Source organism: Brevundimonas sp. NPDC055812 (assembly GCF_053616535.1).
Genome location: NZ_JBSHDX010000001.1, coordinates 163,268 through 273,474 on the forward strand (window position 1 = coordinate 163,268; position 110,207 = coordinate 273,474).

Genomic DNA, 110,207 nt, shown 5'->3' on the forward strand with positions numbered 1-110,207 from the left:
CTATCTGAAGGACAAGGAAGGCAAGCCGCTCGCGGCCATGGTCTCCTACAGCTACATCAAGGAAGGCCCGACGGACCCCAACCGTCCCGTCACCTTCCTGTGGAACGGCGGCCCCGGCTCGGGCTCCCTGTGGCTGCACATGGGCGCCTTCGGGCCCAAGCGCGTGGTCGTGCCCTCGGACGCCAAGGACGACGGCGCCGCCCCCTATCCGATCATCGACAACGTCGACTCCCTGCTGGACGTCACCGACATCGTCTTTATCGACCCGATCGGCACCGGCTTCAGCCGCGCCCTGGGCGACAAGGACCCGGCCGACTACTGGGGCGTGACCAAGGACGCCAAGTCCATGGCCGAGTTCATCCGCCTGTGGCTCAACGAGCACGGCCGCTGGAACGCGCCGAAATTCATCGGCGGCGAAAGCTACGGCACCACCCGCTCGGCCGCCGTCATCAACGAGCTGGAAGGCACATACACAGACGTCGCCATCAACGGCATCCTGCTGATCTCGTCGATCCTCGACTTCAGCCTGGCCGCCGACTCCCAGGGCAATGAGCTGGGCTACGTCACCAACCTGCCGTCGATGGCCGCCACGGCCTGGTATCACGACAAGGTCCCCAACAAGCCCGCCACGGTCGAGGAGTTCGTCGCCGAGGCCCGCGCCTGGGCCATCGGCCCCTACGCCACGGCTCTGTTGAAGGGCAACGACCTGACGGCCGACGAGCGGGCGACCATCCTGCAGCAGCTGTCGCGCTACACCGGCGTGTCGCAGACCTATCTGAGCAACGCCAACCTGCGCCTGTCGCCCAGCCGCTTCTACAAGGAGCTGCTGCGGGATCGCGGCCTGACCATCGGCCGCCTGGACACCCGCTACACCGGCGTCGATTACGACAACGCCGGCGACCGCCCGGACAACGACCCCAGCTTCTACGGCATCGACGGCGCCTATACCGCCGCCATGAACGCCTGGTCGCGCGAGGGCCTGAAGTATTCGCCCGACGTGGTCTATTCCTCGATCGGCGGCACCCGGAACTGGGACTGGAACCTTCCGTCCGCCGGGCGCGGCGGCGCAGAGTATCTGAACGTGGCCCCCTATATCGGCCGCGCCCTGCGTGAGAACAGCGGCCTGCGCGTCTGGGTGGGTCAGGGCTACTACGACTTCGCCACGCCCTTCTTCGGCGCCGAATACTCGCTGAACCGTCCGGGCTTCCCGACCGACGGCCGCATCGAGTGGCACTACTACCACGCCGGCCACATGATGTACGTCCGCGACGACGACCTGAAGAAGCTGTCGAACGACATCCGCACCTTCATCCGCAATCGCTGATGATCCGCCGCCATCCGCTCCTGCGAGCGGGTGGCGGTCGCCTATCCAGGGGCTGCCTCACGGCGGCCCCTTTTTGCTGTGGACAACACAAGGCGCTGATCCGCCTTCGCGAATTTCATCCGCCCACAGATATCCACAGACTTGCCCACCGGGTCCGGGAGAATTCCGCACAGACGCTCTGATTTGGGCGCTTGCCCAATAACGGATTTCGCGGGAACGTCAACAGGCCGAGGGACACGGCGGCGCGGAAATCCGGGGAGACCCGGAGATCAAGCGGACCGGTCCGGCTCTCTGACCCAGGGTTCCAAGCCTCTTCGGAGGACGCGGAAACACCGACGCAGGGCCAAGGCTCCCGATCCTCTAGCGCTTCGGCGCAGGGATCACGGAGAACCAGGCCGGGATTGACGGACGGCGCGAGGTTCGCCTTGCGGAACGCCGAAGACCAGGAGCCGACGGAAGGGTTGCCGAACGACGCCGGGTTCGCCCGTCGACGCTGAGGCCGAGTTCCGACCCGATAGCGGCCAAGTCCAACCCGGACTTGGCGAGGGGACGCGATCCGCGATCCGACCGGCGACGGTCTGGTTCAAGGGTTACGTCCCCTCGCTCAATTCCGGCGCCGGCCTTGCGGGGTCAGGCGCTCGATTTCCGGGCCGGAATCGGTGCCGGCGACGCCCGCCGCCTTTCCAAGCGCGGCCCGCCCCCCTACACCCTAGACGTGATGACTCGCCCCTGCCTGCACCGACGCGGCCTGATGGCCGGCGCCCTCGGCCTGACCGCCCTGGGCGTCCTGACCGCGTGCGGCCGCACTCCGGCTCAGACAGACGAGGCCGGGCGGGTGCGGCTGCGGGTGGCCGCGGGCGGTCCGGCGGGCGCCCTGCACGGCGGCTTCTATCAGGCCGTCGCGACCGGGGCCTATGAACGGCGCGGCCTCAACGTCGAGATCCTGAGCGGGCCGTCGGGCGCCGACATCCCCGCCCTTCTGGCCGCCAGCGCGGTCGAACTGGCTGTCGGACGCGACAGCTTCCTGCCCCTGCGGCTGGTCGCCGAGCGGGCGCCGGTCAAGGCCGTGGCCGCCTTCCTGCAGAAAGATCCCGTCGTCCTGCTGGCCCATCCGGACCAGGAGCTGGAGGATCTGACCGTCCTGCGTGGTCGCCGCATCCTGATGGAGCCCGGCGACCAGGACAGTTTCTGGCTATGGCTGCGCGCCCGCTTCGACCTGGCGTCCGACCAGGCCCGCGCCGGCGCGGCCGAGGACAATCTGAAGGCCTTCCGCGAGGATCGCGAGAGCGTCCTGATCGCGCGGCTGACCGACGGCGCGCCCGAGGCGATCGCGCGCGAGGTCGGCTTCCAGCCCCTGGTCCTGATCCCGGCCGAGGACGGCTACCCCTCCTACTCCGGCCTGGTGCTGGCGCCCAACGCCTTCGCCCGCGACAACGGCCAGGCCCTGCGCGACTTCATCGCCGCCTCGGTCGAGGGCTGGCGCGAATACGTTCACGGCGACGGGGCCAGGGGCGACGCCCTGATCCGCCGCGCCAATCCCGACCTGCCCCAGCGCGTGCTGGACGCCGCGCGTACGGCCCTGCGCGCCCAGGCCATGGTCGACGGCGGCGATGCGGCGCTCTACGGCCTGGGGGCCATGACGCCCGAACGCTGGCAAGCCTTCGCCGAACAGACCCAGAGCGCCTATTCGTCCGTCCCGGACTGGCGCGAGGCCTTCACCAGCCAGTACCTGCCCTCGCGCGGCTAGGCCTTCGCCCGAAACCATTATCCCGGTTCATGCGCGATCGCCTGTGAACCGATTTCACCCTAAGACCGCCCGGCGTTAGGCGAGGATTAAGCCGCGCCGTCTAGGCTGATCGGCTGACCCTCTTCACCTTTCACGAGGCGCCGGTGCCCCGCCCCCTGACCATAGCCGCCCTTCTGCCCGCGCTCGGCGCGGCCACGGCCGCCTGGGCGCAGGGCGTCCCGCAAGACGCCTCCCAGACCGTCCAATCGCCCTATCCGTCGGCCGCCTATGGACGCCCCCTGTCATGGCCTGGCCGCGCCCAGAACCACCCGTCCGTCCAGTCCGTCCCCGCCTATCCGACCGCCGCCGCCGACAGCTTCGCCCCGCCGCCGGAGGCGGCCTATGCGGCTGCGCCCGTCGTCCGCCCTTACGCCCCGTCATCGGTCGCGCGCCCGCCTGTCATCCCGCATGGCGGCTATCCCTGGCGCGCCGGAGCGCCCGGCTACAGCCGCCAGCTGACGCCCGCCCAGACCTGGGGCGCGCCGCCGCCGATCCCGGCCCCGCCGCCCTCGGCCAACGCCCTGACGCCTGCGCCGGACTTCCGCCCGGTGACCAGCCATCCCGATGCGACCTGGGGCCCCTATGTCGCGCCCCCGTCCGAGCCCCCCGCGCCAGCCTACACGCCCCCGGCGCCGTATCAGCCGACCTATCAACCCGCGCCCTGGGCGCGTCAGCCCCTCTCGACTCAACCGCAACCCGTCGCGCCGCCGCCGACGGACTACGCCCCTGCGCCCCACATGCCCGAGGCCCAGCCTCAGCCTCAGCCGATGGAGCGCGCCCCGGCGCCCAGCCACGTCCCCTGGACGCGCCCGCAATCCCAGCCGGAGCCGCAACCCGCGCCGCCGGTCCAGCGCACGCCCGCGCCTGAGCCGACGCCCGCGCCGATGCCCGAACCCGTGCGACCGATGCCGACGCCGCCCGCGCCGGTCCAGCCTGCCCCGCGCGCTGTCGCGCCTGCGCCTGCGCCTGCGCCCCAGCCGGTCCCCCAACCCGCGCCCGCGCAGATTCTCGAACCTGCGCCGCCCGTTCAACCTCCGGTTCAACCGCCCGTTCAGCCGGCGCCGCAACCCATGCCGGCGCCTGTCCCGGCTGACTCGGCCTTCGATCCGATGGCCCCTCGACGCGACGCGCCGATCTTCCAGTTGCAGCGGAACACGCCCCAACCGGCCGCCCCGACGCCTGCTCCCGCTCCTGCGCCTCCCGCTCCGAACACGGCGCCTGCGGCGCAACCCGCGCCCCAACCTGCGCCTCAGCCCGTGTCGGATGACGCCCCGGCCCAAGGCGGCGCCCGCTACTATTCGGTCCACCGCCAGGCGGGCCGTCAGCCGGACGCCACGCCCCTGCCCGCGCCCAACTACCTGGACGCTCTGCCGGTCGAACTGGATCAACCGATCGCCTCGGACGACCTCGCTCAGCCGCCCGAAGCGCCCGCCGTCATGCGCGACGCCCAGGGCCGCCTGCGCGCGGCCCCCATGGCCGACGATCCCGTGACCGACGGGCCGATGCTGCCATGAGCGACGGCGCCGCCTCCTCTCCCGTCGCCGCCGCCCCGGCCGAGACCGGCTCGCGCCTGCCCGACCTGATCGCCCTGGCGCAGGAAGCGTCCAGCCCCAAGCGCCGCGCCCTGTTGCGCGAGCTGACCGACTGCTTCTTCGGCGCCGCCGAGCGCACGGAGTCCGAGACCGCCCTCTACGGCGCCGTCCTGTCCGACCTGACCGACGCCATGGAGACGGCCGTGCGCGCCGAGCTGGCCGAGCGGTTCGCCGAGGCGCCGGACGCCCCGCATCAGCTGATCCGCCGCCTGGCCAATGATGAGGCCGAGACCGTCGCCGCCCCTGTCCTCGCCGCCTCGCCGGTGCTGACCGAGGCCGATCTGATCGGCGTGGTGCGCTCGCGCGGCCAGGGCCATATGCGCGCCGTCAGCCGCCGCGCCGCGGTGTCCGAGGCCGTGTCCGACGCCATCGTCGAACGCGGCGACGACGAGACCCTGGGCGTCCTGCTCGGCAACGAAGGCGCCAGCCTGTCGCGCGCCGCCTCCGAGACCGCCGTCGAGCGCGCCCGCGCCAACCCGGCTCTGCACGCCGTCACGGTCGAGCGCGCCAGCCTGCCGCCCGATCTGCTGAACGACCTCTATTTCGACGTCGAGGCCCGGCTGCGTCAGCGCATCCTGGAGCAGAACGCCCGCCTGGACCCGGCCCTGCTGGAAAGCGCCCTCGCCGCCGGCCGCACCCGCGTCGCCGCCGAAGACGGCGCCCTGCCCGCCGACTACGCCGAGAGCCTGGCCTATGTCGAGGAACTGCGCGCCGCCGGTCAGCTGACGCCCCAGGTGCTGGCCCGCTTCCTGCGCTCGGGCGGCCAGACCGCCTTCCTGATCGCCCTGTCGCAACTGGCCGACGTCGACTTCCACACCGCCCGCCAGATCATCGAGCGGCGAGAGCTGGACGCCCTGGCCGTCATCTGCAAGGCGGCGGACCTGGATCGCGCCCTGTTCCTGACCTACGCCGTGGTGCTGCTGAACACCGACGACAACGCCATGGGCAAGGCCCGGGCCTACGCCGGGATGTACAACGAACTGACGCGCGAGGCGGCCCTGCGCACCCTGCGCTTCTGGCGCGCCCGCAAGGCGATGCAGGCGGCCTGATCTACTCGTCGTAGCCGGTGGGGCGCGGCGCCGGACGGCGGCGCTCGCGGTCGAAATCCATCCGGTCGCGCGGCAGGGCCTCGGGGCATTCGTCCCGCATGAAGGCCAGCATCTTCTCGCGCACCTCGGCCCTCAGGTCGAAGGCGACCGAGGCGTTGCGCGCGCTGGTCAAGCAGCGCACCTGGGCCGTCCGCTCGGTCACGTCCGTGACCTGCAAAGCCACGACGTCGCCGTCCCAGTGCGGCGAGGCGTGGGCGATCTGCTCCAGCTTGATCCGCAGCCGGTCTATGGGCGCCTCGTAATCCACATAGAGGAAGGACACGCCGATCAGGCGCGAATCCTCGCGGGTCCAGTTCTGGAACGGCTTCTGGATGAAGTAGGTCAGCGGCAGGACCATGCGCCGCCAGTCCCACAGCTTGACCACCACATAGGTCGAGGTGATCTCCTCGACCCGGCCCCATTCGCCCTCGACGATGACGGCGTCGTCCAGGCGGATCGGCTGGGAAGTGGCGATCTGGATGCCCGCGATCAGATTGGTCAGGAAGGGCTGCAGCGCCAGGCCGGCGACGATGCCGACCACCCCCGCCGAGGCCAGCAGCGACAGGCCCCACTGCTTGACGCCGGGAATGGTCAGCAGCGCCAGCCCCAGGGTGATCAGGCCGATCAGGATGGCGGCCACCCGCTGCAGGATGCGCGTCTGGGTGACGTGCTTGCGGGCGTAGAGGTTGTCCTCCGCCTCCATGTTGAACTTCTTGAGGTGAACCACCGCCCCCGCGTCCACCGCTCCCGCCAGCATCCAGCCGCACACCAGGATGAAGCCGAACAGCAGGGTGCGCCGGATGAACAGCGACGGCTCCGGGTCCAGCGGCGACACGGTCACGGCCAGGGCCAGGGCGATGATCATCACCGCGATCCGCACCTTTAGCCGGGCGCGCTTCAGCATCCCCTTCCAGAATTCGTCGCGGTTGCGCACCGCCAGTTTCAGCAAGGCGAACACCACCTGATTGGCCGCCCACCCGATGAAGACGAAGACCACGGTGATGATCGACACCACGGCCCATTCCGGTAGCCAGTGGAACTGGCGCCAGAGCGCGAAGACGGTGTTGGTCAGATCGACGACGAACTGGGGCATGGGCGGACCATAGCCCTTCTCCCCGCCGGGGGAGAAGGTGGCTCGCGCAGCGAGACGGATGAGGGGGACGCCAAATGACGCACACCCGCATCAACCCGTCTGGATGACGGAAGCGTCCCCCTCATCCGAGCGGCTTCGCCGCCCACCTTCTCCCCCGGCGGGGAGAAGGGTCTTATCGGACCGCCGCCTCCACCAGATCGGCCAGCCTTTGCGCCGCATCCGGGATCGCCACCGAGCGCGCCGCCGCCGACATGGCCGCCAGCCCCGACGGATCGGACAGCATCTCCTCCAGGGCCGCCGTCAGGCTCTGGACGGTCAGATCGTCCTCGGCGATCATCTTCGCCGCGCCCGCCTCGGACAGGGCCCGTGCGTTCAAGGTCTGGTGGTCGTCCATGGCGATCTTCAGCGGGATCAGCACCGACGGCAGGGCCGCCACGGCCAGCTCCGAACAGGTCGAGGCCCCCGCCCGCCCGATCACCAGATGCGCCTTCGACAGCCGGTCGGCCATATCGCGGAAGAAGGGCGCGACCTCGGCCTCGATCCCGGCGTCCAGATAGATCTGGCGCGCGGCCTCCAGCGTCTCCGGCCGCGACTGCTGCTGCACCTTCAGCCGGTTGCGGATGGCCTCGGGCAGGGCCGCCAGGGCGCGCGGGGCGGTCTCGGACAGGATGCGCGCGCCCTGACTGCCGCCCGTCACCAGCACATGGATCGGCCCATCCTCGACCGGCGCGACATAGGCCCGGTCGAACAGGGCGCGGATGTCCGGCCGCACCGGATTGCCCACGAGACGCGCGCGGGCGCCGACCCTGGCCGGCGCCCGCCACAGCGTTGGAAAGGCCGCCGCCACCGTGCCGACGGTCGAGGCCAGCATCCGATTGGTGCGGCCCAGGACGGCGTTCTGCTCATGGATCACCGTCGGCCGCCGCGTCGCCACCGCCGCGACCAGGGCGGGCGCCGACGGATAGCCGCCGAACCCGACCACCACGTCCGCCCCCAGCCTGTCGAAGGCGGCCTTGGCCTGCCCCACGCCTTTCAGGATGGCGACGCCCGCCTTCAGCAGGCCGATCGGACCGCGCCCGGTCGCCGCATCCAGCGCCAGACGCTCCTCGGCGGGGAAGGCGTGGGCGTACTGCTCGCCGCGTTTGTCGGTCGCCAGCACCACGCGCCAGCCGCGCGCCGCCATCTCGCGGGCCAGGGCCTCTGCGGGGAACATATGGCCGCCGGTGCCCCCGGCGGCGACGACGCAGACCTTGGTCATGGATGATGCTCTCTTACGGCAGCAGGCGGCGACGCGGGGCGACGTTCGACCCCAGTTCATAGGCGCCCGGACGACGCCGGGTCAGGGCCAGGGCGAACCCCATCGTCAGCCCCATGGCCATCATGGACGACCCGCCGTAGCTGATGAAGGGCAGGGTCATCCCCTTGGTCGGGATCAGGTTCAGGTTCACCGCGATGTTGATGCAGGCCTGCAGCCCGATCAGCATGAACAGGCCCGCCGCCGCCGTCTGTTCGAAGGAGTCGTTCAGCTTCATCGCCCGCCGCATCCCGCGAATGACGATGAAGGCGTAAAGCCCGATCATGATCAGCGACAGCACCAGGCCGAACTCCTCGGCCCCGACGGAATAGATGAAGTCGGTGTGCAGGTCGGGGACGTGGCGCTTCATCACCCCCTCGCCGATGCCGCGCCCGACCAGCCCCCCGGCGCGGATCGCCTCGGACGCGCGGTCGATCTGGTGGGTGTCGGTCGTCTCGGGCGACAGGAAGCGGCTCAGGCGGTCGCGCATGTGGCTGAACATGAAATACAGCGACACCACCCCGCCCGCGCCGACCGCCGCCAGCGCCGCCACCCATTTCAGCGGCACTCCCGCCATGAAGAAGACGGCCATGAAGGTGGTGGTGATCAACAGGGTCTGGCCGATGTCCGGCTGGATCAGAAGCAGGCCCACCGTCAGCGCCCACAAGCCGAAGGCGATGCTGACGCCGGGCACGCCCTCGCCTTTCTGGGCCTCGGCGAACATCCAGGCGGCGAAGACGATCAGGCCGGGCTTGGCGAACTCGGACGGCTGCAGGCTGAACGGCCCCAGATTGATCCAGCGCGCCGCTCCTTTCACCGTGTCGCCGATGAACGGCAGGGCCGCCATGACCACGATGGCGCACAGCAAGGCCAGCACCGCGATCCGCCTGACCCCCCGCGGCGACAGCAGCGAGGCGCTCAGCATGACGAACAGCCCCATGGTCGAGAAGACCATCATCCGCCACGAATAGTGGAACGGATCGGTGATGGATTCGTCCGCCGCGATCGCCGCCGGGCTGGAGGCGAAGCTCAGCGCCACGCCCAGCGCCACCAGCGTCAGCGCCGCGCCCAGCAGGCCGCGATCCACCGTCCAGAACCAGCGCGCGATCAGGCTCTGGTCATTGCGCGAAAAGGGATGGCTGTAGCTGTTGTGGGTCATGCGGCGGGCTCCGGCCGTGCGCCCAGGCTCAGGACGGCGGCGCGGAACGCCTCGCCCCGGACCTCGAAATCGGGGAACTGATCAAAGCTGGCGCAGGCGGGCGACAGCAGGACCACCTGCTCGCCTCCGGCCGCGGCCGCGTCGGCGGCGGCCAGTTCGACGGCGCGCTCCATGGTACGCGCCACGACGTGCGGCGTATCGCCCAGCGTCCCGGCGAAAGCGTCCGCCGCCTCTCCAATCAGATAGGCCCTGGTCACGCGCGGGAAGAGGTCGCTCAAGCTGTCGATGCCGCCGTCCTTGGCCTTGCCTCCCGCGATCCAGAAGACGGAGGGGTAGGAGGCCAGCGCCTGTCGCGCCGCATCGGCGTTGGTGGCCTTGGAGTCGTTGATGAAGCGCACGGCGCCGAGACGGCCCACGGCCTCCATCCGGTGCGACAAGCCAGGGAAGCTCAGCAGGCCCTCGACCGCCGCCTCATGCGACACGCCCAGGGCCCGCGCGGTCGCATAGGCGAAGGCTGCGTTCTGTGCGTTGTGACGGCCGGGCAAGGACCGCGCGGCGGTCAAATCGGCCAGCACGGCGTCCTCAACGATCAAGGCGCCGGGCTCAGCCCCTATCCCGCTCATCCCCGCGGAGGCGGGGACCCAGTTCTTTGGCTGCAGCCCCCCGGTCGGCGTCGTGGAGGCGGCTCTTTCTGGGTCCACGCCTCCGCGGGGATGAGCGGATGTAGAGACGGTGCAAACCCGCCGTCCCTGCGCCCGCAGGTCCGCCGCGGCCTTCCGCCCCCATTCCTCGTCCACGCCGACCAGCGCCAGCGCGCCATCGCCCTGCGCCTGAAAAATCCGGAGCTTGGCGGCGACGTAGCCCTCCAGCCCGCCGTGGCGGTCCAGATGGTCCGGCGACACATTGGTCAGGATCGCCACGTCCGGCGCGAAACTCGTCGTCAGGTCCAACTGATAGGACGACACCTCGATCACATAGACCGCATCCGCCGTCGGCTCCGGCAGGGCCAGCACGCCGATGCCGATATTGCCGCCGATGTGGACGCGGAGGCCCCCCTGTTTCAGCACCCAGCCGATCAGAGCCGTGGTCGTCGACTTGCCGTTGGTGCCGGTGATGGCGACCACGCGCGGCCGTTCCCCTTGCGGCAGGGCGGCCAGCGCCCGCGCGAACAGCTCCACGTCGCCGATGACCGGCACGCCCGCCTCGTGGGCGCGCTCCACGCTCCAGTGCGGCTTGGGATGGGTCAGCGGTGCGCCCGGCGACAGCACAAGCGCGGCGAACCCGGACCAGTCAGCGCGGGTCAGATCCTCGACGACAAAGCCTTCAGCCTCAGCCTGCATCCGGCCCGAGACGCCGTCGTCCCACAGCACAGGGACGGCCCCGCCCGCTTGAAGCGCGCGCGCCGCCGTGATCCCCGACCGTCCCAGGCCGAAGACCGCGACACGACGCCCCTCGAAGCCGGGAACGGGGATCATCGGATCAACGCAGCTTCAGCGTGGCCAGGCCGGCCAGGGCCAGCATGGCGGCGACGATCCAGAAGCGGATCACCACGGTCGATTCCGGCCAGCCCATCTTCTCGAAATGGTGGTGGATGGGGGCCATCAGGAAGATGCGCTTGCCCGTCAGCTTGAAGTAGCCGACCTGGATCATGACCGAGGCCGCCTCGACCACGAACAGGCCGCCGACGATGCCCAGCACCAGCTCGTGCTTGGTCGCCACGGCCATCGAGCCGAGGGCGCCGCCCAGAGCCAGCGAGCCGGTGTCGCCCATGAAGATCTTGGCCGGCGGCGCGTTGTACCAGAGGAAGCCCATGCCCCCGCCGATGATGGCGGCGCAGAAGATGGCCAGTTCGCCCGCGCCGGGCACATGGTGGACCTGCAGATAGTCCGCGAACAGGAAGTTGCCGACCAGATAGCTGATGATGCCGAAGGCGCCCGCCGCCATCATCACCGGCACGATGGCCAGCCCGTCCAGCCCGTCCGTCAGGTTCACCGCGTTGGAGAAGCCGATGATGGTGAAGGCCGCAAAGGCCACATAGAACCAGCCGATGTTCAGCAGCACCGCCTTCAGGAAGGGGAAGGCGATCGAGGTCTCAAGCCCCGGCGAGGTCGGCGACTGGGTCATCCACAGCACGGTCAGTACGCCGGCGATCACAGCCACGACCGTCTGGGCCAGCAGCTTCTGCTTGGACGTCAGCCCGGCCGAGGTCTGCTTCGTCACCTTGGCGTAATCGTCGATGAAGCCCAGCACCCCGAAGGCCGCCGTCACGCCCGAAACGATCCAGATATAGGGGTTGGTCAGGTCGCCCCACAGCAGCACGGCCACGCCGATGCCCGCCAGGATCATCAGCCCGCCCATGGTCGGGGTGCCGACCTTGGACAGGTGCGAGACCGGGCCGTCGTCGCGGATCGGCTGGCCCCGGCCCTGCTTGGCGCGAATCCAGTTGATGAAGCGGCTGCCCATGGCGACCGCCACGATCATGGCCGTGGCCATGGCCAGGGCCACGCGCACCGTCTGATACTGGATCAGGTGCAGCAGCGGATATTCCTGAGCGATGTCCGCGTAATAGAGATAGAGCAGGTAGAACATCAGGCAGGCTTCCCTTGGGCCTCGGCGGCGACGCGCGCCTCTTGTTCGGCCACGCCGAGATTTGCAAGCGCGGCCGCAACGAGCGACGCCTTCGATCCGTTCGAGCCCTTGACCATGACCACATCGCCCGGCTGGATCAGGGTCACGGCCTCAGCGGCCAGTTCGGCGGCGGTCTCGCGCCATTCTCCGCGCAGCGCAGGCGGCAGGGCCTCATGCAGCAGGCGCATCTGCGGCCCGGCCGTATGCACCAGGTCCAGCCCAGCGCCGACGATGGCCGGGGCCAGCCCCTCGTGCAGGGCGCGGCTGTGCTCGCCCAGCTCCAGCATGTCGGTCAGGACGACGACGCGGCGGCCGCCCTGCCCCACCGGCTTGGCGCCCAGACTGACGAAGCCCGCCTTCATCGACAGCGGATTGGCGTTGTAGCTCTCGTCGATCAGGGTGAAGGCGCCGCCGGGAACGAGGACCGTTCTCACCTGCCCGCGCCCGGCCAGCGGCTGGAACCCCGCCAAGGCCTGCAGCGCCGTGTCCAGCGACACGTCCAGCGCCTGCAGCATCAGGATGACGCACAGGCTGTTCAGCCCCCAGTGCACGCCCGATTGAGCGAGGCGATATTCGATGCGACGTCCGTCCAGCTCGGCCGTGGCGGTCGCGCCCTCGCTATCGGCGACGAAGTCCAGCAGTCGCGCGTCACAACCCGCTTCATTGCCGAAGGTCCGCACCACGGCCCCGGCCTTCTCGGCCCCCTGACGCACGATGTCTGCATGGGCGTCCGCGGCGTTGACCACGGCGATCCCGCCCGGCGTCAGACCCTCGAAGATGGCGGCCTTCTCGCGCGCCACGCCCGCCTCGCCATCGGCGAAGGCTTCGATATGCACCGGTCCGACCGTAGTGACGCAGGCGGCGTGCGGACGCACGAACTGCGACAGCGGCCCGATCTCGCCCGGATGGTTCATGCCGATCTCGAACACGGCGCGGTCCGTGCCCTGCGGCATCCGCGCCAGCGTCAGCGGCACGCCGATATGGTTGTTGTAGCTCTTGATCGAGGCGTGGCTCGATCCCGCCAGATCAAGGCCCGCCTTGATGGCCTGGGTCACGCTGGTCTTGCCGACGCTGCCGGTGACGGCGCCGCGCAGGCGAGCGCGGTCGCGCGCGGCGACGCCCAGCGCCTCCAAGCCCTTCAGGGTGTCGGGAACCAGCACATAAGACCCGCCCTCGACCGGCCGGTCGACCAGGGCGACCGTCGCGCCCGCCGCGAAGGCGGCCTCGGCGAACTCATGCCCGTCGCGTGCGCCGTGCAGGGCCAGGAACAGGTCGCCCGGCTGGATCTCGCGGCTGTTGTAGGTCAGGCCCGAGACTTCAGCGTCGGGTCCATGAAGCCGTCCTCCGGTCGCCGAGGCGATGGCTTCGGCGGTCCAGAGCGGCGTGTGTGCGTCAGGCATGGTCTTTCAGGGCTTCGGTCGCTTCGGCGGCGTCGTCGAAGGGATGCACGACCCCGCCGACGATCTGACCCTGTTCATGCCCTTTTCCGGCGATCACGACCACATCTCCTTCGCGCATCAGGGAGACGGCGTGGCGGATGGCCTCGCGGCGGTCGCCGATCTCCAGCGCATCGGGGCAGCCTGCGCGGACCTGAGCGCGGATGGCGGCGGGGTCTTCGGAACGCGGATTGTCGTCGGTGACGATGGCCGTATCGGCCAGACGCCCGGCGATCTCGCCCATCAGCGGCCGCTTGGCGCGGTCGCGGTCGCCGCCCGCGCCGAAGACGACGATCAGCTTGCCCGTCGCGTGCGGACGCAGCGCGTTCAGCACCGTCTCCAGCCCGTCGGGGGTGTGGGCGTAATCGACATAGACCTCGCCGCCGCACGCGCCGCCGGGGATACGTTGCAGGCGGCCCTGCGCGCCCTGGATCAGCTCCAGCGCCGGGATCACGCGGTCGGGGTCTTCGCCGCCCGCGATACACAGGCCCGCTGCGACCAAGGCGTTCGACGCCTGGAACGCCCCCGCCAGCGGCAGCAGAATGTCATGCACCCGGCCGCGCGCGTCGAGGGTCAGGCGCTGGCCTTCCGGCGTCGCCCGACGCGCCAGCAGGGTCAGGTCGCGGCCGCGCTCGCCCACGCCCATCACGCCCAGCCCCGCCATGATCGAGGCCGAGGCGAAGGCCGAATAGGCGTCGGAATCCGCGTTCAGAACCGCCGTGCGCCCGCGCGGCAGCAGGGCCTCGAACAGGCGCATCTTGGCGGCGCGGTACTCGTCCATCGTGCCGTGATAGTCGAGGTGGTCCTGCGTCAGATTGGTGAAGCCCGCCGCCTTGATCGCCACCCCGTCCAGACGCCGCTGATCGATGCCGTGGGACGAGGCCTCCAGCGCCAGGTGCGTGACCTCCTTGCGGGCCAGTTCGGCCAGCAGGCGCGCGGCCTCGGCTGCGTCGGGGCTGGTCAGGCCGGGGCCGGTCAGGGCGTAGGTCCTGTCGCCCTTCTGGCCGACGACGCCCAGGGTGCCCATGCTGGCCGACTTCAGGCCCATGCCGGCCCAGATCTGGCGGCAGAAGTTGGCGACCGAGGTCTTGCCGTTGGTGCCGGTCACGGCGACGCAGGTGCGCGGCTGGGCGCCGTAGAAGGCGCGCGCGGCGATGGCGTAGGCCCGATGCACGTCGCCCGATCCGACCAGGACCGGTGCCGCGCCTTCAGGCGTATCCGACGGCGCCAGCACGGCCGCCGCGCCCTTCGCCAGGGCCTGCGGTATGAAGGCGCGGCCGTCGGCCTGCGTCCCCGGTAGGGCGACGAACAGGGCGCCGGGCACGACCTGACGGCTGTCGGCGGTGACGGCGGTGATCTCAGGGTCCGAGGCCACGTCCCGGCGCAGCAGTTCGGAGAGGCGCAGCTGGCTCATCGGCCGTCGCCCTCCACGTCCTGGAACTCGGGGATCTTTTCGCCGAGCGCGGTGGACCAGCGGTCGGCCTTGCGCTCGACGCCCAGGAAGCCGGCGATGCGGTTCGCGATGCGGCCCACGGCGGGCGCGGCGACATAGCCGCCGGTGCGCGGATAGACGCCCGGCTCGTCCATCAGGACGAAGACGGTGTAGCGCTTGGCGTCCACCGGCCCGTCGGCTGGGAAGACCCCGGCGAAGGAGCCGACGGCCACCGCCGGATTATAGCGGCCGTTGACCAGCTTGTTGGCCGAACCCGTCTTGCCGCCCATGCGCAAGCCCGGCGCATCGGCGAACCGGCCCGAGCCGCGCGTGACGTTGCGGCGCATCAGGTCCAGCATGGTCGCCGACGTCTCGGCCGAGACGACCTGATGCGTCTGGGCGTTCGGACGGCCGCCCTTGCGCAGGGTCGGCGCCACATAACGTCCGCCGTTGCTCAGCGCCCCATAGGCCGCCACATACTGGATCGGCGTGACCATGATGCCGTAGCCGAAGGACAGCGACGCCAGGGTGCTGTCGTCCCACTTCCTGACCTTGGGCGGAGCGGCCGATTCCTTCAGCTCGATCGGCGCGGCGTCCAGCAGGCCCAGGCGGCGGAAATAGTCGCGCATCACATCGCCGCCCATCTCGACCGCCAGTCGCGAGGTGCCGATGTTGGACGAATGCAGATAGACCTCCTCCAGCGTCAGCACCTTGTTGGTGGCGTGGAAGTCGGTGATGCGGCGCTTGCCGATCTGCAGGGCCTGAGAGGCGTCGAACAGGGTGTTCATGTCGGCCCGGCCGGTGTCGATCCCGGCGGCGACGGTGAAGCTCTTGAACACCGAGCCCATCTCATAGTGGGCCGAGGTGACGCGGTTCAGCGTCGCCTCTTCCGGCGCGGCGTTGCGACGGTTGGCGTCATAGGTCGGCCACGAGGCCATGGCCAGGATCTCGCCCGTCTGCACGTCTGCGACCACGGCGACGGCGCCCTTGGCCTTGTGCTCCTCGGCGGCGATGGCCAGCTCGTTCTCGACCACGCCCTGGATGCGCAGGTCGATCGACAGGGGGAAGTCCTCGCCCGCGACGCCCGCCGCGCGGATTTCCTGGTTGAAGGCCAGCTCGGCGCCCGCCACGCCTTCACCGCCCGTATCCGAACGGCCGATCAGATGCACGGCCGAGGTCCCCAGCGGATAGACGCGGCGGTCCTCCGGCTCGAACGTCACCCCGCCCAGCGCCAGTGCATGAACCGCCCGGCGCTCCGACGGCGTCAGACCCGTCAGCGCGATCAGGCGGCGCTCGCCGCTCATCACCCGGTCCAGACGCGCGGCGGAAATGCGCGGCAGGGCGCGGCGCAACTGCGCCTTGGCGGCCGGAATGTCCCAGACCTCGCGCGGGTCGATATAGAGGCCGTAGTGGGTGATGTTGGTCGCCAGCAGCCGGCCGTTGCGGTCCACCAGGTCGGCGCGCGTCAGGGCGCCGGGGTGGAAGCCCGCCCCCGCCCCGCCGCGCGGCGTCAGCAGCGCCGCGTGCGCCGCGCCCAGCGCCAGGCAGGCGAAGACGGCGCAGAAGGCCGCCATGATCAGGAAGATGCGGACGCGGGTGTCTTCTTCCGGCCGCGCATCGGCGCGGGCGCGCTCGAACGAGTGCTCCAGGTTCCACACCAGGGAGGCGACCCACCGCCCCCAGGCCGAGACGGCGCCGCCGAAGGTCGCCTGCGGGCGGCCGCGATAGCCCATGCCGTGGTGGTCATGCACGCTCATTGCACGGCCTCCGCCGCGGCGGCGGGCGGCGCAGCAGGGGCCTTTTCAACCGGCTTCTCGACCGGCGGCGGGGCGATCTCGGTCAAGGCCGCCTCGCCCGCCTGCTTCTTCACATCGACCGGACCCAGGCCGATCTCGCGCGACAGGGCCTCCAGCCGCGCGGGCTGCTCCAGCCGCGTGACCTCGGCGCGCAGCAGGCGGACCCGCTCGCGGTTTTCACGGATATCGCGCTCGATGCGGCTGATCTCGGCGCTTTCGCGGGCGGCGGCCGCCTTGGCGATGTAGACCGAGAAGACCAGCGCCAGCACGCAGGCCACGCCGATGATCTCGACGCAGCGCACGCCGCGCACCTTCCAATCGAACAGACGCTTGATGGGGGCGGGCATGGCGATCATGCGGCCCTCCCCTTCACCGCGCCCCAGGCCGGGGCGTCGGTGCGAACACCTGCGCGCAGCTTGGCCGAGCGGGCGCGGGGGTTGGCGGCCAGTTCGGCCTCGTCCGCCTCGCGCGCGCCCTTGAACAGAAGGTCGAAGCTGGGCTTGCGCGTCTCGACCGCGACCGGCGCATGACGCGACCCGCCCGGCGCATTGCCGGTGCGCTCGGTCAGGAAAGCCTTGACCATCCGGTCTTCCAGCGAATGGAAGGTGACGACGACCAGCCGTCCGCCGGGCGCCAGCGTCGCCTCGGCCGCCTCCAGCCCGCGCTCCAGCTCGCCCAGCTCGTCGTTGACGGCGATGCGCAGGGCCTGAAACACCCGCGTGGCCGGATGAATGGCGGCGCCGCGACGCCCGCCCAGAGCCTTCTCCACCACCTCGGCCAGATCCAGGGTGCGGGTGAAGGGCTGCTCAACCCGGCGACGCAGGATGGCCGTGGCGACCCGGCCCGACTGGCGCTCGTCGCCATACAGCTTGAAGATATGGGCCAGCGGCCCGTGGTCCCAGGTGTTGACGATGTCGGCGGCGGTTTCGCCCTCATCCGACATCCGCATGTCCAGCGGCCCGTCGCGCATGAAGGAGAAGCCGCGCTCGGCCTGATCCAGTTGCATGGACGAGACGCCGATGTCGAAGACGGCGCCGTCCAGCTTCGCCTTGCCGCTTTCCTTGAACGCCTCGGCCAGACCGGAAAACGGCGTGCGGATCAGCTGGAAGCGATCGGGAAAGTCGCGCGCCACGGCGTCCGCGAACGGCTGCACCGTCGGGTCGCGATCGAGCGCCACCACATCCGCGCCGCGTTCCAGAATGGCGCGCGTATACCCGCCTGCGCCGAAGGTGGCGTCGATGACGACATCGCCCGCCTTGGGCGCCAGCGCCTCGATCACCTCGGCCAGCAGAACGGGCGCGTGCGGAGAGGTCATGCCGCCCCTCCGTTCTTGGCGGCCATCGCCTGGCGACGCATCTCGCCGAACTGCTTCAGGCCCTCGCGCGCCATGCGGCGCTGCTCGGCGCGGTGCGCGGCCCACTTGTCCTTGTTCCAGATCTGGAAGCGCTCGCCGACGCCGTAGATGACGACCGTATCGGACAGGTCAACCTCGGCGCACAGATGCTCCGGCAGGGTGATGCGCCCGCCCGAGTCATAGGCCAACGGCTTCTGCTCGCCGAAGATCGAGGCCTCCAGCGCCGAACGATAGGGATCGCCGAACGGCAGGCTTTCGATCACCGCGCGATATTCGGCGAACAGCTTGTCGCCGCCCGCTTCCAGACAGTCCGCTTCGATGGAGGGGAAACAGAAGACGCCATGTTCGGCGCCGTTCTCGGCCGTGCGGAATTCCTGAGGGATCAGGAGACGGCGCTTGCCGTCCAGCTGCTTCTCGTAGGTCGAGAGAAACACGCCCTGCCCTATCGAACCCTGCGGCCCGTCCCTGAAATCCGATGAAAAAGCCCACGCGTCGGGCCTTGGCCCTCACTCATGAGCCACTGGGATAGCATGGGACAGAATGGGTCTCAATGGGATTAGTTGACGCTCTTTAACCTAATTTGCGGTTCCGATGACGTCGTCACGACTGTAAAATCGGAACATACACAGAACAAAATGAGTATTCACAGCCTGTGGACGGGTTCTAAGGCCTTGATTTAAACGGAATGGTTAATGAGCATCCCTCTCCCGATGGGAGAGGGCTTGAGCCTCCAAGAGCGAAGCGATTGGCTCAGGCGAAAGGGTGAGGGTTCGCGGGTGAAGTCGGCCGTAGGCCGTGTCTGACCGATGGCTCTACGGCTTACGCCGACTGATAGGACAAGCCCCTCACCCTTTCGCGCCAGAACGATCGCTGACGCTCTCGTGCACTCAAGCCCTCTCCCGCCGGGAGAGGGTCAGTTGTCCCTGAAATAAACACCAGACGGCCTGTAAGCCGGGTTCTGTTCCGCCCGAAAGCGGCGACGATCATTCCTCTGGGCCGCCCATTGCTGGACGGCTCTCGCGACCTACCCGGACATCTGGGGCGGTGAACCCTGCGGGGCGAGCCCCGCGCGATGTCCCTATTTGGTCTTGCTCCAGGCGGGGCTTGCCATGCCGTCGACGTTGCCGCCGACGCGGTGGGCTCTTACCCCACCCTTTCACCCTTGCCCCGGCGGACCGGGGCGGTTTGCTTTCTGTGGCGCTGTCCCTCGGGTCGCCCCGGGCGGGCGTTACCCGCCGCCTTTTCACCGTGGAGCCCGGACTTTCCTCGACGGGAGCAAGCCCCCGCCGCGACCGCCCGGCCGTCTGGCGAGCGCTAGATGCGCGCGATAGGGCGCCGCGTCAATCCAGAACGCCCGTGACGCTCTCGACCGAAGCCAGTTGGAGCAGGCCGACCAGACGCGCCCGCGTCTCGCCGTCGGCCACGCCGTCGACCCGATCCGGCCGCCAGTGGCGCTGGAAGGCCTCGACCGTCAGGCGGGTCTCCTCGTCATAGGCGCCGCCCGGCTGCAGCCCATAGCCCAGCCGGTGCAGACCCGAGCGCAGGACAATGACGCCCAGTCCCTCGTCGCCCGGCGACAGAGGCGCGCCCAGGGCGCCGACGCGCTCCGGCGCCGGTTCGAACCACAGGCCGTGCCCGGCCTCGGCCAGCCGCTTCCACGGGAAGAGTTCGCCAGGATCCTGCTTGCGCTCGGGCGCCAGGTCGGAATGGGCGATGATGCGGGCGTCGGGAATGGACCAGCGGGTGCGGATGTCCGCCGCCAGGGCGATCACCGCCCGGACCTGGGCCTCGGGAAAGGGGCGGTAGCCGAACTCATGGCCCGGATTGACGATCTCGATGCCGATGGAGGCGGCGTTGACGTCGGTCTCGCCCTGCCAGGCGCCGCGCCCGGCGTGCCAGGCCCGGCGCTCTTCGGCCACCAGGCGCAGGATGGCGCCGTCCTCGTCGACGACATAGTGGGCCGAAACCTTGGCTTCCGGATCCCGCAGGCGCTCGATCGCCGCCTCGGCGGTCTCCATGCCGGTGTAGTGCAGCACCAGAATGTCCGGCGGGCCGCGCCGGGCGTCGAAATTCGGGGACGGCGCGTCGGTGAAGGCGATCATGAGGGCCCTGTCAGCGCCCTTCCTTTTCCCAGCCGTAGGCCACCCAGGTATCGCCGACCTTCCTGGCGTCGATGACCCCGTCGTCGCGACGGCGGCGCGCGGTCATGGCGCGGCGGGCGCGCAGGGCGAAACCGGCGAAGAAGACCAGCACGCCGCCGACCACGGCGATCATGGCTACGGCGGCGGCGGTGAAGACGGCCAGCAAGGCGCCGACCGTCACAGCCAGGGCGGTGGCGATCAGACCGGCGACCCAGACGAAGGGCGCCAGCAGGCCGGAACCGGGCCGACGGCGCGCATTGAAACCCAGCTGGCCCATCGGGTCGGAGTTGATCATGAACTCAAAGCCTCTCTCAGCGTCCTGATGAACGCCTGAGGCGTAATGTCGGTCCATCGACCTGAACGGTCAATGTACTGCGACATCACGCACCAGTCACTTTACTGATCGGGCGCGCCTCAGAAGGCAGGCTGATCGGCCAGAACCACCGCCCCGCTGCTGCGCATCCGGTCCGTCTCGACCCGGTTCAGCATGGCCTGAGCGGCGGGGTCGCCCATGACCTGACCGACCTTGACCATCGCCTCAGCGGCCTGGCCCGAAGCGCCGAAGGCTGTCGCCAGCGCTTCCCACGGCGTCTGCGGCTGCGGGAATCGCTTGAAGCGGACCACGTCCGACGACGGGATCTTGGCCAGCTGGCGCGCCTTGGCCACGGCCTCTTCCAGACCGCCCAGTTGATCGACCAGACCCAGACCCTGCGCCTGGGCGCCGGTCCAGACGCGACCCTTGGCGATCTCACGCACGCGCTCGACCGGCAGCTTGCGGCCCTTGGCCACGCGGGCGACGAACTCTTCGTAGATGCGGTCCATCGAGGCGGCGAAGGCGGCGCGCTGGCCCTGATCGAAGCCCTGCACCGGCGAGAAGGCGTCGGCGTAGTCGCCGCCGACCGACAGGCCGCGCATGTCGACGCCGAAACGGCCCAGCGCATCGGCCAGCACGAACTTGCCGCCGAACACGCCGATGGAGCCGGTCAGGGTCGAGGGCTGGGCCACGATCCAGTCGGCCTCGGAGCTGATCCAGTAACCGCCCGACGCCGCATAGGCGCCCATGGACACCACCACCGGCTTGCCCGCCGCCTTGGCCGCGCGCACGGCGGCCAGAACCTGTTCCGACGCTTCCGGCGAGCCGCCCGGCGAGGAGACGCGGAAGACGATGGCCTTCACGTCCTTGTCCTCGATGGCCTGATAGATGGCCTTGGCCGTATCGTCCGACCGGATGTTGGAGCCGCCGCCGAAGGGCGAGTCGTTGGAGCCGCGGCCGGTCATGATCGCGCCTTCGCCGCCGACGATGGCGATCGCCGACTTGGCCGAGCCCGCGCCCGAGGTCGTGCGCGTCCCCTTCAGCGAGGCGTAGTCGCCGAACTTGACGATCTTGGCGTTCTTGCCCGCCTTTTCCTTGGCGGCGGCCTCGGCTTCCTCGACCTGGCCGATCTTGTCGACCAGCTTCAGCGACAGGGCCTGATCGGCTGAATAGGGGCCGGCCTCGATGACGGCCTTCAGGGCCTCGGGCGTGGTCTTGCGGTCGCGGGCGATGTTGGCGACGGCGCTATCGTAGATGGAGCCCATCCAGGCCAGCATGGCTTCACGGTGCGGGGCGGTGAAATCGCTCTGCGTATATTCGTTGACGGCGTTCTTGTATTCGTAGCGCTGTTCGAAGTCGGCCTTGACGCCGTACTTCTGGAAGGCGCGGCCCAGGAAGACGCTGTCCGCCGACAGGCCCACGGCCTGGAAGTTCGCCGTGTTCTGCAGCCACAGCTGATCGGCGCTGGAGGCGACCATATAGCTGGACATCACCGCGCCCACGGGCATGAAGCCCTGGCTGTGGGCGATGACCGTCTTGCCCGAGGCGCGGAAGCGGGCGATCGCCTGACGCACCTCGTCGGCCGAGGCGGGCGTCATGCCGGCTTCGGGCGCGCGCAGCAGCAGCACCTTGACGTTGTCGTCGGCCGCGGCCTGAGCCAGCACGTCCACGACCTGAACCACCGACAGGCTGGGGCCGCTGAACGCCGCGAAGGGATTGACCGGCGTCTGATCCGTCAGGCCGCTGCGCAGGTCCAGCTCCAGCACCGTATGGGCGGGCGTGGTCGGCTTGGAGGCCCCGGCCGCCATGGCGAAGAAGATCAGCGCCACCACGGGCAGGACGACGAAGAAGGCCACAAGCCCGGCGAAGACGCCCAGCATGGTGAGGAAGAACTGCTTCATAGGAAGGCGGGCGTCCAGGATCGCGGCCAGAGGCGGCCAAGCGTGAGGATAGAGGCCGCGCCCCGCGCGTCAAATGAACGGACGGTAATAAACTCACGAAAAAGGACCCGCCGTTTCCGGCGGGCCCTTCTCGTTTCATCGCCGGATCGCGATCAGCGGCCGATGTCGTAGGTTCCGCTGATATCGATGCGGACCGTCAGCTCGCCGGCCGAGACCGGGGTCGAGGCGCCGCCCGCATCCATGGCGGCGCGAGCGTACATGGCCTGCGGCCGCACCTCAGGCGCATAACCGCCGCCCTCGGTCAGCGAACGCACCGGCCCCAGGTCGACGCCCAGGGCCTGGGCGTACAGACGCGCCTTGTCCTGCAGGGCGCGCACGGCCAGCACGCGGGCCTGGTCCTCGGCCGCCTTCGGGTCCTTCAAGCCAAAGGCGATGCCGTCGATCTGATTGACGCCAGCCGTGACCACGGCGTCGGCGGTCGTTCCGACCTTGCTCAGATCCTGGATCGTCACCGTAACCCGGTTCGAGGCCTGATAGCCGCGCAGCTTGGGCGGCTCGTTCTGCTGATAGTCGTACTGGGCCGACAGGTTCAGACCCGAGGTCTGGATGTCGCGCTCGGCGATCCCGGCGCGACGCAGGGCGGCGACGACGCGGGTCATCTGCTGGGCGTTCTGGGCCATGGCTTCCTGGGCCGTCGGGGCCTCGGTCACCACGCCGAAGTTGATCGTGGCCTGATCCGGCGCGACCTTGACCTCGCCATAGGCCGACAGGTTCAGGGCGGGTTGTTGGGCCATGGCGTGCACCTGCATCGGGGAAGAGCCGCCGGGCTGGGATTGAGCGCCAGAAGCGGCGGACGCGACGGCCGGCGCCGCCAAGGTCATCAGGGCCGTGCCCAGCATCAGGGCGCGTGCGGTGCGGGTCATTACGAGGTCTCCGTCGAATTCATTCGGGCGGACGTGTTCGCCAGCCACGGCCTAACTTGACCGTTTCAAGCTGAACGAACGCAAAAGACCCCTGTGCAGGTTCCGTTCATCGGCGTGAAAAGCGCGACAGGCCCAAGGCGGCTTTGCAGCCGCCGCGCCGCCTGCTAGGCACGCCTTCGTGTGCTTCGGGGGCCCGTAGCTCAATGGTTAGAGCCGACCGCTCATAACGGTCTGGTTGGGGGTTCGAGTCCCTCCGGGCCTACCACATCCGAACGCCTCGCAGTCGTTCAGGAACGCCTTCATGACCGCCCTTCTGCTCACCGCCCTTCTGGCTTCCGTCCTTTCGCCCGATTTCGAGACGCTGGAGCCCGTCCCGGCGGCGGCTCAGGGCGAGGCCATCCCCGCCTGCACCGCCGATCGCCGCTGGTGCGCCCTGATCGAGACGGACGAGACGGACGAACAGCTGGTGCTGCGCCTGTATGACGGAACGCCGGACGGCCGTGCGCCCGCGGCCTCCCACCTCATCGAAAGCGAGGCCTCCGAAGGCTTCTGGAAGCCCGGCGTCATTCTGCGTCGCGCCGGAAGCGACGACGTCATCCTCGGCGCCGACATGGAACTGCAGGCCATGTATTCGGGCGGGGGCGGGATGTCCTCCTACCAGACCCTGGTGCGCTTCACGCCCGGCGAGACGCCGCAGGAAATCCTGACCGTCCCGATGTCCGGCTCGCTGATGATCCGCGCCTGCTTCGGCGAAGAGGACATGAAACAGCGCGCCGGCGCCTGCCACGACGAATACGAGTTCGCCGCCGAGTTGAAGGCCGAGGGCGACGCCTTCCCGCCGCGCCTGACCTACGCCTCGACCGCCGCCACCTTCCCCGGCCGGGTGTCGCGAGACGAGGACTCCCTGGCCAAGCCGCCGCTGAAGCCCGAGGACCTGGTCAAGGCCGTAGACGCCGAATGCACGGTGCATCGCGTCTTCACTTTCGATCGGGCCGCAAAGGCCTATGTTGCAGACGCGCCCCTGCCCGATTGCAGCGCCTACACCGTTCCCTAGTTTCTCCGAGCACGCCCGATGTCCTATGTCGCCCGTGACGACCGCCCCGCCGACAAGGCCGAACGCTACGCCGAGGTCGAGGCCGAAATCCTGGCCGTGCTGGACGGCGAGCCGAACCTGACGGCGCGCATGGCGACCGTCGCCTCCATACTGGCCGACGCCTTTCCCGCCTTCTTCTGGACCGGCTTCTACGTCGTGGACGCGGCCAAGGGCGATGAACTGGTGGTCGGCCCCTATCAGGGCACGCTGGGTTGCCTGCGCATCCCGTTCGGGCGCGGCGTCTGCGGCGCGGCGGCGAAAACGCGCCAGACCCAGGTGGTCGAAGACGTCGACGCCTTCCCCGGCCACATCGCCTGCGACAGCCGCTCGGCCAGCGAGATCGTGGTTCCCGTGCTGGACGCCTCGGGCGCCCTGATCGCCGTGCTGGATGTGGACGCAACCGAAAAGGCCGCCTTCGACGCCGTGGACGCCGAGGCGCTGGAACGGCTGATGCGCAAGGTGTTCGCCGCGGGGTGAAGCGCGCCTCGTTCACCTCCACTACTCCGCCCTCCGTCCCCTGCCGTCATCCTCGGGCTTGACCCGAGGATCCAGCCGTCCGCGCCCTGAACCTCGCCCGTGCGAGGCGCGACGGCGGCGCATCATCCTCAACCGGCCGTCCGCACCACGCTGGATCCTCGGGTCAAGCCCGAGGATGACGGCGGAGGGGTCAGGAGCGGGTTCCCCCCACGACGCCTGCCCCCGCCCGTGCTACCTCCCAACCATGCGGATCGGAATCGACTTCGGCGGCACCAAGATCGAGGCGGCGGCGCTGGACGCGGCGGGCGCCTTCGCGGCTCGAATCCGCGAGCCGAACCCCGGAAGCTATGACGCCGCCATCCGCCTGGTCGCCGATCTGGTCGCGCGGGTCGAGGCCGAGGTCGGCCCCGCGCAATCGGTCGGCCTGGCCATTCCCGGCTCGCCCTCGCCGCGCACCCGCCTGATCCGCAACGCCAACTCCACCTATCTGAACGACCGCCCTCTCGCCGAGGATCTGCAGGCCGCGCTGGGCCGTCCGGTTCGGCTGGCCAACGACGCCAACTGCCTGGCCCTGTCCGAGGCCGCCGACGGCGTAGGCGCGGGCGCGGCCAGCCTGTTCGGCGTCATCCTGGGCACCGGCTGCGGCGGCGGCCTGGTCATCGACGGTCGGCTGATCGAGGGCGCGCACGCCGTCGCCGCCGAGATCGGCCACATCTCCCTGCCCTGGCCCTCGGCCGAAGAGGCGCCCGGCCCCGCCTGCTGGTGCGGCCTGCACGGCTGTCTGGAGACATGGGTCGCCGGCACGGGCTTCCAGCGCGATCATGAAGCCGCGACTGGGCGGGCGTGGAAAGCGCAGGCCATCATCGACGCCGCTCGCGCGAGCGATGCACAGGCCGCCGCCGCGCTGGACCGCTACATCGACCGGCTGGGGCGCGCGCTGGCCATGGTCGTCAATCTGGCCGACTCGGAGGTCTTCGTTCTGGGCGGCGGCATGTCGAACGTGAGCGAGCTTTACGACCGCCTGCCCGCCGTCGTGGCGCGGCATGTCTTTTCTGATCACTGGGAGGGGCGGATCGTCCCGGCGAAGTGGGGCGATTCCTCGGGCGTGCGCGGCGCCGCGCGTCTGTGGGACGCCTGATCGTCGATTGATCACGCCGCGCACCCCGCTATGGTCCGCGCCGAACCGACAAGAGCAGGAAGCATGAGCCAGAGAGTCGTCGCGATCACCGGCGGATACGGCGCCCTTGGCCGGGCGGTCGTCGAGGCGGCGCAGGCGCGCGGCCTGTCGGTCGCCGTCATCGGCCGCACCCCGCCGCGCCAGCCGAATCCCGACGTGTTCGAGATCAACGGCGTCGATCTGACCGACCCCGCGCAGGCGAAAACCGCAATCGAGGCCGTCGTCGCCCATTACGGCCGTCTAGACGCCCTGCTGAACATCGCCGGCGGCTTCGTCTGGAGCCCGGTCGAGGGCGATGGCGATGGCGATGAATTCGACAGGATGCACGCCCTCAACGTCAAGACGACGCTGAACGCCAGCCGCACCGCCCTGCCCCATCTGAAAGCCTCGCCTGAGGGCCGTATCGTCAACATCGGCGCCAATGGCGCGATCAAGGCCGGGCACGGCATGGGCGCCTACGCCGCCTCCAAGGCCGGGGTCCACCGCCTGACCGAGGCTCTGGCCGAAGAGCTGAAGTCGACCCCGGTGACGGTCAACGCCGTCCTGCCCTCCATCATCGACACGGCGGCCAACCGCGCCGACATGCCCGACGCCGATCCGTCGAAGTGGGTCGCGCCCGCCGACCTGGCCGCCGTCATCCTGTTCCTGGCCTCGCCCGAGGCGCGGGCGGTCACGGGCGCCCTGATCCCCGTCACGGGCAAGGTCTGATGCGCGCGCGCAGCGTCCTCTACCTGCCCGCCTCGACCGCCCGGGCGGTCGAGAAGGCCCGCACTCTGCCCTGCGACGTGGCGGTGCTGGACCTGGAGGACGCCGTCGCGCCTGAAATGAAGGCGCAGGCCCGCGCGGCCGCCGTCGCGGCGGCGCACGAGGGCGGCTTCGGCCCGCGCCTCGGCGTGCGGATCAACGGGCTGGACACGCCGTGGGGCGCCGACGACCTGAAGGCCCTGCGTGACGCCCCCGTCGACCTGATCGTCGCGCCCAAGGTCGAGAGCGCGGCCATGGTTCACGCCCTGTCGGCGGCGCTGCGCCCCGGCGTCGATCTGTGGGCCATGATCGAGACGCCGCGCGCCCTGGTGGAGTTGCGCGACATCGCCGAAGCGGACGGAGGCTTGAGCGGCCTGATGCTGGGCGTCAACGATCTGGCCAAGGACCTGAAGACCGGCCCCTCGCCCGATCGGGAGCCGCTGAAGCCGTGGCTGGCGGCGGTCGTGGCCCATGGGCGCGCCAACGGCCTGAGCGTCATCGACGGCGTATTCAACCGCATCAAGGACGAGGCCGGGTTCGCCGCAGAATGCGCGCAGGGGCGGCTGTATGGCTTCGACGGCAAGAGCCTGATCCACCCCTCGCAGATCGAGGGCGCGAATGCGGCGTTCGGTCCGTCGCCCGATGAGATCGATTGGGCGCGCAAGGTCGTCGCCGCCTTCGCTGCGCCCGAAACCGCCGGACTGGGGGTCATCCGCGTCGAGGGTGAGATGGTGGAGCGGCTGCATCTGGCGCAGGCGCAGGATCTGCTGGCGACCGTCTAAACCCTTCTCCCCTTGCGGGAGAAGGTGGCCGAGCAGAGCGAGGTCGGCTGAGGGGTCTCTCGACCGTTGCAAAACCCCTCATCCGAACGCCTTCGGCGTCCACCTTCTCCCGCAAGGGGAGAAGGAAGAGCGGGGTGGCGCCTTCTGACGGCAGACCGTAGACACGACCCCATGACCGCACCGCTTCCGCCCCCGTCGAAAACCCGCGCCTGGGTCTGTGCGCCGGGGGTGCTGAAGGTCCCGTTCCTGTCCGCATTCTTGCCCGACTACACGCTGTCGGCCCTGCCCGGATCGTCGATCGAGGTCGTCCTCGGCTGGGGCATGAAGCCGACGGCGGAAGCGGGCCGACGCTGGGCGGCGAAGCACGGCAAACCCTATGTCGCGCTGGAAGACGGCTTCCTGCGCTCGGTCGGGATCGGCGAGAGCGGGGCGACCAGCCTCAGTCTCATCGTCGATGATCTGGGCGTCTATTACGACGCGACCCGGCCCAGTCGGCTGGAGCATCTGATCCAGACCGCGCCCGACTGGTGCGACGATGCGATGCGCGGTCGGTCGCGCGCGTTGATCAACCGCATCGTCGCCTCGGGCGTGTCCAAGACCAATATGGGCGGGCCGCTGGACGCAAGCCTGCTCAAGCCCGGCCGCCGGGTGCTGATCGTGGACCAGACCTTCGGCGACGCCTCCATCGGCTATGGACTGGCCAGCGAGCAGAGCTTCTCCGACATGCTGGCGACCGCCCGGCGCGACGAACCGGACGCCCAACTGATCGTCAAACGCCACCCCGCCGTGGCCGCAGGGCGCAAGCAGGGCTGCATCCCGGCGGACCAGCTGCAGGGCGTCACCCTGATCGACACCGACGTGCGACCCGCCGACCTGCTGGCGGCGGTGGATGCGGTCTACGTCGTGACCTCGGCGCTGGGGTTCGAGGCGCTGTTGAGGGGCCTGCCAGTGCGCTGCTTCGGCGCGCCCTTCTATTCCGGATGGGGGCTGACGACGGACGCCGTGCAGACTGGACGGCGCGGCGCCCCGCGCGATCTGGAACAGATCGCGGCGGCGGCCCTGATCGCCTACACCCGCTATATCGATCCCGTCACCGGCCAACGGTGCGAGGCCGAACAGGCGCTGGAGCGGCTGATCGCCCTGCGCGACCGGGCCGATCGGCTGGCGGGCGACTGGGCCGCCGTCGGCTTCGCCCCGGCCAAGCGGCCGCCGGTGCGCCGCCTGCTGAACTCGCCCAAGGGCCGCGTCCGTTACTTCTGGCGCTCATCCGCCGCCGTCGCCCATGCGCGAGCCACGGGCGGAAAGCTGATCTGGTGGGCCGGCAAGGAGACGCCGCAGATCCGCGCCGCCGCCGACGCTTTCGAGGGGCCGATCGTGCGGATGGAGGACGGCTTCATCCGCTCGCGCGGGCTGGGGTCCGACTTCTTCGGCGCCCTGTCGGTCGCGCTGGACGATCAGGGCGTCTATTACGACCCGACCCGACCCAGCCGTCTGGAGAGCCTGATCGAGGCGGGCGAACCCTCGCCGGATCAGGCCGCGCGCGCCGAGGCGCTTCGTGTTCGGGTGGTCGAGGCGGGCCTGTCGAAATACAATCTGAAGGGGGCGGGCGTCCCGGCGCACTGGCCCAAGGACAGGCCGATCCTGCTGGTCGTCGGTCAGGTCGAGAACGACCGTTCGATTCTGATGGGCTGCGGGCCGGACCTGCGCACCAACTCCGGCCTGGTGAAGGCGGCGCGGGCGGATCATCCCGACGCCTTCCTGATCTATCGCAACCACCCGGACGTGACGGCGGGCAACCGCCCCGGCCTGCTGGACCATGCGGCGATGGAGGAGGTCGACGCCTCGGCCGACGATCTGGACATCGTGGACTGCCTGAACGCCTGCGACCGGTTGGCGACGCTGACCTCACTGACGGGGTTCGAGGCCCTGATGCGGGGCAAGCCGGTCAGCGTCTACGGCCGCCCCTTCTATGCCGGGTGGGGCCTGACCGACGACCGCCTGACGTTCGAGCGCCGCACCCGTCATACCAGTCTGCAGAGCGTCATCCACGCCGCCCTGATCGGCTATCCGGTCTATGTCACGCCGGACGGCTGGCCGTGCGAGGCCGAGGATCTGGTCGAGGCCCTGATCGCCGCGCGCGACCATCCCCTACCCGCCCCGCCGCGCGGCCGCATCAATCGCTGGTGGCGCGGCATAAAGGCCAGTCTCGACCGCAGCCTTCCCCCGGCCTATTGAGGAGGTTCGTCATCGCAACGGACTGAGTCCGGCCCGCGAGGCGCCCGAACTTCGCCGCGAGGCGCCGACATAAGGCTTGTCGAGCGCCGGGGACTCCATGTTCCCTCATGCAGCGAGGCGCCGCGCGCCGAGCGTCAGGGAACCATACAGTGAAAAAAGCCGTCATCTCCGCAACCGGCCTGTTCACCCCGGAACAGTCGATCTCTAACGAGGAGCTGGTCGGCGCCTACAACGCTTGGGCCGAAGGCTGGAACGCCGCCAACGCCGAAGCCATCGCCGCCGGAGAGCTGGAGGCCAAGACGCCCTCGTCGGAGGCCTTCATTGAAAAGGCCTCGGGCATCAAGGCGCGCTACGTCATGGACAAGGCGGGGATCATCGACCCCGAGCGGATGTTGCCGCACCTGCCCGCGCGCGGCGACGACGAGCTGTCGATCCTGGCTGAGATGGCGGTCAAGGCCGCTGAGGACGCCATCCGGGCCTGGGGCAAGCCGGTCAGCGAGATCGGCGCCGTCATCTGCGCCGCGTCGAACATGCAGCGCCCCTACCCCGCCATGGCCATCGAGGTGCAGGAGGCGCTGGGCATCGAGGGCTTCGCCTTCGACATGAACGTGGCCTGTTCGTCGGCGACCTTCGGCATCAAGACGGCGGCGGACTTCGTGGCCTCGGGCTCGGTCAAGGCTGTGCTGATGGTGAACCCGGAAATCTGCTCGGCGCACCTGAACTTCAAGGATCGCGACAGCCACTTCATCTTCGGCGACGTCGCCACCGCCGTCATCATCGAGGCCGAGGATCAGGCCGGGCCGGGCGGCTGGGACATTCTGGGCACGAAGCTTCAGACCAGCTTCTCGAACAACATCCGCAACAACTTCGGCTTCCTGAACCGCGCCGCCCTGCCGACCGGCGCCAACGAGCCGGTGTCTTCGGACGGCCTGACCGACAAGATGTTCGTCCAGCAGGGCCGGAAGGTGTTCAAGGAGGTGGTGCCGATGGTCTCGACCATGATCCTGGACCACGCCGCCGAGCTGAAGCTGGACACGCACGGGCTGAAGCGCCTGTGGCTGCACCAGGCCAACATCAACATGAACACCCTGATCGGCAAGAAGGTGCTGGGCCGCGACCCCGAGCCGAGCGAGAACGTCATCATCCTGGACGACTACGCCAACACCTCCTCGGCCGGATCGATCATCGCCTTCCACCTGCACCACGACGGCTTCGCGCCGGGCGATACGGGTCTGATCTGCAGCTTCGGCGCAGGTTATTCGGCGGGCACGGTTTTTGTGCAAAAGCGCCCCTGATCGCCCCGAATAGGAATCAATATTTCCGGCGGCGCTTGCACTGTTCGGAAAATTTTGCAAACCGTTACGCGTCGAGAAACAGGGGGGACGACGCCCGAATGACTCAGACAGCTTTGCCTTGGGCTGAAAAACTCAGTGATCCGCTGGCGCACGACGTGGCGACGGTGCTGCAGCGCATGGGCGGTTCGGCCCATCAGGATATGGTGATCAACTGCGTCGCGGCGCTGAAACGCCAACGCGGCGAGTCGGTGACTCAAGACCTCAAGATGAAGATCATCGAGGTGTTCGAACGCTATCGCGACTTCTTCATCCGCCCCTTCGGCGAGGGCTCCTTGCGCTGGGCCCTGGCGCCGGGCGTCGCCTGACCGCCTCAAAAATCGACCAACGAAAAAGGCCCGCTCCGACTGGAGCGGGCCTTCGTCATTTCAGACCATCCGCGCTTAGAAGCGGCGGATGTAGCTGACCGAATAGGCGTCAGCCTCGCCGCGATCGTCGCGGAAGTCACGACGGGTCCAGTCGGCGCGGACGCCGTTGACGCCGTCCAGGTAGTAGTTGGCGCCGACGCCGTAGTTCCAGCTGTCGCCGCCGACCTTGCTCTCAGAGCCGGCCAGTTCCTGCTTCAGCTCGGTGTGGCCGTAGCCGCCGCGGGCGAACAGCTCCAGCTTGTCGCCGACGGGATACTTGCCGACGACATAGCCGGCGGCGTCCCACTCGTGCTTGATCTGGCCGTCGACGCCGGCGACGGTGATGTCCTTGTCCTTGACCCCCACGCCGACCTCGGTCTCCACGGCCAGGTAGCGATTCAGGTTGACGCCCAGGCGGCCGGACACGGCGCCGGTCTGGGCCGCATCGCCTTCCATGTGCGTGTAACCCAGCGAACCATAACCGCGCGGCTCGGGATTCGATTGAGCAAACGCCGGAGCGGCGAGAACAGACATAGCGGCGGCGGCGAGAAGAACGTTACGCATTATTTCATAGTCCTTAGATGATGTGACTTCTTTGATCACATGCCCCATCCAACGAAGCTTAAATGGTTGCGCCTGCATCCCCGTTCCATAGGCGCATCAACCACGAACGACGAAAGTTACGCGAAAGACACATACGTCGTTACCTAAATGGCGCAAAAAGAAAGGGCGCGCCCCGCCGGGGAGCGCGCCCAACCGATCCGCCGGGAATCGGATCAGAAACGACGGACGTAGTTGACCGAGTAGACGTCCACTTCGCCGCCGTCGTCGGTGAAGTCGCGACGGGTCCAGTCGCCGCGCAGGCCGTTCTGGCCGTCGAAGTAGTAGTTGGCGCCGACGCCGTAGTTCCAGCTTTCGCCGTCGGCCTTGCGCTCGACCCCGGCCAGCTCGGCCTTCATCTGGGTGGTGCCGTAGCCGCCGCGCGCGAACAGTTCAAAATTGGGCGTGACCGGAAACGTGCCGACCGCATAGGCGGCCAAGTCATAGTCGTGCTCGATCTTGCCCTGGGCCCCGGCGATGGTGAAGTCGTCGTCCTTCACCCCGATCGAGCCTTCGCCCTCGACGCCGAAATAGGGGTTGAACTTGGCCCCCAGGCGGCCGGTGACGGCGCCCAGGTTTCCATCCGAATGGTCTAGCTGCGAATAACCGAGCGTGCCGTAGTAGGTGGGACCGCCCGGCTGCACGACCTGGGCCGCAGCGGGAAGGGCGAATACAGAAAGGGCGGCGGCGGCGAGAATAACGTTACGCATGAGCTTCAATCACTCCTTATTGCGATGAGCAGGACCGGCCTGACCACCTTGCGGAGAAACAAATCTCAAGCGCCCATAGCCGTTCCCTGTGCTTGAACGAGGGAGCGAGAACTGTGCGAGAGAAGGCACACACCGCGTTCCGTCAAGGGCGACTATTTCAGGGCATGAAAAAGGCGACCCTTTCGGGTCGCCCTTCTCTTGTCGACGATTGAAGGGGCCTCAGCGGTCCTTTTCACGCTCCTCGCCCGAGCGCGCGCTCAGGGCGGCCTGGGCCGCCGCCAGACGAGCGATCGGCACGCGGTAGGGCGAGCAGGAGACGTAGTCGAGGCCGACCGTCTCGCAGAAGGCGATGGAGGCGGGATCGCCGCCATGTTCGCCGCAGATGCCCATCTTCATGCCCGGCTTGACCGCACGGCCGCGCTCCTCGGCGATGCGGATCAGGTCGCCCACGCCGCTCTGGTCCAGACGGACGAAGGGGTCGTTCTCGAAGATGCCCTTGTCCAGATAGGCCTGCAGGAAGTGGCCGGAATCGTCGCGGCTGATGCCGAAGGTCGTCTGCGTCAGGTCGTTGGTGCCGAAGCTGAAGAACTCGGCGTGTTCGGCCAGATCGGCGGCGCGCAGGGCGGCGCGGGGCAGTTCGACCATGGTGCCGACCAGGTAGTCCACACTGTCGCCGGCGTCCGCGAAGACGGCCTTGGCCGTGCGGTCGGTCAGTTCGCGCAGATACTTCATCTCCAGACCCAGGGCGACCAGCGGGTGCATGATCTCCGGGATCGGGGCGACGCCCGACGACGCCTTCACCTGCAGCGCCGCCTCGAGGATGGCGCGGACCTGCATCTCGTAGATTTCCGGATAGGCCACGCCCAGGCGGCAGCCGCGGTGGCCCAGCATGGGGTTGGTCTCATGCAGTTCGCGGGCGCGGCGCTTCAGCTTGGCCGCGTCCAGGCCTTGCGTCGCCGCCAGGGCGTCGATGTCGGCGTCGGTGTGCGGAATGAACTCGTGCAGCGGCGGGTCCAGCAGGCGCACCGTCACCGGCAGGCCGCTCATGATGGTGAACAGCTCGACGAAGTCGGCCTTCTGGAACGGGGCGATCTTGGCCAGAGCCACGCGGCGGCCCGCCTCGTCGTCGGCCAGGATCATCTCGCGCACGGCGGCGATGCGGGCCTCGTCGAAGAACATGTGCTCGGTACGCGACAGGCCGATGCCCTCGGCGCCGAAGCCGCGCGCGGTCTTGGCGTCCAGCGGAGTCTCGGCGTTGGCGCGGACCTTCAGGCGGCGGATGCCGTCAGCCCAGCCCATCAGGGTCTGGAAGTCGCCCGTCAGTTCCGGCTCGATCATGGCCACGGCGCCGTCCAGCACCTCGCCCTTGCCGCCGTCGATGGTGATGACCTCGCCCGCCTTGAAGGTGCGGCCGCGCGCGGTGAAGGTTCCGGCCTTCTCATTGATAGCGATCTCGCCCGCGCCCGAGACGCAGGGGCGCCCCATGCCGCGCGCCACCACCGCCGCGTGGCTGGTCATGCCGCCGCGCGCCGTGACGATGCCGCGCGCCGCGTGCATGCCGTGGATGTCTTCGGGGCTGGTCTCGTCGCGGACCAGGATGACGGCGTCGCCCTGCTGGCCCAGACGTTCGGCCTCATCGGCGTCGAAGACGATCTTGCCGGTCGCCGCGCCCGGCGAGGCGGGCAGGCCCGCCGCAACCACGGTGCGCGCCGCCTTGGGGTCCAGCGTCGGGTGCAGCAACTGGTCCAGCGCGGCCGGTTCGACGCGGCTGACCGCCTCGTCCTGAGAGATGACGCCTTCGGAAGCCAGATCCACGGCGATCTTCAGCGCCGACTTGGCCGTGCGCTTGCCGTTGCGGGTCTGCAGCATCCACAGACGGCCCTGCTCGACCGTGAACTCGATGTCCTGCATGTCGCGGTAGTGGCTTTCCAGCCGACCCACCACGTCGACGAACTGGGCGAAGACCTCAGGCATGGCCTCTTCCATCGAGGGAGCCGTTTCGCCCATCTCCTCGCGGCCCGCCTTGGTCAGGGACTGCGGCGTGCGGATGCCCGCCACCACGTCCTCGCCCTGGGCGTTGATCAGGAACTCGCCGTACAGCTTGTTCTCGCCGGTCGAGGGGTTGCGGGTGAAGGCGACGCCGGTGGCCGAGGTCTCGCCCATGTTGCCGAACACCATCGACTGAACGTTGACGGCCGTGCCCCAGCTTTCGGGGATGTCGTGCATGCGGCGATAGAATTTCGCCCGGTCGTTCATCCAGCTTTCGAACACGGCGCCGACGGCGCCCCACAACTGGGCCTGCGGTTCCTGCGGGAAGGGCTTGCCTAGCTCACGCTCGACCAGGGCCTTGTAGTCCGCGACCACCTTCTCCCAGTTCTCGGCGGTCAGTTCGGTGTCGACCGAGACGCCCAGACGGTCCTTGTGATCGTCCAGCACCTCTTCGAAATAGTCGTGGCCCAGACCCAGAACCACGTTGGAATACATGGTGATGAAGCGGCGGTAGGAATCGAAGGCGAAGCGGCGGTCGCCCGACAGCTTGGCCAGACCCTCCACCGTCTCGTCGTTCAGGCCCAGGTTCAGCACAGTGTCCATCATGCCCGGCATGGAGGCGCGGGCGCCCGAACGCACCGACACCAGCAGGGGGTTGGCGGCGTCGCCGAAGGTCTTGCCCACCACGCCCTCGACGTGGGCCAGGGCCGCCTTGACCTGATCGGTCAGGTCGGAAGGATAGGTTTCCTGGTTGGCGTAATACCAGGTGCAGACCTCAGTGGTGATGGTGAAGCCGGGCGGCACCGGCAGGCCGAGGGACGACATCTCGGCCAGGTTCGCCCCCTTGCCGCCCAGAAGGTTCTTCATCGACGCGTCGCCATCGGCGGATCCGCCGCCGAAGCCGTACACCCACTTGGTCATTTCGTAGTTCCTGAACCGTGGTTTTGCGAGGTTGAGTCCCGCCTTATGCGGGGTTTCACTAGCGCGCTGCACCTGCGAAGGCGAGGCCGAAGGCGTAACAATCCGTGAGGGGATGTATCGTTTGGCGCCCCTGCCCTGCCCTAACCTCGTCCAAGCCCCGGAGCGGCCAAAGAAAAATGCCGGCTCGATATCAGATGCGGGTCTTGCCCTTTTCATCCCCGCTCATCCCGGCGGACGCCGAGACCCAGTGAGTAAGCCAAACTGAGGCCTGACTGTGGAGCCCGGAGCCTGAAGCCAAAGCACTGGATCCCGGCGTCCGCCGGGATGAGCGGAAATCAGGCATCTGCGCCAACCCACAAGGTGAATTCGGCCAAAGGAAAACGCCCGCCGGTTTCCCGGCGGGCGTTTGCATTCCGTGCGTCCTGAGTGGAGGCTCAGGCCGGATCTTTTCAGGCGGCGACGGTGATCGCGCCCTCGGCCGGGTCGCGCAGGACATAGCCGCGCCCCCAGACGGTCTCGATGTAGTGCTTGCCGCCCGCAGCCGTCGCCAGCTTCTTGCGCAGCTTGCAGATGAAGACGTCGATGATCTTCAGCTCGGGCTCGTCCATGCCGCCGTACAGGTGATTCAGGAACATCTCCTTGGTCAGGGTCGTGCCCTTGCGCAGGGAGAGCAGCTCCAGCATCTGATATTCCTTGCCGGTCAGGTGCACGCGGTGGCCGTTCACCTCGACGGTCTTGGCGTCCAGGTTCACCGCGATCTCGCCGGTGTGGATGATCGCCTGGGCGTGGCCCTTGGAGCGGCGGACCACGGCGTGGGTGCGCGCGATCAGCTCGTCCTTGTGGAAGGGCTTGGTCAGATAGTCGTCTGCGCCGCCGCCGAAGGTCTTGACCTTGGTGTCGATCTCATGGCTGCCCGAGAGGATCATCACCGGCGTATTGATCTTGCCGTTGCGCAGCTGACGCAGAACCTCGAGGCCGCTCATGTCGGGCAGGTTCAGGTCCAGCAGAATGAGGTCGTAGTCATAGATCTTGCCCAGATCGATGCCTTCCTCACCCAGGTCGGTGGTGTAGACGTTAAACCCTTCCGACTTCAGCATCAGTTCGATGCTTTGAGCCGTCGCGTGGTCGTCTTCGATCAACAGGACGCGCATTCATGCCCCTCCAGGCAAAGCTTGGGATGGCCGCACGTGGCATGCGGCCGGGTAACCTTGTTCCAACGTTAACGGGCCAAAACCTTAAGAAGGGTTAACGCATCCCGATATGAAACGCCTAAGGTGATTTGCGAATCGCCGTCCAGAGTCCCGAGTCAAGGATTCGTTAATTTATTCGGCGCCGCTCCCTCATTCCCCTGTTGACGTCTGACGCGTCTTCCACAGGGGGCGTGCACAACCGCCCCCGTCAATGCCGTGCCCCGCCTGTCGAAGCGACCGTTTCTGACGCTTCATAGGACAACATTCCTAACCCAACCGCCCGACGCACTCATAATGGCGGCATCCACAGGAATGGCGGGGAGGAAGCGCAGATCATGGAACCCTATCGCGTGCCGGTGACGGAGGGCGACCGCATCCGGGCGGACGCGGCCCTGTCGCTGTCGGGCCTGGCCCTGGGCGTGCCTGTCGCCGAGATGACGCGGCGCGAGCGGGTGCGGCCCAGGGCGTGTCGCGCGCGCTGGTCGGCCATGTATCTGGCGCACGTCTCCTTCGGCTGGCCGCTGGAGCGGGTGGCCCACGCCTTCGGCCTGAACCGGGCGACGGCCGGCGCCGCCTGCCGCTGGGCCGAGGACGAGCGCGACCGTCCCGACTACGACGCCCTGATGGACGGCCTGGAGGGGTCGCTGCGGGCGGTGATGGAGCTGCCCCTGGTCGATCTGGCGCCCGAGATCGGAGCCCGCCGATGAGCCGCCAGCTGGAACGCGCCCGCAGCCTGCTGCAACGCCCCGGCGCCTGGCTGGACCAGGCGAACGGCGCCTATCCCTTGCGCCTCGGCGGCGACCGGCGCAGCCGCGTGGTGCTGACCCTGGACGAGGCCGTCTTCCGCGCCGTGATCGAGCGGCCGGGGCTGCGCCTGCGCGAAGGCGGCGGCTGGCTGCCCCGCGCGGCCAACGACCATGCCCGACCCGCTCCTCCGCCCGGCCGCCCCGGCGTCATCGAGGGCGAACGCGCCATGATGGAGGGCGACGGCCGCTTGACCACCCGCCGCGCCAATCTGGGCGAGAGCCCGATCCTGTGGCTGGCCCGGCGCAAGGACCAATCGGGCCGCCCCTGGCTGACGCCGGCCGAGGTCGCGGCGGGCGAACGGCTGCGCGCCGAGGCCGAGATCGCGGCCGCCGGCCCCTCCCTGACCATGCGCTGGGACGCCTTGCCGACCTCGCGTTCGGGCGGCGGGGGCGTGCGGATCGAACCGGGCGACCGCGCCCTGTCGGCCTCGGCGCGGGTGCAGGCGGCGCTGGGCGCCTGCGGCCCGCGTCTGCGCGCCATGGTCGCGCAGGTCTGCATCCACGGCACGTCCCTGCAACTGGCGGAACAGGCCCTGTCCTTGCGCCGCCGACAGGGCAAGACCCTGCTGAAACAGGGATTGCAGGCTCTGGCCGAGCATTACGGCATCGGATGACGACCGATCGGCGAAATGCGAGCCATGCAATCAAAGATTGCTGATCCACGATTACTTAAGCATGGCCGTTCTACCCAAGGGCGATCCCCTCGGTCGCCGTGAGCAGACTCCCCATGACGTTCTTCCGCCCAGCCTCGCTTCTTCCTGGTCTGGCGGCGACCGCCCTCGCCGGCGCCGCCGTCGCCCAGACCAGCGCCGAGGATCAGTGGCGCGTGACGGTCAGCCCCTATGTCTGGGCCACTTCGCTGGACGGAAACGTCACGCTGGCGGGCCACAAGGCGCCGGTGGACGTGTCCGCCTCGGACGCCTTCGACCAGCTGGAGAGCGTGGTCATGGGCGACGTCGAGGTGCGCAAGGGCCGCTGGGGCGCCTTCGTCGACTATCAGTACGCCAAGACCCATGAGGGCGTGTCCCTGATGGGCGTCCCGGCCGAACTGGGGACCCGCTCGACCACCGTCTCGGGCGGGGTGCTGTTCCGCCTGATCGACGACCCGCTGGGCGGCAGCACCGCCTTCGGCGACGCGCGCAGCCTCCGCGTCGAGCCGCTGGTCGGCGCCCGCTGGAGCCAGTTGCGGGCCGATCTGAACACCCCGCTGGGCGCTGTGCACAAGGGCGCCGAATGGACCGACCTGCTGCTGGGCCTGAGAGTCGAGGGCGACGTGTCCGAGCGCTGGACCCTGCGCGCCCAGGTCGACGCCGGCGGCCTGGGCGACGACGACCGCCACAGCCTGGCCTGGCAGGCCCTGGCCGCCTATCGCACCCCGCTGGCGGGCGGCGCCGTCTCGATCAACGCCGGCTACCGCCTGCTGCATCAGAACTATGAGCAGGACGATTTCACCGGCCAGCGCTTCGACTGGAAGGTGACCCGCCACGGCCCGGTCCTGGGCCTGTCGCTGACCTACTGACCCCTCATCCCCCGACGATCCCCTCACCTCAGGAGACGACATGCGCAACGGAATGAAGAAGGGCGTCGCCGCCCTGGCCGCCGCCTTCATGGTGGCCGTTCCGGCGGCCGAGGCGTGCACGCGCCTTGTCTACCACGGCCACGACGGCGCCGTGATCACGGCCCGGTCGATGGACTGGAAGGACGAGATCATGACCAACCTCTGGATCTTTCCGCGCGGCATGGCGCGGGACGGGTCCGGCGGTCCCAACTCCCTGACCTGGACGTCCAAATACGGCAGCGTCATCGCCAGCGGCTATGATATCTCGACCGTCGACGGCGTGAACGAGATGGGCCTTGTCGCCAACGTCCTGTGGCTGGTGGAGTCGGAGTATCCGGCCTACGACCCGAACAAGCCCGCCCTCAGCATCGCCGCCTGGGCCCAGTACGCCCTCGACAATTTCGCCACCGTGGCCGAGGCGGTCGAGGCCCTGCGCGACGAGCCCTTCGTCCTGGTCAGCGACAGTGTGCCGGGTCAGGACCGCCTGACCACCCTGCACCTGTCCCTGTCGGATTCCGGCGGCGACAGCGCCATCTTCGAATACATCGACGGCAAGCTGGTCGTGCACCACAGCCGCGACTATCAGGTGATGACCAACTCGCCGACCTTCGACCAACAGCTGGCGCTGAACACCTATTGGCAGGGCATCGGCGGCACGGTCATGCTGCCGGGCACCAACCGGGCGGCCGACCGCTATGCGCGGGCCGCCTTCTACGTCAACGCCATCCCCAAGTTCGAAGATCAGAACATGGCCCTGGCCAGCGTGTTCAGCGTGATCCGCAACGTTTCGGTGCCGTTCGGCATCTCGACCCCGGACCAGCCGAACATCTCCTCGACCCGCTGGCGGACGGTCGTGGATCACAAGCGCAAGCTGTACTTCTTCGAGTCGGCCCTGACGCCGAACACCTTCTGGGTGGACCTGAAGAAGATCGACTTCTCAGAACGCGCCCCGGTCAAGCGGCTGGAGCTGGGCGAGAACCAGATCCACACCCATGCAGGCGACGCCACCGCCGAATTCAGCAACGCCCGGGCCTTCCCTTTCCTGGGTCCGCAATCCTGAGGCGTCGGAGCGCGGTCGGGGTTCAGAAGATCCCGACCGCCGCTTCGGCCCAGATCAGCAGCATGGACAGGATCACCGCTGCGGCCAGCATCAGCCGCACCAGCGGAGTCCGCGCCTTCCACAGCAACAGCTCCAGCAGCAGGCCCGCCCCGATCAGCAGGACGGCGGCGAACAGGAAGTCCTGCGCGTCCCAGGCGACCTCGGAGGTGAACTGCATGGCCGCCAGCGGCGTCAGCAGGATCAGCCCGACCGCGCTCCAGCCGGCCGTTCGGATCGGATTGAAGAAGGCGGGCGCGCGTTTCATCAGGATCGACATCGGACCGCTCCGCACAGGATGAGACGTCTCATCATGCGCCCGATCGCGCGCCATCGGAAGCGAGACGAACGAGCGCGGTCAGCTCGCCGCCAGCGCCGCTTCCCTGATCCGCCCCACCATGCTGTTCAGACCGTTGGCGCGTTGCCGGGTCAGGGCCGAAGGCAGGCCCAGCCGGTCCAGCGCCGCCCTGGCGTCAAAACCCAGAATCTCCGCCGGAAGCCGCCCGGAATAGAGCCGCAGCAGCAGGGCGATATTGCCCTTCGACAGGGCGCTGTCGCTGTCGGCGTCGAAGAAGAGACGGTCGGCCTCCCGCCGCGTCGACAGCCAGACCTGGGCGGCGCAGCCCGGCACCTTGTTCGCCTCGATCCGCGCCTCCTCAGGCAGGGGCAGCAGGTCCTTGCCCAGGTCGATGACGTATTCGATCCGTCCTTCCCAATCGCCCAGCAGGTCGAACTCCTCGACCAGTTCGGCCAGGGTGTCGTCGATGGAGCGGGCGGGAGCGGCGGTGGAAGTCATGGGCGCGACATAGGCCGCGCGCGCCCTCGCCACAACCGCCCCTCTCACAACCGGCTCTGCGCTCCCCCGACAGGCGAGCGCGCTAGGGAGCGTCTGGAGCGCGGTCTAGGTTATACGGCTGATTCAACCCTTGCGCCCGGATGGCCGTGACGTCTCGGACCGCCCTTCTTGATCCCATCCGCCGCCCCGAAGCCGCCGAGGCCGGGGACGGCGCCGCCGTGGCCGCCTGGCACGCCGGATGGACGGCGGTCGTCGGGCTGACGGCCCTGGGCGCCGTCTGGCTGGGGCGCCCCCTGGCCGCGCCCGAGGCGCTGGCCCTGGCGGTGACGGCCGCGCCGGGGGTGGCGGGCCTAGCCCTGCTGGCGCGCGACACGACGGCGTTGAGAGCGGCGCTGACGACGCTGTGGGCCCTGGCGGCCCTGACGGCGGCGGCCCTGGCGGGCGGCGCGGCGGGACCGCTGGCCGGCTTCGTCTTCGCCCCACTGGCGGCGGGGCTGGCCCTGGGCGGGCGTCGCCGCGCGGGCGTCGGCGCCCTGGCCTCGGTCGGCGCGGCCCTGGTCGGTCTGGTCTCCACCCTGGCCGTCGGACCCGCGACGCCCGGCGGCGGCCTGGCCGGCGCCTCGGCCCTGATCACGGCGGGCGCCGCCCTGCTCGGCCTGGTTCTGGGCCTTCGTCGCCAGGCGCGCCGCCTTTCCCTCGCCGAGGCCGCCGTGGCGCGGGTCGAGGCCGTCCTGTCCGGTCAGCCGGGCCTGACCCTGACGCTGGACGCCGAAGGCCGCCATCGCGCCCTGTCCGCCTATGGCGCCGCGCCCGCTGCCCTGCCTGTCGATCTGCTGTTCGATGACGGGCTGCTGGCCGTCGTGGACGAGGCCGACCGTCCCGCCGTCATCGCCGCCCTGGCCCGCGCGCGCGGCGGCGCCGAGGCCCAGGTCCGCTTCACCCCCCGCCTGGCGCTGGACCGCCGCATCCTGCTGGTCGCCCGGCGGCTCGATAAAAGGCCGCGCCTGATCGTCCAGGCGCTGGACGCCACCCTGCAGCACGCGCGCGAGGCCGAGCTGGACGCCGCCCGCGCCGAGGCCGAGACCCAGAACCTCGGCAAGACCCGCTTCCTGGCCCACATGAGCCACGAGCTGCGCACGCCGCTGAACGCCGTGGTCGGCTTCTCCGACGCCATGCGGCAGGAGCTGTTCGGCCCCGTCCCGCCGCGCTACGCCGACTACGCCGCCTCGATCCACGAAGCGGGCGGCCACCTGCTGGACCTGATCAACGACGTGCTGGACGTCAGCCGCATCGAGGCCGATCGCTATGAGCTGTCGCTGGAGCGTTTCGACGCGCGCGAGCCGGTGCTGGCGGCGCTGGCCCTGGTCCGCATTCAGGCCGACGACAAGGGCGTCGAACTGGCCGCCGTCCTGCCGCCCGAGGCGCTGAGCGTCCGCGCCGACCGCCGCGCGCTGAAGCAGATGGCGCTGAACCTGCTGGCCAATGCGGTGAAGTTCACCCCGCCGGGCGGGACAGTCACCGTGTCGGTTCAGGCGGCCGATGACGCGCTGGAGGTGACGGTGGCCGACACCGGCGTCGGCATCTCGGCCGAAGATCTGGCGCGTCTGGGCCGCCCCTATGAGCAGGCAGGCGACGCCGAACAGCGGGCGCAGGGGTCAGGGCTGGGGCTGGCGCTGGTGCGCGCCCTGGCCGGGCTGCACGGCGGAACGCTGGCGCTGGACAGCGCTCTGGGCGTCGGCACGGCGGCGACGGTGCGTCTGCCGCTCGAGACGCCGGACGCCTGAACCTCAGACGCGCGAGGCGGCCAGCTTCAGACCGAAGCCGATGAAGACGACGCCCACCACCCGGTCCATCGTCCGCACCACAGCCGGGCGACGTAGGAACCGGCCCAGCGGAGCCGTCGCCAGGATCAGCCCGGCGAACCAGACGATGGTCAGCGCCACATGGACCCCCACCAGGAAGAAGGTGAAGGCCGCCACATTGGCCCCCTGCGGCACGAACTGGGGCAGGAAGGTCACGTAGAAGACGCCGATCTTGGGGTTCAGCAGATTGGTCAGCAGGCCGCGCCGGAAGGCGACCGGACCGCTGGGCGGCGGGGCGGCGCCCGCTTCGCCCAGGCTCCTGCGCGGCTTGAACAGCATCTGCGCGCCCAGCCAGACCAGATAGGCCGCGCCCGCCCACTTCACCACCGTATAGGCCAGCTCCGACACCCGCAGCAGCGCCCCGAACCCAAGCGACACCGCCGCGCCCCAGATCAGACAGCCCAGCAGGATGCCCGCCCCGGCGAAGACGGCCGAACGCCCGCCCTCGGCCGCCGCCGAACGCAGCACCATGGCCGTGTCCACCCCCGGCGTGATCGTCAGAATGGTGATGGCGACCAGGAAGGCGGCGAACAGGGCGGGATCGAACATGGGCGCACTAGATCATGCGCTGAGCGAGGGTGACAACGTCCGATCTCAACCCGGCCGCCTCATCCCTCCATGCGGTCGCGGTAGCCGCGCGCGTCCAGCGCCCTTAACGCCGCCGTGAGAACCGCCTCAAGCTCCAGTCCCAGATCCTGATCCAGCGACCGCGCCGCCCGCTTGGTCGCGCGCCATTGATCGGTCAGGGCCGGCAAGGCCGCGCGCGCCTGATCCGACAGCATGACCGCGCGCTGTCGTCCGTCCGCCGCACGGCCGGAAACCAGCCATCCCTCGCGGGTCATCTGCGCCGCCGTCTGACTGAGCGCCGAATGGGTCAGGCCTGCGGCCTCGGCCAGGGCCTTGATGCTGAGCGCCATCGGTTCTTCCGCCGCCCGCTCGGCCTCCATCAGGGCGCGCATGATCACCGTATAGCGCGGCCTGAACGCCAGCCCGCGCGCGGCGTAGGCGGCCTCCACCTCGCCGTCGAGACGGTCGGCCAGACGCCGCAGCAGGGCTCCAAGACTTGACGGGCGTTCGGACATGGTCCCATGAATATATAAGGGCTGTTATAAATCAACCCATGCGAGGCCCCATGCTCTCCGCGCTTGTCCATCCCTTCCTGGCCGTCGCCCTGACGACCTGCCCCCTGCAGGTCGAGGTTCTGAACGCCGCCGCCGACCGCATAGGAGCCGGCTACATCACCCAGACGGAGGGGCAGGCCGTGGCGCGCCGCGTCCGCGACTGGGCCGCGGAGGGGCGCTATGCCGAACAATGCGACGACACGGCCGCCTTCGCCGAGACGGCGACGCGCGACCTGCGCACGCTGGACGGGCACTTCCGCCTGACGCCCCCGCCGTCTTCAGGACCGTCAACCGGTCCCGCCCCCGCCTCCCTGCAGGCCTGGCGCGACGAGGCCCGCGCCGCAGGCGGCGGCGTACGCGAGGTGCGGGTGCTGGAGGGCAACATCGGCTATCTGCGGCTCAGCGCCTTCTATCCCTGGGACCTGGTCGAGACGCGCCTGGCCGCCGCCCTGACCCTGTTGGGAGATGTCGACGGCCTCATCATCGACCTGCGCCGCAACGGCGGCGGGGACGGACGCACGGCCGATCAACTGGTCGCCAGCCTGCTGCCCGAAGGCGCCGCGTTCGGCTGGATCGAACGACGCGAGGGCCGGCTTCCTCACGCCGCGCCGCCACGCGCCCTGCCCGCCGTCCGGGCCGACACGCCGGTCGCCGTCCTGATCGATCGCCGCTCAGGCTCGGCGGCCGAGTTCACCGCCTATACGCTGCAGGCGGCCGGGCGAGCCGAGGTGATCGGCGACCGGTCGGGCGGCGCCGCCCACATGCTGGGACCGCCGCAGCCCCTGCCCCACGGCTACGCCATCAGCGTGCCGGACGCCCGCCCCGTAAACGCCGTCACCGGAAAGAACTGGGAAGGCGGCGGCGTCCGTCCCGACGCGCCCGGCGGCGACGATCCCCTGCTGACCGCCCGCGACCGCCTGCTGGCGAAGCTGGGCCGAACGCCGCAGACCTGAACGGCCGCCTAGACCGGCCCCATGGCGAGGAAGGCGCGGGCGGCGGCGAAGTCCCCCGCCTCGAAACGGGCGGTCGCCACGCTGTCGTCGCGGAACAGGAACTCGATCAGAAAGGGCTCGCGCGGGTCCAGCGCCGCCAGAGCCTCGGCCGCGCTGTCGGGAAAGCGCCAGACCTCGCCCGCCCGCGCCCCGGACGCCAGCAGGTCGCGCGGCGCCAGATCGGATCCGGCGGCGAAGACGGCGCGGCGCGCGGCCTCGGGCGGCAGGCCGTCCGCGCCCAGCCACGGCCGGGGCGAGCGCGACGCGTCGCGCATGACGATGCGGGCGGCATAGGGCCGGGGCTTGCCGACGAAGGAGACGACCGCCGCCGGGCGCGCATCCTGGGGCGCCCTGCCGGTCAGGCCGAACCGCACGGGCGAGGCGCCGGTCGCCCCGTCCTGAAACAGGCGCCAGCCGTCGCGGGCGCTCTCGAAACGGTCGGCGCTCCAGCCGGCCTTGTCGCCGGGGAAGTTGATCCGCGCCGCGCGCGACCAGCCGGCGAAGGCGTGGCGCACGCGCGTCTTGACCCGGTCCAGCTCGGCGTCGTTGCAGGGGGTGGCCTGGGCCCGCGCCTTGGCCCGCCCGGCCGTGGCGGCCAGTTCGGTCGCCGGGCGTCCGGCGCGCAGGGCCGCTCCGCGCGCCTGCAGGGTCGCCGCCTCCAGCGCCTGGGTCAGACGCGGCTCGAACAGGCGGCACTTGTCCTGCGCCGCCCGCACGAAGGCGCGCTCATAATAAACGTCGCCCGCCGCCGTCGCCGTCCCGGCCGCGAGGGTCAGGGCGACGATCGCGGCCAGCGTTCTGCTGACTATGCGGGGCGACGGCGCTATCTTCATGGCCCCACCCTAGCCGCCGCCGGTTCCGGGTCCGTGTCCAAACAGGGTGAACCAATTGCTTCTTTCCACTGACGTCTGGGTCAGCGCCCTGATCCGCCGCGCCGAGCTGGAGGGCGCCAACGCTGTGGTGGTGAAGAAGGGCGACGCCCGCGCCGGGGCCGTCATCGTCAAGGCCTATGACACCGCGACCCGCACCGCCCGCCTGTGGACCGAGGCGACCGGCCAGGACGGCGAACCCCTGTGGATCCAACCCGTCGCCAGCGAGACCGAGAGCGAACTGGACGCCTATCTGGATCGCCAGCGCCGCTATGACCCCGACCTCTGGATCGTCGAGATCGAGGACCGCCAGGGCCGCCACTTCCTGACCGAGAAGACGCAAGGCTAATCGTTGAACCCTCTCTCGGTGGGAGAGGGTCATACGTTCTCAAACCGCCCTCAAGCAGCGCAAGGCGCGTCAGGGCCGCTCAAAATGGTAACCGGCCCGTTCACCGCGTTCGTGAACCGGACCGCAAGCGCAGGCGCCCTACAACCCGTCGCCTGGGGCCAGAACGGTCCTGCGAGCGGACGCGGTCCATGCTGTTTCTCTTGAACGATGTCGTCTTCGATCTGGACGAGGCCTGCCCGGCCCCGAGCCATGACGTGCGCCGCTTCGAGACCCTGTCTTGCGACTATGTGCTGGAGATGGGCTGCGAGCTGTTCGCCGAAGACCCGCTACTGCATCGCACGGACCCAGCCCGCGCGCGCCGTCTAGCCTGGCTAATCGCGCACAAGGCGCAGGGCGTCAACGCCGCCCTGTTCGCCGCGCCCGAAGCCGGTTGCGCGCCCGAACTGGTCGAGCCGCGCTTCTGCGCCTTGCCCGAACCGATCATCGCCCAGCTTCACGCCCGCGCCGCCCATGGCCGTCTGAACGCCGCCGTCGCCGACAAGGCGGTCTGGGGCCGCATGGCGGCATAGAACGACGCCCCCTTCTGTCGCCTAATAGCGTTTGCTAAGCGTCGCCGTTCGAGTCGCCAGGGGGCCTAGCATGTTTTTCAAATACATAACGTCGATTGTCGCATCATCGGTCATGGCGGGCGTCTTGTCGGCGGCCACGCCCGTCCAGGCGGAATGGCGCAAAGCCGAGAGCGACCGCTTCATCGTCTATAGCGATGTGGGCGAGCGCCAGCTGCGCAACTTCGTCCAAGACCTGGAATCCTACGACCGCGTGTTGCGGTTCCGCATGGGTCTGCCCGGCGACATTCCGACCCTCCGCAAGCTACCCATCTATCTGGTGGGGTCTTCTGCGGAACTGGCCAAGGTTCGCCACGGCGCTGGGAACTCCCTGGCCGGTTTCTACATCGCCACCGATGAGGACATCTTCGGCGTCGCCATCCGCGATCGAAACGTCGACACCCTCAAACACGAGTACGCGCATCACTTCATGATGCACAACTTCTCCTACGCCTATCCCGGCTGGTTCGTGGAGGGGTTCGCGGAATATTACGCCACGGTCGAGATCAAGGCCGATCGCTTCACCGTCGGCCGCTTCAATGAAAACCGCGCCTCCTGGCTGATGTCCGCGCCGTGGATGGACATGAAGGATCTGCTCTCGCTCAGACCCCAGCAACGCGCCGCCAACAGCGAGACCTACTACCCGCTGGCCTGGCTGCTGACCCACTGGTTCATGAGCGACCCCGAACGGCAGCAGATGCTGGCGGCCTATCTTCTGGATGTCGGGGCAGGCGCGGACTCGGTCGAGGCGATGGAGCGGGCTACCGGCCTGTCCATGATCCGGCTGCGCGACACTCTGCGGCGCTATGCGACTGGAAACCTCTCCTTCCAGATCGTGACGGCGGCCATTCCGACCGCGCCCATGACGATCACCACCCTGCCGGAATCCGCCGACGACCTGCTCCTGCTGAACCAGCGCCTCAAGATCGGCGTGCCCAAGGACGCGCGCGCCGCCACTGCGGCCGAGGTGCGCCGCATGGCCGCCCGCCATCCCGACGATCCCCTGGCCCTGCTGGCCCTGGGCCACGCCGAACTGCATTTCGGCGACCCGGCCGCGGCCGAGGCCCCCCTGCAGCGACTGCTGGCGCTGCAGCCTGACCATGTGGAGGGCCTGCAATACCTGGCGCGCGCGCGGATGGAGGCCATCGAAGAGGTCGAGGATCCAGACGAGATCGACCGCCTGACCGCCGAGGCGCGCGGCTTTCTGGCGCGGGCCCACCGCCTAGACGATCTGAATTACATCACCCTGATGCTGGCCGCACGAAACCGGCGTACCGCCGCCAGCTATCCGAACGACAACGACATCGCCGTTCTGGAGCAGGCCTTCGCCCTGGCGCCGCAGTTGGGCGAAGCTCGATTCACCCTGGCGCAAGCCTTGCTGTCTCGGAGCCGCAACGCCGAGGCGATCACTCTGCTGGAACCCCTGGCCAACCACCCGCACGGCAGCACAGCCGCAGTACGTTCTCTACTGGCTCGGGCTCGCGGTGAGGAAGCGCCGCAGGAAGACGCTAGCGACGCGACGGTCGAAGATACAGGCGAAGAAACGCTCTAGAGCAGGATGCCGAACACCGTGTGCACCAACGCCGCCGCCAGGACGATCAGGGCGAACCCCGCCAGAAAGCAGACCAGCGGGTGAATCTTGCGCTCGTTCTGTACGGGCGCGGACTTGCCTGGGTGGACCAGAGCCATGATGTTTCCCTTCCCTAGTGCGGCGGACTCATGGCCCGCCGTCTCCCGAAAACGAGCATGCCTCGAATAACCCTCATACGCGAAGGGTCTCTCACGGCATCGTGAACGTCGACAATCGGGCCGTGGCGCGCTAGGTCGCGCGTCCTGAAGGAAGCTCCATGTCCAAACTCACCCTCGCCCAGGAGGCCCTGCGCCGCAGGACCTTCGCCATCATCGCTCACCCGGACGCGGGCAAGACGACCCTGACCGAGCATATCCTGCTGGCGGGCGGCGCCGTGCGCGCGGCCGGCGCGGTCAAGGCGCGCGGGGAGAACCGCCGCGCCCGCTCCGACTGGATGAAGATCGAGAAGGAACGGGGCATTTCGGTCACCGCCTCGGTCATGACGTTCGAGCACGACGGCAAGATGTTCAACCTGCTGGACACGCCGGGGCACGAGGACTTCTCGGAAGACACCTATCGCACCCTGACCGCCGCCGACTGCGCCATCATGGTGCTGGACGCCGCCAAGGGCATCGAGCCGCAGACGCTGAAGCTGTTCGAGGTGTGTCGTCTTCGGGACATCCCGATCATCACCTTCATCAACAAGCTGGACCGCGAGGCGCAGGACCCGATGGCCCTGCTGGACGAGATCGCATCGCGTCTACAGTTGGACCCCTCGCCCATCTGGTGGCCGGCCGAGAGCGGCAACCGCCTGCGCGGCCTGGCCGAGGTCGGCGGTCAGGGCCGGTTCCAGCCCTATACGCGCAAGACCGCCGACAACGACGGCGAACACCCCGCCCCCCTGCCCTTCGAGGAGGCCGCCTCCTACTTCGAGGGGACGGAACGGGCCGACATGGTCGATGCGCTGGAACTGGTCGAGGCGGGATACAAGCCGTTCGACCGTCAGGCCTTCCTGGAAGGGCATATGACGCCTGTGCTGTGGGGCTCGGCCCTGCGCCACTTCGGCATCGAGGAACTGCTGAAGGCCATCGGCGAATGGGCCCCGCCGCCCAAGAGCCAGAAGGCCCGCAAGGAAGCCTCGCCCGAGACCCGCAATGCTCCCGCGCCCGAAGACATCACGGTCGAGCCGAGTACGGACGAAGTCACCGGCTTCGTCTTCAAGGTCCAGGCCAATATGGACCCCAACCACCGCGACCGCATCGCCATGTTCCGCATGGCCTCGGGCAGCTTCAAACGCGGCATGAAGCTGAAGGTCCAGAACACCGGCAAGCAGCTGTCGGTGAACGCCCCCATCATGTTCTTCGCCTCGGATCGCGAACTGGCCGAAGAGGCCTATGCGGGCGACGTCATCGGCATTCCGAACCACGGCGTGCTGCGCGTCGGCGACAGCCTGTCGGAGAGCGGTCTGGTGCGCTTTGCGGGCCTGCCCAACTTCGCGCCGGAAATCCTGCAGCGCGTCCGCGTCAAGGATCCGCTGAAAGCCAAGCACCTGCAGAAGGCGCTGGTCGGTCTGGCCGAGGAAGGCGTGACCCAGCTGTTCCGCCCGGAACTGGGCGCGGACTTCATCGTCGGCGCCGTGGGCCAGCTGCAGTTCGAGGTCATGGCCGATCGTCTGGGCGAGGAATACGGCCTGGACGTCATTTTCGAGCCGTCGCCCTACGCCGAAGCCCGTTGGGTGTCAGGCGCCAAGGCCGACCTGGAGGACTTCGCCGGGAAGTATCGGCCCCAGATGGCGACCGACATCGACCAGAACCCGGTCTTCCTGGCCAAGTCGGCCTGGGAGACGGGCTATGTCTCCGAACGTTTCCCCAAGGTGGCCTTCACCAAGACCAAGGAGCGGGGCTGACCCTCAGGTCTTGCTGATCGACACCCCGCCGTCGACCAGCATGGCCGTGCCGGTCATGAAGCTGGAGGCGTCGGAGGCCAGGAACAGGGCGGCGCGGGCGATCTCTTCGGGGCTCGCCATCCGCTTCAGGGCGTGCATTCCCTCGACGAAGGCGATGATCTCGGGCGTATGGGCGAACTCGCGCCCCGCCTCGGTGTCGGTGCCGCCGGGCAGCAGGCAGTTGCTGCGCAACCCTTGCGCTCCGAACTCGGCGGCGATGACGCGCGACAGGCCGACCAATCCCGCCTTGGCCGCCGCATAGGCCGCCATGCCCGGCATGCCGATGGCGTGACCGACGAAGGTCGAGGTGAAGATCAGCGAGCCGCCGCCGCGCGCCAGCATGGCCGGGATCTGGTGCTTGGCGCCCAGGAAGGCGGCGGTCAGGTTGAGGTCCAGGGTGTCGCGCCAGCGGTCCAGCGCGATCTCGGGCGTAGGCTCATTGGCGCCGATCGCTCCCGCATTGTTCAGGGCGATGTCGAGTCCGCCGAACCGCTCGACCGCCGTGCTTGCCAGCCGCTCGGCCAGAGCCTCGTCGCGGATATCGCCGGGGACGGCGACAGCGCGGCCGCCCTCGGCCCCAATGGCGGCGACTAGGACCGACAGTTCTGTCTCGCGTCGAGCCGTGACGACCACCGCCGCGCCTTCACGCGCGAACAAACGAGCGGCGGCGGCGCCGATGCCGGAGCTGGCTCCGGTGATGACGGCGACCTTGTCGGTGAGTGCGGGCATGACGACCTCGTGCGTGAAAGAGGCCGTCTTCCTTTCATGCCTTCACGGCGTGGTCTGGCGGGGTTCGGACGCCTCTTTCGACGCAGCGACGAAACGTCGTTTTGCGACCGTCATGAACATCGCCTACCCTGTCGGCGAGCCAGGGGGATTCCATGCCGCTTCAACGCAATGGCGCTACCGCCCGACGCCGCGCCGGGATCATGCCCTCCCTTTTCCTGGCTGCTGGCCTGATGTTGCCGACTGCGCCGGCCCAAGCCGAATGGCGTCGTGCGGAAACAGCCAACTTCATCGTCTATGGCGAAGGCTCCGAGGGCGACCTGCGTCCCCATGCCGAAAAGCTGGAACGCTTCGACGCCCTGCTGCGACGTCAGTTCAACCGCCCCGCGCTGGAAGACGTGCGCAAGCTGCCGGTATATCTGCTGCACACGCGCCGCGACCTGGCCGAAGTGTTCCCCGCTATGGCTGAAGCCAAGTTCGCGGGTTTCTATTCAGCCTCGGAAACGGATGTCTACGCCGCGGTGAACCGGCGCGGCGACGACGATCTGCTGTTCCACGAATACGCCCACCACTTCATGCACCAGAACTTCCCCGGCTTCTATCCGGGGTGGTTCACGGAAGGCTTCGCCGAGTTCTTCATGACCGCCCGGGTGGACAATCCGGAAAGGGTTGAGATGGGCGGCTTCAATCCGGGGCGGATTCAGACGTTGAACCAGTCGCGCTGGCTGCCGGTCGAGGACCTGCTATCCAAGCGGCCTCGTGACTTCACCACCCGCGAGCAGCGTTGGGCCTTCTACGCCCAGTCCTGGCTGTTGACCCATTACCTGCTGGCCGACGCCGAGCGGCGGCGGGGCCTGGACGCCTATCTGGCCGACATGGGCCGGCGGGTCGCGCCGGTCGAGGCCTTGCAGAACCGTCTGGGCCACACCCCCGAAAGCCTGACCGCCGCCCTGCACGCCTATCTGCGCGGCGAGATGAAGTACGTCCGCTTCTCCATGGCCGACATTCAGCCCCAGGTGCGGGTAGAATCCCTGCCGCCCAGCGCGGACCGGATGCTGCTTTACAGCCTGCGCAGCCGCTATCCCCAGTCGCCCCAGGACGCCGCCGCCCTGCTGGAACGCACGCGGTCGGACGCGGCGCGCTATCCGCAGGATCGTCTGGCCCTCGTGACCCTGGGCCGGGCGGAGCTGCAGTGGGGCGACCTCGTAGCGGGCGAAGCCGCGTTGACCCGCGCCCTGGCGGTCGCGCCGGAAGACGCCGAGGCGTTGAGGCTGCTGGCCGACGCCCGCCTCAAGGCCGCGAACGCGCAGCAGGATCCGGCGGAACGCGGCCGCCTGGTCCGAGAGGCGCGAGGCCATCTGGCGCGCGCACTCGACGCCGACCCGACCGACTACCGCATCTTCGCCGCCCTGGCGCGTACGCGTCGCGACGCCGCTGACTATCCCAACGCCAATGATCTAGAGACATGGCGCCTGGCGGTAGCCTTCGCGCCCCAGGTCATGCGCCTGCGTCTTGAAGCGGCTGAAGCCCTCGCCAAGGGCGGCGAGGCCGAAGAAGCCGCCGACCTGCTCGCCGTCGTCGCCAACAATCCCCATGAAGCAGGGACAGGGAGAGATGGGTCGGCGGACTGATCCTCCCCCGATCAGACCCGCGCCACGCGCCTCTCAGTTCGCCCTAGCGCCTGGAACCAGGGCAGGAAGATCTGGATCAGTGGGCCGATGCCCACGGCGAAGACGACGGTGCCCAGGCCAACCGATCCGCCCAGCAGCCAGCCGCCAGCCAGGACGCTGACCTCGATCAGCATCCGTGACACCCGAATCGACCAGCCCAGACGCTGGTTGAGGCCGATCATCAGGCCGTCGCGCGGCCCGGTCCCCATGCCCGCTCCGATGTAGGCTGCGCCGCCCATGGCCGTCAGGACCACGCCCGCCGTCATCAGCCCCAGCCGCAGGGGCAGCCCCTCGACCTGCGGCAGGACGGCCAGCGCCGCATCCATCGAAAGGCCGATGACGAAGATGTTGAAGAGAGTGCCCAACCCGGGTTTTTGACGCAGCGGAATCCACGCCAGCATCACTACGCCCCCCATCAGGATGGACGCCGTTCCCAGACTCATCCCGGTGCGGAGGGAGAGCCCCTGATGAAAAACGTTCCATGGGTCCAGCCCCAGGTTCGCCCTCACCATCAGGGCGGCGGCGGTGCCGTACAGGCACAAGCCGAGCTGCAGTTGAATGAAGCGACGGATCCACATGCCGCCCCTTCTGCCTCATTGGGCCAGGATTTAAAGGTCCGGCTTTCGTCTGAGGCCGAAGGTCATGGCGAACATGATCAGGCAGACGCCGCTGGAGACCAGCAGGGCCAGGCTGGCCGAACGGTCCAGCACCAGGCCGTACAGCGCCGGCGCCGCCGCCTGCACGAAACGCGCGGGCGTCAGCACCAGAGCCTGGCGCGCGCCGTAGTTCTCGCGCCCGAACAGATGCAGCGGCAGCACTCCCGAGGCCACCGCCAGCAGGCCGTTGCCCGCCCCCTGGCCCAGAGCGACCCCGCCGGCCGCTCCCTTGCCGCCGACAGAGGAGATCAGGGCGCCGAGCGGATGCAGCAGGGTCGCCGTCCGCGCCGCCGCGACGGGCGAACCCTTCCCCGGCGCCGCCAGGGCGATCAGGCGCACGGCGATGGCCGCGCTCGCCATCAATCCGGCCGCCAGGGCCGCCTCGGCAGGCGTCAGGCCCAGGCGGGTCAGCAGACGCGGCAGATGGGCGCTCATGGCCGTCGCCACCCACCAGGCCCCCGCGAACAGGACGGCCAGGCGGATCATGGTCCCGTCCCAGCGCACGCGGCCGGACGCCGGCGGCCGCGCGCCGGCCCGTCCATCCGGCAGCACCGCCGCATACAGCGGCAGGCACAGCAGCAGATGCGACGCCGCCCAGACGAAACAGGCGCCGCGCCAGCCCAGGATCTGGATCATCAGCAACGTCAGCGGCCAGCCCAGCGCGCCGCCGAAGGCGCCCAGCAGGGAGACGGCGGTGATCGGCTTCTTCGCCGCTTCGCCGTGCAGGGCCACCAGGACGGCGTAGGCCGGACCGTACAGCCCCACCCCCATGCCCGCGCCCAGCATCAGCACGCCCGCGACCATCGCCGCCGGCTCGCGCGCCAGCCCCAGCAGCGTCAGGGCCAGGGCGAAGATCACGGCCGCCGCCGACAGCACCTCGCGTCCGCCGCGCCGGTCGATCCAGCGTCCGCCGAACGGGCTGAGCGCCGCCGAGACCAGGAAGGCCCCCGACAGGGCCGAGAACACCACGCCGGGCGTCGTCCCCACGCCCGCCGCCAGAGGCTCGGCCAGCACCCCGAGCAGGTAGTAGCTGGAAGCGAAGGAGACGATCATCCCCAGGCCCAGGACGGGAATGATCAGGCGAGAAACGGCGAGGTGCGACATGGCGCGCTCTGTCAGCGGATTTGCCCGCCTGGCGAAAGCGACCTATCGAACGCCGGATGTTCGAAAACCTCACAACCTCCGGCGCCCCCGGCGGCGCCCTGCCGTCGCTGAACGCCCTGCGCGCCTTCGAGGCCATGGCGCGCACCGGCAGCGCCACGCGCGCGGCGGCCGAACTGAACGTGACCCACAGCGCCGTCAGCCGGCAGGTCAAGGCGCTGGAGACGCAGCTGGGCCTGCGCCTGTTCGAGGGGCCGCGTCACGCCCTGACGCTGACCGAGGCCGGGCGCGGCCTTCTGCCCGGCCTGACCGTCGCCTTCGACCAGATCGCCGCCGCCGTGGCCGAGGCGCGCGGGGCCGGGCGCGATCTGCACGTCGCCGCCAACGCCAGCCTGGCGGTCAAATGGCTGATCCCGCGCCTGGCCGACTTCAACCGCCTGCACCCCCAGGTGCGGGTCCATCTGGTCGAACTGGCGCCGCACGCGGTCAGCCGGCGCGGAGCCGACCTGCTGCTGCGGTTGCTGGACGCGCGCCGGATCGAGGCTCTGGGAGCCGTCGCCGTCATCCCCAATGCGGTCGGGCCGGTGATCGCGCCCGCCCTGGTCAAGGAAGACGCCCGTTCCGACGCCCTGACCGCGCCGCGCCTGGTCCCGCGGACACACCTTTCCGCCTGGCGGGACTGGGCCGATCTGACCGGGCGGCGTCCGCCCGATGCGCCCGAGCGGGCCGTGGCCCATCTGCATTTCGCCCTGGACGGCGCCCTGGCGGGCTGGGGCGCGGCGGTCCTGCCCTGGGCGCTGACGGCCGAGGCCGTGGCGGACGGGCGGCTGCTGGCGCCCTTCGGCTTCGCGCGCGACGACGGCGCCGTGGCGGCCATTCCGGGCGCAGGCGAGATGTCGCAGGGGCGGCGACTGTTCCTGCGCTGGCTGACGGACCAGGGGCGCGCCATGCCCGCCGCGCCGGATGCAACCTGAAGCTTAGCTGAACACGTCTTTCATCCTTCGCGGGGACGTGGTTCTCTAAGAGGACGCAAATCGGCCCCGCTGCATCATCATGATGGGTCGCCGAATTTGCGGCCCCCTGTGGAGTTCAGATGCTTCTCGTCGCCTTCACCGCCGCCCTGGCGCTGGCTCAGGCTCAGTCTCAGGCCCCGGGTCGGACCGAAGCTCCCGCCCCGCGCCTCGTCTCCTATGACGAGGCGGTGCGGTGCGCCGGCCTGACCCAGGCCGGATCCGAGCTGGAAGGCGGTGAAAGCCGCTATGGCCGAGAGCTTTACGACGCCGCCCTCTATTGGTCGTTGGCGGCCATGCAGGCGGCGACCGTCGCGGGCCGCGATCCCACGGCGGCCGAGAACGACCAGACGCGCGCCCGGCTGCAGTCCGTGCGGCGCCTGTCAGCCGGCGACGCCGAAGCCCGCGCCGGCCTGCAACGGTGCCGCCGCGCCGCGCCGCGACTGGGCTAGGGTCAGGCGACGCCCGAGCGGGCGTCTATTTTTCTTGTCATATGGTTAAGCCGAACCCTTCGAACGGCGCTGCGTTTGCTTGGACGACCCCCGGATCACCCTCGTGATCCCGAAGCGGGACGACTGGAGCGCCATGTTCGAATTCGGCAGAGATCTGAGACGGCTGTTCGAGAAGGCGCGCGACAGCGACGACCTCGGCTGGCTGGAGCTGATCGGCGCGGGTCTGGTCGAGGTCGAGGCCCGGCAACAGGCGGTCGACGCGGGCCGCGTCTCCTGCGCCCGGCCCTACGACGCCGCCCTGCGCGCCGCCGCCCTGTGGCGCGAGCACGCCCGTCGCTGCGGCGCCGCCGCCAGCATCGACCGCGCCGAAGCCGCCGGACGCGACGCCGCCAAGGCCGCCGCCAACGACGACCAGGGAATCCGCGCCGCCCTCGACATGGCCCAAACCGGGATGCTGGCTTTCGACCTGCGCGGCGGGCCCGAACGGCTGACGGCGGCGCTGGAGCTGCTGGCCGACCTGCCGACCGCGCGCCGCACCGATACGACCGCCGCCATGGCCGCCCTGCACGCCCGGCTGCGCGCGCGTCAGGCCCTGCTGTCGGGCCGCCTGCCCGACCTTACCGAGGCGACGGCCCTGCTGGACGCCGCCCTGGCGCGGCTGAAGACCGGACGCGCGGTCGAGGACGAACTGCGCATGGATCGCGCCGTCGTGACGCTGGAAGCCGGGCTGATCGCCCGCGACCCGCGCCTGCTGGATCAGGCGGGCCGCGACCTGCGCGCCCTGGTCGAATCCGCCTCGCCGGAACAGCGGCCCCTGAGCCGCGCCCGCGCCCTGGCCCTGTGCGGCGCGGGCATGGCCGCCCTGGCCGCCGTGGCCGAGGACGGCGCCGCCCGCGATCAGGCCCACGCCCTGTTCGACGCCGCCGCCCAGTTGTTCACCCCCGACCACAGCCCGCTGGACTGGGCCGCCATCCAGGTGATGCGCGCCGAACGCGAGGCCCTGCCGCCGCTGGTGCTGGTGCAGGCGGAGGCCCTGACCGAGGGCGGCGGTCTGATCCTGGGCGCCCTCGCCCACGAACAGCGCGTAGCCCAGGAAGCCGCGCGCGCGGGCGCCGTCGGCGACCTGTCGGCCCTGCTGGAGATCGAGGGGTCGCTGCGGCGCCGGCTGGTGCGGCCCTCGGTCTCGGCCACGCCGCTGGACTGGGCGGCCGAGCAGATCGGCCTGGCGCGCATCGCCCTGGCCCGCGCCCGCTGGACCGGCGAGACGCCCCGCGCCGTCGGCCTGATGTTGGCCGAGGCGGCCCAGACCGCGCGCGAGCACGGCGCCTCCAGCCTGGCCGAACGCGCCGAGCGTCTGGCGCCGCGCCCGCAAACCGTCTGATCGGGGGGCGCCGAGACGCCGCCCGGCCTTGACCCGGCCCCATTGGGCGCCTAGCTCACGGGCTTCGCAGAAGGGTTCCGACACAGTGACCGAACAAACCGCCGCCGATCCCGTCCACGCCTTCATCGCCCAGACGGTGGCTGAGCATGACGTGGTGCTCTTCATGAAGGGCACGCCGGATTCACCGCGCTGCGGCTTCTCCTCGGTGACGGTCCAGATCCTGGACCACGTGGGCGCCCCCTTCGTCGGCGTCGACGTGCTGCAGGACGAAGCCCTGCGCGAAGGCATCAAGGCCTTCACCGACTGGCCGACCATCCCCCAGCTCTATGTGAAGGGCGAGTTCGTCGGCGGCTCGGACATCGTGCGCGAGATGTTCCAGTCGGGCGAACTGGCCGCCCTGATGGCCGAGAAGGGCGTCGCCCTCGGCGAGGCCTAGGCCCGATGGCCCGGCCGCAGCTGCAACCGCGTGAGGACCGCGAGGTCTTCGTCGTCCCGCTGGACGTGCGGCCGGAACACATCGACGAGAACAACCACGTCAACAACGTCGTCTACGTCGGCTGGCTGCAGGACGTGGGCACGGCTCACTGGAACGCGCGCTTCGACGACGAGACGCGCGCCCGCTGGTCGTGGATCGCCCTGAGACACGAGATCGACTACCTGCGCGCCATCGCGCCCGACGCAACCGGCGTCGTCGCCCGCACCTGGGTCGGCGATCCGCAAGGGCCGCGCTTCAACCGCTATGTCCGCATCGAGGACGCCGAGGGCCGCCTGTGCGCGCAAGGCCTGTCCGAATGGTGCCTGGTCGACGCCAAGACCCTGCGCCCCGCCCGCATTCCCGCCGAGATGCTGGGACCGTTCACGGCGTAATCCTCCCTTCTCCCCTTGTGGGAGAAGGTGGCCCGTCAGGGCCGGATGAGGGGTCTTGCGACGGTGAATGAGGTTGCGAGGCGAATGTCCCGCAACCCCTCATCCGTCAGGCTCCGCCTGCCACCTTCTCCCACAAGGGGAGAAGGACGATGGATCAGCCCGCGATCTGGCCGAAGTCGGCGACACGGTTCATCACGCCGCGCACCTGGCCCAACAGCTTCAGGCGGTTTTCGCGCTCTTCGGCCACGTCGGAGTTGACCATGACGGCGGTGAAGAAGGCGTCCACCGGACCGCGCAGGGCGGCCAGGGCCGTCATGGCGGCGGCGAAGTCCTCGGCCTCCAGCGCGGCGTCCACGGCCGAGGCGGCGGCGGCGGCGGCGAAGGCCAGGGCGGTCTCTTCCTCCGGCTGGTTCGGCAGGCCGGTGGCGACCGCGCCTTCCGGCAGCGGCCCCTTCTTCTCCTCGGCCTTGAGCAGCTGGGCGGCGCGCTTGTAGCCCGCCAGCAGGTTCGCCCCGTCGTCCGTGGCCAGGAAGGCGGCCAGCGCCTCCACCCGACGCACGATCCGCACCAGATCGTCGTCGCCCAGCGCGAAGACGGCCGCCACGAGGTCGTGACGCTGGCCCTTGTCGCGCAGCAGGACGGTCAGGCGGTCGGCGAAGAAGGCGAGAACGTCCCAGCCAAGCTGCGTGAGGCCAGCCTGATAATCCAGTGCGCCATGCCGCCAGTCGGCATCATCAGCCCCGTCAAGCATGGCCGCGATACGGATGCGATCCGCTTCGACCTCTTCCTTGCCCAGAACCGCCATACGAACCACAGAGGCGCGATCATAGTTCGGCAGCTTCTCAAGATTGCGCATGCCTGACAGGTATTCGCCAGCGACGAACGCCATGCCCTGCAACGGCATCCGCACCCCGTTCTCCAGCACCAGCCGGATCACGCCCAGCGCCGCGCGGCGCAGCGCATAGGGATCCTTCGACCCCGTGGGCTTTTCGTCGATGGCGAAGAAGCCGACCAGGGTGTCCAGCTTTTCAGCCATGGCGACGGCGACGGTGACCGGGGCGGTCGGGACGGTGTCGCCCGGTCCCTGCGGCTTGTAGTGGTCGCGGATGGCGTCGGCCACGGCGTCGGGCTGACCGGCCAGGCGGGCGTAGTAGCCGCCCATGATCCCCTGCAGTTCCGGGAACTCGCCCACCATGCCCGAGGCCAGGTCGGCCTTGGACAGGCGTGCGGCCTGTTCCGCCTGAGCCGGATCGGCGCCGACCAGCGGCGCGATCTCACGCGCCAGCGCCGCGATGCGGTCCACCCGCTCGGACAGCGTGCCCAGTTTGGCGTGGAAGGTGACGTCCTTCAGCTTGGCGTTCCAGGCGTCGAAGCCGACCTTCTGGTCCTCGGTCCAGAAGAACTCGGCGTCGCTGAGGCGGGCCGACAGCACCTTGGCGTTGCCGGCGGCCAGGGCCGCGCCGCCGTCGGTCGCCTCGACGTTGGCGACGACGACGAAGTGCGGCGCCAAGCCTTCCTTGCCCGGTTCGCGCACGGCGAAATACTTCTGGTGCACCTTCATCGACAGCTGGACCACTTCCGGCGGCAGGGCCAGGAACTGCGGGTCCATGTCGCCCAGGATCGGCGTCGGCCATTCGGCCAGACCGGACACCTCGTCCAGCAGGCCGTCGTCATCGACCAGAGCCAGCCCCTTGGCCGCGCACACGGCGCGAGCGCCCTCGAGGATGCGCAGCTTGCGGTCGGCGGCGTCCAGCAGGACGAAATTGCGCTCCAGCTTCTGGCGATAGTCGGCGAAGTCCTTGACCGCGAACGGCTGACCCGCGCCCATGAAGCGGTGGCCCTCGGTCACGTCGCCGCTCTGGATGCCGTCCACCTCGAACGGGATCACCGCCCCGTCGAACAGGGCCAGGATGCGCTTGATCGGCCGCACCCAGCGCAGGGTTCCCGTGCCCCAGCGCATCGACTTGGGCCAGGGGAAATGGCGGATGATGTCGTCGACGCTCTCGGCCACGACTTCGGTGGTCGCGCGGCCCTTGCTGCTGATTTCGGCGAACCAGACGCCGTCGCGCTCGACCAGTTGGTCCTGCGTCAGGCCGGTCTTGCGCAGGAAGCCTTCCAGCGCCTGTGCGGGGGCCGAGGTCTTCGGCCCCTTCAGCTCTTCATTGCGGTCGGGCGTGGCGGCGGGCAGGCCGTCGATGACCAGCGTCAGGCGGCGCGGCCCAGCGTAGGTCGTCAGCGCGTCCCAGGTCAGGCCCGCGGCCTTCAGACGGTCGGACGCCATGCGCTCAAGGTCGCGCGCAGCGCCGGGCTGCATACGGGCGGGGATTTCTTCGGAGAAGATTTCGAGGAGAAGCTGGGACATCAGGCGGTCGCCCGTTCGTGTTCGACTTGAGCGAGGGCGCAGGCTTTGCACAGGTCGCGGATGCGGCCGATGTAGCTCTGGCGTTCGGCGACGGCGATGGCGCCGCGGGCGTCCATCAGGTTGAACAGGTGCGAGGCCTTCAGCACCTGGTCATAGGCGGCCAGCACCAGCGGCTGCCCTTGCGGCCCCTTCATGGTCAGGAAGTGGGCGGCCTCGCGCTCCATGTCCTCAAAGCGGCGCTTCAGCGCGGCGACGTCATAGCCGTGGAAGTTGGCTTCCGACTGCTGGCGCTCGTTCTCGAGGAAGACTTCGCCGTAGGTCAGCCCCTCCTTGTTGAACTTCAGATCATAGACGTTGTCGACGCCCTGAACATACATGGCCAGACGCTCCAGCCCGTAGGTCAGCTCGCCAGACACCACGTCGACCTCGATGCCGCCGACGCCCTGGAAATAGGTGAACTGCGTCACCTCCATGCCGTCGCACCAGACCTCCCAGCCCAGCCCCCAGGCGCCGACGGTGGGGTTCTCCCAGTCGTCCTCGACGAAGCGGATGTCGTGCAGGCTCGGGTCGATGCCGATGGCGCGCAGGGAGTTCAGATACAGCTCCTGCAGGTTGTCGGGGTTCGGCTTCAGGATGACCTGATACTGATAATAGTGCTGCAGCCGGTTGGGGTTCTCGCCATAGCGGCCGTCGCCGGGACGGCGCGACGGCTGGACATAGGCAGCCTTCCACGGCTTCTTGCCCAGCGCCCGCAGCACGGTGGCGGGATGCAGGGTGCCGGCGCCGACCTCGATGTCATAGGGCTGCAAAATGGCGCAGCCCTGCTCGCTCCAATAGTGGTGCAGGGTCAGGATCAGGTCCTGAAACGAGAGAGGTTCAGCAGCGGCCACGGTCGACATTTCGGTCCGATTTCGGGAGGCGCGGACCATAGGGCCGCCACGCTTCGCCAGCAAGGCGAGGCGGTGCAATCCTTCACCCTTCTGCAAGCGCCGATGCGCTAGAAGGCGGCCATGATGCAGCAACGGATCGATCAGATGCGCCGCCGGGCGGCGCGCTACCTGGGCGTCAGGCCGACGACAGTCGCGCCTGCGCGCGGGATTCTCAGCCTCAGCTTCGACGACTTCCCGGCCAGCGCCTGGACCGAGGCGGGGCCGATCCTGGCTGAACACGGGATCAGGGCGACCTATTACGTCGCGGGCGGACTGTGCGGCGGCGAGAACATCGGCAAGCCCCAGTTCGAGGTCGAACACCTGCAGGCCGCGCATGAGGCGGGGCACGAGATCGGCTGCCACACCTTCGACCACGTCAGCGTCCTGCGCCTGAGCCCCGCCGAACTGACGGACCAGTTGGCGAAGAACGCCGCCTGGGTCGCCGAACGGCTGGACGGCCACGTCATGACCACCTTCGCCTGGCCCTTCGGCGACGTGGCCCTGGGCGCCAAGGCGGTGATCGACGAGCGCTTCCTGCTGGGGCGCGGCGTGCGCGACGGGGTCAACGCCGGACGCGCCGACCGGGCCAGTCTGCAGGCCATCGGCCTAGAAGCGCGCCGCCTGCCCCACTATGATCTTGAGGCCCTGGTCGCCGGCGCTGTGGAGGCGCCCGGCTGGCTGATCGCCTATGGCCATGATGTCGAGAGCGCCCCCACCCCCTACGGCTGCACGCCCGAGGATCTGGACCGCCTGATCCGCCTAGCCAAAACGGCCGGGCTGGAGATCCTGCCGGTCGGCGAGGCGTGGGAGCGGTTGGGCCGCGACGCCTAGATCAGGCCCTTCGCCTCGGCCCAGCGGATCAGGGGCCTGCGCGGCCAGCACAACAGCCAGGAGCAGGCGGCGTATTCGCCCTTCTCGATCATGGCGCGGCGCGTGGGCGAGGAGGCGGAGGCGCGCTCGTCATGAATCTCGCCGCCGCCCTGATGGATCATGAAGGCGCCGTTGTTCACGGGCGTGGTCCGCAGATAGGTCAGGCGCGGGCTGATGGTCTCCAGCGGCGGATCGAAGAACCAGCTGGAGCCGATGACGCCCGCCAGTTCCGGCCGCGTCTTCAACAGGGCGGCGGCGGCGGCCCAGTTGCGCTCCCAACCCGCCTCGTTGAAGTCCGACAGGTCGCGCGCCTCCGTATGCGTCTCCAGCCAAGGTCGCCAGCCGCCCGCCTGGACCCAGCCGATCAGCGGACCGGGACCACGCCCGCCCAGCATGTGCCGCACCACTAGCCCCGGCCCGACGGGCGAGGACAGGTCCAGCATCTGGGTGTTGCTGCCCGGCACGCTGAGCGCCAGTGAGACGCGCACGTCCTTGGCCCAGAAGTCGGGATCATACGGGTCCGCCCCGCTGTCCAGATAGGCCGCCAGCCGGTCCACATAGGTCGGATAGCCCGCCAGCACGGCCTGCGGCAGGCGCTCGGCGGCGATGCGGCCGGGCAGCTCCAGCGCCCAGGCGGCGATCAGGCCGCGCCTCTGGTCGTCGTTCGCACCCTCGCCCAGCAGGCCGTCGACGGTGCGGGCGGCCAGTTCGAAGTCCCAGTGCGGCGCAACCTCAGCGGCGGCGCGGGCGGCGGCGTCCTTGATCTCTTCGACGCGGGCGCGGTCGGCGGGCGACAGGCGCGACAGGGCGCGTTCAAAGGCGGCGGTCTGTTCGGGCGAGAACTGGGTCATGACGCCAGCTTGGCCGCAGGGGCTGTAAATCCGGTTAAATTACCGGACGCGGTTCGATATCCGGCGCGCCCAGCACCACCGGCCGCGCCCACCAGCCCGGCCGATCCAGGGCGAAGGCCGCCTCGATCGCCGCCGCCCGATCGTCGAACAGGCCGAAAACCGTCGCGCCCGATCCCGACATCCGCGTCAGGCGACAGGCCGTCGCGGCGCGCATGGCGGCCAGCGCCTCCCCTATACCCGGCGTGACGGCCAAGGCGGGCGCCTCCAGATCGTTTCTCTGCGCCGCCAGCCAGGCGATGACGGAGGCGACGGACCAGTCGGCGGGCGACGCGGGGCGGTCCGCCGCCTTCGGGGCCGCGTCATAGGCGTGGTAAACCCCGCCCGTCGGCGACGGCAGGCCGGGGTTCAGCAACACGCCATGCAGCGTCGGCAGACGTGGCTCGTCCTCCAGCACCTCTCCGATCCCCGACGCCCAGGCCGGACGCGCGCGCAGGCACATGGGGCCGTCCGCTCCGGCGGCCAGGGCGAGGCGCTCCAGTTCCGCCGCAGGCATGTCGAGATTCAGCAGGCGCGCGGTCAGCCGCAGCGCCGCCCCCGCGTCCGCCGAGCCACCGCCAAGGCCCGCCGCGATGGGCAGACGCTTGTCCAGGGTCACGGCCACGGGCGGTTCGCCGATCCCCGCCGCCTCGCCCAGGGCGCGCAGGGCCTTGAGGATCAGATTGTCCCCCTGCCCGTCCAGACCCGCCGCGAACGGCCCCTCGACCGTCAGGGACAGGGCCTCGGCGCGGCGCACCGTCACCCGGTCGCCGACGTCGGCGAAGACGGCCAGGCTGACCAGAGGGTGATAGCCGTCGGCCTGCACCGGCCCGACATGCAGCAGCAGATTGATCTTGGCCGGCGCCAGGCCGCTCAGCGCATCGGAAACAGACATGGCGGCGTCAGTCGGTCGCGCCGCCTGCGGACCCCAGCCCCTTGTCCCCGGTCGGGTCCTGGCCCAGGCGGTCGCGCAGCTTGCCTTCGACCTCGGCCTTGCGCTTGTCGTCGACGTCCAGGGTCAGGACGCGGTTCCACTGGAAGCCCGCCTCGCGTTGACGCCCGACGGCCCAATAGGCGTCGCCCAGGTGGTCGTTGATCTCGGCGTTGGCGGGCTCCTTGTCGACGGCGCCCTCCAGATTGACCACCGCCGCCTCATACTGTCCCTGACGGAACTGGGCCCAGCCGAGGGAGTCCTGGATGTTGCCGTCCTTGGGCTCGGCGGCGTGGGCGCGGGCGATCATGGCGGCGCCTTCCTGCACCCGCGCGCCCGTGTCGACCCACAGATAGCCGAGGTAGTTCAGCAGGGTCGGATTGTCGGGCTGCATCTGCAGGGCGGCCCACAGCTCGGCCTCGGCCTCGGTGTCCCGATCAAGGGATTCATAGGCGGCGCCGCGCAGGAAATGGACCTCATAGCCCTGATCCGCCGTATTCAGCAGCGGACCGTTCAGCAGGTCCAGCGCCTCTTCATAGCGGTTCATCTGCATCAGCTGCCCGGCCAGCATATAGGCCACGCCCGCCTCGTCGGGGCGGACAGCGGCGGCGCGGCGTAGTTCGGCCAGGGCCTCATCGTCGCGACCCGCCTTGCCCAGGCTGATGGCCGTCTGGATGCGGGCGGCGGCGTAGAGGGCGGGCGAGGCCTCGCTGACCTGGGCCAGGGCGGCGCGGCCCGCCGGTTCGATCCCCCCCTGAATCAGGGTCTGGCCGACCAGAAGCTGGGTGTTGTCGCTCGGGTCCAGATTCTGGGCCAGGCGCAGGTAGACGACGCCGAACTCATGGGCGCGCTGGGCGATCATCTGATCCGCAGCCGTGCGCAGCGCCTGGGCCGCGCCCTCGCGGAAGCTCGGCAGGGCGGGCGGACGGCCCTTGGCCAGCACCCGCTCGCGTCCCTGAATCACGCGACGGTCAGCCGTTCCGGCGGTGACGGCGGCGTCATACTGGACCAGGGCCTCGTCGCGGCGGCCGCGCCGCTCCAGGAACTCGCCATAGGGCTGGCGGAACAGGGCGCCGGCGATGGCGTGGCTGGTCAGGTCGCGCCACTCGGCGTCGGCCTCGTCATAGCGGCGGCGCTGCTCCAGCAGGCGGGCGCGGTTGCTGCGCGCCACCAGGGCGCTGACCGGATCGAAACCGGTCGGCGGCATGGCCAGGGCGCGGTCCCAATCCTTGGCCGCCGCCGCGATCCACCCCTGGACGTAGAAGCCCGCGCGGTCGTGCGGTTCGCCCACGGGGGCGGCCTTCAGCAGATCGTCGGCGCGCCGGGCGTCGCCCCCGGCGTAGGCCTGCACCGCCTGAACCAGGCGCCCGGCCTGGACGATGACCGGCGAGACCTCGGGATCGGTCGGGGCGATGCGGCCCGCCTCGTCCAGGTCTCCGGCCAGGAGGGCGGCGGTGAAGGCCTGTTCGCGCACGCGCGGCTGTTCCGGCGTCAGGGCGTAGACGCGGGCCAGATAGGCCGCCCCGACCGCGCTCTCGCCGCTGGTCAGGGCGTTGCGCGCCGCCAGATAGAGGCCGTAGGCGCTGTTCTTCTGGGCGTCGAGCGGGATCGGCGCCCACACGGCGGGAATGGGCGCGACCTTCGGCTCTTCGGGCGTTTCGGGCTCGTCGGCGATGATGATGTGCGGAACGGGGTCGCCGTTCGGTTCGACGTCCTGCGCGTGCGCTGGGGCTTCGACCGGCGTTTCCGGCGCGGGTTCAGGCGCCTCCTGCGCCGGCGACGGCGCGGCCAGAGACAGCGCAAGGGCGGAGACAGCCAGGAACAGGACAGGGCGAGAAGAGACGAAACGCATGGCCGGACCCTTCACGCTTTCCCTTTCGCCCGCAAGATGAAGCGAAGGAAAAGCAGCGCGACGTTTCTCCCTCCCCTTCATGGGGAGGGTGGTCGGAGCGCAGCGACGACCGGGTGGGGACGGCCAGGTGATCCTGGACGCCGTGCTTGATTTGCTAGCCGCCCACACCCGGCTTCGGCCTGACGGCCTCAGCCACCCTCCCCATGAAGGGGAGAGAGAAGCCGCGCGGCGGCTTACATGTTCGGATAGTTCGGGCCGCCGCCGCCTTCGGGGGTGGTCCAGACGATGTTCTGCGACGGGTCCTTGATGTCGCAGGTTTTGCAGTGGACGCAGTTCTGGGCGTTGATGACGAAGCGCGGATCGGCGCGGTTCGCCTCGTCCGCATAGACGACCTCGTACACCCCGGCCGGGCAATACAGCCGCGCCGGCTCGCCGTATTTCGGCAGGTTGACGTTGATCGGCACGGACGGGTCTAGCAGCTTCAGGTGCGCGGGCTGGTCCTCGGCGTGATTGGTGTTGGAGATGAAGACGCTCGACAGCTTGTCGAACGACAGCTTCCCGTCCGGCTTCGGATAGACGATCGGCTTGTGCTGCGAAGCGGGCTCGGTCGAGGCCGCATCGGTCTTGCCGTGGCGCAGGGTGCCGAAGAAGGAGAAGCCGCCCGTCAGGTGGTTGACCCACAGGTCGAACATGCCGACCGCCCCGCCCATCATGGTGCCCAGCTTGGACAGCAGCGGCTTGGCGTTGCGGACGACCTTCAGCTCCTTATGGACCCACGAGCGCAGATAGGCGGCCTGATAGGCGTCGAGCACGTCGCCCGAACGGCCTTCCATGACGGCGTCATAGGCGGCGTCGGCGGCCAGCATTCCGGTCTTCATGGCGTTGTGGCTGCCCTTGATGCGCGGCACGTTCACAAAGCCCGCCGAACAGCCGATCAGGGCGCCGCCGGGGAAGGCCAGCTTGGGCACCGACTGGAAGCCGCCCTCGGTGATGGCGCGGGCGCCGTAGGAGACGCGCGTGCCGCCTTCCAGATGCTCGGCGATGGCCGGGTGGTGCTTGAACTGCTGGAACTCGTCGAACGGCGACAGGAAGGGGTTCTTGTAGTTCAGGTGGACGACGAAGCCGACGGACACATAGCGATCGCCGAAGTGGTACAGGAACGAGCCGCCGCCCGTCTTGTCGTCCAGCGGCCAGCCGGTGGTGTGCTGGACCAGGCCGGGCTGGTGCTTCTCGGCCGGGATCTGCCACAGCTCCTTCAGGCCGATGCCGAACTTCTGGGGATCGGCGGCGTCGCACAGGTTGTGGCGGGCCATGATGGTCTTGGCCAGCGAGCCGCGCACGCCCTCGGCGATGAAGACGTATTTGCCGTGCAGTTCGAGGCCGGGCTGGAACTCGCCGGTCGGCTTGCCCTCGCGGTCGATGCCGAAGACGCCGGCGACGACGCCCTTCACCCGGCCGGTCCCTTCTTCCCAGACCACATGGCTGGCGGCCATGCCGGGATAGACTTCGACGCCCAGCGCCTCGGCCTGCTCGGCCAGCCAGCGCGCGACATTGCCCAGCGAGGCGATGTAGCAGCCGTCGTTGTGCATGAAGGGCGGCATGGCGAACATCGGCAGGGAGGCCTGCCCCTGCGGGCCCAGCACCAGGAATTTGTCCTTGGTCACCGGCGTATCCAGCGGGGCGCCGCGTTCCTTCCAGTCGGGGAAGAGCTCGTTCAGCGCCCTGGGGTCGATCACCGCGCCCGACAGGACGTGGCCGCCGATCTCGGCCGACTTCTCCAGCACGGCGACGGAGATGTCCTTGCCGTCCTTCTCGGCCCGCTGTTTCAGGCGGATGGCGGCGGACAAGCCGGCGGGGCCGCCGCCGACGATGACGACGTCATATTCCATGACCTCGCGCTCGACGCCCGCCAAGGCCTCCAGCGGCGGCAGATTATCGATGACGGCTTCCTGCCATGCGTTCCTGGCGCCGCCTTCGATCATTTCCTCAGCCATGTCCCCTGAATCCTCGTTGTCGTCGTGGTTATCCGCCTTATCGTGAGGTGACGCGACGGCGGTCAAGGCTTATTGCCTTGATAGATGAACGCCCAACCCTTGGACATGGCCGCAACCGAAGCCCTGCTCGCCTTCTGGCGCGATGCGGGCGTGGACGCCTGTTACGAAGATGCGCCGATCGACCGCACCGTCTTCGTGGCCCCCGTCGCGGCTAAGGGTCCGGCCACGATCACGCCCCTGCGCGTGCCCGGCGGCGCGCCGTCCGCCGGCGAGGCGGCGGCCGAGGCGCGGCGGCTGGCCGCCGCGGCGACCACCCTGGACGAATTGGCCGAGGCGATCGCCGCCTTCGAGGGCTGCCCCCTGCGCGGAATGGGCGCGCGTCAGGCCGTGTTCGCGCGCGGCAATCCGCAAGGGTCGCTGATGATCGTCGGCGAAGGCCCCGGCGCCGAGGAGGACGCGCGCGGCCAACCCTTCGTCGGCAAGGCGGGTCAGCTTCTGGACCGCATCCTGACGGCGGCGCACCTGCTGGACGAAGCCTTCATCACCAACACCGTCTTCTGGCGCCCGCCGGGCAACCGCACCCCGACGCCCCAGGAACAGGCCGCCTGCGCCCCCTTCGTCGAGCGGACCCTGGCCCTGCTGAAGCCGAAGGCGGTGCTGCTGGTCGGGGCGGCGGCGGCCAAGGCGGTGCTCAAGACCGACGACGGCATCATGCGCACCCGCGGCCAATGGCGCGAATGGCGATCAGCCGAAGGCGGAATCGCCGCGCCCGTCATGGCCACCCTCCACCCCGCCTTCCTGCTGCGTCAGCCGCAGGCCAAGGGGCTGGTTTGGAAGGACATTCTGGATTTGTCCGCTCGCCTGCGCGGCGAAGTGGTTGAGCCGGGCGCCTGATTCAGGCATCCTGCGTCCTTGGAGACCAGTCCGCAGAGCGTCGTAGAATCCCGAATCGAGACGGGGCCGACGCCGACGAAGGGGGCCGCCGCGTCATGTATTCTTTCCGCCGGACGCGTCATGCGTCCCTGTTCGCCTTCGCCCTTTGCGCCACGGCTGCGACCGTCGCCCATGCCGAGGACGTCGATGCCTCCCGCCCCTACGCCGTAGGCGACGCCGAGACGAGCGCGGACGCCTCGCCGTCGCCTACGGCGCTGAGCAGCGAGGACCGCCTCAGCTACACCACCGCCTTCGACGCCCTGCGGCGCGGCGACCTGGAGCTGGCCCGCGCCTCGGCGCGTCAGGCCAAGGACCGCGTCCTGCTGGGCCAGGTCGAGTTCGAGCGCCTGTTCCACCCCAGCCATGTCGCCACCTATGAAGAGCTGACGGCCTGGCTCGAGACCTATTCCGACCTGCCGATGGCCGATCGGGTCTATACGCTGGCCATGCGCCGCCTGCCCGACGGCGCGGCCGAGCCGAAGCGGCCCGGCGGCCTTCTGACCCGCACCTGGGCCAGCCTGACCAGCTCCGGCTCTGGCGACGGCGGCGTCAACGACCCGGCCAAGGCGGCGCGCGTGGCCCTGAACAACGACGACCTGCCCGGCGCCTACGCCATGGGCCAGCAGATCGGCGACTGGTGGACGGCGGGTCTGGCCGCCTGGCGGATGGAGCAGCACTCCGACGCCTTTCGCGCTTTCGAGCATGTCGCCCAGGACCCGACCGAGGATCCGTGGGTCCGTTCGGGCGGCGCCTTCTGGGCGGCGCGGGCGGCGGGCCAGTCGGGGCGCCAGGACCGCGTGGCCGAGTATCTGCGTCAGGCCGCGCGCTGGCCGGCCACCTTCTACGGCCAGATCGCCCTGCGCCAGCTCGGCGAGGAGCCGGTGATCGAGAACCAGGGGCCGCGCCCCTATGAGGCGACGCTGCAGCGCGCCTCCCTGACGCCCGAGCCTCTCGGCGTCGACACGCGCGCGCTCAACGCCTTCATCCAGTCGGACGAGGACGCCCGCCGCACCGTGGCCCTGTACGAAGTCGGCCGTCGCAACGACGCCGAACTGGCGGCCCGCAACGGCCTGCGCGCCGCCAGCGGCGACAGCGCCGCGCGCCAGATGTGGGTCGGCCTGTATCGCCTGGTCGCGCCGGGCCGCGCCGCCCAGTCCGAGGCCGGCCGCATCGACGCCCTGCGCTATCCGATGCCGGACCTTCAGCCGATGGGCGGCTTCACCATCGAGAAGGCGCTCGTCTACGCCATCGCGCGCAAGGAGACGGACTTCAACGCCAACGCCCGTTCCGGCGCCGGCGCCTATGGACTGATGCAGGTGATGCCGACCACGGCCGCGCACATGACCGGCGACCAGGGCTATGTCCGCTCGCCCCAGCGTCTGCTGGACCCGGCGGTGAACATGAAGCTGGGCCAGGACTATGTGAACCGCCTGTTCCAGATCGAGTCCTTCCAGGGCGACCTGCTGAAGGCCGTGGCCTCCTACAACGCCGGGCCGGGGCCGATGCTGGCGGCGATCCGCAAGCTGGGCGCCGACGCCGATCCCCTGCTGCTGATCGAGACGATCGACGTGCCTCAGGCGCGCGAATACGTCGAGAAGGTCGTCGCGGCCTACTGGATCTATCAGCGCATGATGGGCGGACCGGTGCAGACGCTGGACGCCGTGGCCTCGGGCGCGCGCGCCGTGCCGATCCGCCTGGACTATGTTCCGCCCGCCCCGGCGCCCCTGCAGGTGGCCGAGGCCGTGCTGGGCGCCGGCTCGCGCTAGAACAATGATCTGAGGCGCGGCCTCAGATCATCAGGGACGCCAGCGAGGCCCAGACCAGGGCCAGGACGATAGCCGCCAGGCCATAGGCGCGCGCCGTGCGCGCCCAATCGGTGTTTCTGCTGATCGTACGCATGGCTCCGCCCCTCCGAGAACAAGCTGGACTGTAAGTCCGCTCTCTTAAACCCGCGTTCTCAGGATCGGTTAATCAACGTTAGATGACAGGGCCGCCGCCTCCCACTCGCGGAAGTGCGGCTGGGCCAGCAACGCGGCGACATAGGCGGCGGCCGTCCCGTCGTCGCCATGGGCCGACAGGTCGATCTGATAGTGGCGCACCCGCGCCGCCACGGGAGTGAAGAAGGCGTCGGCGATCGACCAGTCGCCGAACAGCCACGGCCCGCCTGCGCCGAAGCGGCCGCGCATCTGCGTCCACAGTTCGACCAGCCGCGCCAGCTCTCGGTCCAGCCTCGGATCGGACGGCGCCGTGCTGCGCGCTTCGCCCGTGATCGGATGGCCTGGACTCATGCCGCACAGGTCGCGCAGGGCGTGGAAGCCGGAGTGCATCTCGGCCGTCGCCGAACGGGCCAGGGCGCGCGCGATCGGATCGACCGGCCACAGATGCGCCTCGGGATAGCGTTCGGCCGCCCATTCGCTGATGGCCAGGGTGTCCCAGATCGTCTCGCCCTCGACCTTCAGCAGCGGCACGAAGCCCGAGGGCGACAGGCGCCGCAGTTCAGCCTTTTCAGCCTCGGAGCGATACCAGACCTCGCGCGTGTCGAAGACGGCGCCCGCGCGCCTCAACACCAGCCACGGCCGCAAGGACCAGGTGGAGAAGAGGCGCGGTCCGACGATCAGTTCCATGGCGAAGCTCCGAGGCTGTCGCCGCGTTTATTGGCTGGAAGCGAGCTTCAGCACAACCAGGCCGCTGACGATCAGGACGGCGCCGATGACGCGCATCGGCGTGACCGGCTCGCCCAGCACGGCGATGCCGACCAGGAAGGCCCCGACGGCGCCGATGCCGGTCCAGATCACATAGGCGGTGCCCAGCGGCAGCGTCTTCATCGCGATCGACAGCAGGCCGAAGCTGACGATCATGAAGCCGATGGTGCCGATGGTCGGCCAGGGCTTGGTGAAGCCCTCGGACGCCTTCATCAGGAAGGCCCAGACGATCTCGAACAGACCGGCGAGAAGGAGGAAGATCCAGGCCATGACGTGCTCCCTTGCATGGCGTGCCGGGTCGTCCCAGCGTCATGCCCAAGATGGGAGAGGTCGTCCTCTGATCCCGCCTATCTGGGACAGGCGGGTTTCAAGTCAAGGCTTGCATCCCGTGAAGGCTTTCGCAGGCGCAATATGCCGTCGGGTGGAGGCCATTTTGCATCAGTGGAGGGGGAGCAGGCGGCCCTCGCCTACCCCCCGCCTGTCATCAGCGCATGACGCGCAGGGTCACGCCCACCGTGCGCGGCGCCCCCAAGAAGGCGCCCAGCGTGCCCGTCTGGAACGGCGCGCCGAAGGCCACCTGGCGGTAGTCCTGATCGAACAGATTGCGGCCCCACAGCTCGACGCTCCAGGCGTCTTCGCGAGCTAGCGCGACGCGGCCGTCGACCAGCCAGAAGCCCGGCTGGCTCTTGGCCGGGTCCAGGTCCGAGCCGGTGTTGTATTCCGACGAATATTTGGCCGCCAGGGTGACGCGGCCCATCAGCCCCGCCGCCACCGGCCGCTCATAGGTTCCAGCCAGGGATCCGCTCCACAGCGGCGCGAAATTCATCCGCTTGCCCGCCAGCAGCGGCAGGCCCGGCACGGCGTCGTCGCCGTATTCCGTCTGGGCGTAGGTCAGGCCGCCCTGCAGCGACAGCCCCTCGAACGGCAGGAACATGAAGTCCGCCTCGACGCCCTTGGCCCGCACCTCGGGGATGGAGCGGACCAGGAAGGTCGTGCCCAGGAAGGTGTTCAGCTGGAAGTCGTCATAGGTCTGGCGGAAGGCCGCGGCCGAGACCAGCAGGCGCCGGTCCAGCATCACGCTCTTGACCCCCGCCTCAAAGGCGTCAGCGCTTTCCGCCGGGAAGGCGCGCGAGGCGTCGGGGACCAGATTGGTCTGCCCGCGATCCAGGTTGAAGCCGCCGTTCTTGCGCCCTCGCGACCAGGAGGCGTAGAGGCGCACGCCCTCGGTCGCCTTGAACTCGGCGCGGGCCATGCCGGTCCAGGCCTCGTCCTTGACCGTCTCCGACTGGCTCAGGCCGTTGAAGGCCGGGTTCGACCAGGGCAGACAGAGCATGACGTTGCTGACGCCGTTGGCCTGCGCCGCGGCGCAGGCCCGCCCGCCGTCAGTGTTGTGATAGGCGGCCGTCATCTCCTTGGTCTCATGGGTGCGGCGCAGGCCCCCGGTCAGGGTCAGGCGATCGGTCACGGCGTAGGAGACCTGACCGAACAGGGCGGCGCTCCGGGCCGTCTGCCAGTAGCGGTCCAACTGGCCCTCGCCCTCGACGAAGCTCGCGCCGACAGGAAGACCCGTGAGGCTGGACACATAGGTCGGATCACCCAGCGGGTTCGACGCTGAGCGCGACAGCAGGCGGCTGACATAGCCTTCGTAGTCGGCGCCGTAGAACAGGCTGTCGCGGCGGGTCAGCTTCTCATCGGCGAAGAAGGCGCCGGCCGACCAGTCCAGCTTTCCGCGCTGGCCCGACAGGCGGAACTCCTGCGTCAGGGTGCGGAAGCGGTTCGACCAGCTGCCGTCGTCCGGACGATAGGCCAGATCGGCCGAGGTGAAGTCCCAGTCCTGGCTGATGACGCCGCGCCAGTCGCGCACCGCCGAGGTGCTCTCCAGCGTCGCCCAGCCCAGGTCGGCGTTCAGGTGCAGGGCCAGGCCCTTGTCGCGGATGCGGGTGTTGGTGTCGCGGTTCGACCAGGCTGTGCGATCCCACGGCTTCGGCGACGCCGCCACGCCGCCGTCGGGCGCAAAGGTCGCCAGCAGGGGCGCCGTATCGCCGGTGACGATCTGCACGCCGACGCAGCAGCGCTCGTCCCGCTCGGTCCAGTCGGCGGTCAGACGGGCGGTCAGGTTCGGCGTGGCGCGCCACAGCAACTGACCGCGCACGGTGTCGTAATTCTCGGTCTGATCGTCGGTCGAGGTGCGCGGCCCCTCCCCGGTCTTCACGTCATAGAGGCCGTCGCGACGGCGCGCGGCGACATACAGCCGCCCGGCCAGAACCTCGTCCACGATCGGGCCGGTCAGGGAGACCGAACCGCCATGCGTCCCATAGTCGCCGAACGTCGCCTCGCCCGCCATGCGCGCGTCGAACGACGGCGCGGCGGTGACGACGTTGATGACGCCCGCCGAGGTGTTCTTGCCGAACAGGGTCGCCTGCGGGCCTTTGAGCACCTCGATGCGCTCGACCTCGCCCAGATCGCCCAGGGCGGCGCCGTTGCGCGGACGATAGACGCCGTCGATCATGACGCCGACCGAGCTTTCCACGCCCGGATTGTCGCCCACCGTGCCGACGCCGCGGATGCGGGCGGTGGTGAAGGTCTGGTTCGAGGTCGAGGCGACGATCAGGCCCGGCGCCAGAATCTGCAGATCCTTGATGTCGCGCACGCCGACGTCGTCCAGCAGGGGCTGGGCGGCCACCGTCAGCGACAGCGGCGTCGCCGCCAGAGGCGCCTCGCGCCGCTCGGCCGTCACCACGATCTCGGACACCTGGGTCGGTCCGGCGTCAGCGGGCGCACCCGCCAGAACAGGCGCGGCGAAAGCGAGCACGGACAGGGAGGCGGACGCGAGAGACGCGGCGCGAACAGCAGAAATCATGGGAGGAAAAACCGCTTGGCGGAGCGACGGCGCAAGGCTTCGTCGCGGACTGTCAGCGGATGTAACAGTCAAGCCGGGGCGGAGAAACCCCGCTCACGGATCATCAGACGATGACTTTCACGCCCGCCCCGCCAGAGGGCCCGAGGCGCGCGGCGCGAAGCTGTGCTCCACCCGGCTGCGGTGCGGGTCCACGTCGTTGCGGACCGCGCCGCCGACTCGGCAGAGCTGTTCCAGGCCCCGCCCCCCGCCGGCCTCGTGCGAGACGATGAGGTCCAGCAACCGCTCGGCTTCCTCCAGAGTCTCGGGCCGCTGATCCAGCAGCCAGGCCTCGACCGCGTTCAGGTCGGCGGTCAGGCCGCCGCTCTGCACCGACGCCTCGACGGCGCGCTTATTCCATTGCCGCAGCAGCGCCCGCGCCGCCTCCATCGACCATTTTCGAGCCATGACGCCCCCCCAGGGCGTAGCGCCGGTCAGCCTCGACCTCCCAGACGCCAAAGAATGCCGTCACGCTGATGAGCGCCCACACCGCCCACATCAGCGTGAAGTAAGCCCAGGCCAGGCGCTGATGCGCGAGGAAGGGCGCGAGATGTCCCAGCGTCCCGATCAGCTGGAAGCCGGCGATCGCCACGATCCACCAGCGCCCGCCGCGCTCGGCCAACAGCCAGAGGCTGATGAAGAAGAGGACATCGACCATGAAGATGCCCGCGTAGACGCCGTTCCAGTTCAGGTCGTAGGCGAAGTGGGACAACATCGGAGCCGCGATCATGGCCAGCGTCGCCAATCGATCCGCCCCGCGTCCGCGCCACAACAGAAGCGGAAAGGCGATGGCGTTGGCCGCCAGCAGAATGATCTGGACAGGATGCATCAGACGCTCTCGCGTCGTGCGTTTCGCGACGTAACGATCCCGCTGCGCATACGATCAGTTCTAACCTTGATGAATCATGCGTCGCTCCGCCGTCAAAGACGTCATCGCAGACGGTCGATCGACTCCAGGACGGGATTGATCAGGCCGGCGCCGACGAGGGCGATCACGATCCAGGCCAGCGCCCAGAGCAGGATCAACCACAGTACGGAGCCGCCCAGCTTGCGGGGGCGACGCCACTCGTTCAGCGCGGCATAGCGCCGATAGAGCACGCCCCCCGGCGCCTTCCCATCCTCAAGAGGCTTGATCGCCGCCTCGGTGACGCCCCTATCTGCCGTGATCGGCGCAGGCGGCGACATTGTGATTGATTCCCCTGAGTAATGATCACTCAGCAGCCGAGACGCTTGTATACGATTGGAAACGCCCAGCTTTTCATAGGCCCGATGCAGGTGGTTCTGGACCGTTCGGGGCGAGAGGCTCAATTGCTGCGCGATCTCCTTGTCGCCCAGGCGCAGGGCGGCCAGGCGCAGAATCTCACGTTCGCGCGGGGTCAGGCTGTCGATGAGCGCAGGACTTTTCACAGGGATGTGACTATCCATGTGACGGGCCTAGCGTCCAGCCCTCGTTTGCCTGGGTCGTCGTTCCGAAGGGAGTGTCGCCGCCGCGCGACACAACCGTAGCGGGGCCGACACTCGACGTGAACTCAGGCATTTTGATTGCGCCGCCTCGCCCCGGCGGCGCAATAGGACGTTCATTCAAGGCGGGGGATGTCGAACGCATGATGCTGGCGCTTCTGATGGGCGGTCTGGGCCTGATCGTGGGCAGTTTTCTGGGTCTTGTCAGCCTGCGCCTGCCGCGCGGCGAAGGCGTCATGCTCGGGCGGTCGCGGTGCGGGGGATGCGGTCGCCCGCTGAAGCCCTGGCGGATGGTTCCCGTCGTCAGCTGGGCGCTGTCACGCGGCAAATGCAGCGACTGCGGCGCCGTCATCCCTGTGCGCTATCCCTTGATCGAACTGGCGGCCGGCGCAGTGGGCGCATGGGCCGCCCTGTGCTTTCCGGACCCGGCGCACGCCCTGGCGACGGCGGTCCTGGGCTGGCAGCTTCTGTTGATCGCCGTGATCGACGCCGAGCACTTCTGGCTGCCCGACGCCCTGACGCTGCCGCTGTTTCTCAGCGGCCTGTTCGCCGCCGTAGCGCTGGACCCGGCGAACGTCCAGAGCGGGCTGCAATGGTCGCTGGTCGGGCCGCTGACGGCGCCCTTGATCGGTGCGGCCGTCGGCTTCGGCGGCCTGTGGCTTCTGGCCTTCCTTTACAGACGCGTGCGCGGTCGGGACGGCCTGGGCGGCGGAGATCCGTTCCTGCTGGGCGCCATCGGCGCCTGGGTCGGTTGGGCGGGCCTGCCCAGCGTGCTGCTGTGGGCCTCGGCGGCCGGCTTCGCCGTCGTGGCGGCCAAGCTTGTGCTGCGCCGTCCCGTGACGTCCGCCGATCGCCTGCCGTTCGGCATCTTCCTGGCCGTCGGGGCGTGGATGACCTGGCTCTACGGCCCGCTGGGCCTGGGCGCTCTCGGCTAGAGCGACAGCAGGTCGGACCAGCGCCAGCGACCGCCGCCCAGAGCCACGCGCGGCGCGCCCGGCTGGTCGCTGAGCGTCAGCAACACATAGCCGTTGACCGTCTCGGCCTTGCAGGCGCGGGACGAGAAGCCGACCGTCACGGCGATAGCCTGACGCACGCCGGCCAGACCCTTGCCCTCCTCGCCGGGGCTTTGCAGCCAGTCGCCGTTCCACATCAGGATGGCGCGGCCCGAGGCGCCGGAGGTGCGATAAGCCTGACCGATGGCGGCGTTGATGCGGGCGTCGTTGCGCAGGGCGTCCTGGATGCGCTTGACCATGTCGCAGCCCTGGCCCGAACCGCCGCCTATTCCCGAGCCCGAGCCGCCGCCGCTGCCGCCGCCCACGCCGGCTCCCGCCCCTCCGCCGCCGCCCGCGCCCTGGCCGGCGGTCAGAGCGCCGCTCAGGGCGCCGTCGCCCAGCAGGACGAAGGAGACGCTCGGCTCGGGCGCCGAGATCGGCAAAGGCTCCACCTGCGTCTGAGGCGGCGTCGGGCGACTGGGCCGGGGGGTCGGCGCCGTCGGAGCCGCGCGGGCCTTCTCGGGCGTCTTGGCGGGAACGGCGGGAGGGACCGGAGCCGGAGGCGCGGGAGCGGGTTCCGGCTTCGGCGCGGGCGCAGGCTCGGAGCCGCCCGCCGGCGCGTCCCCCGGCGCGGGCTCTGAAGGCGGCGGAGGCGGCGGAGGGTCGACCAGCATCACCTCCACCACAGGCGGAACAGGCGCTTGCGGCGGACGTTCGACCGGCGCGGCCCAGATGATCGCCAGCACCAGGCCATGCGCGACCAGACTGGCGAGGACCGGCCCGGCCTTGTTTCGTCCGGCCTTGTTTCGATTACGGCGAAGCCCGGTCTTCACCCCCAGGCCCTCCTGGCCTTGCAGTTACGGGGAGACGGAAACACCCAGGCTTTCAATAGACGCTCCTCGCCCTTTTACAGTCAGAGTCCACCACCAGAGAGCGTCAGGAAGATGGCGCCTTCAAGCCAGAGCTGTATTCCCCAGAACAGCAAGAACGCCGATTATTGAAATTTTTTTACAGTCAAGCTGAACCTTTTCACTTCTTCGCGCGTCTTTGCTCCGCCGTTTTGCAACCGACACCGGTGCGGCGCGTAACATCCCCCGGAGTTGGGCCGGGCACGAAGGAGACTTGATTTGATCAAATTGGCATCTAGGACCGCTCTCGTCGGCGCTGTCGCCGTTCTCGGCATCGCCGTCAGCGGCTGCGCCAGCCACCGGTTCGTCCGCGACAACGTCCAAGTCGTGAACGAACGTGTCGACGGCGTCGACGCCCACCTGACCCAGGTCGAAGGCACGGCGGGCGAAGCCCTGGCCCGCGCCAACGCCGCGCATAAACTGGCCCAAGGCAAGTTCTTGTACGAAGTCGTTCTGTCGGACGATTCCGTGAAGTTCCCGGTCAACCACACCGAGCTGTCCCCCGAAGCCGAGCAGCGCCTGGCCGAACTGGTCCAGCGCCTGCGCGCCGAAAACGCCAACGTCTATCTGGAGATCCAGGGTCACACCGACTCGACGGGCAACGACCAGATCAACGAGCGTCTGGGCCAGGAACGCGCCGAGGCCGTTCGTCGCTTCCTGAGCGACCAGGGCATCGCCCTGAACCGCATGGCGACCATTTCCTACGGCTCCACCAAGCCGGTGGCGCCGAACAACACCCGTGAAGGCCGCGCGCAAAACCGCCGCGTCGCCATCATGGTTCTGGCCTAACGGCTGACGGCTTTCGTTCCGGCCTCCTGCCCCGGCCGGAACGAGAAACGGCGGCGTCCCGCAAGGGGCGCCGCCGTCATCGTTTTTCATCTCGAGATCGGCATCAGGCCGGATCAGCCCCCACGAAGGTCATGAAGCGCGTCGGCGCGCCCGCGCCGAAGCTCATGACGTCATAAGGTTCGGGCGCATGACCGGGCGCCTCCATGCCCGGCGAGCCGGTGGGCATGCCGCCCACGCCGACGCCGCGCGCCTCGCCGGGGGTCTTCAGGAAGGCCCTCACGGCCGTCGCCGGGACGTGGCCCTCGACGATCTTGCCGTCGATCACGGCCGTATGACAGCTCCACAGCGACTGCGGCACGTTCAACTGCTGCTTGATGGGGGCGAGGTCATCCGTGGGGACCACGCGCACCCGGTAGCCCGAGCGCCGCATATGCTCGACCCAGCCGCCGCAGCAGCCGCAGGCGTCGCTCTTGTAGACGGTCATCTCGGCCGCCTCGGCGGGCCTGACCGCCCCCTCGGCCAGGACAAAGCCGCCGCCGACGACCGCGGCTCCGAGGGCTATCGCCGCCAGCTTTACAGACATCTTCATCTTCAGTGCTCCTGCACGGGATAGCCGGCCGCCGCCAGGGCGTCGGCGAGGGCTTGCCGGGGCGCCGTCGTCTCGACCTCGACCCGGCGCGCCGGGACGTCGGCTGTAAGCGCGGCCGCCGGATCGACGGACAGGACGGCCTTTTCCACGGAGGCGACGCAGCCGCCGCAGCGGATTTTCGGAATGTTCAGCGAGATCATGATGATGCTCCCTTTCTTGATACGCGACAGTTCATCCGACCCCTTGCCGCCGTGGCAGGGTCAAGCGTTTCCGGCGTGAACGCCCTGCGGCCGATCGCCCGCCAGATCGGACAGAATGGGGCAGTCGGGCCGCTCGTCGCCTGCGCAGCAATGGGCCAGATGGCGCAGGGTGTCGGCCATCTCGCGCATTTCACGGATGCGGGCGTCCAGGTCGGCCAGGTGCTTTTCGGCCATCGCCTTGACCTCGCGGCTGGGGCGGGCGTCGTCGCGCCACAGGGACAGAAGGCGGCTGATCTCCTCGATCGAAAAACCCAGCCCGCGCGCCCGACGGATGAAGCGCAGGTCGTTCACGTCGCGGTCGCTGAAATCGCGATAATTGCCCTCGGTGCGGTCCGCCGGGCGGATCAGGCCCTGCGCCTCATAATAGCGGATCATCTTGGCCGAGACGCCGGTCGCCTGGGCCGCCTTGCCGATGTTCATCACGCGGCTCCCTTCATGCTGCCGGTGTTGATGTGGGGTTTGAAGGTCTTCAGGCGCAGGGCGTTCAGCACCACGCTGACGCTGGACAGCGCCATCGCCCCCGCCGCCAGCATGGGCGACAGCATCAGGCCGAAAACCGGATACAGCACCCCCGCCGCCACCGGGATCAGCAGGACGTTATAGCCGAAGGCCCAGGCCAGGTTCTGACGGATGTTGCCCATGGTCGCCCGCGACAGGCCGATGGCGCTGACCGCGCCGCGCAGATCGCCGCCGGTCAGGACCACGTCCGCGCTCTCGATCGCCACGTCCGAGCCGCCGCCGACCGCCAGGCCCACGTCCGCCGCCGCCAGAGCCGGGGCGTCGTTCACGCCGTCGCCGACGAAGGCGACCCTGCGCCCGCCCTTCTTCAGCTCTTCGATCACGGCCACCTTGCCGTCCGGCATGACCTCGGCATGGACTTCATCAATGCCCAGACGACGCGCCACGGCGGCGGCGGTGCGGCGATTGTCGCCGCTGATGACCGCGACCTTCAGCCCGAGGTCGTGCAGGGCGCGGATGGCCTCAGCCGTCGTCGGCTTGACCGGGTCGGCCACGGCGATGATGGCGGCCAGTCGCCCGTCCACAGCGGCGTAGAGCGGCGTCTTGCCCTCGTCGCCCAGACGGGCCGCCGCCTCGGCGAACACGGCCACGTCGCAGCCCAGCTCGGCCATGTAGCGGTCGGCGCCGACGGCGACGCGCGCCCCGTCGACCAGACCCGTCACCCCCTTGCCGGGGATGGAGGCGAAGTCCAGCGGCCGGGCCACCGTCACGCCGCGCGCCTCGGCCGCCGCGACCAGGGCGCGGGCCACCGGATGCTCGGAGCGGATCTCCAGCGCCGCGACCTGAGCCAGCACCGTCGCCTCGTCAAAGCCCTCGGCCGTGACCAGATCGGTCAGCGTCGGCCTGCCCTCGGTCAGGGTGCCGGTCTTGTCGAAGGCGACGACGTCCACGCCCTGCAGGGCCTGAAGCGCCTCGCCCTTGCGGAACAGCACGCCCAGCTCGGCCGCACGCCCCACGCCCACCATGATGGAGGTCGGCGTCGCCAGACCCATGGCGCACGGACAGGCGATGATCAGCACGGCCACGGTCGCGACCAGCGCCATCCCCATCGCCGGATCGGGCCCGAACAGGAACCACACCACGAAGGTCAGGGCGGCGATGGCCATGACGGCGGGCACGAACCAGCCGGTCACCTTGTCCACCAGCGCCTGGATCGGCAGCTTGGCCCCTTGCGCGGCCTCGACCATCTTGACGATCTGGGCCAGCACGGTCTGAGCGCCGACCTGACGCGCCTCGAAGCGGAAGGCGCCCGTGGTGTTCAGCGTGCCGCCCGTGACATCGGCCCCGGCCGTCTTCTCGACCGGGATCGGCTCGCCCGTCAGCATGGATTCGTCGACGAAAGAGGCGCCGTCCGTAACCACGCCATCGACCGGAACCCGCTCGCCGGGGCGCACCACGACCACGTCGCCGACCTTGACCGCATCGACGGCCACGTCCTGCTCGACGCCGTCGCGCACCACGCGGGCGGTCTTGGCCTGCAGCGACATCAGGCGACGGATCGCCTGACCCGTTCGGCCCTTGGCCCGCGCCTCGATCCAGCGCCCGACCAGGATCAGGGTGACGATCACCGCCGCCGCTTCGAAATAGATGTTGGCCGTGCCTTCAGGCAGCCACTGCGGCGCGAAGGTCGCCACCGTCGAGAAGGCCCAGGCCGCCGTCGCGCCCAGCACGACGAGGGAGTTCATATCCGGCGCCCAGCGCAGCAGGGCGGGCACGCCCTTGCGGTAGAAGATGATCCCCGGCACGAACAGCACGAAGGTCGCCAGCACGAAGCTGATGACTTTCCAGTTGAAGGCGCCGATGGTCTCGCCGATCCAGTGGTGCATCCCCGGCACGAAGTGCGAGCCCATCTCCAGCACGAACAGCGGCAGGGTCGCCGCGCCCGCGATCAGCACCGCGCGGGCCAGCTTCCTGATCTCGGCGTCGCGGGCGGCCTGTTCGCGGTCGCTGGCGTCCGGCCCGGCGTCCTCGGGCGCCTCCAGAACATAACCGGCCTGTTCGACGGCGGCGGCCAGATCCTGGAAGGTCGTTGCTCCCGACAGGAAGCGCACCGTCGCCCGCTCGGTCGCCAGATTGACGCTGGCCGACAGCACGCCCGGCACGGCGGACAGGGCATTTTCGACGCGGCCGACACAGGAGGCGCAGGTCATCTCCCGCACGGGATAGACGACCTCCTCCTCCATCGGCTCATAGCCCGCGCTCTTGATGGCGGCGGCGACGGCGGCGGCGGAACCCTCCGACGACAGCGACACCTGCGCCCGTTCGGCGGCCAGATTGACCTGCGCCTGCGTCACGCCCGGTACGGCGCGGATAGCCTTTTCAACCCGCCCCACGCAGCTGGCGCAGGTCATGCCCAGCACGGGCAGATCCAGTGTTTTCAAGCCTTCGGCGGCCATGGCGTCGTCCTCGCAAATCCTTGACGACGACACCTCTAAACCTTCCCATCAAGGGAAGGTCAAGCGCCCGCCGTTGACGGTTGTCGGACGCCCGCGCTCTCGCGCCCGGATGCGGCTATGTCGTTTGAAGAGGGGTGGTGATAGCTTGCCGCCCTCCCCTTTTCCGACGGATGCGTGAGCCCCTTATGACGCCCCTGCCCGCCCTCGCCGCCCTGGCCCCCGAAATGACCGCCTGGCGCCGGGACATCCACGCCCACCCGGAACTGTCCGGTCAGGAATCTCGCACCGCGAAACTGGTGTTCGACGTGCTGGAAGGGCTTGGCCTGAAGCCCGAGGGCGGCGTCGGCGGCGAAGGCGTGGTCGCCGTCGTTGAAGGGCGCGAGCCCGGCCCGTCGATCGGCCTGCGCGCCGACATGGACGCCCTGCCCATGAACGACGACAGCAACGTCCCCCACGCCTCGACAAAGCCCGGCGTCTCGCACGCCTGCGGCCACGACGGCCATACGGCGACCCTGCTGGGCGTGGCGCGCCATCTGGCCGCCAACCCGCCTGCGCGCGGGCGCGTGGTGCTGATCTTCCAACCGGCGGAAGAGACGGGCCTGGGCGCCGTCGCCATGATCGAAGACGGCCTGTTCGACCGCTATCCGTGCGACGAGGTCTACGGCTACCACAACATGCCGCTGCTGCCGCTGGGCGAGGCGGCGGTCCACACCGGCCCGACCATGAACGGCTATAAGGTGTGGGAGATCGACATTCAGGGCGTCGGCGGCCACGGCGCCGCCCCGCACAAGACCAAAGACCCCGTTCAGGCCGCCGTGCGCGTGGCCTCGGAAATCTCGTCCATCGTCGGCCGTCATGTCGATCCGATGGAGCCCGCCCTGATCACCGTGACCAAGCTTCAGGCCGGATCGTCGCACAACGTCGTGCCGCACGAAGCCAGTCTGGCGGGCACCCTGCGCGCCACCTCATCCGACGTGATCGAGACGATGTGGCAGAAGCTTCAGGACATCTGCGCGGGCGTCGGCGTCATGACCGGCTGCACGGTCACGGTGCGCGAGACGGCGGGCGTGCCGCCCGTCTTCAACGCCGCCGCTCAGGCCGATGTGGCGGCTGCGGCGGCAGGCGGCGTGTTCGGCGCGGACAAGGTGCATCGCGACCTGAAGCCGTACCCGTTCACCGACGACTTCGCCTATATGTTGCAGATCGCGCCGGGGGCCTATTTCTTCGTCGGACAGGGCGGGACGATGGTCCACCAGACCGCCTATGACTTCAACGACGACCTGCTGCCCAACGTGGCCTCGGTCTTCGCCCGGATCGTCGAAGCGAAGCTGTCCTGAAGGTTGAAATCACGCTGAGTTTTCACACGCGTCATCCTCGCCCTTGTGGCGAGGATCCAGAGCCTCGACGGCGCTGAGTAGGCGGAGCGCTTAAAAGGCTTCGGCAACGTGTCTGGATCCTCGCCACAAGGGCGAGGATGACGGGCGAAGCAAGCGCGAACGGCGGGATCAGGCGCGCAGCGTGGCCCCGCCGTCGACGTAGAGATCCGTCATGGTGATGTGGGCGGCGCGGTCGGACAGCAGGAAGACCACCGCCTCGGCGATGTCTTCCGGCGTCGCCAGCTTCTGCAGCGGAATGCCCGCCTTGAACGTCTCGGGAGAGCCGGCGATCACGCGGGCGGCGCCGTCCTCGTCGGCCCACATTCCGGTCTGCATCGGCGTCAGGGTCGAGCCGGGGGCGACGATGTTGCAGCGGACGCCCTTCGGCCCAAGCTCCAGCCCCAGACAGCGGGTGAACATGGTCGCCGCCGCCTTGGACGCGGCATAAGCCGCCATCGCATGGCGCGGCACGCCCGCCGCGTTGGAGCTGACGGTGACGAAGGCGCCCTTGCCTCTTTCGCCCATCCGGCGCGACGCCGCGCGGCCCAGATGGAAGACCCCGTCCGTATTGACGGCGAAGACGCGGCGCCATTCGGCGTCGGACGTCTGATCCACCGTCACATTGGACAGGACGCCCGCCACGCTGGCCACCAAGTCGATCGGGCCGTCCTCGGCCTCGATGCGGGCGAACAGGGCCTCGACCGCCGCGCCGTCGGACACGTCCAGCGGCTCGACGCGCACGCCGTTCAGGAACGCCAGCCCCGACAGGGCGGTGGACGGCAGGTCGGTCGCGACCACGCGCGCGCCCTCCTCGACCAGAAGGCGCACCACGGCGGCGCCGATGCCGCCGCCCGCGCCCGTGACCAGGGCCAGACGGCCGGACAGTCCGCTGTCTCTCATCGTGTCATATCCTCTGCGGCGGTCATGCGGGCGTCCAGCGCCGGGGCGATCAGGGCCGTCGCCGCCGGGCCGGTCAGTTGCGGGTGCAGGAAGGGAACCTCGACCACGTCCAGTTCGGCGGCGTAAGCGCGCCAAAGGCCGGGCGTCAGGTCGCGATCCTTGTGATCCAGCGCCGCGCGGACGTGGGTGGTGCGGCCGCCGAAGGGCTTGTGATGGTGTTCACGCACCAGACGGTTGGTGTCGAGCACCACGCGGATCACCCCGTCCAGCGCCGCCTCGGGCAGGCCGCCCAGAGCGCTGTCGCCCGCCTTCAGGAAGGCGACAATGGCCGCGCGGCTGCGCAGTTCGGGATACTGGGTCGGGTCGTATCCGGCGATGGCCAGAAGGGCGCGCATGGCGTCGACCGGATCCGGGTCAGGCTCGGCGCGCCAGCACTCGGCCGGATAGGAGTCCAGCATGGCCATCAGCCCGACCTTGACCCCGCGCCGCTCCAGCTCGACCGCCGCCGCCTGGGCGATGATGCCGCCGACGGACCAGCCCGCGATATGCACCGGACCGGGCGCGCCCAAGGCCAGAATGTGATCGACATAGGCTGACGCCAGCGCGTCGATTCCGTCCGGCAGGGCGTTAGCCGGGTCCAGCGCGGGCGACTGCACGCCCCACACCGTGCGGCGCGGCGATAGGGCGCGCGCCAGGGTGCGATAGCCCCACGACAGCCCCCCCGCCGGGTGGATCAGGAACAACGGCGGCAAGGCCGGATCGCCCTCGGCCAGACGGATCAGCACGCCCAGCCCGTTGTCGAAGTCCAGCGCCTCCGCGTCGATCAGGGCAGCCAGTTCGGCCACACGCGGCCGGTCGAACAGGGCGCCAAGCCCCGGATCGCGCCCCAGCCGCTCGCGGATCAGCATCATCAGATGCACGGCCAGAAGGGAGTCGCCGCCCAGGGTGAAGAAGTCGTCGTCGGCGCCCGCAGGTTCGGCCCGGCCCAGCGTCTCGGCGAACAGTTCGGCGATGACCTTCTCGGTCGGCGTCTCGGCCGCCCGGCCTGCTGCGGCCTCGAACACCGGGGCGGGCAGCGACTTGCGGTCCAGCTTGCCGTTGGAGGTCGTCGGCAGGGCGTCCAGCGCCACGATGGCGGCGGGGACCATGTAATCAGGCAGGCGCGCGGCCAGCTTCGCCTTCAGGGCGGCGGGATTGTAGCCCTCAGCCGGGACCAGATAGGCGACCAGACGGCGCTCTCCCGGCCGGTCTTCGCGCGCCAGCACCACCGTCTCACGCGCCAGACCGCTGGCGATGACGGCGGCTTCGATCTCGCCCAGTTCGATGCGCAGGCCGCGGATCTTCACCTGATGGTCGCTGCGGCCCAGATAGACGACGGCTCCGTCCGCCCGCCTGCGCGCCACGTCGCCGGTGCGATACAGGCACTGGCCCGGATGGTGCGGGTCGGAGATGAAGCGGTCCTCGGTCAGGTCGGGCCGGTTCAGATAGCCGCGCGCCAGTTGCACCCCGCCCAGATGCAGATGACCGCCCATGCCGGGCGCCACGGGGCGCAGTCGCTCGTCCAGAATGACCAGCCGCGTGTTCCACACCGGCCAGCCGATCGGCATGGGCCGAGACGTATCATCCGGCCCGGCGGCCCAATAGCTGACGTCCACCGCCGCCTCGGTCGGGCCGTAGAGGTTGTGCAGTTCGGCGCTCACCGTCTGGTGGAACCGGTCGCGCAGTTCGGCGGGCAGCTCCTCGCCGCTGCAAAAGACGTGGGCGATCGCGATGCCCTTGGCCGCCGGATCGGCCAGAAAGGCCGACAGCATGGAAGGGACGAAGTGCAGGTCGGTGATCGCATGGCGGCGGATCAACCCGGCGATGGCCGCCGGATCGCGGTGCGCGCCGGGCGGCGCCACGACCAGTTCGCCGCCAGAAATCAGGGCGAGGAAGAACTCCCACACCGAGACATCGAAGGTGGCGGGCGTCTTCTGCAGGATGCGGGTCTGAGCGCCGACGCCGTATTCGGCCTGCATCCACAGCAGGCGGTTGACGATGGCGCGATGCTCGACCAGCACCCCCTTGGGATCGCCGGTCGACCCCGAGGTGTAGATGACATAGGCGGCGTCCTCGCCCGCCTGATCGACGACCGGCGACGCGCCGTCCAGCGGCCAGTCGGCGGGCGTCAGCATGGCCTCGCCGAAGGCGCCGCCGATGTCTTCATGGGCCAGGACGACGCTCGGCCCGGCGGCGCGGACGATGGCGGCGATGCGCTCGGCCGGATGCTCCAGATCGAGCGGCAGATAGGCGCCGCCTGCGCGCAAGGTCGCGACCAGCGCGATGACCAGCTCCAGCGAACGCGGCAGGGCGACGGCGACGAGCCTCTCGCGCCCCACGCCGCGCGCCGCCAGCGCCGAGGCCAACACCGCTGTGCGGCGGTCCAGCTCGGCGTAGGTCAGGGTCTGCTCGCCGAAGGTCAGGGCCGGGGCGTCCGGCGTCGCCTTCATCGCCGCCTCCAGCAGGGCGGTCAGCGTCGTGTCGGGGACCGAGTGGGCGGTGGCGTTGAAGGCTTCGAGTTCGCGCGCGGCCTCGCCCGGCGTGGCGATGGGAACCTCGCCCAGCGTCTCGGCGTCCAGCGCGTTCGTCAGGAAGGCAGCCAGACGCTCTGCGTGGGCGGCGGCCTCCTCCAGCGTATAGAGGTCGGGGTTGGCGTCGACCTCCAGCGTCAGGGCTGGGGCGGCGTCGCCGCGGAAGGTGAAGCTGATGTCGTCCACCGGGCCGGTGCCCAGCACCTTCAGCGTCGTGTCCAGCCCCGTAAAACGCGGCGGCAGGTCGAACGGCAGGACGTTGACCAGCGGCCCGTACAGGCGCCGCGCCCCGCCGATCAGGCCCAGGTCGCGCCGCAGCTGCTCGCTGCGGTAACGGCCGTGGCGGCGGGTCTTGATCAGGGCCTTGGAGGCGAGGATCAACTGCTCATCCAGCGGCGCGTCCTCGTCCAGCGTCAGGCGCAGCGGCGGGACGTTCATGATCATGGCGGGCGTGCGCGCCGAGGCGCTGCCCATGCGGCCCATCCACGGCACGCCGATCACCGCCTCTTCCGCGCCCGAGAAGCGGCGGACATAGGCGGCGCCGATGGCGGTCAACACGTCGGGCCAGGACAGGCGCCCGGCATCGGCGCGGGCGCGCAGACGGGCCGTGACCTGCGGCGGCAGGGCGCGCTCGATGCGGTGGAAACGGTGGGCGGTCGTGGCCTTGCCGGGCGCCAGAGAGGCGACCTCGGGCGCGTCGCCCATGACCTCGCGCCAGTAAGCGGCGTCGGCCGTGCGCTTGTCCGAGGCGCGATAGGCGGCGTCTTCCTCCCACACCTTGGCGATGGGGTTGTACGCCGGACCCGGCGCCGGGCCGCCGCGCGCGGCGTTGTAGAGCTCGGCTGTGCGGTTGGTCAGCAGGGCCATGCCGAAGCCGTCGGTGGCCAAATGGTGAACGCGCAGGCTCCACAGGAAGCGTTGCGGCCCCATGCGGAACAGGATGTTGGCGGCCAGCGGGTCGCGCGTCGGGTCGAGCGGCGTCTCGTGATCGCGGCGCATGGCGGCCATGGCCTCGGCGACCGGGTCGGCGGCGGCGGAGACGTCGACGATCTGCAACAGCGGCCGATGGGTCGGGTCGAGGGTCTGGAACACCTCGCCGCCTCGCTCGACGAAACGCAGCGACAGGGCCTCGGCTTCGGCGGCGGTCCGATCGACAGCGGCGCGGAAGGCCTCGACGTCCAGATCGCCCCGGATGTCGAGATAGTGGGCCGTGTTGAAGATCGGATTGGCCGGGTCCAGCCTCTGGGCGAACCACAGGCCGGATTGGGCTTCCGTCAGCGGGTGTTCCAGCACCGCCGCCATGCGTCCGTCGTCCATGATGTCAGGTCAGGCGTCGTGACCGGCGGCGCGCAGGCGCGCCTGAACCACGCTCCACCAGCCCGCGAGCGTGGTGTGTTCGGCCAGTTCGCTGAACTCCAGCGGCACGGCCTCGCTCCACGCCAGCGACAGGTTGAGGGCGCGTAAGGAGTCGACGCCCAGATCCATCAGATTGTCGTCGTCCAGGATGGAGTCCGGCGTTTCATGCAGCACGGCGGCGACATCGGCGCGCATCCGCTCCAGCGACAGGTCCTGCGGGGTCAGCTTGGTCATGTCAGTCGTTCCAGAACGCGCGCCGTCGAAAGGGCCACGGCGCAGGTGTCGGCGGCCCAGGCCACCGCGCCCATATGCTTGTCGCGCGAGAAGTCGCCAAGCGCATCGGCGACGAAGAAGGGTTCGATGTCCCGCTGAAACGCCTCGGCCGCCGTCAGCTGACAGCCGATGTGGGCGTAGACGCCGCAGACGATCAACTGGTCCCGCCCCCGCACGCGCATCAGCGTCTCCAGGTTGCTGCGCTGGAAGGCGCTGTAGCGGTGCTTGACAAGGGGAAAGTCGCCAGCCGCCGGGGCCAGTTCGGGCAGGATGTCTTCATGCTCGGGCATACGGCTCATCCCCGGCCCCCACAGGTCGGCCTGAAGGCCACGGTCGCGGCGATCCTGATCGCCATGCTGGGCGGTGTAGAAGACGGGAACGCCCGCCGCCCGCGCCGCCGCGATCAGGCGGGCGATGTTGGCGATCAGGCCGGGCAGAGGCTCGGCGCCCGGCGCATAGGGACGCATGAAATAGCGCTGCATGTCGTGGACCAGCAGGGCGGCGCGATCGCGCTGCAACGTCCACTGGGCGCGCGAGACGGGGATCTCCGCCTCGGTCGGCAGGGCGTAGGCCGGGACGGTCGGCAGACCTTTGGAGACGCTCACGCCTTGCCCTCTTCTTCCAGAATGCGCTGACGAAGCGCCGCGCGCAGTTCGCGGCGGCTGACCTTGCCCACGGCGGTCACGGCGAAGTCGTCGACGAAGACGATCTGGTCCGGCACCTTGAAGTCGGCGATGTCGCGCTTGCGCATCCAGGCCTTCAACTCGACGCCGCGCGGCGCGGCGCCGTCGGGGATGACGAAGGCGCAGATGCGCTCGCCCAGATAGTCGTCCGGCACCGACACCACGGCGGCGTCGAACACGGCCGGGTGGGCCAGCAGGTGATCCTCGACCTCCTCGGCCGAGATCTTCTCGCCCGCGCGGTTGATGTGGTCGGTGGCCCGGCCCATGACCACGAGGTAGCCCTCGGGCGTGCGGCGCACCACGTCGCCGGTGCGATAGAAGCCGTCGTCGGTGAAGGACCGCGCATTGGCCGCCGGTTCGTTGTGATAGGCCCGGATCGTATAGGGCCCGCGCGTCAGCAGATTGCCCGGCTCGCCCTCGGCCACGGGCGCGCCCGCCTCATCGACGATCAGGATTTCGTCGTCGGGGCTGATGGGGCGCCCCTGCGTCTCCACGATCAGGCTCTCGGGGTCGTCCAGCCGGGTGTAGTTGACCAGCCCCTCGGCCATGCCGAACACCTGTTGCAGGGTGCAGTCCAGTTCAGCGCGCACACGACGCGCCGCCTCGGGCAGGAACTTTGCGCCGCCGACCAGCAGCACCTGAAGGCTGGACAGGTCGTGCGCCTTCCGGGCCGCCGCCTGCATCCACAGCAGGGCCAGAGGCGGCACCAGTCCGGTGATCGTCACGCCCTCGCGCTCAATCAGGGGGAAGCAGACGTCCGGCGACGGCGACGGCGCCATCACGACGGTCGCCCCGACATAGAGGGCGCCCAGATAGCCCGGCGAGCTCATGGGGAAGTTATGCGCGGCGGGTAGGGCCGTCAGGTAGACGCTCTCCGGCTCCAGCCCCGAGATGTCGGCGCTTTCGCGCACGCTGTAGAGATAGTCGTCGTGGGTGCGCGGGATCAGCTTGGACAGGCCGGTCGAGCCGCCCGAAATCTGCAGGAAGGCCACGTCGGACGGATCGGCGTCGTCCGTCGGCAGGGCGGCCGGATCGGCGCGGAAGCCGTCGAAGGATGCGAACTCCTCGGCCTCGCCCACCACGACCACATGGCGCAGGTCCGGAACCTCGGCCTGAACGGCGCGGGCCAGGGCGCGATAGTCGAAGCCTTCATGCCGGTCGGCCACGACATAGGCGGCGGCTTCCGAACGTTTCAGGAAGTGAACGATCTCGGTCGAGCGGTGCGCGGGCAGCGCATAGACGGGGATCAGCTTCGCCCGGAACAGGCCGAAGATCACGCTGAGGAACTCGGGCAGGTTCGGCAGTTGCACCACCACCCGGTCGCCGGGCTTCAGCCCCAGCGCCAGGAAACCGGCGGCGGCGGTCTCGGCCTTTTGCAGCAGTTCGCCATAGGTCCAGCGCTGGTCCATGCCGACCACGGCGACGGCGTCAGGCTGCGCCTCCGCCCGGCTGCGCAGCAGTTGGGAGAATGTCTCGCCGCGCCAATAGCCCTTGGCCCGATAATGCGCCGCCATGTCGTCCGGCCAGACCTGTTGCAGGGGAATCATACGCTCGCCTCATCCACGCCCAGGGCGCGCAGAACGGCCTGGAACTTACCCGACGTCTCGTCCGCCTCGGCGGCGGGATCGGAGCCTTCGACAATGCCCGCCCCGGCATAGAGACGCGCCTGATCGCCGCACGTCTCGGCGCAGCGCAGCGAGACGTACCACGCGCCGTCGCCAAAGGCGTTGGTCCAGCCCACGGCCCCGGCATAGAAGCCCCGGTCATAGCCTTCAAGCGCGTGGATCATCTCGGCCGCCTGATCGCGCGGCGAGCCGCAGACGGCGGGCGTCGGATGCAGCAGGGCGGCCAGTTCCGCGGCGGAGGTTTCGTCGGGGCGATGCAGCCGTCCCTCGATGCGGGTGCCCAGGTGCCACATGGTCCGGGTCGAGACGAGCGCCGGGCCCGGCGGCGCGCGCAGGTCGCTGCAGTAAGGCGCCAGCAGGTCCATGATGGCCTCGACCACCAGGGCGTGCTCGCGGCGGTCCTTGTCCGAGGCCAGCAGGCCTTGCGCCGCCGCCTCGTCCTGCACCACGTCGGTGCTGCGACGGGCCGATCCGGCCAGAGGATGAGAGAAGACGGCCGGGCCGCGCTTGGACGCCAGCAGTTCGGGCGTGGCGCCGACCAGACGGCGCATGGCCCCGCCCTGCCCTTCACCGAGCGGCGTCAGGAAGCGCGCGGCGGTCGGGTCGGCCTTCAGGTCGCGCCACAGGGCGAAGGGGTCGATCGCGCCGTCGCCCTGAACCTTCAGGCTGCGCGACAGCACCACCTTGTCGACCGGCTCAGCGCCGCCCTGCGAGGCGCGCATGGCTTCAAGCGCCTGCATCACCGCCGCCTCATAGGCCGCGCGCGACGGCTCGGGCGTGAGGGCGCGGATCGAGGGGTGCGACGCGCTTGAGGTCATGTCCCAGATGCGGTTGGCGGCGCGCTCGGGCAGGAACAGGCAGTCGTCGGCGCTGCGGTCAAACGGCAGGGCGCCGACCAGCAGGCGCGGCGACGGCTCATCGGTTTCCGGGACGACCGGCAGGTCAGCGAAGAAACGGCGCACGCGCGCGCCCAGCGTCGCCGCCGGCCCCGGCGTCAGGCGCTGCTTCAGACCCGTGGTGAAGAGCCGCAGCTCGGGCGTGGTCAGTCCAAAAGCCCAGTCCATGTCGTCCTTCGGCGCGGCGGCCTCATGCCGTTCGGATGCGCCGCCGCCGATCTGAACCGACAGATCGGGCGCGCCCCAGAATTCCGCTACTCTCGACTCCATGCTGATCCCTGCTGCACTCAAGCTGTTGCATATCATTCGCAACAACCGGCCTATAGCGGAGCAACCTTCGCGTTGTCTTGCGGCGAGATTAATTCCAAGCCGGTCTGGTCGTTTCGCCGCAGAGGTTTAGAAGGGCGCTCATGCGAATGCTTGTCATTGACGATGATGCCCGAACCCGCGCCTTCGTGGCCGAAGGCCTGCGCCAGCAGGGGCATACCGTCGATGAGGCGGGCGACGGCGAAGCCGGTCTGCACATGGCGATGGAGGGCGACTACGACGCCATCGTCGCCGACCGCATGATGCCCGGCCTGCCCGGTCTGGAAGCGGTCCAGGCCATGCGCGCGGGCGGGCTGAAGACGCCGGTGCTGATGCTGACGGCGCTGGGGTCAGTCGACGACCGGGTGGCGGGGCTGAACGCGGGCGCCGACGACTATCTGGTCAAGCCCTTCGCCTTCAGCGAACTGAGCGCGCGTCTTCAGGCGCTGGTGCGCCGCCCCCCGCTGGCCGAGGCGACGACGCGGCATCGGGTGGCCGATCTGGAGGTCGACGTGGCCGCGCACCGGGCGACCCGCGCGGGCAAGCCGCTGGACCTGACACCGCACGAGTTCAAGCTGCTGGAGCGGCTGGCCCGCAACGCCGGTCATGCGGTGACGCGCACCATGCTGCTGGAAAGCCTGTGGGGCTTCCACTTCGACCCGCGCGCCAATCTGATCGACGCCCACATCAGCCGCCTGCGGGCCAAGGTGGATCGCGGCTTCGATCAGGAGCTGATCCACACCATCCGGGGGGTGGGCTATGTCCTCAAGGCCCCGGACTGAGCCGAAACGCCCCTCCGTCTGGTCCACGGCCAGCCTGCGCTACGCCGCCGCCTTCTCGGCCCTGTTCGGCCTGGGCGCGGCGGTGATGATCGCGGGCGTGGACTATGGGCTGATGCGCTTCGCCGAGGCCGAGGTCCGCGACGGGCTGAACCACCAGATGGACGTCATGCGCGCCGACGCCAACCGGCACGGCACGGCCCAGCTGGTGCAGGAGCTGAACGCCGAGGCCCGCAACCGCGACGCCCGGCGCTATCTACTGCTGGTCGAGGCGCCGGACGGCAGCACCTTCTCCAATGGTCTGACGCGGCTGGCGGTCAATGAGACCGGCTTCCGCCGCAACCTGCCCAACAAGGCGCGCCCCGCCCGCTGGCCCGACCAGACGCCGAACATGCTGGCGCTGAGCGCGCGGGCCTCCGACGGCGGCCTGCTGGCGGTCGGGCGCGATATCCAGCACCTGGACGAACTGCGCGGCGGCATCCGCCGCTATGCCCTGATGAGCGGGATCGCCCTGATCCTGCTGGCCCTGGCCGGCGGCTGGTTCGCAGGACGGCTGTTCCTGCGACGGCTGGAGGACGTCAATCAGGCGGTCGGACGCATCATCGCCGGACAGGATTCGGCCCGCCTGCCCGCCGTCGGCCTGGGGCGCGAGTTCAACGAGCTGTCGGCCAACCTCAACCGGATGCTGGACCGGCAGGAGGCGGCGTTGACGACGCTGAAGACCCTGTCCGAAGGCGTGGCCCACGAACTACGCGCGCCGCTGAACCGGGTCCGCAATCGGCTGGAAGACCTGGCCGCCAATCTGGACGACGCCCAGGCGCGCGAGGCCGCAGTCGAGCGCGCGCTGGAGGAGACGGACCAGGTCAGCGCCCTGTTCGAGGCCCTGCTGACCCTGGCGCGGATCGAGAGCGGCGACGCCGCCCTGAAGACCGAACGCTTGGATCTCGCGGCGCTGACCGGCGCCGTGGCCGACATCTACAGCCCCTTCGTCGAAGAGGCGGGCGGGCGGCTGACCGTCGGCCTCGCCCCTACAGGAACGGTCGAGGCCGACCCTGCTCTTATCCAACAGGCCCTGGCCAATCTGATCGAGAACGGCGTCTTCCACGGCGGCGGGCGGATCGAGGTCTCGACGTCCAGCGAAGGCGGCCGGGCGGTCGTCCGCGTCGCCGATCAGGGGGCCGGCGTGCCGGAAGCCGAACGCGAGAAGATCCTGCGCCGCTTCTATCGCCTTGATCAGGGGGAGACCGGCCATGCCTCGGGCGCGGGGCTGGGACTGGCCATGGTGGCGGCGGTGGCGCGGGCGCACGGCGGCGAACTGCGGCTGGACGACAACCGGCCCGGACTGGCGGTGGAGCTGTCGCTGCCGGTAACAATGGCCAAGCCCTAGTTGCAATTCGTTCTCAATTAGTCGATCAAGCCGCTCCTTTCCGTTCAAGAGCCGCTCATGACCTCCGCCACCACGACTGTCGCAGCCCCCGGCGGCGCCTTCAGCCTGAAGCCCCTGCTGTTCACCGCGGGCGTCGGCAGCATGTCGATGATGGCCTTCGTCGCCGTGGTCGGGCCGATGGCGCGGCTGCTGGGTCTTCAGCCCTGGCATGTCGGGGCGGCGGTGACGGCGGCGGGCCTGGCCTGGATGCTGATGGCCCGCTTCTGGGGCGCGCGCAGCGACGAGGTCGGGCGGCGCAAGGTGCTGTTGATCGCCCTGGCCGGGTTCGCCGTCAGCTATGCGGCGCTGGGCCTGTTCATGAGCGCGGCCCTGGCCCTGGTTCCGGCGGCCATCATCAGCTTCCTGGGCATGACGGCGGCGCGCACCGCCGCCGGGGCCTTCTACGCCGCCGTGCCGCCGATCTGCGCCGCCGTGGTCGCCGACCACACGGCGCCGCACGAACGCGCTCGCGCCATGGGCGCCGTCGGCGCGGCCAGTTCGCTGGGCATCGTCTTCGGACCGGGTGCAGCCGGCCTGCTGGCCGGATGGAGCCTCAGCGCCTCCCTGATCATCATCTCCGCCCTGCCCGTCCTGGCCTTCATCGCCGTGTGGCGGTTCCTGCCCGCCGACGCGCCGCATGAGACGCGCAGGAAGTCGGCGCTGAGGCTGTCGGACGCGCGCATCCGCCGCGCCGTCGTCACCGCCTTCGCCGCCATGTGCGGCGTCGTCGTCTGCCAGGTGGTGGTCGGCTTCCTGGCTCTGGACCGCTTCGGCCTGTCGCCCAATGAGGCGGCGCGCACGGCGGGAATCGCCCTGGCCGTGGTCGGCGTGGTGCTGTTCTCGGCCCAGATGGTGCTGCGCCGGTTGAACTGGACGCCCTCGCGCTTCATCCGCACCGGCGGGAGCATCGCCGCCGTCGGCTTCGTCGGCGCCGCCTTCGCCGCCACGCCGCTGCAACTGTGGGCCGCCTATGGCGTCATCGCGGCAGGCATGGGCTGGGTCTATCCCTCGCAATCGGCGCTGGCCGCCAATGCGGTCGAGGCCCATGAGCAAGGCGCCGCCGCCGGGGCCGTCGGGGCCGCGCAGGGACTGGGCGCCTTGCTGGGGCCGCTGGCCGGAACCTTGGCCTATCAGGCGGCGCAGGGCGCTCCCTACGCCGTATCGGCGGTGATGATCCTGATCGCGGCGCTGTGGCCCGCCACGCGCCTCAAGGCCGGTTAGGCGCGCGCGCTTTCGGCTTCGAACCCGGCGGAGAGGGCGTCGGCCAGCCACCGGGTTCCGGCGTCGCCGTCAGAGCGTTCGTGCCAGACCAGGTGATAGTCGAACGGCCGCATTTCCTGCGGCGCCGGGAAGGCGCGCAGGCCGTGCGCCGCCGCGAAACGCTCGGCCGCCCGGCGCGGCAGGAGGGCCACCGCCTCGCTCGTCTGCAACAGATAGGGGACCAGGGCGAAGCTCTCGGCCCGCACCAGAACGCGGCGCTCGGCCATGTCCGGCAGGTCGTCCGCCACCCAGTCGCCGAAGCCGTCCCCGGCTGACGGCGCGACATGGGGCCACCGCAGCAGTTCGGCGTGCGTCGGCGTCGCCTGATGCACAGGGTGGTCCGGCCGCGCCAGGCCCAGATGAGTCTCGCGGAACAGCCAGCGCGACTTCAACCCCGCGCCGTCGGGATTCCAGCCGGTCAGCACCAGATCCAGCCGCCCGTCCTCAAGCCGCCGCAGGCTGGCGTCCGACAGAGGCTCGACATCCAGTTCCACCCCCGCCGCCTCCTGAGCAATGCGGGCGATGGCGGGCGTCAGGACGCTGAGCAGGCCGAAGTCGGTGGAAGCCAGACGGAACACCCGCTTCATGCGTCCGAGATCCAGGTCGGGATCGCGCAGCAGGCTCTCCCCCGCCTCAAGCCAGGCGCGCAGGGGGCCGGACAAGGCCTCGGCGCGCGGCGTCGGCATCATGCCGCGCGGACCGCGCACCAGCAGGGGGTCGTCGAACTGATCGCGCAGCCGGGCCAGGATGCGGCTCATCGCCGGCTGGCCGATGCCCAGACGCTCGGCCGCGCGCGAGACGCTGCGCTGCTCGATCAGCACCTGAAGATGCTGAAGCAGGGTGAAATCGACGCGGTGGGGAAGTCGCCCCGACATATGGCCTCGCTGCATGACGCCCGGCGCGTCGTCCCCGGCTGTATTAAGAACGCCTCTTAATTGCAACACACTCGCCCTGTGGTTCGCGCTCCGTTTCTCGCCGCTTCCCGACGGCCGCGCCCTCATGCGGCCAGGCGAATAGGCCCCATGCCGAATCCGACATTGAGACAATATTGCGAATGATTATTAGGAGCGAGCCGCTCGCACGGTCGAGCTTTCCTCCCCTCCCCGGGCGCCTGGCGCCCGCCTAACGCACGCCTCTGGGGGCGCAGATGCACCTATCGAAACGCCGCATCGGGCTGGGCCTGATGACATCAACCCTTCTCGCCGCCTCGCCGGCTCTGGCCGAGACCGCCCTGCCGGACGCCTCCGGCGTCGACCCCCAGGCCACCTCGGTCGGCGACGTCATCGTCACGGCGTCAGGCACGGCCGTGGACGTCCGCAACGCCCCGGCCTCGGTCAGCGTCATCACCCGCGACGAGATCGAGCGTCAGCCGGTGCAGAGCCTGGGCGAACTGCTGGGCCGTCTGCCCGGCGTGACCGGCGGCGTCAGCCCCACCGGCGCCATGTCCAAGATCACCATTCGCGGCCTGCCGGACAACTACACCCTGGTGCTGGTCGACGGGCGTCGCGTCGGCAATTCGCGCGACATCAGCTATCGCCCCGACCTGGGCCGCCAGGATCTGAACTGGATCTCGCCCGACATGATCGAGCGCATCGAGGTGGTGCGCGGGCCGATGTCGTCCCTCTACGGCTCCGACGCGATGGGCGGGGTCATCAACATCATCACCCGCAAGATCGCCCCGACGTGGCGCGGCTCGGCCAACACCAGCTACACCTGGTCCGAGGATTCCGAGCGCGGCGACGCCTATCAGCTGGGCGTCAACGTGGCCGGCCCCCTCGCGGAAAACCTGGGCCTGCGCCTGGGCGCGACCTACGCCCGCACCAATCCGGACGAGGTGAACATCTCGAGCAACAACGGCGCGGGCGGCGTCGTCAACAAGAGCCTGAACGGCGTGCTGAACTGGGCGCCGGTCGAGAATCACAACTTCTCGTTCGAAGCCAACTACGGGGTGGAGGAGCCCCTGGCGCCCAAGCTGCTCGTGCCGAACCGCAACGGCGAACTGACGCCGCAAGGCGCCTTCGGCTCCGAGACCGAACGCACCAATTTCCGCGCCAGCCACGAGGGCGAATGGTCCTTCGGCAAGACGCGTCTGGACGTCTATCGCAACGCCTTCGAGAACAAGGCGATGGGCGAGTACGGCGGCTCCGGCGAGTTCGAGGAGTGGATCGTCGACGGCCTGTGGAACTTCGAGAAGAATTTCGTCTGGCTGCACAAGTTCGCCCTCGGCGCCCAGTACCGCCAGGAAGAGCTGACCAACACCGACACCATCGGCACGGTGCCTATCGACTATGACGGCAACGTCATCACCGGGGCCACGCTGAAGGGCGACACGGCTGCCATCTTCGCCGAGGACCAGATCACCCTGCGCGAGAACCTGCTGCTGACGCTCGGCGGCCGCCTGGACAGCCACGACAAATACGGCGAGCACTTCAGCCCGCGCGCCTATCTTGTCTGGCATCCGGCCGAGGCCTGGACCCTGCGCGGCGGCGTCTCCAAGGGCTTCCGCGCCCCGTCCCTGAAGGAAAACAGCGCCGGCGCCGCGACCAACTCGGGCGGTAACGGCTGCCGGGGCCTGATCGGCATGGCCGCCAAGGACAAGAACGGCGACCCGATCCTGGACGGAAACGGCAATCCGCTGATCTACACCTCGGGCAGTTGCTGGATGGCGGGCAATCCGAACCTCAAGCCCGAGGAAAGCACCAGCTACGAGTTCGGCTTCGCCTATGACGGCGCCGCCTACAGCTTCGCCGCCACCTATTTCCACACCGACTTCGAAAACAAGATCCAGTACGCGCCGCTGGGCTATTTCGAAGGCCGCTGGTGGACCAAGAACGAGAACGTCCAGCGCGCCCGCACCAAGGGTCTGGAGCTCAGCGGTTCGGCGGCCCTGCCCTACGACCTGACCCTGCGCGGCAACGCCACCTGGATGATCGAGGCCAAGAACCTGGACACCGGCGCCAGCCTGATCACCACGCCGGAATGGTCGGGTTACGCCTCGCTGGACTGGCGGGCGACCGATCGTCTGGGGGTCATGCTGTCGGCTCAGTACACCGGCGAACAGCTGAGCGGCGGCTCGACCCTGACCAACGCCCGCACCGAGTTCGACCTGACCACCGCCTATGAGGCGTCCGACACGGTGACGCTGCGCGCCGGGGTCTCCAACCTCTTCAACGAGAAGGTCAGCGGCACCGCCGGCGACGGCTACTACTCGCCCGGCCGCCGCTTCTTCGTTGGCCTGACCACCCGCTTCTGATCCGGAGAAACTGCGATCATGACGACCCTACGCAAATCCCTTCGCGGCGCCGCCCTCGGCGCGCTTCTGGCGGCTTCGGCCGTCGCCGTTCCGACCCTGGCTTCGGCCCAGGCCCTGTTCTCGGCGCCCGAGCGCCTGGACGGCGGCCAGGTCGGCTTCTCGTCCGGCGAGCGCGGCAAGCCCGTCCTGCCGGGCGGCCCGGTCGTGGCCAATGGCCGCGGCTTCCATCCGGGCCAGAGCATCGTCCTGATGTACGGTCAGACGCCGCTGTCGACCGGCCCGATCACGGCCGACGCCGAGGGCGGCTTCGAGGCGCGGCTGACGCTGCCCGCCGACGCCCAGCCCGGCAACCACCCGATCGTGGCGGTGTCGCAGTCGCCCTACAACGCCGTCCTGACCAATCTGAAGATCTCGCCGAACGTGCCGCTGTCGAATGAGGCGGCCTATCGGATCACCAGCATCCAGCCGACACGCGGCCTCTATCAGACCGCCTATAGCGCCAAGCGCAACGCCGTCTTCGCCACCTCGGCGGTCGGCCGCCCGCCGGTGCGCCAGTCGGAGTTGCTGCGCCTGAACGCCGACACCCTGGCGGTCGAGGCCCGCGTCACCCCGGCCGCCGCGCCGGGCCGCACCGGCCGCGACGGCCAGCCCCAGGACGGCGGCGTCTTCGCCGTCTACGGCGTCGGCGTCGATGACGCCAACGACACCGTCTGGGTCTCGAACAGCCGCCAGAACACGGTGGCCGTCTATCGCCAGTCGGACCTGTCGCTGGTGCGCCAGTTCGAGCCGGGCACGGTCAACCACGCCCGCGACGTCGTCATCGACGAAGAGCACGGCAAGGCCTACGCCAGCGCCACCTTCGAGCCCGAGGTCGTGGTGTTCGACACCGCCAGCCTGACGGTGGCCAAGCGCATCAAGATCGACTCGACCGTGCGCGGCGAGACCTTCTCGGCCGCCAGCGTCTCCTATGACCGCGAGGCGCGCCGCCTGTACGTCGCCTCCAACTCGACCAATGAGGTCGCAGTCATCGACGCCGCCGCCGACACGGTGCTGAACGTCTTCCGCGTGCCCGGCGCGCGCAGCGTGATCGGCGTCTCGCACGATCCGCAGACCGACCGCATCTTCGTCGCGGCCCAGGGCACCGACAATCTGGTGGTGCTGAACGGTTCGGACGGTTCGGTCGTGGCCGACACCCCCGTCGGCGCGGGCGCCCTGAACGTGGTGTTCGAGCCGAAGTCGCGCCGCGCCTTCGTCAGCACCTTCGGCGCGGGCACGGTGACGGTGACGGATGTCGACGGCCGCATCGTCGCCAACCTGCCCGCCCCGCCGGTGGCGAACCACGTCTCGACCGACGGACGCGGCAACGTCTATGTCGCGGTCAAGTCCGGCTGGACCACGGACGGAAACGACTCCGTGCTGCGCATCCGCCCGGCGCGTTGATCCAAACAGCCCCCGCGCCCGGCGCGGGGGCTTTTTTCTCGCCGCGCCGACTAACCTCGATAAGGCGCAGCGAAGCGCAGCACGGCCGGCAGGGCCGCATAGGGCGTCGAGCCGTGGTCCTCGTCCTCCAGCACCCGCAGACTCGCCCCACGGGCCCCCAGATCGCGAGCGTTGGAGACCATGCGCCGGGCCAGATGCGCGGGCGGCAGCCCCTCCATCTCCTCGCGCGCGCCGACCGCGACCAGCAGGTTCGCGCTCTGGGGCTGGGCGGCGACCACCTCCGGGTTCCACCAGATCGACGGGCTGACGGCGGCGTAGCGGGCGAAGGGCGCTCCGGCGGCGCGCGCCTCGAGGACGAAAAGGCCCGACATGGAATGACCCATCAGCACCGCCTGCGCGGGATCGGCGCCCAGGGCCGCCAGTTGCGGCAACACTTCCGTCGTCAGCCGCGCCAGCAGGGCCGCGCCGCGCGGCTCGGGCGCCTGGCCCTGCGGCCCCGGCGTGAAGGCGTAGGCGGCCACGCGATCGGCCACGCCCGACAGGGTGACCCCCGCCGTCATCATCGCATCCACCCGCGTCTTGGCCGAGCGCCGCAGCAGCCGCCCGGCGACCTGGGCGGCCGTGTCGAAGAAGGCCTCCCCCTCCAGCAGCACCAGGACCGGCCAGCCGCCGGTCGGCCGCTCGCCCTGAGGCGTCGCCACCCGCACGTCCACGGCGGGCGCGCCATCGACAGCGGGCAGGCGGATGGCGTAGGGCTGGGTCGTGTCGGGAGCCATGGCGTTCAGCGGCGTGTCGGCAGGGGCGGGCGAGGTCAGCGTCATACGGCCACCCTAGCCTATCTGGCCATTGATATGTATTGCGACGCATTCTCTGAGTGGAGTTCGTGAATTGGCGAACGCTGAAAACGCCGTGCCCGAGGCGGTCGTCGCCTATTCCAGAAGCGTGCGGACCAAGCTGTTCGCCATCGCCGTTCTGGCCGCCCTGGCGACGGCGGCCCTGCTGCTGGACATCGCCACCGGCCCGTCGTCGATCTCGCCCCTGACGGTGCTGCAAGGGGTGTTCGATCCGTCCAGCCTGAGCACGGCCCAGCAGGCCATCGTCTGGCAGGTGCGCCTGCCCTACGCCCTGATGGCGATGATGGTCGGCGCGGCGCTGGCCCTGGCGGGCGCCGAGATGCAGACGGTGCTGAACAATCCGCTGGCCAGCCCCTTTACGCTGGGCGTCTCCTCGGCGGCGTCGTTCGGGGCGTCGCTGGCCATTGTGCTGGGACTGGGGTCGTCCTTCATCGGCGCCGACTGGCTGGTGCCGCTGAACGCCTTCGTCTTCGCCTTCGGGTCGGTGCTGGCGCTTCAGGCCCTGGCGCGGATGAAGGGATCGGGCATCGAGAGCATCGTCCTGTTCGGCATCGCCCTTGTTTTCGCCTTCAACGCCCTGACGGCTCTGGTGCAGTTCCTGTCCTCGGCCGAGGCGCTGCAGCAGCTGGTGTTCTGGACCATGGGGTCGCTGTCGCGCGCAACCTGGAGCAATGTCGCGGCGCTGGCGGTTGTGCTGGTCGCGGTGACGCCCTTCTCGCTTTTGTCCTCGCGCGCGCTGACGGCGCTGCGTCTGGGCGAGGACCGGGCCATGAGCTTCGGCGTCGATGTGAAGCGCTTGCGCTTCCTGTCGCTGCTGCGGGTCAGCCTGCTGTCGGCGACCGCCGTGGCTTTCGTCGGCGCCATCGGCTTCATCGGCCTGGTCGGGCCGCACATCGCCCGTCTGCTGGTGGGCGAGGATCACCGCTACTTCCTGCCCGCCAGCGTGCTGGCCGGAGCGGTCATCATGTCGCTGGCCTCGGCGGCGTCCAAGATCATCGTGCCGGGCGTGCTGATGCCCGTCGGCATCGTCACCGCGGTCATCGGGGTGCCCGTCTTCCTGCTGCTGATCTTCCGCAACGGAGGCCGGGCATGAGCGAACTGACGATCAGCGGCCTCGACGCCGGATACGGCGGCCAGCCCATCATCAGCGGCTTCAGCCTGCCGCCCCTGACCGCAGGCGAGGTCGTCTCCGTCGTCGGCCCCAACGGCGCGGGCAAGAGCACCCTGCTGCGCAGTCTGGCGGGACTGATCCCGGCGCACGGCTCGATCCGGTTGGACGAGGCCGAACTGACCCGGCTGTCGCTGGCCGACCGGGCCAAGCGCGTCACCTACATGCCCCAAACCCTGCCGCAGGGCGTGGCGCTGACGGTGCTGGAGACGGTGGTGGCCTCGATCCGCGCCACGCCCCTGCGCGGCGCCGTCTATACCGACGCCCAGGCGGCCGAGCGCGCCTATGAGGTGCTGCAACGGATCAACGCCGAGGCGCTGGCCGGACAGCGCCTGGACCGGCTGTCGGGCGGTCAGAAACAGCTGGCGGGTCTGGCCCAGGCCCTGGCGCGCGAGCCGCGCCTGCTGCTGCTGGACGAGCCGACCAGCGCGCTGGACCTGCACTATCAGCTGCGCGTGCTGGACCTGGCGCGCGAGGCGGCGGCCGAGCGGGGCATGACGGTGATGATCGTCCTGCACGACCTGCAGGCGGCGGCGCGCGTCTCGGACCGGATCGCCGTCATGGCCAAGGGGCGGCTGGTCGCCTTCGGAACGCCGGACGAGGCGATCACGCCCGATATCCTGGCCGAGGTCTATCGCGTCTCGGCGCGCGTCCAGCGCTGCGACCGCGGCGCGCTGCAGGTCATGATCGACGACGTGCTGACGGGCTAAGCGTCCCGTCCGCCATTCTCTGCAAGCCAAGAAAAAGGCCCGGCTGCATCTGCGACCGGGCCTTTCCTTATTCAGTCCCGATCGGATCAGGGACGGATCAGCGTCACCACGTCGCCGTTCGGGTCGACCGGGACCGGCGTTCCAGCCGGGGCGTTGCGCGGCAGGCCCCGCGCCTTGTTCGAGACGTAGACGGCGTTGGTGGCGCGATCGATGGCGATGGTCTGGGGGAAGGTGCCCGTCTCCAGGTTCGCCTTCACGGCATAAGTGTCCGAATCCAGCACCGTCACCGTGCCCGCCTGCCGGTTGGCGACGTAGATCTGCTTGACCGCGCCGTTGTAGGCGACGCTCAGGGCGCCCGCGCCGGTGGCGACCTTGTGGATCAGGGCGCCGGTGTCGGCGTTCAGCACCGTCAGCTCGCCCGACTTCTGATGCGCCACGAACAGGCGACGCCCCTCGGAATCCACGGCGATATTGATCGCCGCGTCGGCGCCCGACGGCCATTGGCCGACGGTTTCGCCCGTGGCCAGATCGATGGCGGCGACTTCGTTGCTGCCCATGCCCGTGACATAGAGGCGGTTCGTCGACGCATCGAGCGCGGCGCCCATCAGGGTGCCGACCTGAACCGGGATGGTGCGTTCCAGGGTGTTGGTCGCCCCGTCGATGACCCAGACGAGGTTCGGCTTGGCGGCGTCGCCCGCTTCGCCGCCGACGTCGGTGATGTAGACCTTGTTGTTCGCCTCATCGACGACGACCTGGCGGACGTGGCCGCCGTTCTCGCCATTGCGGACCGAGCCGATCACTTCGCCCGTGCGGGCGTTGATGGCCGTGATCACGCCCGCGCGGGTGTCGGTGCCGTACAGGATCTGGGTGCGGGTGTTCAGATTCAGGCCGTAGAGCGGATTGGCCGAGACGTCGATCGAGGACTCCGGCTCCAGCGTCTGGCCTTGCAGGCGGATGATCTGCGCCTGGTTAGCGCCGCGCGGGCCGACGGCGGCGACATAGAGGTCGTTGTCGGCCGGGTTGAAGACGATCTCATACAGGCCGCCGTGCTCGACCTTGACGGTCTTCTCGATCGTCTGGGCGGAGGCGGTCGAAGCGATCGCCAGGGCGGCGAAGGCGGCGACGGTCATCAGGCCGTTGCGCAGGGGGGTCATGGCGATTCTCCGTGGTGAAATCATCAGGCGACAGAATATCAGGCGGCCGGGACCAGATCGGTCCAGTAGTCCCCGCGATAGGGGACGGCCAGGAAGTCCTTGTTGATCGTGTCCAGCGTCGCGCGCGGGTCCAGATCGGCGAACAGTTCGGGCTGGATCCACTTGGCCAGGACTTCGGTGGCGACGATATCGATGGGCGAGTTGATCAGCTGGTGCGACAGGCCGTGCACCTTGCCCTCGCGCACCGCCTTCAGGGTCGACAGGCCGCGCCGCCCGGCCACACGGCGCAACGAGGCGCGCGACGTCTCCACGTCGTATTTCGGACCGACGACGAAGCCGCCGGTCTTCTCTAGGTGCGGGCCGCCGGTGGCGATGTAGATGTCGGGATCGCGCTCGACCACGAACTCCAGGTTCAGCTTGCCCGACGGCTGTTTCAGCACCTCGGCGCCGATGTTGCGGGCGCCGACGAAGCTCAGATAGTCACCGATGTTCCCGGCGCCGACCGAGTTGCAGCAGTCCGGCCCGTTGCCCGCGTGGGCCTCCAGGAAGACCGTCGGCTTCTGCGCATCCGTAAGACCCGCCACGCGGTCGGAGATGACCTTCAACCGGGCGGCGCGGAAGGCGTTGTAGGCCTGCGCCTGGTCCTCGCGGCCGATCATGGATCCCAGCAGGCTCAGGCTGCGCGACTGATTTTCGAACGGGTGCTGGAAGAAGTCGATATAGGCCACGCGCACGCCCGCCTGCTCCAGCTGGGCCGTCTGGGCGTCGGTCGGGCCGGAATCCAGCGACACCAGGGCGACCTGCGGCTGGGCGCCCAATACGGCCTCGACGTTGAAGGCGGCGGCCGAGCTCGGCGTCTTCGGCAAGGTCGCCAGCGCCGGCGACCTCTCCAGATAGGCGGCGTAGATTTCGGGGCTGAGTCGGTTCACGTCGCCCGCCCAGGCCGCCAGCAGACTGACCGGATCGGGATGGATCAGCGACAGGGCGATCAGGAAGCGGCTGTCGTCGATCGACAGCTTCGTCACCGGGGGAGTGATCGCCAGCGGCCGGTCGCGCAGATCGGTCAGCAGGGAGGACGGCCCGGCCTGGTCGCGACGCGTACAGGCGGCCGCCCCGGTCGCCATCAGGGCGGCGGCGCCCAGCAGCAGGGCCCGACGCCCCAACCTCACCTCGACCATCGGCCCGTTCTCCGCCCATTCATCAGCGACGCCAGCGGCGTTTCACGAGCGACGCTTAATGATAATCAGTGTCAGCTTCAATCGCTGATTTGTCGCAGCGGACGCACGACCGTCCGCGGGTCCGTTTTCATGCTAGGGCTGCTTTCACCGCCCCGCCTCCGTCCCTTCCGCCTCTTGAGCAGAGACTCGCGCCATGAACATCCGCCCATTGGAAGACCGTCTGCACGTCTCGCCGCAGATCCAGCCCGAAGACGTGCCGACGGCCGCCGCCCAGGGCTATCGCGCCATCATCTCCAACCGCCCCGACGCCGAGGAGCCGGGCCAGCCGATGACCGAGGACATCCGCGCCGCCGCCGAGGCTGCGGGCCTGCCCTTCGTCCACATTCCCATTCGCGGCGGGGCCATGACGCCGGACGACGTGGTTCGTTTCAAGGCCGCCCTGGCGGACCTGCCGCACCCGATCCTCGGCTACTGCCGCTCGGGCACGCGCACCACCTATCTCTGGGCCCTGTCCCAGGCGGGCGAACGCCCGGCCGAGGAGATCATCACCCTGGCCGCCCAGGCCGGCTACGACGTCTCGCCTCTCGCCTCGCGCCTATAGAGCCCGCGAGGAAGCCGCGGCCTCAGTCCTGCTCCGGCGCCGTCAGCCGGGCGGAGTCGACGCGGTGGGTCACCATGCGGCGATGCAGGGTCGTGACCACCCCGCTGCCGGTCTTGACGCACAGGCCCGGAAACACCGCATGGACGAAGCAGGCCAGGGAGCCGACGAACATGGCCGCGCCGAACGAGGCGGCGACGCCCATATGCTCCACATAGCTCTCTCCGACCGAGGCCGGGTGATCGACGAACAGACGCTTGAACATGAACCCTCCGCTACAGACTGCGGAGGGTATTCCGATTTCGGAAGAGAATCATTTCTGCACGTTCCCCGAATTTGACAGTTCAGGAGAATAATATTCTCCAACGCCTGCCCATCAGAGCGGAAGGGCCGTGGTGAACTTGATCTGTTCCATGGCGAAGCTGGAGGAGACGTCGTCCAGCGGGGCGATGGCGATCAGACGGCGATAGAAACGGTCATAGGCGGCGATGTCCTTGACCAGCACCTTGAGCAGATAGTCGACGTCACCGCTCATCCGGTAGAACTCCACCACTTCGGGCAGGGCGGCGGCCGCCTTGAACGCCTCCAGCCATTCGGCGTCGTGCCGACGCGTCTTGACCGAGACGAAGACCACCAGCGGCAGGTCCAGCGCCTCGCGGTCCAGCAGGGCCACGCGCGCGGCGATGATCCCCGTGTCCTGAAGCCGCTTCACCCGTTTCCAGCACGGCGTCTGCGACAGGCCCACCCGTTCGGCCAGTTCGGCGATGGGAACGGTGGCGTCGTCCTGCAGTATGGCCAGCAGGCGGCGGTCGATGGCGTCCAGTGCGCTCATGTCGCGGCCCCTCCCCGGCCGATCACGCCGTCGTCTCAGGCCGTCAGGGCGCGCGGCAGTTTGAAGGTCACCGTCTCGCGGGCGCCGTCGTCCTCGGTCACCGTCACGTCGAAGCGCGTGCGCAGCGCCTCGATCACCCCCTGGACCAGAGGCTCCGGCGCCGAGGCCCCGGCGGTCAGGCCGACCGTCTCGACCCCGTCGAACCAGCCCCAGTCCAGATCGCCCGCGTCATCGACCAGACGCGCGTCGCCTGCGCCGGCCTTCAGCGCCACATCCACCAGCCGCGCCGAGTTGGACGAGTTTTTCGATCCCACCACCAGCACCAGGCCGCAACCCTCGCCCAGCCGCTTGACCGCCTCCTGTCGGTTGGTGGTGGCGTAGCAGATGTCTTCCTTGTGCGGGTCGGGCAGTTCGGGGAAGCGCCGCTTCAGCGCCGCCAGAATCTCGGCGGTGTCGTCCACCGACAGCGTCGTCTGGGTGGCGTAGGCCAGCGGCTGGTCGCCGGGGCGCTGGAAGCCTTCCGCATCCTCGACCGTCTCGACCAGGCTGATGGCCCCGGCGGGCAACTGGCCCATGGTGCCGACGACCTCGGGGTGGCCCGCGTGGCCGATCAGGATGACGTGGCGCCCCGCGGCGAAATTCCGCTCGGCCTCGACATGGACCTTGGACACCAGCGGACAGGTGGCGTCCAGGAACAGCATCTCGCGCGAACGCGCCGTCGCGGGCACCGACTTGGGCACCCCGTGGGCCGAGAAGACCACCGGACGGTCGTCCGGGCACTCGTCCAGCTCCTTGACGAAAACGGCGCCCAGCCCCTTCAGCCGGTCGACGACGTGGCGGTTGTGGACGATCTCATGCCGGACATAGACGGGGGCGCCGTATTTCTCGATCGCCCGCTCGACGATCTGGATGGCCCGATCCACCCCGGCGCAGAAGCCGCGCGGCGTCGCCATGCGGACGGCCAGGGGGCGGCGTTGAAACTGCGAAGGGGAGACAGGCGCGTTCATGGGCGCGAACTTAAGGCTTTGCGCGCCGGATCGCCACCGGAAGTCCGCACGCCGTTTGCCGCGCCTCGCTTTAGCCGCTATCACCACCCAGCGTGGCCCGTTCGGGCGTCCGATCGGCCCCGCCTTCATCGACTGCCGGAAAGCTCCTGATGCGTCGCGTCCTGACCGCCCTCGCCGCCCTCTCTCTTACGGCCGCGCTGATCCCTCACGCCGCCGAGGCCCAGAGCGGACGCCCCCAGGGCGGCCAACAGGGCGGCCAGCAGGCTGAAAAGGCCCCGTCTCGCCCGATGCGTTTCGCGCCTCTGAGCCGCCGGGCCAACGCCGGCCCCTGCCCCTATGTGAAGATTCTCTACGACGCGGCCCGCTACGTCGAACTGTCGGATTATGAGCGCCCGACGACCACCGGCGTCGGCTTCACCGGCGAGATCGAGGGCGTCAGCTCCGACTGCGTCTACCGCGAAGACGATCCGATCCGCCTGGACATGAATCTGCTGTTCAGCCTGGGCAAGGGTCCGCAGGCCGAAGGCGACGCCCGCACCTATCGCTACTGGATCGCCGTGACCGAGCGGAACTCCGCCGTCCTGGCCAAGGAATATTTCGACCTGCCCGTGACCTTCGGCGGCGCCGACCGCACCCAGGCCGAGGCCAGCCAGACCATCGTCATCCCGCGCGCCGACGCCTCCACCAGCGGCGGCAATTTCGAAGTCCTCATCGGCTTCGACGTCACGCCCCAGATGGCCGAGTTCAACCGATCCGGCAGCCGATTCCGTCCGACTGCGGGCCAGCAGACCAACTAAGACATGACCGACCTCAAGACTTCTCTCGGCGAAGCGGTCGGAGCCGCCTTCGCCGCCGAAGGCGTGGACAAGACCCTGGCCCGCGTCACCGCCTCCGACCGCCCCGACCTGGCCGACTTCCAGTCGAACGGCGCCCTGGCCGCCGCCAAGGCGCTGAAGACCAATCCGCGCGAACTGGCCGCCAGGGTGGCCGAGCGTCTGGCCGCCGATCCGCGCCTGTCGTCGGTCGAGGTCGCCGGTCCCGGCTTCATCAACATGAAGCTGTCGAACGCGGCCCTGGCCCAGCGCGCGGCCGAGGTCGCGGCGGATAAGGAACTGGCCGGCGCCTCGCGCGTCGAGCCGCGCAAGGTGGTCATCGACTACGGCGGCCCGAACGTGGCCAAGCCCATGCACGTCGGCCACCTGCGTAGCGCCATCATCGGCGAGAGCCTGAAGCGGCTGTTCCGCCTGCGCGGCGATGACGTCACCGGCGACGCCCACTTCGGCGACTGGGGCTTCCAGATGGGCCTGCTGATCACCGCCTGCGGCGACGAGGGTCTGGCCGACGCCTTCATGGCCGAGGGCGACGGTCCCTTCCCGGCCGAGACGCCGGTGACCCTGGCCGACCTCGACCGCCTCTATCCGCTGGCCGCCGGCAAGGCCAAGGAAGACCCCGCCTTCCGCGACCGCGCCCGCAAGGCGACGGCCGAACTGCAGGGCGGCCGCCCCGGCTATCGCGCCCTGTGGTCGCATTTCGTCGCCGTCAGCCGCGAGGCGCTGAAGCGCGAATATGACGACCTGTCGGTCGACTTCGACCTGTGGAACGGCGAGAGCGACGCCGATCCCCTGATGGACGAGATGATCGCCGACCTGAAGGCCAAGGGCCTGCTGGTCGAGGACGACGGCGCCCAGGTGGTCCACGTCGCCCGCGACGGCGAGACCCGCAAGAAGAAGCTGGCCGACGGCTCGGTGATCGAGGCCCCGTCGCCCCCGCCCCTGCTGGTCATCAGCTCGGAAGGCTCGGCCATGTACGGCACGACCGACCTGGCCACCATTCTGGACCGCCACAAGTCCATTGATCCCGACCTGATCCTCTACGTCGTCGACGAGCGTCAGGCCGAGCATTTCGAACAGGTCTTCCGCGCCGCCTATCTGGCCGGATACGCGTCCGAGAAGTCGCTGGAGCATCTGGGCTTCGGCACCATGAA

The 110,207-nt window shown here is 69.5% G+C and carries 102 protein-coding genes, 1 tRNA gene and 1 other RNA gene (2 of these 104 running past the window's edge); 45 read left to right on the plus strand and 59 right to left on the minus strand.

Annotation, left to right across the window (positions count from 1 at the left end; genetic code table 11):
• The 4 genes from ACWGL1_RS00855 to ACWGL1_RS00870 form a co-directional block, all read left to right on the plus strand.
• Window positions 1-1,324, plus strand: the 3' portion of a protein-coding gene (locus ACWGL1_RS00855) for a S10 family peptidase (protein ID WP_343830885.1). 218 nt of this gene lie to the left of the window's left edge; the window shows 1,324 of its 1,542 coding nt (coding positions 219-1,542); the start codon falls outside the window, past its left edge; it ends in the stop codon at window positions 1,322-1,324.
• 718 nt (window positions 1,325-2,042) lie between these two features.
• On the plus strand, window positions 2,043-3,071 hold the full coding sequence (locus tag ACWGL1_RS00860; protein WP_452110903.1) for an ABC transporter substrate-binding protein: 1,029 nt from the start codon (window positions 2,043-2,045) through the stop codon (window positions 3,069-3,071).
• A 143-nt stretch (window positions 3,072-3,214) separates the two neighbouring features.
• Window positions 3,215-4,624 (plus strand): hypothetical protein, encoded by a 1,410-nt coding sequence (locus ACWGL1_RS00865; protein WP_452110904.1) that lies wholly within the window; start codon window positions 3,215-3,217, stop codon window positions 4,622-4,624.
• Entirely contained in the window at window positions 4,621-5,751 is a 1,131-nt protein-coding gene (locus ACWGL1_RS00870; protein WP_452110905.1) for a DUF2336 domain-containing protein, read from the plus strand. Before ACWGL1_RS00865 ends, ACWGL1_RS00870 begins: the two co-directional genes overlap by 4 nt.
• Window position 5,752: 1 nt before the next feature.
• On the opposite strand, the gene ACWGL1_RS00875 is transcribed toward ACWGL1_RS00870, so the two are convergent.
• The 16 genes from ACWGL1_RS00875 to ACWGL1_RS00950 form a co-directional block, all read right to left on the minus strand.
• A complete protein-coding gene (locus tag ACWGL1_RS00875; RefSeq protein ID WP_291777884.1) occupies window positions 5,753-6,883 on the minus strand; it encodes a mechanosensitive ion channel family protein in 1,131 nt (376 codons plus the stop codon).
• A 172-nt stretch (window positions 6,884-7,055) separates the two neighbouring features.
• On the minus strand, window positions 7,056-8,141 hold the full coding sequence (gene murG / locus ACWGL1_RS00880; RefSeq protein ID WP_452110906.1) for an undecaprenyldiphospho-muramoylpentapeptide beta-N-acetylglucosaminyltransferase: 1,086 nt from the start codon (window positions 8,139-8,141) through the stop codon (window positions 7,056-7,058).
• A gap of 13 nt (window positions 8,142-8,154) precedes the next feature.
• On the minus strand, window positions 8,155-9,336 hold the full coding sequence (ftsW, locus tag ACWGL1_RS00885; RefSeq protein ID WP_291777877.1) for a putative lipid II flippase FtsW: 1,182 nt from the start codon (window positions 9,334-9,336) through the stop codon (window positions 8,155-8,157).
• The gene (gene murD / locus ACWGL1_RS00890) at window positions 9,333-10,811 is read right to left on the minus strand and encodes a UDP-N-acetylmuramoyl-L-alanine--D-glutamate ligase (protein ID WP_452110907.1); all 1,479 of its coding nucleotides are present in this window, start codon (window positions 10,809-10,811) and stop codon (window positions 9,333-9,335) included. Before murD ends, ftsW begins: the two co-directional genes overlap by 4 nt.
• Window positions 10,812-10,815: 4 nt before the next feature.
• A complete protein-coding gene (gene mraY / locus ACWGL1_RS00895; protein WP_286949962.1) occupies window positions 10,816-11,925 on the minus strand; it encodes a phospho-N-acetylmuramoyl-pentapeptide-transferase in 1,110 nt (369 codons plus the stop codon).
• On the minus strand, window positions 11,925-13,364 hold the full coding sequence (locus tag ACWGL1_RS00900) for a UDP-N-acetylmuramoyl-tripeptide--D-alanyl-D-alanine ligase (RefSeq protein WP_452110908.1): 1,440 nt from the start codon (window positions 13,362-13,364) through the stop codon (window positions 11,925-11,927). Before ACWGL1_RS00900 ends, mraY begins: the two co-directional genes overlap by 1 nt.
• Window positions 13,357-14,814 (minus strand): UDP-N-acetylmuramoyl-L-alanyl-D-glutamate--2,6-diaminopimelate ligase, encoded by a 1,458-nt coding sequence (locus ACWGL1_RS00905; protein ID WP_452110909.1) that lies wholly within the window; start codon window positions 14,812-14,814, stop codon window positions 13,357-13,359. Before ACWGL1_RS00905 ends, ACWGL1_RS00900 begins: the two co-directional genes overlap by 8 nt.
• Window positions 14,811-16,589, minus strand: coding sequence for a penicillin-binding transpeptidase domain-containing protein (locus ACWGL1_RS00910; protein ID WP_434735065.1), 1,779 nt, complete (start codon window positions 16,587-16,589; stop codon window positions 14,811-14,813). Before ACWGL1_RS00910 ends, ACWGL1_RS00905 begins: the two co-directional genes overlap by 4 nt.
• The gene (gene ftsL, locus ACWGL1_RS00915) at window positions 16,586-16,984 is read right to left on the minus strand and encodes a cell division protein FtsL (RefSeq protein ID WP_452110910.1); all 399 of its coding nucleotides are present in this window, start codon (window positions 16,982-16,984) and stop codon (window positions 16,586-16,588) included. Before ftsL ends, ACWGL1_RS00910 begins: the two co-directional genes overlap by 4 nt.
• Window positions 16,981-17,943, minus strand: a complete 963-nt coding sequence (gene rsmH, locus ACWGL1_RS00920) for a 16S rRNA (cytosine(1402)-N(4))-methyltransferase RsmH (protein WP_452110911.1) — start codon at window positions 17,941-17,943, stop codon at window positions 16,981-16,983. Before rsmH ends, ftsL begins: the two co-directional genes overlap by 4 nt.
• Complete coding sequence (locus ACWGL1_RS00925; RefSeq protein ID WP_291777851.1) at window positions 17,940-18,416, minus strand: division/cell wall cluster transcriptional repressor MraZ; 477 nt, start codon at window positions 18,414-18,416, stop codon at window positions 17,940-17,942. Before ACWGL1_RS00925 ends, rsmH begins: the two co-directional genes overlap by 4 nt.
• A gap of 497 nt (window positions 18,417-18,913) precedes the next feature.
• An RNA gene (gene rnpB, locus ACWGL1_RS00930) (RNase P RNA component class A) lies at window positions 18,914-19,290 on the minus strand.
• A gap of 32 nt (window positions 19,291-19,322) precedes the next feature.
• A complete protein-coding gene (locus ACWGL1_RS00935) occupies window positions 19,323-20,084 on the minus strand; it encodes an N-acetylmuramoyl-L-alanine amidase (RefSeq protein WP_338576495.1) in 762 nt (253 codons plus the stop codon).
• Window positions 20,085-20,094: 10 nt separating this feature from the next.
• Window positions 20,095-20,418, minus strand: coding sequence for a hypothetical protein (locus tag ACWGL1_RS00940; RefSeq protein ID WP_338576496.1), 324 nt, complete (start codon window positions 20,416-20,418; stop codon window positions 20,095-20,097).
• Window positions 20,419-20,537: 119 nt separating this feature from the next.
• Complete coding sequence (gene sppA, locus ACWGL1_RS00945) at window positions 20,538-22,337, minus strand: signal peptide peptidase SppA (protein WP_452110912.1); 1,800 nt, start codon at window positions 22,335-22,337, stop codon at window positions 20,538-20,540.
• Between the two features lie 152 nt (window positions 22,338-22,489).
• Complete coding sequence (locus ACWGL1_RS00950) at window positions 22,490-23,260, minus strand: SIMPL domain-containing protein (RefSeq protein WP_338576500.1); 771 nt, start codon at window positions 23,258-23,260, stop codon at window positions 22,490-22,492.
• 189 nt (window positions 23,261-23,449) lie between these two features.
• On the opposite strand from ACWGL1_RS00950, the gene ACWGL1_RS00955 reads away from it, so the two are divergent.
• The 9 genes from ACWGL1_RS00955 (at window position 23,450) to ACWGL1_RS00995 (ending at window position 31,428) form a co-directional block, all read left to right on the plus strand.
• Window positions 23,450-23,525: transfer RNA gene (locus ACWGL1_RS00955), tRNA-Ile, on the plus strand.
• A 36-nt stretch (window positions 23,526-23,561) separates the two neighbouring features.
• On the plus strand, window positions 23,562-24,314 hold the full coding sequence (locus ACWGL1_RS00960) for a hypothetical protein (RefSeq protein WP_452110913.1): 753 nt from the start codon (window positions 23,562-23,564) through the stop codon (window positions 24,312-24,314).
• Window positions 24,315-24,332: 18 nt separating this feature from the next.
• Entirely contained in the window at window positions 24,333-24,830 is a 498-nt protein-coding gene (locus ACWGL1_RS00965; RefSeq protein WP_452110914.1) for a GAF domain-containing protein, read from the plus strand.
• Window positions 24,831-25,074: 244 nt separating this feature from the next.
• Window positions 25,075-25,968, plus strand: a complete 894-nt coding sequence (locus ACWGL1_RS00970) for an ROK family protein (protein ID WP_452110915.1) — start codon at window positions 25,075-25,077, stop codon at window positions 25,966-25,968.
• A gap of 63 nt (window positions 25,969-26,031) precedes the next feature.
• Window positions 26,032-26,715: an SDR family NAD(P)-dependent oxidoreductase gene (locus ACWGL1_RS00975; protein ID WP_452110916.1), complete on the plus strand. Its 684-nt coding sequence runs from the start codon at window positions 26,032-26,034 to the stop codon at window positions 26,713-26,715.
• Window positions 26,715-27,533 carry an HpcH/HpaI aldolase/citrate lyase family protein gene (locus ACWGL1_RS00980; protein ID WP_452110917.1) on the plus strand — a complete coding sequence of 273 codons (819 nt, stop codon included), beginning with the start codon at window positions 26,715-26,717 and terminating at the stop codon, window positions 27,531-27,533. The genes ACWGL1_RS00975 and ACWGL1_RS00980 overlap by 1 nt, the downstream gene beginning before the upstream one ends.
• Window positions 27,534-27,704: 171 nt before the next feature.
• Entirely contained in the window at window positions 27,705-29,768 is a 2,064-nt protein-coding gene (locus tag ACWGL1_RS00985; RefSeq protein WP_452110918.1) for a capsular polysaccharide biosynthesis protein, read from the plus strand.
• Window positions 29,769-29,917: 149 nt separating this feature from the next.
• Window positions 29,918-31,063: a beta-ketoacyl-ACP synthase III gene (locus ACWGL1_RS00990; protein WP_452110919.1), complete on the plus strand. Its 1,146-nt coding sequence runs from the start codon at window positions 29,918-29,920 to the stop codon at window positions 31,061-31,063.
• A gap of 98 nt (window positions 31,064-31,161) precedes the next feature.
• Window positions 31,162-31,428, plus strand: a complete 267-nt coding sequence (locus tag ACWGL1_RS00995; protein ID WP_291777814.1) for a hypothetical protein — start codon at window positions 31,162-31,164, stop codon at window positions 31,426-31,428.
• Between the two features lie 75 nt (window positions 31,429-31,503).
• Here the strand turns inward: ACWGL1_RS00995 and ACWGL1_RS01000 are convergent, their stop codons facing one another.
• The 4 genes from ACWGL1_RS01000 to ctrA form a co-directional block, all read right to left on the minus strand.
• Window positions 31,504-32,031 (minus strand): porin family protein, encoded by a 528-nt coding sequence (locus ACWGL1_RS01000; RefSeq protein ID WP_452110920.1) that lies wholly within the window; start codon window positions 32,029-32,031, stop codon window positions 31,504-31,506.
• A 212-nt stretch (window positions 32,032-32,243) separates the two neighbouring features.
• Window positions 32,244-32,777: a porin family protein gene (locus ACWGL1_RS01005; RefSeq protein ID WP_338576531.1), complete on the minus strand. Its 534-nt coding sequence runs from the start codon at window positions 32,775-32,777 to the stop codon at window positions 32,244-32,246.
• 219 nt (window positions 32,778-32,996) lie between these two features.
• Window positions 32,997-35,687 carry a pyruvate, phosphate dikinase gene (gene ppdK / locus ACWGL1_RS01010; RefSeq protein ID WP_452110921.1) on the minus strand — a complete coding sequence of 897 codons (2,691 nt, stop codon included), beginning with the start codon at window positions 35,685-35,687 and terminating at the stop codon, window positions 32,997-32,999.
• Between the two features lie 449 nt (window positions 35,688-36,136).
• Window positions 36,137-36,838, minus strand: coding sequence for a response regulator transcription factor CtrA (ctrA, locus tag ACWGL1_RS01015; protein ID WP_003165857.1), 702 nt, complete (start codon window positions 36,836-36,838; stop codon window positions 36,137-36,139).
• 374 nt (window positions 36,839-37,212) lie between these two features.
• Between ctrA and ACWGL1_RS01020 the strand changes: the two genes are divergently transcribed.
• The 4 genes from ACWGL1_RS01020 to ACWGL1_RS01035 all read left to right on the plus strand — a co-directional run bounded on the left by ACWGL1_RS01020 (window position 37,213) and on the right by ACWGL1_RS01035 (window position 40,301).
• The gene (locus ACWGL1_RS01020) at window positions 37,213-37,584 is read left to right on the plus strand and encodes a chromosomal replication initiator DnaA (RefSeq protein ID WP_125899924.1); all 372 of its coding nucleotides are present in this window, start codon (window positions 37,213-37,215) and stop codon (window positions 37,582-37,584) included.
• Window positions 37,581-38,297 carry a DUF6456 domain-containing protein gene (locus ACWGL1_RS01025; protein ID WP_452110922.1) on the plus strand — a complete coding sequence of 239 codons (717 nt, stop codon included), beginning with the start codon at window positions 37,581-37,583 and terminating at the stop codon, window positions 38,295-38,297. The genes ACWGL1_RS01020 and ACWGL1_RS01025 overlap by 4 nt, the downstream gene beginning before the upstream one ends.
• A 113-nt stretch (window positions 38,298-38,410) precedes the next feature.
• Window positions 38,411-39,202: a hypothetical protein gene (locus ACWGL1_RS01030; protein ID WP_452110923.1), complete on the plus strand. Its 792-nt coding sequence runs from the start codon at window positions 38,411-38,413 to the stop codon at window positions 39,200-39,202.
• Between the two features lie 40 nt (window positions 39,203-39,242).
• Complete coding sequence (locus ACWGL1_RS01035) at window positions 39,243-40,301, plus strand: linear amide C-N hydrolase (RefSeq protein ID WP_291777787.1); 1,059 nt, start codon at window positions 39,243-39,245, stop codon at window positions 40,299-40,301.
• 22 nt (window positions 40,302-40,323) lie between these two features.
• On the opposite strand, the gene ACWGL1_RS01040 is transcribed toward ACWGL1_RS01035, so the two are convergent.
• Both ACWGL1_RS01040 and ACWGL1_RS01045 read right to left on the minus strand, forming a co-directional pair.
• Entirely contained in the window at window positions 40,324-40,617 is a 294-nt protein-coding gene (locus tag ACWGL1_RS01040) for a hypothetical protein (protein WP_452110924.1), read from the minus strand.
• A gap of 78 nt (window positions 40,618-40,695) precedes the next feature.
• On the minus strand, window positions 40,696-41,133 hold the full coding sequence (locus ACWGL1_RS01045; protein WP_452110925.1) for a SufE family protein: 438 nt from the start codon (window positions 41,131-41,133) through the stop codon (window positions 40,696-40,698).
• A gap of 146 nt (window positions 41,134-41,279) precedes the next feature.
• Between ACWGL1_RS01045 and ACWGL1_RS01050 the strand changes: the two genes are divergently transcribed.
• A complete protein-coding gene (locus ACWGL1_RS01050; protein WP_452110926.1) occupies window positions 41,280-42,917 on the plus strand; it encodes a sensor histidine kinase in 1,638 nt (545 codons plus the stop codon).
• Between the two features lie 3 nt (window positions 42,918-42,920).
• Here the strand turns inward: ACWGL1_RS01050 and ACWGL1_RS01055 are convergent, their stop codons facing one another.
• Both ACWGL1_RS01055 and ACWGL1_RS01060 read right to left on the minus strand, forming a co-directional pair.
• Window positions 42,921-43,544, minus strand: coding sequence for a LysE family translocator (locus ACWGL1_RS01055; protein WP_452110927.1), 624 nt, complete (start codon window positions 43,542-43,544; stop codon window positions 42,921-42,923).
• A gap of 59 nt (window positions 43,545-43,603) precedes the next feature.
• Window positions 43,604-44,077, minus strand: coding sequence for a MarR family transcriptional regulator (locus ACWGL1_RS01060; RefSeq protein WP_427789018.1), 474 nt, complete (start codon window positions 44,075-44,077; stop codon window positions 43,604-43,606).
• Window positions 44,078-44,127: 50 nt separating this feature from the next.
• Here ACWGL1_RS01060 and ACWGL1_RS01065 point away from each other — a divergent pair, with 50 nt between their 5' ends.
• Window positions 44,128-45,069: a S41 family peptidase gene (locus ACWGL1_RS01065; protein ID WP_452110928.1), complete on the plus strand. Its 942-nt coding sequence runs from the start codon at window positions 44,128-44,130 to the stop codon at window positions 45,067-45,069.
• An 8-nt stretch (window positions 45,070-45,077) separates the two neighbouring features.
• Here ACWGL1_RS01065 and ACWGL1_RS01070 read toward each other — a convergent pair whose 3' ends face one another.
• Window positions 45,078-45,941 carry a hypothetical protein gene (locus ACWGL1_RS01070; RefSeq protein ID WP_452110929.1) on the minus strand — a complete coding sequence of 288 codons (864 nt, stop codon included), beginning with the start codon at window positions 45,939-45,941 and terminating at the stop codon, window positions 45,078-45,080.
• 55 nt (window positions 45,942-45,996) lie between these two features.
• Here ACWGL1_RS01070 and ACWGL1_RS01075 point away from each other — a divergent pair, with 55 nt between their 5' ends.
• The 3 genes from ACWGL1_RS01075 to ACWGL1_RS01085 all read left to right on the plus strand — a co-directional run bounded on the left by ACWGL1_RS01075 (window position 45,997) and on the right by ACWGL1_RS01085 (window position 48,483).
• Window positions 45,997-46,326 carry a DUF1491 family protein gene (locus tag ACWGL1_RS01075; RefSeq protein ID WP_452110930.1) on the plus strand — a complete coding sequence of 110 codons (330 nt, stop codon included), beginning with the start codon at window positions 45,997-45,999 and terminating at the stop codon, window positions 46,324-46,326.
• Window positions 46,327-46,514: 188 nt separating this feature from the next.
• Complete coding sequence (locus tag ACWGL1_RS01080) at window positions 46,515-46,895, plus strand: hypothetical protein (protein WP_291777757.1); 381 nt, start codon at window positions 46,515-46,517, stop codon at window positions 46,893-46,895.
• A gap of 112 nt (window positions 46,896-47,007) precedes the next feature.
• Window positions 47,008-48,483 carry a tetratricopeptide repeat protein gene (locus ACWGL1_RS01085; protein WP_338576549.1) on the plus strand — a complete coding sequence of 492 codons (1,476 nt, stop codon included), beginning with the start codon at window positions 47,008-47,010 and terminating at the stop codon, window positions 48,481-48,483.
• On the opposite strand, the gene ACWGL1_RS01090 is transcribed toward ACWGL1_RS01085, so the two are convergent.
• Complete coding sequence (locus ACWGL1_RS01090; protein WP_291777751.1) at window positions 48,480-48,620, minus strand: hypothetical protein; 141 nt, start codon at window positions 48,618-48,620, stop codon at window positions 48,480-48,482. The genes ACWGL1_RS01085 and ACWGL1_RS01090 overlap by 4 nt on opposite strands.
• Window positions 48,621-48,778: 158 nt before the next feature.
• Here ACWGL1_RS01090 and ACWGL1_RS01095 point away from each other — a divergent pair, with 158 nt between their 5' ends.
• Entirely contained in the window at window positions 48,779-50,407 is a 1,629-nt protein-coding gene (locus ACWGL1_RS01095; RefSeq protein WP_452110931.1) for a peptide chain release factor 3, read from the plus strand.
• A 3-nt stretch (window positions 50,408-50,410) separates the two neighbouring features.
• Here ACWGL1_RS01095 and ACWGL1_RS01100 read toward each other — a convergent pair whose 3' ends face one another.
• Entirely contained in the window at window positions 50,411-51,175 is a 765-nt protein-coding gene (locus ACWGL1_RS01100; RefSeq protein WP_452110932.1) for an SDR family oxidoreductase, read from the minus strand.
• Between the two features lie 200 nt (window positions 51,176-51,375).
• Here ACWGL1_RS01100 and ACWGL1_RS01105 point away from each other — a divergent pair, with 200 nt between their 5' ends.
• A complete protein-coding gene (locus tag ACWGL1_RS01105) occupies window positions 51,376-52,803 on the plus strand; it encodes a DUF1570 domain-containing protein (RefSeq protein ID WP_452110933.1) in 1,428 nt (475 codons plus the stop codon).
• Window positions 52,804-52,814: 11 nt separating this feature from the next.
• Here the strand turns inward: ACWGL1_RS01105 and yczE are convergent, their stop codons facing one another.
• Window positions 52,815-53,420, minus strand: coding sequence for a membrane protein YczE (gene yczE, locus ACWGL1_RS01110; protein WP_452110934.1), 606 nt, complete (start codon window positions 53,418-53,420; stop codon window positions 52,815-52,817).
• 30 nt (window positions 53,421-53,450) lie between these two features.
• Window positions 53,451-54,602, minus strand: a complete 1,152-nt coding sequence (locus tag ACWGL1_RS01115; RefSeq protein WP_452110935.1) for an MFS transporter — start codon at window positions 54,600-54,602, stop codon at window positions 53,451-53,453.
• Between the two features lie 56 nt (window positions 54,603-54,658).
• Here ACWGL1_RS01115 and ACWGL1_RS01120 point away from each other — a divergent pair, with 56 nt between their 5' ends.
• From ACWGL1_RS01120 to ACWGL1_RS01140, 5 genes are all read left to right on the plus strand, one after another.
• Window positions 54,659-55,573: a LysR family transcriptional regulator gene (locus ACWGL1_RS01120; RefSeq protein WP_452110936.1), complete on the plus strand. Its 915-nt coding sequence runs from the start codon at window positions 54,659-54,661 to the stop codon at window positions 55,571-55,573.
• A gap of 119 nt (window positions 55,574-55,692) precedes the next feature.
• On the plus strand, window positions 55,693-56,061 hold the full coding sequence (locus ACWGL1_RS01125) for a hypothetical protein (RefSeq protein ID WP_452110937.1): 369 nt from the start codon (window positions 55,693-55,695) through the stop codon (window positions 56,059-56,061).
• A gap of 103 nt (window positions 56,062-56,164) precedes the next feature.
• On the plus strand, window positions 56,165-57,442 hold the full coding sequence (locus tag ACWGL1_RS01130) for a hypothetical protein (protein WP_452110938.1): 1,278 nt from the start codon (window positions 56,165-56,167) through the stop codon (window positions 57,440-57,442).
• Between the two features lie 85 nt (window positions 57,443-57,527).
• On the plus strand, window positions 57,528-57,878 hold the full coding sequence (grxD, locus tag ACWGL1_RS01135; protein WP_291777723.1) for a Grx4 family monothiol glutaredoxin: 351 nt from the start codon (window positions 57,528-57,530) through the stop codon (window positions 57,876-57,878).
• Window positions 57,879-57,883: 5 nt separating this feature from the next.
• Window positions 57,884-58,309 carry an acyl-CoA thioesterase gene (locus tag ACWGL1_RS01140; protein WP_088410192.1) on the plus strand — a complete coding sequence of 142 codons (426 nt, stop codon included), beginning with the start codon at window positions 57,884-57,886 and terminating at the stop codon, window positions 58,307-58,309.
• 154 nt (window positions 58,310-58,463) lie between these two features.
• On the opposite strand, the gene glyS is transcribed toward ACWGL1_RS01140, so the two are convergent.
• A complete protein-coding gene (gene glyS, locus ACWGL1_RS01145; RefSeq protein WP_452110939.1) occupies window positions 58,464-60,671 on the minus strand; it encodes a glycine--tRNA ligase subunit beta in 2,208 nt (735 codons plus the stop codon).
• Window positions 60,671-61,570 (minus strand): glycine--tRNA ligase subunit alpha, encoded by a 900-nt coding sequence (locus ACWGL1_RS01150; RefSeq protein WP_003165881.1) that lies wholly within the window; start codon window positions 61,568-61,570, stop codon window positions 60,671-60,673. The genes glyS and ACWGL1_RS01150 overlap by 1 nt, the downstream gene beginning before the upstream one ends.
• A 111-nt stretch (window positions 61,571-61,681) precedes the next feature.
• Between ACWGL1_RS01150 and ACWGL1_RS01155 the strand changes: the two genes are divergently transcribed.
• Complete coding sequence (locus ACWGL1_RS01155; protein WP_452110940.1) at window positions 61,682-62,431, plus strand: polysaccharide deacetylase family protein; 750 nt, start codon at window positions 61,682-61,684, stop codon at window positions 62,429-62,431.
• Here ACWGL1_RS01155 and ACWGL1_RS01160 read toward each other — a convergent pair.
• The 4 genes from ACWGL1_RS01160 to ACWGL1_RS01175 form a co-directional block, all read right to left on the minus strand.
• The gene (locus tag ACWGL1_RS01160) at window positions 62,428-63,321 is read right to left on the minus strand and encodes a hypothetical protein (protein ID WP_338576574.1); all 894 of its coding nucleotides are present in this window, start codon (window positions 63,319-63,321) and stop codon (window positions 62,428-62,430) included. The two genes, ACWGL1_RS01155 and ACWGL1_RS01160, sit on opposite strands and share 4 nt — an antisense overlap.
• Before the next feature lie 34 nt (window positions 63,322-63,355).
• Window positions 63,356-64,252 carry a 4-(cytidine 5'-diphospho)-2-C-methyl-D-erythritol kinase gene (locus tag ACWGL1_RS01165; RefSeq protein WP_338576576.1) on the minus strand — a complete coding sequence of 299 codons (897 nt, stop codon included), beginning with the start codon at window positions 64,250-64,252 and terminating at the stop codon, window positions 63,356-63,358.
• Window positions 64,253-64,259: 7 nt separating this feature from the next.
• Window positions 64,260-66,140, minus strand: a complete 1,881-nt coding sequence (locus tag ACWGL1_RS01170; protein ID WP_452110941.1) for a tetratricopeptide repeat protein — start codon at window positions 66,138-66,140, stop codon at window positions 64,260-64,262.
• Between the two features lie 233 nt (window positions 66,141-66,373).
• Window positions 66,374-68,029 carry an electron transfer flavoprotein-ubiquinone oxidoreductase gene (locus ACWGL1_RS01175; RefSeq protein ID WP_452111124.1) on the minus strand — a complete coding sequence of 552 codons (1,656 nt, stop codon included), beginning with the start codon at window positions 68,027-68,029 and terminating at the stop codon, window positions 66,374-66,376.
• 189 nt (window positions 68,030-68,218) lie between these two features.
• Between ACWGL1_RS01175 and ACWGL1_RS01180 the strand changes: the two genes are divergently transcribed.
• Both ACWGL1_RS01180 and ACWGL1_RS01185 read left to right on the plus strand, forming a co-directional pair.
• A complete protein-coding gene (locus ACWGL1_RS01180) occupies window positions 68,219-69,028 on the plus strand; it encodes a uracil-DNA glycosylase (RefSeq protein WP_452110942.1) in 810 nt (269 codons plus the stop codon).
• A 95-nt stretch (window positions 69,029-69,123) separates the two neighbouring features.
• A complete protein-coding gene (locus ACWGL1_RS01185; protein ID WP_452110943.1) occupies window positions 69,124-70,833 on the plus strand; it encodes a lytic transglycosylase domain-containing protein in 1,710 nt (569 codons plus the stop codon).
• Between the two features lie 201 nt (window positions 70,834-71,034).
• On the opposite strand, the gene ACWGL1_RS01190 is transcribed toward ACWGL1_RS01185, so the two are convergent.
• The 6 genes from ACWGL1_RS01190 to ACWGL1_RS01215 form a co-directional block, all read right to left on the minus strand.
• Window positions 71,035-71,691 carry a glutathione S-transferase gene (locus ACWGL1_RS01190; RefSeq protein WP_452110944.1) on the minus strand — a complete coding sequence of 219 codons (657 nt, stop codon included), beginning with the start codon at window positions 71,689-71,691 and terminating at the stop codon, window positions 71,035-71,037.
• A gap of 27 nt (window positions 71,692-71,718) precedes the next feature.
• Window positions 71,719-72,039: a DMT family transporter gene (locus tag ACWGL1_RS01195; protein ID WP_291777693.1), complete on the minus strand. Its 321-nt coding sequence runs from the start codon at window positions 72,037-72,039 to the stop codon at window positions 71,719-71,721.
• A gap of 214 nt (window positions 72,040-72,253) precedes the next feature.
• Window positions 72,254-74,629, minus strand: a complete 2,376-nt coding sequence (locus tag ACWGL1_RS01200) for a TonB-dependent receptor (RefSeq protein WP_452110945.1) — start codon at window positions 74,627-74,629, stop codon at window positions 72,254-72,256.
• Between the two features lie 117 nt (window positions 74,630-74,746).
• A complete protein-coding gene (locus tag ACWGL1_RS01205) occupies window positions 74,747-75,073 on the minus strand; it encodes a hypothetical protein (protein WP_291777687.1) in 327 nt (108 codons plus the stop codon).
• Complete coding sequence (locus ACWGL1_RS01210) at window positions 75,018-75,494, minus strand: hypothetical protein (protein ID WP_291777683.1); 477 nt, start codon at window positions 75,492-75,494, stop codon at window positions 75,018-75,020. The genes ACWGL1_RS01205 and ACWGL1_RS01210 overlap by 56 nt, the downstream gene beginning before the upstream one ends.
• A 101-nt stretch (window positions 75,495-75,595) precedes the next feature.
• Window positions 75,596-76,090: a helix-turn-helix domain-containing protein gene (locus tag ACWGL1_RS01215; protein ID WP_312220047.1), complete on the minus strand. Its 495-nt coding sequence runs from the start codon at window positions 76,088-76,090 to the stop codon at window positions 75,596-75,598.
• Between the two features lie 179 nt (window positions 76,091-76,269).
• Here ACWGL1_RS01215 and ACWGL1_RS01220 point away from each other — a divergent pair, with 179 nt between their 5' ends.
• Window positions 76,270-77,061, plus strand: coding sequence for a prepilin peptidase (locus ACWGL1_RS01220; protein WP_452110946.1), 792 nt, complete (start codon window positions 76,270-76,272; stop codon window positions 77,059-77,061).
• On the opposite strand, the gene ACWGL1_RS01225 is transcribed toward ACWGL1_RS01220, so the two are convergent.
• Window positions 77,058-77,951 carry a hypothetical protein gene (locus ACWGL1_RS01225; protein WP_338576594.1) on the minus strand — a complete coding sequence of 298 codons (894 nt, stop codon included), beginning with the start codon at window positions 77,949-77,951 and terminating at the stop codon, window positions 77,058-77,060. The two genes, ACWGL1_RS01220 and ACWGL1_RS01225, sit on opposite strands and share 4 nt — an antisense overlap.
• A 303-nt stretch (window positions 77,952-78,254) precedes the next feature.
• Here ACWGL1_RS01225 and ACWGL1_RS01230 point away from each other — a divergent pair, with 303 nt between their 5' ends.
• Window positions 78,255-78,815 carry an OmpA family protein gene (locus ACWGL1_RS01230; protein ID WP_291778398.1) on the plus strand — a complete coding sequence of 187 codons (561 nt, stop codon included), beginning with the start codon at window positions 78,255-78,257 and terminating at the stop codon, window positions 78,813-78,815.
• A 103-nt stretch (window positions 78,816-78,918) separates the two neighbouring features.
• On the opposite strand, the gene ACWGL1_RS01235 is transcribed toward ACWGL1_RS01230, so the two are convergent.
• Genes ACWGL1_RS01235 through ACWGL1_RS01250 form a run of 4 tightly spaced genes read right to left on the minus strand, consistent with a single transcriptional unit; the run spans window position 78,919 to window position 82,579 of the window.
• Window positions 78,919-79,404: a DUF411 domain-containing protein gene (locus tag ACWGL1_RS01235; RefSeq protein WP_338576597.1), complete on the minus strand. Its 486-nt coding sequence runs from the start codon at window positions 79,402-79,404 to the stop codon at window positions 78,919-78,921.
• 2 nt (window positions 79,405-79,406) lie between these two features.
• Entirely contained in the window at window positions 79,407-79,604 is a 198-nt protein-coding gene (locus ACWGL1_RS01240; RefSeq protein ID WP_338576599.1) for a heavy-metal-associated domain-containing protein, read from the minus strand.
• Between the two features lie 60 nt (window positions 79,605-79,664).
• Entirely contained in the window at window positions 79,665-80,084 is a 420-nt protein-coding gene (gene cueR, locus ACWGL1_RS01245; RefSeq protein WP_338576601.1) for a Cu(I)-responsive transcriptional regulator, read from the minus strand.
• Window positions 80,084-82,579 carry a heavy metal translocating P-type ATPase gene (locus tag ACWGL1_RS01250; RefSeq protein WP_452110947.1) on the minus strand — a complete coding sequence of 832 codons (2,496 nt, stop codon included), beginning with the start codon at window positions 82,577-82,579 and terminating at the stop codon, window positions 80,084-80,086. The genes cueR and ACWGL1_RS01250 overlap by 1 nt, the downstream gene beginning before the upstream one ends.
• Window positions 82,580-82,764: 185 nt before the next feature.
• On the opposite strand from ACWGL1_RS01250, the gene ACWGL1_RS01255 reads away from it, so the two are divergent.
• Window positions 82,765-83,916 carry an amidohydrolase gene (locus ACWGL1_RS01255; RefSeq protein ID WP_452110948.1) on the plus strand — a complete coding sequence of 384 codons (1,152 nt, stop codon included), beginning with the start codon at window positions 82,765-82,767 and terminating at the stop codon, window positions 83,914-83,916.
• A gap of 168 nt (window positions 83,917-84,084) precedes the next feature.
• Here the strand turns inward: ACWGL1_RS01255 and ACWGL1_RS01260 are convergent, their stop codons facing one another.
• Genes ACWGL1_RS01260 through ACWGL1_RS01285 form a run of 6 tightly spaced genes read right to left on the minus strand, consistent with a single transcriptional unit; the run spans window position 84,085 to window position 92,528 of the window.
• The gene (locus tag ACWGL1_RS01260; RefSeq protein ID WP_452110949.1) at window positions 84,085-84,855 is read right to left on the minus strand and encodes a 2,3-dihydro-2,3-dihydroxybenzoate dehydrogenase; all 771 of its coding nucleotides are present in this window, start codon (window positions 84,853-84,855) and stop codon (window positions 84,085-84,087) included.
• Window positions 84,852-88,742, minus strand: coding sequence for an amino acid adenylation domain-containing protein (locus tag ACWGL1_RS01265; protein WP_452110950.1), 3,891 nt, complete (start codon window positions 88,740-88,742; stop codon window positions 84,852-84,854). The genes ACWGL1_RS01260 and ACWGL1_RS01265 overlap by 4 nt, the downstream gene beginning before the upstream one ends.
• Before the next feature lie 9 nt (window positions 88,743-88,751).
• Window positions 88,752-89,015 carry a phosphopantetheine-binding protein gene (locus ACWGL1_RS01270; protein ID WP_452110951.1) on the minus strand — a complete coding sequence of 88 codons (264 nt, stop codon included), beginning with the start codon at window positions 89,013-89,015 and terminating at the stop codon, window positions 88,752-88,754.
• The gene (locus tag ACWGL1_RS01275) at window positions 89,012-89,659 is read right to left on the minus strand and encodes an isochorismatase family protein (RefSeq protein WP_452110952.1); all 648 of its coding nucleotides are present in this window, start codon (window positions 89,657-89,659) and stop codon (window positions 89,012-89,014) included. Before ACWGL1_RS01275 ends, ACWGL1_RS01270 begins: the two co-directional genes overlap by 4 nt.
• Window positions 89,656-91,284: a (2,3-dihydroxybenzoyl)adenylate synthase gene (locus ACWGL1_RS01280; protein WP_452110953.1), complete on the minus strand. Its 1,629-nt coding sequence runs from the start codon at window positions 91,282-91,284 to the stop codon at window positions 89,656-89,658. Before ACWGL1_RS01280 ends, ACWGL1_RS01275 begins: the two co-directional genes overlap by 4 nt.
• Window positions 91,281-92,528 (minus strand): isochorismate synthase, encoded by a 1,248-nt coding sequence (locus ACWGL1_RS01285; RefSeq protein ID WP_452110954.1) that lies wholly within the window; start codon window positions 92,526-92,528, stop codon window positions 91,281-91,283. Before ACWGL1_RS01285 ends, ACWGL1_RS01280 begins: the two co-directional genes overlap by 4 nt.
• Window positions 92,529-92,668: 140 nt before the next feature.
• Here ACWGL1_RS01285 and ACWGL1_RS01290 point away from each other — a divergent pair, with 140 nt between their 5' ends.
• The 3 genes from ACWGL1_RS01290 to ACWGL1_RS01300 are packed head-to-tail and all read left to right on the plus strand — an operon-like array spanning window position 92,669 to window position 95,990.
• Window positions 92,669-93,346, plus strand: a complete 678-nt coding sequence (locus ACWGL1_RS01290) for a response regulator (RefSeq protein ID WP_452110955.1) — start codon at window positions 92,669-92,671, stop codon at window positions 93,344-93,346.
• Window positions 93,324-94,730, plus strand: a complete 1,407-nt coding sequence (locus ACWGL1_RS01295) for a sensor histidine kinase (protein WP_452110956.1) — start codon at window positions 93,324-93,326, stop codon at window positions 94,728-94,730. Before ACWGL1_RS01290 ends, ACWGL1_RS01295 begins: the two co-directional genes overlap by 23 nt.
• 57 nt (window positions 94,731-94,787) lie before the next feature.
• Window positions 94,788-95,990 (plus strand): MFS transporter, encoded by a 1,203-nt coding sequence (locus ACWGL1_RS01300; RefSeq protein ID WP_452110957.1) that lies wholly within the window; start codon window positions 94,788-94,790, stop codon window positions 95,988-95,990.
• Here the strand turns inward: ACWGL1_RS01300 and ACWGL1_RS01305 are convergent.
• The gene (locus tag ACWGL1_RS01305; protein WP_452110958.1) at window positions 95,987-96,904 is read right to left on the minus strand and encodes a LysR family transcriptional regulator; all 918 of its coding nucleotides are present in this window, start codon (window positions 96,902-96,904) and stop codon (window positions 95,987-95,989) included. The two genes, ACWGL1_RS01300 and ACWGL1_RS01305, sit on opposite strands and share 4 nt — an antisense overlap.
• 308 nt (window positions 96,905-97,212) lie before the next feature.
• Here ACWGL1_RS01305 and ACWGL1_RS01310 point away from each other — a divergent pair, with 308 nt between their 5' ends.
• Entirely contained in the window at window positions 97,213-99,282 is a 2,070-nt protein-coding gene (locus tag ACWGL1_RS01310; protein WP_452110959.1) for a TonB-dependent receptor domain-containing protein, read from the plus strand.
• An 18-nt stretch (window positions 99,283-99,300) separates the two neighbouring features.
• Complete coding sequence (locus ACWGL1_RS01315) at window positions 99,301-100,722, plus strand: YncE family protein (RefSeq protein ID WP_452110960.1); 1,422 nt, start codon at window positions 99,301-99,303, stop codon at window positions 100,720-100,722.
• 50 nt (window positions 100,723-100,772) lie between these two features.
• Here ACWGL1_RS01315 and ACWGL1_RS01320 read toward each other — a convergent pair whose 3' ends face one another.
• Window positions 100,773-101,543, minus strand: coding sequence for an alpha/beta hydrolase (locus ACWGL1_RS01320; RefSeq protein WP_452110961.1), 771 nt, complete (start codon window positions 101,541-101,543; stop codon window positions 100,773-100,775).
• A gap of 67 nt (window positions 101,544-101,610) precedes the next feature.
• On the opposite strand from ACWGL1_RS01320, the gene ACWGL1_RS01325 reads away from it, so the two are divergent.
• Window positions 101,611-102,669 carry a FecCD family ABC transporter permease gene (locus ACWGL1_RS01325; protein WP_452110962.1) on the plus strand — a complete coding sequence of 353 codons (1,059 nt, stop codon included), beginning with the start codon at window positions 101,611-101,613 and terminating at the stop codon, window positions 102,667-102,669.
• Window positions 102,666-103,454, plus strand: a complete 789-nt coding sequence (locus ACWGL1_RS01330) for an ABC transporter ATP-binding protein (RefSeq protein ID WP_452110963.1) — start codon at window positions 102,666-102,668, stop codon at window positions 103,452-103,454. Before ACWGL1_RS01325 ends, ACWGL1_RS01330 begins: the two co-directional genes overlap by 4 nt.
• Window positions 103,455-103,540: 86 nt before the next feature.
• Here the strand turns inward: ACWGL1_RS01330 and ACWGL1_RS01335 are convergent, their stop codons facing one another.
• On the minus strand, window positions 103,541-104,608 hold the full coding sequence (locus ACWGL1_RS01335; protein WP_291777617.1) for a YncE family protein: 1,068 nt from the start codon (window positions 104,606-104,608) through the stop codon (window positions 103,541-103,543).
• A 38-nt stretch (window positions 104,609-104,646) separates the two neighbouring features.
• Window positions 104,647-105,786 (minus strand): ABC transporter substrate-binding protein, encoded by a 1,140-nt coding sequence (locus ACWGL1_RS01340; RefSeq protein WP_452110964.1) that lies wholly within the window; start codon window positions 105,784-105,786, stop codon window positions 104,647-104,649.
• A 193-nt stretch (window positions 105,787-105,979) separates the two neighbouring features.
• Here ACWGL1_RS01340 and ACWGL1_RS01345 point away from each other — a divergent pair, with 193 nt between their 5' ends.
• The gene (locus ACWGL1_RS01345) at window positions 105,980-106,387 is read left to right on the plus strand and encodes a TIGR01244 family sulfur transferase (RefSeq protein ID WP_452110965.1); all 408 of its coding nucleotides are present in this window, start codon (window positions 105,980-105,982) and stop codon (window positions 106,385-106,387) included.
• Window positions 106,388-106,409: 22 nt separating this feature from the next.
• Here the strand turns inward: ACWGL1_RS01345 and ACWGL1_RS01350 are convergent, their stop codons facing one another.
• The 3 genes from ACWGL1_RS01350 to ispH all read right to left on the minus strand — a co-directional run bounded on the left by ACWGL1_RS01350 (window position 106,410) and on the right by ispH (window position 108,223).
• Window positions 106,410-106,649 carry a DUF6356 family protein gene (locus ACWGL1_RS01350; RefSeq protein WP_291777609.1) on the minus strand — a complete coding sequence of 80 codons (240 nt, stop codon included), beginning with the start codon at window positions 106,647-106,649 and terminating at the stop codon, window positions 106,410-106,412.
• Window positions 106,650-106,760: 111 nt separating this feature from the next.
• Window positions 106,761-107,216, minus strand: a complete 456-nt coding sequence (locus ACWGL1_RS01355; RefSeq protein WP_291777607.1) for an Lrp/AsnC family transcriptional regulator — start codon at window positions 107,214-107,216, stop codon at window positions 106,761-106,763.
• A gap of 35 nt (window positions 107,217-107,251) precedes the next feature.
• Complete coding sequence (ispH, locus tag ACWGL1_RS01360; protein ID WP_452110966.1) at window positions 107,252-108,223, minus strand: 4-hydroxy-3-methylbut-2-enyl diphosphate reductase; 972 nt, start codon at window positions 108,221-108,223, stop codon at window positions 107,252-107,254.
• Between the two features lie 149 nt (window positions 108,224-108,372).
• On the opposite strand from ispH, the gene ACWGL1_RS01365 reads away from it, so the two are divergent.
• Complete coding sequence (locus tag ACWGL1_RS01365) at window positions 108,373-109,020, plus strand: Tat pathway signal sequence domain protein (RefSeq protein ID WP_291777603.1); 648 nt, start codon at window positions 108,373-108,375, stop codon at window positions 109,018-109,020.
• Between the two features lie 3 nt (window positions 109,021-109,023).
• Window positions 109,024-110,207, plus strand: partial view of an arginine--tRNA ligase gene (gene argS, locus ACWGL1_RS01370; protein WP_452110967.1) — the 5' portion only. Its footprint extends 616 nt past the window's final position; 1,184 of the gene's 1,800 nt are visible here — the first part of the coding sequence; the start codon lies at window positions 109,024-109,026; its stop codon lies beyond the right edge, outside the window.

What these genes read in the sequence shown, in the direction of transcription:
- ACWGL1_RS01195 (WP_291777693.1), bottom strand. Translation starts at nt 72,039, where the DNA reads ATGGCCTGGATCTTCCTCCTTCTCGCCGGTCTGTTCGAGATCGTCTGG.
- ACWGL1_RS01025 (WP_452110922.1), top strand. Translation starts at nt 37,581, where the DNA reads ATGAGCCGCCAGCTGGAACGCGCCCGCAGCCTGCTGCAACGCCCCGGC.
- ACWGL1_RS01255 (WP_452110948.1), top strand. Translation starts at nt 82,765, where the DNA reads ATGACGCCCCTGCCCGCCCTCGCCGCCCTGGCCCCCGAAATGACCGCC.
- ACWGL1_RS00900 (WP_452110908.1), bottom strand. Translation starts at nt 13,364, where the DNA reads ATGCCTGACGCACACACGCCGCTCTGGACCGCCGAAGCCATCGCCTCG.
- ftsW (WP_291777877.1), bottom strand. Translation starts at nt 9,336, where the DNA reads ATGACCCACAACAGCTACAGCCATCCCTTTTCGCGCAATGACCAGAGC.
- ACWGL1_RS01200 (WP_452110945.1), bottom strand. Translation starts at nt 74,629, where the DNA reads ATGATTTCTGCTGTTCGCGCCGCGTCTCTCGCGTCCGCCTCCCTGTCC.
- ACWGL1_RS01000 (WP_452110920.1), bottom strand. Translation starts at nt 32,031, where the DNA reads ATGCGTAACGTTCTTCTCGCCGCCGCCGCTATGTCTGTTCTCGCCGCT.
- ACWGL1_RS01035 (WP_291777787.1), top strand. Translation starts at nt 39,243, where the DNA reads ATGCGCAACGGAATGAAGAAGGGCGTCGCCGCCCTGGCCGCCGCCTTC.
- sppA (WP_452110912.1), bottom strand. Translation starts at nt 22,337, where the DNA reads ATGAAGCAGTTCTTCCTCACCATGCTGGGCGTCTTCGCCGGGCTTGTG.
- ACWGL1_RS01215 (WP_312220047.1), bottom strand. Translation starts at nt 76,090, where the DNA reads ATGGATAGTCACATCCCTGTGAAAAGTCCTGCGCTCATCGACAGCCTG.
- ACWGL1_RS01045 (WP_452110925.1), bottom strand. Translation starts at nt 41,133, where the DNA reads ATGACTTCCACCGCCGCTCCCGCCCGCTCCATCGACGACACCCTGGCC.
- ACWGL1_RS01125 (WP_452110937.1), top strand. Translation starts at nt 55,693, where the DNA reads ATGCTTCTCGTCGCCTTCACCGCCGCCCTGGCGCTGGCTCAGGCTCAG.
- ACWGL1_RS00905 (WP_452110909.1), bottom strand. Translation starts at nt 14,814, where the DNA reads ATGAGCCAGCTGCGCCTCTCCGAACTGCTGCGCCGGGACGTGGCCTCG.
- ACWGL1_RS01100 (WP_452110932.1), bottom strand. Translation starts at nt 51,175, where the DNA reads ATGCCCGCACTCACCGACAAGGTCGCCGTCATCACCGGAGCCAGCTCC.
- ACWGL1_RS01315 (WP_452110960.1), top strand. Translation starts at nt 99,301, where the DNA reads ATGACGACCCTACGCAAATCCCTTCGCGGCGCCGCCCTCGGCGCGCTT.
- ACWGL1_RS00950 (WP_338576500.1), bottom strand. Translation starts at nt 23,260, where the DNA reads ATGACCCGCACCGCACGCGCCCTGATGCTGGGCACGGCCCTGATGACC.
- ACWGL1_RS00860 (WP_452110903.1), top strand. Translation starts at nt 2,043, where the DNA reads ATGACTCGCCCCTGCCTGCACCGACGCGGCCTGATGGCCGGCGCCCTC.
- ACWGL1_RS01310 (WP_452110959.1), top strand. Translation starts at nt 97,213, where the DNA reads ATGACATCAACCCTTCTCGCCGCCTCGCCGGCTCTGGCCGAGACCGCC.
- ACWGL1_RS01250 (WP_452110947.1), bottom strand. Translation starts at nt 82,579, where the DNA reads ATGGCCGCCGAAGGCTTGAAAACACTGGATCTGCCCGTGCTGGGCATG.
- ACWGL1_RS01365 (WP_291777603.1), top strand. Translation starts at nt 108,373, where the DNA reads ATGCGTCGCGTCCTGACCGCCCTCGCCGCCCTCTCTCTTACGGCCGCG.
- ACWGL1_RS00940 (WP_338576496.1), bottom strand. Translation starts at nt 20,418, where the DNA reads ATGATCAACTCCGACCCGATGGGCCAGCTGGGTTTCAATGCGCGCCGT.
- ACWGL1_RS01120 (WP_452110936.1), top strand. Translation starts at nt 54,659, where the DNA reads ATGTTCGAAAACCTCACAACCTCCGGCGCCCCCGGCGGCGCCCTGCCG.
- ACWGL1_RS01350 (WP_291777609.1), bottom strand. Translation starts at nt 106,649, where the DNA reads ATGTTCAAGCGTCTGTTCGTCGATCACCCGGCCTCGGTCGGAGAGAGC.
- ACWGL1_RS01210 (WP_291777683.1), bottom strand. Translation starts at nt 75,494, where the DNA reads ATGCATCCTGTCCAGATCATTCTGCTGGCGGCCAACGCCATCGCCTTT.
- murD (WP_452110907.1), bottom strand. Translation starts at nt 10,811, where the DNA reads ATGATCCCCGTTCCCGGCTTCGAGGGGCGTCGTGTCGCGGTCTTCGGC.
- ppdK (WP_452110921.1), bottom strand. Translation starts at nt 35,687, where the DNA reads ATGACCAAGTGGGTGTACGGCTTCGGCGGCGGATCCGCCGATGGCGAC.
- ACWGL1_RS00995 (WP_291777814.1), top strand. Translation starts at nt 31,162, where the DNA reads ATGACTCAGACAGCTTTGCCTTGGGCTGAAAAACTCAGTGATCCGCTG.
- ACWGL1_RS01180 (WP_452110942.1), top strand. Translation starts at nt 68,219, where the DNA reads ATGAACGCCCAACCCTTGGACATGGCCGCAACCGAAGCCCTGCTCGCC.
- ACWGL1_RS01080 (WP_291777757.1), top strand. Translation starts at nt 46,515, where the DNA reads ATGCTGTTTCTCTTGAACGATGTCGTCTTCGATCTGGACGAGGCCTGC.
- ACWGL1_RS01095 (WP_452110931.1), top strand. Translation starts at nt 48,779, where the DNA reads ATGTCCAAACTCACCCTCGCCCAGGAGGCCCTGCGCCGCAGGACCTTC.
- ACWGL1_RS00975 (WP_452110916.1), top strand. Translation starts at nt 26,032, where the DNA reads ATGAGCCAGAGAGTCGTCGCGATCACCGGCGGATACGGCGCCCTTGGC.
- ACWGL1_RS01055 (WP_452110927.1), bottom strand. Translation starts at nt 43,544, where the DNA reads ATGTTCGATCCCGCCCTGTTCGCCGCCTTCCTGGTCGCCATCACCATT.
- ACWGL1_RS00970 (WP_452110915.1), top strand. Translation starts at nt 25,075, where the DNA reads ATGCGGATCGGAATCGACTTCGGCGGCACCAAGATCGAGGCGGCGGCG.
- ACWGL1_RS00965 (WP_452110914.1), top strand. Translation starts at nt 24,333, where the DNA reads ATGTCCTATGTCGCCCGTGACGACCGCCCCGCCGACAAGGCCGAACGC.
- ispH (WP_452110966.1), bottom strand. Translation starts at nt 108,223, where the DNA reads ATGAACGCGCCTGTCTCCCCTTCGCAGTTTCAACGCCGCCCCCTGGCC.
- ACWGL1_RS01040 (WP_452110924.1), bottom strand. Translation starts at nt 40,617, where the DNA reads ATGTCGATCCTGATGAAACGCGCGCCCGCCTTCTTCAATCCGATCCGA.
- ACWGL1_RS00935 (WP_338576495.1), bottom strand. Translation starts at nt 20,084, where the DNA reads ATGATCGCCTTCACCGACGCGCCGTCCCCGAATTTCGACGCCCGGCGC.
- ACWGL1_RS01150 (WP_003165881.1), bottom strand. Translation starts at nt 61,570, where the DNA reads ATGTCGACCGTGGCCGCTGCTGAACCTCTCTCGTTTCAGGACCTGATC.
- ACWGL1_RS01270 (WP_452110951.1), bottom strand. Translation starts at nt 89,015, where the DNA reads ATGACCAAGCTGACCCCGCAGGACCTGTCGCTGGAGCGGATGCGCGCC.
- ACWGL1_RS01320 (WP_452110961.1), bottom strand. Translation starts at nt 101,543, where the DNA reads ATGACGCTGACCTCGCCCGCCCCTGCCGACACGCCGCTGAACGCCATG.
- ACWGL1_RS01190 (WP_452110944.1), bottom strand. Translation starts at nt 71,691, where the DNA reads ATGGAACTGATCGTCGGACCGCGCCTCTTCTCCACCTGGTCCTTGCGG.
- mraY (WP_286949962.1), bottom strand. Translation starts at nt 11,925, where the DNA reads ATGTTCTACCTGCTCTATCTCTATTACGCGGACATCGCTCAGGAATAT.
- ACWGL1_RS01330 (WP_452110963.1), top strand. Translation starts at nt 102,666, where the DNA reads ATGAGCGAACTGACGATCAGCGGCCTCGACGCCGGATACGGCGGCCAG.
- glyS (WP_452110939.1), bottom strand. Translation starts at nt 60,671, where the DNA reads ATGTCCCAGCTTCTCCTCGAAATCTTCTCCGAAGAAATCCCCGCCCGT.
- ACWGL1_RS01240 (WP_338576599.1), bottom strand. Translation starts at nt 79,604, where the DNA reads ATGATCTCGCTGAACATTCCGAAAATCCGCTGCGGCGGCTGCGTCGCC.
- ACWGL1_RS01140 (WP_088410192.1), top strand. Translation starts at nt 57,884, where the DNA reads ATGGCCCGGCCGCAGCTGCAACCGCGTGAGGACCGCGAGGTCTTCGTC.
- murG (WP_452110906.1), bottom strand. Translation starts at nt 8,141, where the DNA reads ATGACCAAGGTCTGCGTCGTCGCCGCCGGGGGCACCGGCGGCCATATG.
- ACWGL1_RS01105 (WP_452110933.1), top strand. Translation starts at nt 51,376, where the DNA reads ATGCCCTCCCTTTTCCTGGCTGCTGGCCTGATGTTGCCGACTGCGCCG.
- rsmH (WP_452110911.1), bottom strand. Translation starts at nt 17,943, where the DNA reads ATGACCTCTCCGCACGCGCCCGTTCTGCTGGCCGAGGTGATCGAGGCG.
- yczE (WP_452110934.1), bottom strand. Translation starts at nt 53,420, where the DNA reads ATGTGGATCCGTCGCTTCATTCAACTGCAGCTCGGCTTGTGCCTGTAC.
- ACWGL1_RS00985 (WP_452110918.1), top strand. Translation starts at nt 27,705, where the DNA reads ATGACCGCACCGCTTCCGCCCCCGTCGAAAACCCGCGCCTGGGTCTGT.
- ACWGL1_RS01020 (WP_125899924.1), top strand. Translation starts at nt 37,213, where the DNA reads ATGGAACCCTATCGCGTGCCGGTGACGGAGGGCGACCGCATCCGGGCG.
- ACWGL1_RS01235 (WP_338576597.1), bottom strand. Translation starts at nt 79,404, where the DNA reads ATGAAGATGTCTGTAAAGCTGGCGGCGATAGCCCTCGGAGCCGCGGTC.
- ACWGL1_RS01070 (WP_452110929.1), bottom strand. Translation starts at nt 45,941, where the DNA reads ATGAAGATAGCGCCGTCGCCCCGCATAGTCAGCAGAACGCTGGCCGCG.
- ACWGL1_RS01285 (WP_452110954.1), bottom strand. Translation starts at nt 92,528, where the DNA reads ATGGAGTCGAGAGTAGCGGAATTCTGGGGCGCGCCCGATCTGTCGGTT.
- ACWGL1_RS01005 (WP_338576531.1), bottom strand. Translation starts at nt 32,777, where the DNA reads ATGCGTAACGTTATTCTCGCCGCCGCCGCCCTTTCTGTATTCGCCCTT.
- ftsL (WP_452110910.1), bottom strand. Translation starts at nt 16,984, where the DNA reads ATGATCGCCATGCCCGCCCCCATCAAGCGTCTGTTCGATTGGAAGGTG.
- ACWGL1_RS01345 (WP_452110965.1), top strand. Translation starts at nt 105,980, where the DNA reads ATGAACATCCGCCCATTGGAAGACCGTCTGCACGTCTCGCCGCAGATC.
- ctrA (WP_003165857.1), bottom strand. Translation starts at nt 36,838, where the DNA reads ATGCGCGTCCTGTTGATCGAAGACGACCACGCGACGGCTCAAAGCATC.
- ACWGL1_RS00910 (WP_434735065.1), bottom strand. Translation starts at nt 16,589, where the DNA reads ATGAGCGTGCATGACCACCACGGCATGGGCTATCGCGGCCGCCCGCAG.
- ACWGL1_RS01155 (WP_452110940.1), top strand. Translation starts at nt 61,682, where the DNA reads ATGATGCAGCAACGGATCGATCAGATGCGCCGCCGGGCGGCGCGCTAC.
- ACWGL1_RS01065 (WP_452110928.1), top strand. Translation starts at nt 44,128, where the DNA reads ATGCTCTCCGCGCTTGTCCATCCCTTCCTGGCCGTCGCCCTGACGACC.
- ACWGL1_RS00875 (WP_291777884.1), bottom strand. Translation starts at nt 6,883, where the DNA reads ATGCCCCAGTTCGTCGTCGATCTGACCAACACCGTCTTCGCGCTCTGG.
- ACWGL1_RS00980 (WP_452110917.1), top strand. Translation starts at nt 26,715, where the DNA reads ATGCGCGCGCGCAGCGTCCTCTACCTGCCCGCCTCGACCGCCCGGGCG.
- ACWGL1_RS01030 (WP_452110923.1), top strand. Translation starts at nt 38,411, where the DNA reads ATGACGTTCTTCCGCCCAGCCTCGCTTCTTCCTGGTCTGGCGGCGACC.
- ACWGL1_RS01115 (WP_452110935.1), bottom strand. Translation starts at nt 54,602, where the DNA reads ATGTCGCACCTCGCCGTTTCTCGCCTGATCATTCCCGTCCTGGGCCTG.
- ACWGL1_RS01185 (WP_452110943.1), top strand. Translation starts at nt 69,124, where the DNA reads ATGTATTCTTTCCGCCGGACGCGTCATGCGTCCCTGTTCGCCTTCGCC.
- ACWGL1_RS01090 (WP_291777751.1), bottom strand. Translation starts at nt 48,620, where the DNA reads ATGGCTCTGGTCCACCCAGGCAAGTCCGCGCCCGTACAGAACGAGCGC.
- ACWGL1_RS00960 (WP_452110913.1), top strand. Translation starts at nt 23,562, where the DNA reads ATGACCGCCCTTCTGCTCACCGCCCTTCTGGCTTCCGTCCTTTCGCCC.
- ACWGL1_RS01340 (WP_452110964.1), bottom strand. Translation starts at nt 105,786, where the DNA reads ATGGTCGAGGTGAGGTTGGGGCGTCGGGCCCTGCTGCTGGGCGCCGCC.
- ACWGL1_RS01165 (WP_338576576.1), bottom strand. Translation starts at nt 64,252, where the DNA reads ATGTCTGTTTCCGATGCGCTGAGCGGCCTGGCGCCGGCCAAGATCAAT.
- ACWGL1_RS01280 (WP_452110953.1), bottom strand. Translation starts at nt 91,284, where the DNA reads ATGATTCCCCTGCAACAGGTCTGGCCGGACGACATGGCGGCGCATTAT.
- ACWGL1_RS01265 (WP_452110950.1), bottom strand. Translation starts at nt 88,742, where the DNA reads ATGGACGACGGACGCATGGCGGCGGTGCTGGAACACCCGCTGACGGAA.
- ACWGL1_RS01220 (WP_452110946.1), top strand. Translation starts at nt 76,270, where the DNA reads ATGATGCTGGCGCTTCTGATGGGCGGTCTGGGCCTGATCGTGGGCAGT.
- ACWGL1_RS00870 (WP_452110905.1), top strand. Translation starts at nt 4,621, where the DNA reads ATGAGCGACGGCGCCGCCTCCTCTCCCGTCGCCGCCGCCCCGGCCGAG.
- ACWGL1_RS01335 (WP_291777617.1), bottom strand. Translation starts at nt 104,608, where the DNA reads ATGACCCCCCTGCGCAACGGCCTGATGACCGTCGCCGCCTTCGCCGCC.
- ACWGL1_RS01300 (WP_452110957.1), top strand. Translation starts at nt 94,788, where the DNA reads ATGACCTCCGCCACCACGACTGTCGCAGCCCCCGGCGGCGCCTTCAGC.
- ACWGL1_RS01355 (WP_291777607.1), bottom strand. Translation starts at nt 107,216, where the DNA reads ATGAGCGCACTGGACGCCATCGACCGCCGCCTGCTGGCCATACTGCAG.
- ACWGL1_RS01260 (WP_452110949.1), bottom strand. Translation starts at nt 84,855, where the DNA reads ATGAGAGACAGCGGACTGTCCGGCCGTCTGGCCCTGGTCACGGGCGCG.
- ACWGL1_RS01305 (WP_452110958.1), bottom strand. Translation starts at nt 96,904, where the DNA reads ATGTCGGGGCGACTTCCCCACCGCGTCGATTTCACCCTGCTTCAGCAT.
- ACWGL1_RS01060 (WP_427789018.1), bottom strand. Translation starts at nt 44,077, where the DNA reads ATGTCCGAACGCCCGTCAAGTCTTGGAGCCCTGCTGCGGCGTCTGGCC.
- ACWGL1_RS01160 (WP_338576574.1), bottom strand. Translation starts at nt 63,321, where the DNA reads ATGACCCAGTTCTCGCCCGAACAGACCGCCGCCTTTGAACGCGCCCTG.
- ACWGL1_RS01290 (WP_452110955.1), top strand. Translation starts at nt 92,669, where the DNA reads ATGCGAATGCTTGTCATTGACGATGATGCCCGAACCCGCGCCTTCGTG.
- cueR (WP_338576601.1), bottom strand. Translation starts at nt 80,084, where the DNA reads ATGAACATCGGCAAGGCGGCCCAGGCGACCGGCGTCTCGGCCAAGATG.
- ACWGL1_RS01205 (WP_291777687.1), bottom strand. Translation starts at nt 75,073, where the DNA reads ATGGCTCGAAAATGGTCGATGGAGGCGGCGCGGGCGCTGCTGCGGCAA.
- ACWGL1_RS01295 (WP_452110956.1), top strand. Translation starts at nt 93,324, where the DNA reads ATGTCCTCAAGGCCCCGGACTGAGCCGAAACGCCCCTCCGTCTGGTCC.
- ACWGL1_RS01175 (WP_452111124.1), bottom strand. Translation starts at nt 68,029, where the DNA reads ATGGAATATGACGTCGTCATCGTCGGCGGCGGCCCCGCCGGCTTGTCC.
- ACWGL1_RS01085 (WP_338576549.1), top strand. Translation starts at nt 47,008, where the DNA reads ATGGCGGGCGTCTTGTCGGCGGCCACGCCCGTCCAGGCGGAATGGCGC.
- ACWGL1_RS01170 (WP_452110941.1), bottom strand. Translation starts at nt 66,140, where the DNA reads ATGCGTTTCGTCTCTTCTCGCCCTGTCCTGTTCCTGGCTGTCTCCGCC.